The organism is Agrobacterium sp. GW821-FHT02D03 (assembly GCF_059421725.1).
On sequence record NZ_JBWKVN010000001.1, the window covers coordinates 197501 to 312843 of the forward strand.

Annotated in this window: 97 protein-coding genes and 1 riboswitch (2 of these 98 running past the window's edge); of the genes, 60 read left to right on the forward strand and 37 right to left on the reverse strand. The window is 59.1% G+C overall.

The window, feature by feature from the left end:
* The 3 genes from hrpB to AC07U5_RS00970 all read left to right on the forward strand — a co-directional run.
* Positions 1-1928: the 3' portion of an ATP-dependent helicase HrpB gene (gene hrpB / locus AC07U5_RS00960; RefSeq protein WP_494722056.1), read on the forward strand. Its footprint begins 559 nt before the window's first position; 1928 of the gene's 2487 nt are visible here — the last part of the coding sequence; its start codon lies off the left edge, out of view; it ends in the stop codon at positions 1926-1928.
* Between the two features lie 18 nt (positions 1929-1946).
* Positions 1947-3254: an ActS/PrrB/RegB family redox-sensitive histidine kinase gene (locus AC07U5_RS00965; RefSeq protein ID WP_062597506.1), complete on the forward strand. Its 1308-nt coding sequence runs from the start codon at positions 1947-1949 to the stop codon at positions 3252-3254.
* A gap of 87 nt (positions 3255-3341) precedes the next feature.
* Positions 3342-3926 carry an ActR/PrrA/RegA family redox response regulator transcription factor gene (locus tag AC07U5_RS00970; RefSeq protein ID WP_062597505.1) on the forward strand — a complete coding sequence of 195 codons (585 nt, stop codon included), beginning with the start codon at positions 3342-3344 and terminating at the stop codon, positions 3924-3926.
* A gap of 15 nt (positions 3927-3941) precedes the next feature.
* On the opposite strand, the gene AC07U5_RS00975 is transcribed toward AC07U5_RS00970, so the two are convergent.
* Entirely contained in the window at positions 3942-4427 is a 486-nt protein-coding gene (locus AC07U5_RS00975) for an MmcB family DNA repair protein (RefSeq protein ID WP_113326815.1), read from the reverse strand.
* A 182-nt stretch (positions 4428-4609) separates the two neighbouring features.
* Here AC07U5_RS00975 and AC07U5_RS00980 point away from each other — a divergent pair, with 182 nt between their 5' ends.
* Positions 4610-5296 (forward strand): L,D-transpeptidase, encoded by a 687-nt coding sequence (locus AC07U5_RS00980; RefSeq protein ID WP_062424793.1) that lies wholly within the window; start codon positions 4610-4612, stop codon positions 5294-5296.
* Positions 5297-5407: 111 nt separating this feature from the next.
* Here AC07U5_RS00980 and AC07U5_RS00985 read toward each other — a convergent pair whose 3' ends face one another.
* From AC07U5_RS00985 to hslV, 4 genes are all read right to left on the reverse strand, one after another.
* Entirely contained in the window at positions 5408-7576 is a 2169-nt protein-coding gene (locus AC07U5_RS00985) for a malate synthase G (protein ID WP_494722057.1), read from the reverse strand.
* A 118-nt stretch (positions 7577-7694) separates the two neighbouring features.
* Positions 7695-8648 carry a DUF1402 family protein gene (locus tag AC07U5_RS00990; RefSeq protein WP_333630468.1) on the reverse strand — a complete coding sequence of 318 codons (954 nt, stop codon included), beginning with the start codon at positions 8646-8648 and terminating at the stop codon, positions 7695-7697.
* Positions 8649-8821: 173 nt separating this feature from the next.
* The gene (gene hslU, locus AC07U5_RS00995; RefSeq protein WP_062444636.1) at positions 8822-10129 is read right to left on the reverse strand and encodes an ATP-dependent protease ATPase subunit HslU; all 1308 of its coding nucleotides are present in this window, start codon (positions 10127-10129) and stop codon (positions 8822-8824) included.
* Positions 10130-10207: 78 nt separating this feature from the next.
* Positions 10208-10732 (reverse strand): ATP-dependent protease subunit HslV, encoded by a 525-nt coding sequence (gene hslV, locus AC07U5_RS01000; protein WP_062444634.1) that lies wholly within the window; start codon positions 10730-10732, stop codon positions 10208-10210.
* Positions 10733-10945: 213 nt separating this feature from the next.
* On the opposite strand from hslV, the gene hisB reads away from it, so the two are divergent.
* The 7 genes from hisB to coaA all read left to right on the forward strand — a co-directional run bounded on the left by hisB (position 10946) and on the right by coaA (position 15595).
* Positions 10946-11542 (forward strand): imidazoleglycerol-phosphate dehydratase HisB, encoded by a 597-nt coding sequence (gene hisB / locus AC07U5_RS01005; RefSeq protein WP_062424656.1) that lies wholly within the window; start codon positions 10946-10948, stop codon positions 11540-11542.
* Between the two features lie 61 nt (positions 11543-11603).
* Positions 11604-12092 carry a DUF2628 domain-containing protein gene (locus tag AC07U5_RS01010; RefSeq protein WP_494722058.1) on the forward strand — a complete coding sequence of 163 codons (489 nt, stop codon included), beginning with the start codon at positions 11604-11606 and terminating at the stop codon, positions 12090-12092.
* Position 12093: 1 nt separating this feature from the next.
* Positions 12094-12744 carry an imidazole glycerol phosphate synthase subunit HisH gene (gene hisH, locus AC07U5_RS01015; RefSeq protein WP_153312638.1) on the forward strand — a complete coding sequence of 217 codons (651 nt, stop codon included), beginning with the start codon at positions 12094-12096 and terminating at the stop codon, positions 12742-12744.
* 1 nt (position 12745) lies between these two features.
* Positions 12746-13480 carry a 1-(5-phosphoribosyl)-5-[(5-phosphoribosylamino)methylideneamino]imidazole-4-carboxamide isomerase gene (hisA, locus tag AC07U5_RS01020; protein WP_112954379.1) on the forward strand — a complete coding sequence of 245 codons (735 nt, stop codon included), beginning with the start codon at positions 12746-12748 and terminating at the stop codon, positions 13478-13480.
* A complete protein-coding gene (gene hisF, locus AC07U5_RS01025; protein ID WP_494722059.1) occupies positions 13477-14253 on the forward strand; it encodes an imidazole glycerol phosphate synthase subunit HisF in 777 nt (258 codons plus the stop codon). Before hisA ends, hisF begins: the two co-directional genes overlap by 4 nt.
* 20 nt (positions 14254-14273) lie before the next feature.
* Complete coding sequence (locus AC07U5_RS01030; RefSeq protein WP_062444624.1) at positions 14274-14597, forward strand: phosphoribosyl-ATP diphosphatase; 324 nt, start codon at positions 14274-14276, stop codon at positions 14595-14597.
* Positions 14598-14602: 5 nt separating this feature from the next.
* Positions 14603-15595, forward strand: coding sequence for a type I pantothenate kinase (gene coaA, locus AC07U5_RS01035; RefSeq protein WP_494723231.1), 993 nt, complete (start codon positions 14603-14605; stop codon positions 15593-15595).
* 40 nt (positions 15596-15635) lie between these two features.
* Here coaA and arfB read toward each other — a convergent pair whose 3' ends face one another.
* Positions 15636-16070 (reverse strand): alternative ribosome rescue aminoacyl-tRNA hydrolase ArfB, encoded by a 435-nt coding sequence (gene arfB, locus AC07U5_RS01040; RefSeq protein WP_062424662.1) that lies wholly within the window; start codon positions 16068-16070, stop codon positions 15636-15638.
* Between the two features lie 206 nt (positions 16071-16276).
* Positions 16277-17887: a phosphoenolpyruvate carboxykinase gene (locus AC07U5_RS01045; protein ID WP_494722060.1), complete on the reverse strand. Its 1611-nt coding sequence runs from the start codon at positions 17885-17887 to the stop codon at positions 16277-16279.
* 340 nt (positions 17888-18227) lie between these two features.
* Between AC07U5_RS01045 and chvI the strand changes: the two genes are divergently transcribed.
* The 12 genes from chvI to trxA all read left to right on the forward strand — a co-directional run bounded on the left by chvI (position 18228) and on the right by trxA (position 35908).
* Positions 18228-18953 carry a two-component system response regulator ChvI gene (chvI, locus tag AC07U5_RS01050; protein ID WP_494722061.1) on the forward strand — a complete coding sequence of 242 codons (726 nt, stop codon included), beginning with the start codon at positions 18228-18230 and terminating at the stop codon, positions 18951-18953.
* Positions 18954-18996: 43 nt separating this feature from the next.
* Entirely contained in the window at positions 18997-20787 is a 1791-nt protein-coding gene (locus tag AC07U5_RS01055) for a sensor histidine kinase (RefSeq protein ID WP_062444619.1), read from the forward strand.
* Complete coding sequence (locus AC07U5_RS01060) at positions 20777-21241, forward strand: HPr kinase/phosphorylase (RefSeq protein ID WP_494722062.1); 465 nt, start codon at positions 20777-20779, stop codon at positions 21239-21241. The genes AC07U5_RS01055 and AC07U5_RS01060 overlap by 11 nt, the downstream gene beginning before the upstream one ends.
* 146 nt (positions 21242-21387) lie before the next feature.
* The gene (locus tag AC07U5_RS01065) at positions 21388-21789 is read left to right on the forward strand and encodes a PTS sugar transporter subunit IIA (protein ID WP_062424667.1); all 402 of its coding nucleotides are present in this window, start codon (positions 21388-21390) and stop codon (positions 21787-21789) included.
* A 14-nt stretch (positions 21790-21803) separates the two neighbouring features.
* Positions 21804-22079, forward strand: a complete 276-nt coding sequence (locus AC07U5_RS01070) for an HPr family phosphocarrier protein (RefSeq protein ID WP_062424668.1) — start codon at positions 21804-21806, stop codon at positions 22077-22079.
* Between the two features lie 130 nt (positions 22080-22209).
* Positions 22210-23610, forward strand: coding sequence for an adenosylhomocysteinase (gene ahcY / locus AC07U5_RS01075; protein WP_062424669.1), 1401 nt, complete (start codon positions 22210-22212; stop codon positions 23608-23610).
* 309 nt (positions 23611-23919) lie between these two features.
* Complete coding sequence (locus AC07U5_RS01080) at positions 23920-26400, forward strand: sensor histidine kinase (protein ID WP_494723232.1); 2481 nt, start codon at positions 23920-23922, stop codon at positions 26398-26400.
* The gene (tsaE, locus tag AC07U5_RS01085) at positions 26397-27914 is read left to right on the forward strand and encodes a tRNA (adenosine(37)-N6)-threonylcarbamoyltransferase complex ATPase subunit type 1 TsaE (protein ID WP_494722063.1); all 1518 of its coding nucleotides are present in this window, start codon (positions 26397-26399) and stop codon (positions 27912-27914) included. The genes AC07U5_RS01080 and tsaE overlap by 4 nt, the downstream gene beginning before the upstream one ends.
* A gap of 10 nt (positions 27915-27924) precedes the next feature.
* Positions 27925-28644 (forward strand): nucleotidyltransferase family protein, encoded by a 720-nt coding sequence (locus tag AC07U5_RS01090; RefSeq protein WP_494722064.1) that lies wholly within the window; start codon positions 27925-27927, stop codon positions 28642-28644.
* Between the two features lie 123 nt (positions 28645-28767).
* Entirely contained in the window at positions 28768-31944 is a 3177-nt protein-coding gene (gene addB / locus AC07U5_RS01095; RefSeq protein WP_494722065.1) for a double-strand break repair protein AddB, read from the forward strand.
* On the forward strand, positions 31934-35512 hold the full coding sequence (addA, locus tag AC07U5_RS01100; protein ID WP_494722066.1) for a double-strand break repair helicase AddA: 3579 nt from the start codon (positions 31934-31936) through the stop codon (positions 35510-35512). The genes addB and addA overlap by 11 nt, the downstream gene beginning before the upstream one ends.
* A 75-nt stretch (positions 35513-35587) precedes the next feature.
* Positions 35588-35908, forward strand: coding sequence for a thioredoxin (gene trxA / locus AC07U5_RS01105; RefSeq protein ID WP_062424674.1), 321 nt, complete (start codon positions 35588-35590; stop codon positions 35906-35908).
* 80 nt (positions 35909-35988) lie between these two features.
* Here the strand turns inward: trxA and AC07U5_RS01110 are convergent, their stop codons facing one another.
* The 8 genes from AC07U5_RS01110 to AC07U5_RS01145 all read right to left on the reverse strand — a co-directional run bounded on the left by AC07U5_RS01110 (position 35989) and on the right by AC07U5_RS01145 (position 44307).
* A complete protein-coding gene (locus AC07U5_RS01110) occupies positions 35989-37332 on the reverse strand; it encodes a bifunctional folylpolyglutamate synthase/dihydrofolate synthase (RefSeq protein WP_494723233.1) in 1344 nt (447 codons plus the stop codon).
* A 37-nt stretch (positions 37333-37369) separates the two neighbouring features.
* Entirely contained in the window at positions 37370-38263 is an 894-nt protein-coding gene (gene accD / locus AC07U5_RS01115; protein ID WP_111848729.1) for an acetyl-CoA carboxylase, carboxyltransferase subunit beta, read from the reverse strand.
* A gap of 165 nt (positions 38264-38428) precedes the next feature.
* Complete coding sequence (gene trpA / locus AC07U5_RS01120) at positions 38429-39256, reverse strand: tryptophan synthase subunit alpha (RefSeq protein ID WP_062597490.1); 828 nt, start codon at positions 39254-39256, stop codon at positions 38429-38431.
* A gap of 1 nt (position 39257) precedes the next feature.
* Entirely contained in the window at positions 39258-40478 is a 1221-nt protein-coding gene (trpB, locus tag AC07U5_RS01125; protein WP_062444708.1) for a tryptophan synthase subunit beta, read from the reverse strand.
* Between the two features lie 11 nt (positions 40479-40489).
* On the reverse strand, positions 40490-41149 hold the full coding sequence (locus tag AC07U5_RS01130) for a phosphoribosylanthranilate isomerase (protein ID WP_130978437.1): 660 nt from the start codon (positions 41147-41149) through the stop codon (positions 40490-40492).
* Positions 41150-41251: 102 nt separating this feature from the next.
* Positions 41252-42019, reverse strand: a complete 768-nt coding sequence (locus tag AC07U5_RS01135; protein ID WP_494722067.1) for a M48 family metallopeptidase — start codon at positions 42017-42019, stop codon at positions 41252-41254.
* A 44-nt stretch (positions 42020-42063) separates the two neighbouring features.
* Positions 42064-43299 carry a polyhydroxyalkanoate depolymerase gene (locus AC07U5_RS01140; protein ID WP_494722068.1) on the reverse strand — a complete coding sequence of 412 codons (1236 nt, stop codon included), beginning with the start codon at positions 43297-43299 and terminating at the stop codon, positions 42064-42066.
* 165 nt (positions 43300-43464) lie between these two features.
* Positions 43465-44307 (reverse strand): fumarylacetoacetate hydrolase family protein, encoded by an 843-nt coding sequence (locus AC07U5_RS01145; protein ID WP_494722069.1) that lies wholly within the window; start codon positions 44305-44307, stop codon positions 43465-43467.
* Positions 44308-44439: 132 nt separating this feature from the next.
* On the opposite strand from AC07U5_RS01145, the gene AC07U5_RS01150 reads away from it, so the two are divergent.
* Positions 44440-45039, forward strand: a complete 600-nt coding sequence (locus AC07U5_RS01150; protein ID WP_440599349.1) for a nitroreductase family protein — start codon at positions 44440-44442, stop codon at positions 45037-45039.
* A 278-nt stretch (positions 45040-45317) separates the two neighbouring features.
* On the opposite strand, the gene gyrB is transcribed toward AC07U5_RS01150, so the two are convergent.
* The 5 genes from gyrB to AC07U5_RS01175 all read right to left on the reverse strand — a co-directional run bounded on the left by gyrB (position 45318) and on the right by AC07U5_RS01175 (position 50655).
* Positions 45318-47753: a DNA topoisomerase (ATP-hydrolyzing) subunit B gene (gene gyrB / locus AC07U5_RS01155; RefSeq protein ID WP_062597485.1), complete on the reverse strand. Its 2436-nt coding sequence runs from the start codon at positions 47751-47753 to the stop codon at positions 45318-45320.
* A 160-nt stretch (positions 47754-47913) separates the two neighbouring features.
* Positions 47914-48279, reverse strand: a complete 366-nt coding sequence (locus AC07U5_RS01160; protein WP_062424683.1) for a helix-turn-helix domain-containing protein — start codon at positions 48277-48279, stop codon at positions 47914-47916.
* Positions 48276-48851 carry a Smr/MutS family protein gene (locus AC07U5_RS01165; protein WP_494723234.1) on the reverse strand — a complete coding sequence of 192 codons (576 nt, stop codon included), beginning with the start codon at positions 48849-48851 and terminating at the stop codon, positions 48276-48278. The genes AC07U5_RS01160 and AC07U5_RS01165 overlap by 4 nt, the downstream gene beginning before the upstream one ends.
* Positions 48851-49966 carry a murein transglycosylase A gene (mltA, locus tag AC07U5_RS01170; protein ID WP_443277107.1) on the reverse strand — a complete coding sequence of 372 codons (1116 nt, stop codon included), beginning with the start codon at positions 49964-49966 and terminating at the stop codon, positions 48851-48853. Before mltA ends, AC07U5_RS01165 begins: the two co-directional genes overlap by 1 nt.
* On the reverse strand, positions 49963-50655 hold the full coding sequence (locus tag AC07U5_RS01175; RefSeq protein ID WP_494722070.1) for a Tim44/TimA family putative adaptor protein: 693 nt from the start codon (positions 50653-50655) through the stop codon (positions 49963-49965). Before AC07U5_RS01175 ends, mltA begins: the two co-directional genes overlap by 4 nt.
* Before the next feature lie 141 nt (positions 50656-50796).
* Between AC07U5_RS01175 and AC07U5_RS01180 the strand changes: the two genes are divergently transcribed.
* Both AC07U5_RS01180 and secB read left to right on the forward strand, forming a co-directional pair.
* Positions 50797-51306: an FxsA family protein gene (locus AC07U5_RS01180; protein WP_313057221.1), complete on the forward strand. Its 510-nt coding sequence runs from the start codon at positions 50797-50799 to the stop codon at positions 51304-51306.
* Between the two features lie 84 nt (positions 51307-51390).
* Positions 51391-51873 (forward strand): protein-export chaperone SecB, encoded by a 483-nt coding sequence (gene secB / locus AC07U5_RS01185; protein WP_062424798.1) that lies wholly within the window; start codon positions 51391-51393, stop codon positions 51871-51873.
* Between the two features lie 84 nt (positions 51874-51957).
* On the opposite strand, the gene dnaQ is transcribed toward secB, so the two are convergent.
* The 5 genes from dnaQ to AC07U5_RS01210 form a co-directional block, all read right to left on the reverse strand.
* Positions 51958-52662, reverse strand: coding sequence for a DNA polymerase III subunit epsilon (gene dnaQ, locus AC07U5_RS01190; protein WP_062597480.1), 705 nt, complete (start codon positions 52660-52662; stop codon positions 51958-51960).
* Positions 52663-52722: 60 nt separating this feature from the next.
* Positions 52723-53316, reverse strand: a complete 594-nt coding sequence (gene coaE / locus AC07U5_RS01195; RefSeq protein ID WP_494722071.1) for a dephospho-CoA kinase — start codon at positions 53314-53316, stop codon at positions 52723-52725.
* Positions 53313-54173 carry a shikimate dehydrogenase gene (locus AC07U5_RS01200; RefSeq protein WP_494722072.1) on the reverse strand — a complete coding sequence of 287 codons (861 nt, stop codon included), beginning with the start codon at positions 54171-54173 and terminating at the stop codon, positions 53313-53315. Before AC07U5_RS01200 ends, coaE begins: the two co-directional genes overlap by 4 nt.
* Positions 54166-54765 (reverse strand): Maf-like protein, encoded by a 600-nt coding sequence (locus AC07U5_RS01205; RefSeq protein ID WP_111848710.1) that lies wholly within the window; start codon positions 54763-54765, stop codon positions 54166-54168. The genes AC07U5_RS01200 and AC07U5_RS01205 overlap by 8 nt, the downstream gene beginning before the upstream one ends.
* 135 nt (positions 54766-54900) lie before the next feature.
* Positions 54901-55722 carry a pyruvate, water dikinase regulatory protein gene (locus AC07U5_RS01210; RefSeq protein ID WP_111848708.1) on the reverse strand — a complete coding sequence of 274 codons (822 nt, stop codon included), beginning with the start codon at positions 55720-55722 and terminating at the stop codon, positions 54901-54903.
* Positions 55723-56130: 408 nt separating this feature from the next.
* Here AC07U5_RS01210 and hemE point away from each other — a divergent pair, with 408 nt between their 5' ends.
* The 8 genes from hemE to AC07U5_RS01250 all read left to right on the forward strand — a co-directional run bounded on the left by hemE (position 56131) and on the right by AC07U5_RS01250 (position 65040).
* Complete coding sequence (gene hemE, locus AC07U5_RS01215) at positions 56131-57165, forward strand: uroporphyrinogen decarboxylase (protein WP_494722073.1); 1035 nt, start codon at positions 56131-56133, stop codon at positions 57163-57165.
* Positions 57162-57707 (forward strand): protoporphyrinogen oxidase HemJ, encoded by a 546-nt coding sequence (gene hemJ, locus AC07U5_RS01220; protein WP_113227054.1) that lies wholly within the window; start codon positions 57162-57164, stop codon positions 57705-57707. Before hemE ends, hemJ begins: the two co-directional genes overlap by 4 nt.
* Before the next feature lie 184 nt (positions 57708-57891).
* The gene (rho, locus tag AC07U5_RS01225; RefSeq protein WP_111848702.1) at positions 57892-59157 is read left to right on the forward strand and encodes a transcription termination factor Rho; all 1266 of its coding nucleotides are present in this window, start codon (positions 57892-57894) and stop codon (positions 59155-59157) included.
* Positions 59158-59422: 265 nt separating this feature from the next.
* Complete coding sequence (gene mnmE / locus AC07U5_RS01230; RefSeq protein WP_494723235.1) at positions 59423-60748, forward strand: tRNA uridine-5-carboxymethylaminomethyl(34) synthesis GTPase MnmE; 1326 nt, start codon at positions 59423-59425, stop codon at positions 60746-60748.
* Positions 60749-60798: 50 nt separating this feature from the next.
* The gene (gene mnmG / locus AC07U5_RS01235; protein WP_494722074.1) at positions 60799-62676 is read left to right on the forward strand and encodes a tRNA uridine-5-carboxymethylaminomethyl(34) synthesis enzyme MnmG; all 1878 of its coding nucleotides are present in this window, start codon (positions 60799-60801) and stop codon (positions 62674-62676) included.
* Between the two features lie 11 nt (positions 62677-62687).
* Positions 62688-63305: a 16S rRNA (guanine(527)-N(7))-methyltransferase RsmG gene (rsmG, locus tag AC07U5_RS01240; RefSeq protein ID WP_494722075.1), complete on the forward strand. Its 618-nt coding sequence runs from the start codon at positions 62688-62690 to the stop codon at positions 63303-63305.
* Positions 63306-63329: 24 nt separating this feature from the next.
* Positions 63330-64121 (forward strand): ParA family protein, encoded by a 792-nt coding sequence (locus tag AC07U5_RS01245; RefSeq protein WP_062424699.1) that lies wholly within the window; start codon positions 63330-63332, stop codon positions 64119-64121.
* A 37-nt stretch (positions 64122-64158) separates the two neighbouring features.
* A complete protein-coding gene (locus AC07U5_RS01250; RefSeq protein ID WP_494722076.1) occupies positions 64159-65040 on the forward strand; it encodes a ParB/RepB/Spo0J family partition protein in 882 nt (293 codons plus the stop codon).
* 406 nt (positions 65041-65446) lie between these two features.
* On the opposite strand, the gene AC07U5_RS01255 is transcribed toward AC07U5_RS01250, so the two are convergent.
* Entirely contained in the window at positions 65447-65647 is a 201-nt protein-coding gene (locus AC07U5_RS01255) for a DUF1674 domain-containing protein (protein ID WP_494722077.1), read from the reverse strand.
* A gap of 117 nt (positions 65648-65764) precedes the next feature.
* On the opposite strand from AC07U5_RS01255, the gene htpX reads away from it, so the two are divergent.
* The 4 genes from htpX (at position 65765) to purH (ending at position 71782) form a co-directional block, all read left to right on the forward strand.
* Complete coding sequence (htpX, locus tag AC07U5_RS01260; protein WP_494722078.1) at positions 65765-66724, forward strand: zinc metalloprotease HtpX; 960 nt, start codon at positions 65765-65767, stop codon at positions 66722-66724.
* On the forward strand, positions 66721-68106 hold the full coding sequence (locus AC07U5_RS01265; protein ID WP_494722079.1) for an RsmB/NOP family class I SAM-dependent RNA methyltransferase: 1386 nt from the start codon (positions 66721-66723) through the stop codon (positions 68104-68106). The genes htpX and AC07U5_RS01265 overlap by 4 nt, the downstream gene beginning before the upstream one ends.
* 245 nt (positions 68107-68351) lie before the next feature.
* Positions 68352-70031, forward strand: a complete 1680-nt coding sequence (locus AC07U5_RS01270) for a heparinase II/III family protein (protein ID WP_494722080.1) — start codon at positions 68352-68354, stop codon at positions 70029-70031.
* Between the two features lie 134 nt (positions 70032-70165).
* The gene (purH, locus tag AC07U5_RS01275) at positions 70166-71782 is read left to right on the forward strand and encodes a bifunctional phosphoribosylaminoimidazolecarboxamide formyltransferase/IMP cyclohydrolase (RefSeq protein ID WP_494722081.1); all 1617 of its coding nucleotides are present in this window, start codon (positions 70166-70168) and stop codon (positions 71780-71782) included.
* Between the two features lie 79 nt (positions 71783-71861).
* On the opposite strand, the gene AC07U5_RS01280 is transcribed toward purH, so the two are convergent.
* The gene (locus AC07U5_RS01280) at positions 71862-73394 is read right to left on the reverse strand and encodes a UxaA family hydrolase (protein ID WP_494722082.1); all 1533 of its coding nucleotides are present in this window, start codon (positions 73392-73394) and stop codon (positions 71862-71864) included.
* A gap of 45 nt (positions 73395-73439) precedes the next feature.
* Entirely contained in the window at positions 73440-74132 is a 693-nt protein-coding gene (locus tag AC07U5_RS01285; protein WP_062597465.1) for a FadR/GntR family transcriptional regulator, read from the reverse strand.
* A 258-nt stretch (positions 74133-74390) separates the two neighbouring features.
* Between AC07U5_RS01285 and AC07U5_RS01290 the strand changes: the two genes are divergently transcribed.
* The 7 genes from AC07U5_RS01290 to AC07U5_RS01320 all read left to right on the forward strand — a co-directional run bounded on the left by AC07U5_RS01290 (position 74391) and on the right by AC07U5_RS01320 (position 82337).
* The gene (locus AC07U5_RS01290) at positions 74391-75956 is read left to right on the forward strand and encodes a sugar ABC transporter ATP-binding protein (RefSeq protein WP_312930989.1); all 1566 of its coding nucleotides are present in this window, start codon (positions 74391-74393) and stop codon (positions 75954-75956) included.
* A gap of 8 nt (positions 75957-75964) precedes the next feature.
* Positions 75965-76987: an ABC transporter permease gene (locus AC07U5_RS01295; RefSeq protein WP_062424708.1), complete on the forward strand. Its 1023-nt coding sequence runs from the start codon at positions 75965-75967 to the stop codon at positions 76985-76987.
* 99 nt (positions 76988-77086) lie between these two features.
* Entirely contained in the window at positions 77087-78028 is a 942-nt protein-coding gene (locus AC07U5_RS01300; RefSeq protein WP_062424800.1) for an ABC transporter substrate-binding protein, read from the forward strand.
* A 125-nt stretch (positions 78029-78153) separates the two neighbouring features.
* On the forward strand, positions 78154-79167 hold the full coding sequence (locus AC07U5_RS01305) for an aldo/keto reductase (protein WP_494722083.1): 1014 nt from the start codon (positions 78154-78156) through the stop codon (positions 79165-79167).
* A gap of 4 nt (positions 79168-79171) precedes the next feature.
* Positions 79172-79993 (forward strand): amidohydrolase family protein, encoded by an 822-nt coding sequence (locus AC07U5_RS01310; RefSeq protein ID WP_494722084.1) that lies wholly within the window; start codon positions 79172-79174, stop codon positions 79991-79993.
* Positions 79994-79996: 3 nt separating this feature from the next.
* Positions 79997-81007 (forward strand): zinc-binding alcohol dehydrogenase family protein, encoded by a 1011-nt coding sequence (locus tag AC07U5_RS01315; protein WP_113273154.1) that lies wholly within the window; start codon positions 79997-79999, stop codon positions 81005-81007.
* A gap of 52 nt (positions 81008-81059) precedes the next feature.
* Positions 81060-82337, forward strand: a complete 1278-nt coding sequence (locus AC07U5_RS01320; protein WP_494722085.1) for an L-fuconate dehydratase — start codon at positions 81060-81062, stop codon at positions 82335-82337.
* 79 nt (positions 82338-82416) lie between these two features.
* Here the strand turns inward: AC07U5_RS01320 and cobD are convergent, their stop codons facing one another.
* The gene (cobD, locus tag AC07U5_RS01325) at positions 82417-83445 is read right to left on the reverse strand and encodes a threonine-phosphate decarboxylase CobD (protein ID WP_494722086.1); all 1029 of its coding nucleotides are present in this window, start codon (positions 83443-83445) and stop codon (positions 82417-82419) included.
* Between cobD and cbiB the strand changes: the two genes are divergently transcribed.
* The gene (cbiB, locus tag AC07U5_RS01330) at positions 83444-84409 is read left to right on the forward strand and encodes an adenosylcobinamide-phosphate synthase CbiB (protein WP_494722087.1); all 966 of its coding nucleotides are present in this window, start codon (positions 83444-83446) and stop codon (positions 84407-84409) included. The two genes, cobD and cbiB, sit on opposite strands and share 2 nt — an antisense overlap.
* Here cbiB and AC07U5_RS01335 read toward each other — a convergent pair.
* Positions 84396-85853 carry a cobyric acid synthase gene (locus AC07U5_RS01335; protein WP_494722088.1) on the reverse strand — a complete coding sequence of 486 codons (1458 nt, stop codon included), beginning with the start codon at positions 85851-85853 and terminating at the stop codon, positions 84396-84398. The two genes, cbiB and AC07U5_RS01335, sit on opposite strands and share 14 nt — an antisense overlap.
* A 3-nt stretch (positions 85854-85856) precedes the next feature.
* Entirely contained in the window at positions 85857-86474 is a 618-nt protein-coding gene (gene cobO / locus AC07U5_RS01340; protein WP_494722089.1) for a cob(I)yrinic acid a,c-diamide adenosyltransferase, read from the reverse strand.
* 122 nt (positions 86475-86596) lie between these two features.
* Positions 86597-86809: riboswitch (cobalamin riboswitch) on the forward strand.
* Positions 86810-86926: 117 nt separating this feature from the next.
* Here cobO and AC07U5_RS01345 point away from each other — a divergent pair.
* From AC07U5_RS01345 to AC07U5_RS01375, 7 genes are read left to right on the forward strand one after another with little or no spacing between them, the layout of a single operon-like run.
* Positions 86927-87352 (forward strand): DUF1636 family protein, encoded by a 426-nt coding sequence (locus tag AC07U5_RS01345; protein ID WP_062444546.1) that lies wholly within the window; start codon positions 86927-86929, stop codon positions 87350-87352.
* Positions 87346-88383 carry a cobalamin biosynthesis protein CobW gene (gene cobW / locus AC07U5_RS01350; RefSeq protein WP_494723236.1) on the forward strand — a complete coding sequence of 346 codons (1038 nt, stop codon included), beginning with the start codon at positions 87346-87348 and terminating at the stop codon, positions 88381-88383. Before AC07U5_RS01345 ends, cobW begins: the two co-directional genes overlap by 7 nt.
* A gap of 6 nt (positions 88384-88389) precedes the next feature.
* A complete protein-coding gene (gene cobN, locus AC07U5_RS01355; protein WP_494722090.1) occupies positions 88390-91737 on the forward strand; it encodes a cobaltochelatase subunit CobN in 3348 nt (1115 codons plus the stop codon).
* Positions 91734-93107 (forward strand): precorrin-3B synthase, encoded by a 1374-nt coding sequence (gene cobG, locus AC07U5_RS01360; protein WP_494722091.1) that lies wholly within the window; start codon positions 91734-91736, stop codon positions 93105-93107. The genes cobN and cobG overlap by 4 nt, the downstream gene beginning before the upstream one ends.
* Positions 93104-93736 carry a precorrin-8X methylmutase gene (locus AC07U5_RS01365; protein WP_130978465.1) on the forward strand — a complete coding sequence of 211 codons (633 nt, stop codon included), beginning with the start codon at positions 93104-93106 and terminating at the stop codon, positions 93734-93736. Before cobG ends, AC07U5_RS01365 begins: the two co-directional genes overlap by 4 nt.
* Positions 93733-94512, forward strand: a complete 780-nt coding sequence (locus AC07U5_RS01370; protein ID WP_062444537.1) for a precorrin-2 C(20)-methyltransferase — start codon at positions 93733-93735, stop codon at positions 94510-94512. The genes AC07U5_RS01365 and AC07U5_RS01370 overlap by 4 nt, the downstream gene beginning before the upstream one ends.
* Positions 94509-95282 carry a precorrin-3B C(17)-methyltransferase gene (locus AC07U5_RS01375; protein ID WP_494722092.1) on the forward strand — a complete coding sequence of 258 codons (774 nt, stop codon included), beginning with the start codon at positions 94509-94511 and terminating at the stop codon, positions 95280-95282. Before AC07U5_RS01370 ends, AC07U5_RS01375 begins: the two co-directional genes overlap by 4 nt.
* Here AC07U5_RS01375 and AC07U5_RS01380 read toward each other — a convergent pair.
* Positions 95249-96028 (reverse strand): cobalt-precorrin-6A reductase, encoded by a 780-nt coding sequence (locus tag AC07U5_RS01380; RefSeq protein WP_494722093.1) that lies wholly within the window; start codon positions 96026-96028, stop codon positions 95249-95251. The two genes, AC07U5_RS01375 and AC07U5_RS01380, sit on opposite strands and share 34 nt — an antisense overlap.
* Here AC07U5_RS01380 and cbiE point away from each other — a divergent pair.
* The 3 genes from cbiE to cobM are packed head-to-tail and all read left to right on the forward strand — an operon-like array spanning position 96027 to position 98427.
* Positions 96027-97292, forward strand: coding sequence for a precorrin-6y C5,15-methyltransferase (decarboxylating) subunit CbiE (gene cbiE / locus AC07U5_RS01385; protein WP_494722094.1), 1266 nt, complete (start codon positions 96027-96029; stop codon positions 97290-97292). The two genes, AC07U5_RS01380 and cbiE, sit on opposite strands and share 2 nt — an antisense overlap.
* On the forward strand, positions 97289-97666 hold the full coding sequence (locus tag AC07U5_RS01390; RefSeq protein ID WP_494722095.1) for a cobalamin biosynthesis protein: 378 nt from the start codon (positions 97289-97291) through the stop codon (positions 97664-97666). Before cbiE ends, AC07U5_RS01390 begins: the two co-directional genes overlap by 4 nt.
* The gene (gene cobM / locus AC07U5_RS01395; RefSeq protein ID WP_494722096.1) at positions 97663-98427 is read left to right on the forward strand and encodes a precorrin-4 C(11)-methyltransferase; all 765 of its coding nucleotides are present in this window, start codon (positions 97663-97665) and stop codon (positions 98425-98427) included. The genes AC07U5_RS01390 and cobM overlap by 4 nt, the downstream gene beginning before the upstream one ends.
* A 2-nt stretch (positions 98428-98429) precedes the next feature.
* Here the strand turns inward: cobM and AC07U5_RS01400 are convergent, their stop codons facing one another.
* Positions 98430-99569: a M20 aminoacylase family protein gene (locus AC07U5_RS01400; protein WP_494723237.1), complete on the reverse strand. Its 1140-nt coding sequence runs from the start codon at positions 99567-99569 to the stop codon at positions 98430-98432.
* Between the two features lie 592 nt (positions 99570-100161).
* Here AC07U5_RS01400 and AC07U5_RS01405 point away from each other — a divergent pair.
* Complete coding sequence (locus tag AC07U5_RS01405) at positions 100162-108654, forward strand: GH36-type glycosyl hydrolase domain-containing protein (protein ID WP_494722097.1); 8493 nt, start codon at positions 100162-100164, stop codon at positions 108652-108654.
* A gap of 89 nt (positions 108655-108743) precedes the next feature.
* Here AC07U5_RS01405 and AC07U5_RS01410 read toward each other — a convergent pair whose 3' ends face one another.
* A complete protein-coding gene (locus AC07U5_RS01410) occupies positions 108744-109403 on the reverse strand; it encodes a YggS family pyridoxal phosphate-dependent enzyme (RefSeq protein ID WP_494722098.1) in 660 nt (219 codons plus the stop codon).
* A 300-nt stretch (positions 109404-109703) separates the two neighbouring features.
* On the opposite strand from AC07U5_RS01410, the gene leuS reads away from it, so the two are divergent.
* Genes leuS through holA form a run of 3 tightly spaced genes read left to right on the forward strand, consistent with a single transcriptional unit; the run spans position 109704 to position 113919 of the window.
* Positions 109704-112334 (forward strand): leucine--tRNA ligase, encoded by a 2631-nt coding sequence (gene leuS, locus AC07U5_RS01415; RefSeq protein WP_494722099.1) that lies wholly within the window; start codon positions 109704-109706, stop codon positions 112332-112334.
* Entirely contained in the window at positions 112327-112872 is a 546-nt protein-coding gene (locus AC07U5_RS01420; protein ID WP_062424730.1) for an LPS assembly lipoprotein LptE, read from the forward strand. The genes leuS and AC07U5_RS01420 overlap by 8 nt, the downstream gene beginning before the upstream one ends.
* A gap of 9 nt (positions 112873-112881) precedes the next feature.
* On the forward strand, positions 112882-113919 hold the full coding sequence (gene holA / locus AC07U5_RS01425; protein ID WP_494722100.1) for a DNA polymerase III subunit delta: 1038 nt from the start codon (positions 112882-112884) through the stop codon (positions 113917-113919).
* 83 nt (positions 113920-114002) lie between these two features.
* Here the strand turns inward: holA and fdxA are convergent, their stop codons facing one another.
* The 3 genes from fdxA to AC07U5_RS01440 form a co-directional block, all read right to left on the reverse strand.
* Positions 114003-114341, reverse strand: a complete 339-nt coding sequence (gene fdxA, locus AC07U5_RS01430; RefSeq protein WP_062444698.1) for a ferredoxin FdxA — start codon at positions 114339-114341, stop codon at positions 114003-114005.
* Positions 114342-114498: 157 nt separating this feature from the next.
* Complete coding sequence (locus tag AC07U5_RS01435; protein ID WP_494722101.1) at positions 114499-114915, reverse strand: RNA-binding S4 domain-containing protein; 417 nt, start codon at positions 114913-114915, stop codon at positions 114499-114501.
* Between the two features lie 4 nt (positions 114916-114919).
* On the reverse strand, positions 114920-115343 hold the final stretch of the coding sequence (locus AC07U5_RS01440) for a helicase-related protein (protein ID WP_494723238.1). The gene runs 2654 nt beyond the window's last position; 424 of the gene's 3078 nt are visible here — the last part of the coding sequence; the start codon falls outside the window, past its right edge; it ends in the stop codon at positions 114920-114922.

The following is a 115343-nucleotide window of genomic DNA, read 5'->3' on the forward strand; positions in this document are numbered from 1 at the left end:
CCAGTCTCGGCCGCAGCTTTCCGGTCGATATACGCTACGAAGACAGGGCTGGACAGGAGCGGGTCGAAGACAAGGTGGCGCGGGCGATCATCGAGGCGCATGCCGCAGAGACCGGATCGATCCTCGCCTTTCTTCCCGGGCAAGCGGAGATCAAGCGGACCGCTGAGAGATTGGAGGGCCGATTCGACCCGGATACGCAGGTGATCCCGCTCTATGGAAACCTCTCGCAGAAAGAACAGGACGCAGCGATCAAGCCAGCGGAAAGCGGTCGGCGCAAGATCGTGCTGGCAACCTCGATTGCCGAGACCTCGATCACCATCGACGGTGTGCGGATTGTCATCGATAGCGGGCTGCAACGCCTGCCCGTCTTTGAGCCCTCCACCGGCATCAGCCGACTTGAGACAGTAAAGGTCTCTCGCGCGTCTGCTGACCAGCGTGCTGGCCGCGCGGGGCGAACGGAGCCGGGTATTGCCATCCGTCTGTGGCACGCGGGACAGACAGCGGCGCTGCCAGCGTTTACGCCGCCACAGATTCTCGCCAGCGACCTTTCCGGTTTCGCGCTCGATCTTGCCCATTGGGGTGTCAGCGATCCGGCGTCCCTCAAATTTCTCGATCAGCCGCCAGCGTCTACGTTGAAAGAGGCGAATGCGCTGCTGCAAGGGCTTGGCGCTCTCGACCGGTCTGGCGCGATGACCGCACGCGGCAAGCTGATGCGCGAGATGGCCCTGCCGCCGCGCCTCGCAGCCATGGTTCTCGCGGCAGAAGAGCTTGGATGTGGTCATGAGGCTTCGCTGCTTGCCGTGCTTCTGACAGAACAGGGGCTTGGCGGTAACGATATCGATCTTGAAGAGCGGCTTCGCCGGTTCAAGGGCGAGAAGACGGAGCGCGCAGCCGCTGCCAAGGGACTGGCAAAACGGCTCCTTTCCTCCCTTCCAGGCAAAAGGGACGGATCGGAAGCAGCTCTGACGGCCGGGCAGCTTCTGTTGCATGCCTTTCCGGATCGCATCGCATTCCAGCGTGGTGGGCGCGGTCGATATGTGATGGCGAATGGACGTGGTGGAGAGGTGGAAGAGACGCAGCGACTGGCGGCCGAAAAGATGCTGGTGGTCGCCGACATCGTCGGCCGCGCCGCACGACCGAGGATTCTGGCGGCCGCTTCGATCGTCCTGCGGGATGTGGAAGCATTTCTGCCAGAGGCGGTCGTCAAGGAAGACCAGCTTTTCTTCGACAAGCAAAGCGGACAGGTCCGGGCAAGACGCGTCTCGCGTATCGGCGCCATTATTCTCGATGAAACGCCACTTGCGCGCCCGACCGGAGAGAAGGTAGCGCAAGCGCTTGCCAGCGGCATCCGCGAATATGGGCTCGGCATAGTGCCCTTTTCTAAAGAGGCGCAGCAGTTGCGCCACCGTCTCGGCTTCCTTCACCGCAGTGTCGGCGCGCCATGGCCGGATATGAGTGACGCGGCGCTGATTGACCGGCTGGACGAGTGGTTCGTGCCCTTTCAGCATGACGCCAAGACGATCCATGAGATCAATGGCGGCAATATCATCGAGGGGCTGCGCTCGCTGGTTCCGCATGAGGAGCTGCGCCAGCTTGGCAAATTGCTTCCTACCCATTTCGAAGCGCCGACCGGACAAAAGCACTCGATCCACTATGAGGGTGAGGAGCCGACGCTGACCATCCGCGTGCAGGAGCTCTTCGGCTTGAAGGATCACCCGAGTGTGGCAGGCGGCAAATTGCCACTGTTGCTGGAATTGACCTCGCCTGCCCACAGGCCGATACAGACCACGCGGGATTTGCCAGGGTTCTGGGCGGGCTCTTGGAAGGACGTGCGCGCGGATATGCGCGGGCGTTATCCGCGCCATCCCTGGCCGGAAGATCCGGCATCCGCGCAAGCCACACATCGCGCCAAGCCGCGCGGCACCTGAGATGATTAAGAGGCACCAATGGCAAAGCAGCCTGTAGAAACGACACGGTTTGGCCGCGCCAGCCGCCAGATCAGGCTGCAGACCATTGTCTGGCTGCGCTGGCTTGCCGTGGCCGGGCAGAGCGCCACGCTTCTTATCGTTGCGTTTGGTCTTGGCTTTCCCCTGCCACTGCTGACCTGCGCGCTTCTTATCGCGGCCCTTGCCACTGCCAACCTCTTTCTATCGGCTCGGTTTCCGGCGACCTATCGTCTGGAGCCGTGGGAGGCGACGCTGCTGCTTGCCTTCGACCTGCTGCAGTTGACGGCGCTGATCTATATTACCGGCGGCCTGTCCAACCCGTTCGCGCCACTGATCTGCGTCCAGGTCATCATTGCCTTTGCCTCGCAGCCGTTGAAACATTCTCTCGTTTTGCTGTTCTTCGCGCTGGCTTGCGCAACAGCGATTGCTTTTTCGCCGTTTCCTGTTCCCTGGTATCCAGGGGAAGAATTGCCGATCCAGCTCATCATTCATATCGGCATCTGGTGCTCGATCGTGGCGATGATGCTGTTTGCAGCCTTCTATGCCTACCGCGTCTCGCATGAGGCCAATCAGCTTGCCGATGCGCTTGCTGCGACCGAACTGGTGCTGGAGCGGGAAAAGCACCTGTCGCAACTGGATGGTCTCGCTGCAGCCGCAGCCCATGAATTGGGTACGCCGCTCGCAACCATCAGCGTGGTCGCCAAGGAGATGCAGCGCGAGCTTGGAAAGGACGAGCGCTTCAGCGAGGATGTCGCGCTTCTACGCAGCCAAAGCGAGCGATGCCGCGATATTCTGCGCCGGCTGACATCGCTTTCTGCCGAAGGCGAGGAACATATTCGCCGGCTTCCGCTCTCCTCTTTGATCGAGGAAGTGATGGCACCGCACAGGGAATTCGGCGTGAAACTCAAGCTGGTGGAAAAGTCCGGACGGGCAGACGAACCGGTCGGGGCGCGCAATGCCGGTATTCTCTACGGACTTGGGAATCTGCTGGAAAACGCTGTCGATTACGCCAAGGATATGGTGACCGTTACCGTGGCGCATGATCAGCAGCAGGTGATGGTGACGATCGAGGATGATGGCGACGGCTATTCGCCCGATATTCTCTCACGGATCGGTGATCCTTACGTGACCAAAAGGCACAATGATGCGACGGCTGGAGGGCTTGGACTTGGTCTCTTCATTGCCAAGACGTTGCTGGAACGATCCGGGGCTTCACTGACATTCGAAAATCGTGGACCAAATGCCGCAGGTGCGAGGGTTACCGTCGTCTGGCCGCGATCGGTCATGGAAGATAATAAGAGCCGGTGATCTTAAGTCTCTTAGGAAACCCTTACGCTCGTGGCGCATGAGGGATATGATCGCCGAAAGATAAGAGAATGACCGAAGGAAACGACCATGGCTGATGACGGACAGAAGCACGAAGAAGAGGCGATAACGGCTTCGGATGCGATCGGTCCGGATAAGTCGCTGCTGGTCGTCGATGACGACGGCCCCTTCCTGCGCCGTCTGGCGCGCGCCATGGAGGCGCGTGGCTTTGTGGTGGACACCGCCGAATCGGTGAGTGAAGGCATCGAAAAATCGAAGAGCGCGCCGCCAAAATATGCGGTGGTGGACCTGCGGCTCGGCGACGGCAATGGGTTGGAAGTGATCGAGGCCATTCGCCAGCATCGCGATGACACGCAAATCGTCGTGCTGACCGGCTACGGAAATATTGCGACCGCCGTCACTGCCGTGAAGCTTGGTGCGCTCGACTATCTGGCAAAACCAGCGGATGCCGATGATGTCTTCAACGCGCTGACACAGCGCGAAGGCGACCGGATGGAAGTGCCGGAAAACCCGATGTCTGCCGACCGGGTCCGATGGGAGCACATTCAGCGCGTCTATGAAATGTGCGAGCGCAACGTCTCGGAGACGGCGCGACGGCTGAACATGCACCGCCGCACGCTGCAGCGCATTCTGGCCAAGCGCGCGCCCAAATAAGCAACGGGATACGGATCAGTCCGAGTAGCTGGTGCCGGTGGACCATTCCGCCATCATCAGCCGGCGCGCGGCCGTCCTGGAGAAATCCAGCATCAGGGACTTGCGTGTGGCCGGCGCCAGCTTATGTTCCGGCGCCTCGCGCACCATATGGGCGCCATACCCATCCGAGAGAAAAAGGCCGCACTCTTCGGGAAAGATATCGAGCGGGACGCCAGCGTGTGTGGCGAAGAACAGCCGGTCGCAGTGCAGCCGATAATCCGGCCATTTGCGGTCCACCCTGAAATCCTCGATCGAGGATTTGATCTCGATGATCCAGATTTCCCCTTTGACCGACAGGCTGATGAGATCCGCACGCCGGCCGCTGGACAGCGCCAGCTCTGGCAGAACGGAGTGCCGCATCTCGTTCAGCAATACCTGCACGCCCCGGCGCACAAGCATGGCTTTCTCAGATTGGCGACCGTCGATTAACGGGTTGTTATTGGTAAAGGAAAGAATAGTCATGGACGGATTCTGGAAAAGGCCCCCGAAATTGTTGCAAAAAGACCATGAAGCAGCATATTCGCACAAGCGGTAATCTTGCTGCGGTGCGATGGCTTGCAAAGCATGGATTAATCGAAAATAACCCGATGATCCAATATCGCTTCATGCACCGCTTATATAAGCGAATTTTCCGCGAGAACACCATGCGCATTCGCACTTCATTGACTGCACTCGGCCTGTCGTCCATCCTTGCGCTGACCGGCTGCGCGTCCACAACGACTGAAACCTCTTCCGCCCGCCCGCTCGCTGCTCCGGTTGTCGTCGAGACCGCCCAGATCTTCGGCGATGAAGTTTACGGCGCGACAACGGACGCTGGTTACGCCCTGCCCGCCATTCCGATCAACCGCGTTGACAAGAAGTTTCATCGCCAGATCGTGAACTATGAAACCGCTGAAAAGCCGGGCACGGTGATCGTCAACACCCGCGAGCGCTTCCTTTATTACATCCTGCCCGGCGGCAAGGCCGTGCGTTACGGCATCGGCGTCGGCAAGCAGGGTTTTGCCTGGGCTGGTGAAGCCTATGTGGCCTGGAAGCAGGAATGGCCAACCTGGCATCCGCCGAAGGAAATGGCCGCCCGCAAGCCTGAAGTTGCCAGATATGTCGAAAACGGCATGGGTCCCGGCATCAGCAATCCGCTCGGTGCGCGCGCCATGTATCTCTTCAACGAACAGGGCCAGGACACGCTTTTCCGTATCCACGGTTCGCCTGAATGGGCCTCGATCGGCACCGCCGCCTCTTCCGGCTGCATTCGCATGATCAACCAGGACGTGATCGATCTCTACAGCCGCATTCGTCCAGGCCGCAGCTCCAAGGTTATCGTGATCCAGTAATTTCCGGATCCAAAGTATTCAAAAAGCCGCCGTGGATTCCCGGCGGCTTTTTTTGTTTCCGGTCTGAGATGCTTGCCGATCAGCGCGCATCCCAGACGGTGGAGGATGCTCTCAGGCGCGTTGTTTCGCCTTCAGCTCAAGGCGGCGACGGTGAAGGACTGGCTCGGTATAGCCGTTCGGCTGCGCCCTGCCCTTCAACACCAGTTCCACCGCAGCCTGGAACGCAACCGAATCCTCGAAGTTGCCGGCCATGGGCGTATAGGCCGCATCGCCTACATTCTGCTGATCGACCACGGCTGCCATGCGCTTCATGGTGTCAACGATCTGCTCCTGCGAGACCACGCCATGGCGCAGCCAGTTTGCCATGTGCTGGGCGGAGATGCGCAGCGTCGCACGGTCTTCCATCAGGCCGATATTGTTGATGTCCGGCACCTTGGAGCAACCGACACCCTGATCGACCCAGCGAACGACATAGCCCAGAATACCCTGGGCGTTGTTATCCAGTTCGCGCTGGATTTCCTCAGGCGTCCAGTTGGGGCGAACCGCGACGGGGACAGAGAGAATATCGGCGAGCTTGGCACGACCGCGGCTTTTCAACCCTTCCTGCACCTGGGCCACATCGACCTTATGATAATGCGTCGCATGCAGCGTTGCGGCCGTTGGCGAAGGCACCCAGGCCGTGTTGGCACCCGCCTTGGGGTGGGCGATCTTCTGCTCCAGCATGGCGGCCATCAGGTCGGGCATGGCCCACATGCCCTTGCCGATCTGCGCATGACCGGACAGGCCGCATTCAAGACCGATATCGACATTCCAGTTTTCATACGCTGCGATCCAGGCGGCCTGCTTCATGTCTCCCTTGCGGATCATCGGGCCCGCTTCGATCGAGGTATGGATTTCGTCGCCGGTGCGATCGAGGAAGCCGGTATTGATGAAGACGACGCGGTCCTTCGCAGCGCGAATGCACTCCTTGAGGTTGACGGTCGTGCGGCGCTCCTCATCCATGATGCCCATTTTCATGGTGTTGGGCCGCATGCCGACAAGCTGTTCGACGCGGGTGAAGATCTCAGCTGCGAAGGCGACTTCTTCCGGGCCGTGCATCTTGGGCTTCACGACATACATCGATCCGGCACGCGAGTTCTGGTGGCGACCGATCGGGCCGACATCGTAAAGCGCAATCAGACCGGTGATGACCGCATCCATGATGCCTTCCGGAATCTCCCGGCCATCACGGTCGAGGATAGCGGGGTTCGTCATCAGGTGGCCGACATTGCGCACCAGCATCAGCGAGCGGCCGGGAAGCGTCAGAGCCGTTCCGTTGCGCGCGGTATAATTGCGGTCGGGGTTCAAACGACGGGTAAAGGTTTCCCCGCCCTTGGAGACCTCCTCGGTCAAATCACCGCGCATCAGGCCGAGCCAGTTGCGATAGACAACCAGCTTGTCCTCTGCATCCACGGCAGCGACGGAATCCTCGCAGTCCATGATGGTGGTCAGCGCCGATTCGAGGATGACGTCGGAGATGCCGGCGCGATCAGCCTTGCCGATGGCAGTGGTGGGATCGAGTACGATTTCGATATGGATGCCGTTGGTTTTCAGCAAAATAGCGGATGGCTTCGACGCATCGCCATCGAAGCCGGCAAAATGCGCCTGATCGGCAGGGGTTGTCGAACTGCCGTCCAGGTCGATGACCAAGACACCGTCAACCACGCGCAAGCCGCTGACATCCGCCCATCTGCCGTTCGCAAGCGGTACGGAGTCGTCGAGGAATGATCTGGCCCAGGCGATGACCTTTTCGCCCCGACGGGGATTGTAGCCCCGGCCCTTTTCGGCGCCGTCGTCTTCGGCAATCGCATCCGTGCCGTAAAGCGCATCGTAAAGCGAACCCCAGCGAGCATTGGCGGCGTTCAGCGCGTAGCGCGCATTCATCACCGGTACGACGAGCTGCGGCCCGGCAAGTTCGGCGATTTCCGGATCAACGTTCTGGGTGTTGACCTTGAAGGCCGCGCCTTCCGGAACGATGTAGCCGATCTCGCGAAGATAAGCCTCGTAGGCTGCGAGGTCGGATGGCGCACCGTTCTGGCGATACCAATCATCGAGCTTTTCCTGGAAGGCGTCGCGCTTGGCGAGGAGCTCTTTGTTCTTCGGCGCAAGATCGTGAACAATCGCAGAGAAACCGTTGAAGAAGGTGTCGGCGTTCAGCCCCGTCTCGGGCAGAACCTCATACTTCAAAAACTGGTAGAGCGTCTCGTCGAATGACAGTCCATTATGCTCGATGCGGCTCACAACATATCTCCCTATGATCATTGTCCATAGAGTGAAGGCTGTACCCAGCCTCCGTCAACCGTCGCAACGCATCAAAGATTTTTTCCGTTCAGGAAATAATCTGAAAAACCTGTTCCAATTAGAGAAGCTTCTGCAATTCTGGCAGCTTCTCATTGATCAGCCAGCCATAATAATTCTCTTCCGGCCAGACCGTACCGCCACTTTGGCGGTTCTTCTGCGCCAGTGCAGCAGCGCGCTGCTGTGAGCCGCCGAGATTGTAGAGCGTCGATGTCAGGCCAGGATTTTTGGAAATATCCATGTCGGCGATCGACTTGTAGTCATCGATGGATTTGCGGATCGCAGCGGCCATATAGGCAAGCGAATGATCGGGATCCATGATGGCCGTATAGACGGCAGAGGCATCGTTCTCGTCCAGCTTCTCATAGCCAGAGGTGCGCGCCACCGTATCCGACAGCATGAGCGCTGTCAGCGGATTGATCTGTCCCAGCCCGAATGTCTGGCCGGCATAGAAAGGCTGAAAGAAAACGGCACTGAAGCGGTTATCGGGATAGCTGACGCCATCGACCGTCTTGCCGCGGAAGCTCGCTTCCCAGACATCTTCGCGACAATTCCACAGGCTGTAGGAATCGCTTTTCGACTGGCATTTGGCAAATTGCGAATGCGTCAGAAACTGCGCAATCGTCTCATCCTTATAGCCGAAGCGGAAGCTGTTCCCCGCGTAGGATGCCGCCTTCACATAATAGGACTGGAGGCGATCATAGGCATCGACATTGTAGGTGTGTTCGCCAACGATCGCGCCGATCATGTGGATCGGATCGATGCCATAGCGGCTTGCCGTCGATTTGATCTTGGAGATCAGCTGCTTGTCGCTGGACAGAAGCTCGTAGACTTTCTGGTATTTCCGCTCGTAGGTGGAGTTCGAACCCTTGGTACGGCGTGCCGAGGCGCCCGGCACATTCGGCTGTTCCGCGTTGCGGTTACCAGGCGGCACAAGCGTCGCGGCCTCAGCATAGGACGGGAGAACAGTGCCAATGGCCAGAAGCGTGGCCAATGCCAGGAGAGTTTTGCGCACGAGCGGATGCCTTTTCTCTTGCCGGCTCTCTTGCCGGAGTAATCCAGAGGATCGACTTTCGACATTCATTAACGAAAAGCGATGCCACATGTCGAGAGAAGGCCGGTAAAATAAGAGTGCGGCAAGATTTGCCGCACTCCCTCTGATTTTTGAAACTTCTTCTCGCGTCTGCCTTAAAGAATGTAGCGCGATAGATCCGTGTCGGCGGCGATATCGCCCACATGTTCCTTGACATAGGCGTCATCGATCTTGACCGACGAGCCACCGCGATCGGGCGCGTTGAAGGAGATTTCATCCAGAACACGCTCCATGACCGTTTGCAGACGGCGTGCACCAATGTTTTCGACCGATGAATTGAGATGGACCGCCACGTCGGCCAATGCATCGATGGCGTCGTCGGTGAAATCCAGATCGAGTTCTTCGGTTGCCATCAACGCCTTGTACTGGCGGATCAGGCTCGCTTCGGTCTCGGTCAGAATGCGGCGGAAATCCTCCTTCGTCAGCGGCTTCAGCTCCACGCGGATAGGCAGGCGGCCCTGAAGTTCAGGCAGAAGATCGGAGGGCTTTGCCACATGGAAGGCACCGGACGCGATGAAGAGGATGTGATCCGTCTTTACCGGTCCATACTTCGTCGAGACTGTGGTGCCTTCGACCAGCGGCAGGAGATCGCGCTGCACGCCTTCGCGAGAGACGCCGGCACCCATGCCACCATCGCGGGCGGCGATCTTGTCGATTTCGTCGAGGAAGACGATGCCATCATTTTCGACCGATTTGACCGCTTCGCGTTGGATCTGCTCATTGTCCAGAAGCTTGTCGGACTCGTCGCGGATCAATTCGGCATAGGATTTCTCCACCGAGGTGCGGACCTTCTTGGTGCGCCCGCCCATGGCCTTGCCGAACATTTCAGACAGGTTGAGCACGCCGATATTGGCGCCCGGCATGCCGGGGATCTCGAAGCCGGGCATGCCCGAACCGGTATCGGCAACCTCGATATCGATTTCCTTCTTGTCGAGTTCGCCGTCGCGCAGCTTCTTGCGGAAGCTGTCACGGGTGGCGGGCGACGCGGTCTGCCCGACGAGTGCGTCAAGAACGCGCTCCTCGGCGCTGGCATGGGCCTTGGCCTGGACTTCGGCGCGCATCTTTTCGCGCACAAGGCCGATACCGATCTCGACCAGATCGCGGATGATCTGTTCGACATCCCGGCCGACATAGCCGACTTCGGTAAATTTCGTCGCTTCCACTTTGATGAAGGGCGCACCGGCGAGCTTTGCCAGGCGTCTTGAGATTTCGGTCTTGCCGACACCCGTCGGTCCGATCATCAGAATGTTCTTCGGCATCACTTCGTCGCGCAGGCTCTCATCGAGCTGCTGGCGGCGCCAGCGGTTACGAAGCGCAATGGCGACCGCACGCTTGGCATCATGCTGACCGATAATGTAGCGGTCCAGTTCCGAGACGATCTCCCGGGGAGAAAAAGTGGTCATTTCGATCCTTTCGGCTTCCTGTTGCGGCCAGCCATGACGGCCCGGCCCGCAGGAACCATGGGTTGTTGATCCGTGCGCTTATTCAGCGTCCAACGTTTCAATGACGAGATTGTGGTTGGTGTAGACGCAGATGTCGGCGGCGATATCGAGCGCCTGACGGGCAACCTCTTCGGCGGACTTATCCGAATCCATCAAGGCACGTGCCGCGGCAAAGGCGTAGTTGCCGCCGGAGCCAATAGCGATTGCGCCATGTTCGGGTTCCAGAACATCGCCATTGCCGGTGATGGCAAGGGTGATCGACTTGTCGGCGACGAGCATCATGGCTTCGAGGTTGCGCAGATATTTATCCGTGCGCCAATCCTTGGCGAGTTCGACCGCGGCGCGCATCAACTGGCCTTGATATTGCTCCAGCTTCTTTTCCAGCCGGTCTAGAAGGGTGAAGGCGTCTGCCGTGGCACCGGCAAAACCGGCGATCACTTCGCCCTTGCCGATGCGACGCACCTTGCGGGCGTTGCCCTTCATCACGGTCTGGCCAAGGCTGACCTGTCCGTCGCCGGCCATGACGACCTTGCCGCCCTTTCTCACTGTAATGATTGTTGTCATAAAGCACCTGTCTGCCCATCCGGGCCTTGCATCTAAAGCTATCGAACCGCTGATCGGCTGCGGTCCTTTTCGCAAATTATGTAAGTCCCGTTTTGCCGATTGCAATCTTGCTTAACCGTAGCACCCAGGCGGCACTGACAAGACGATGGAATGACTGGATATTTGAGGTGCAGGCTGGTAAGGAACGGCCAGATTGTCCAAGGAGCAGCCGCAATGGCAGAGCGCACAGCCGAGATTTCCCGCAAGACCAATGAGACCTCCGTCTCGGTCCGCGTGAATATCGATGGAACGGGTACGGCGAAAATTTCGACAGGCGTCGGCTTTTTCGATCATATGCTGGACCAGCTGAGCCGCCATTCGCTGATCGACATGGAGATCGACGTGAAGGGCGACCTTCATATCGACGATCACCACACGGTCGAAGACACCGGTATTGCCATCGGCCAGGCGATTGCCAAAGCCTTGGGCGACCGCAAGGGCATCACGCGTTATGCCTCGCTCGACCTTGCCATGGACGAGACGATGACGAAGGCTGCCGTCGATATTTCCGGCAGGCCCTTCCTGGTCTGGAACGTGCAATTTTCCGCACCGAAGATCGGTACATTCGATACGGAACTGGTGCGCGAATTCTTCCAGGCGCTGGCGCAGAATGCCGGGATCACGCTGCATATTCTCAACCATTACGGCGCCAACAACCATCATATCGCCGAGACGTGCTTCAAGGCGGTTGCGCGCGTATTGCGCAGCGCCACCGAAATCGATCCCAGGCAGGCAGGTCGCATTCCTTCAACGAAGGGCATGCTGGCCTGATCCGGTGAAACATGAAGAGCAACCGAGACCGGTGCTGCTCTGAACGTCGTCAGGAACGCCAATGACATCTTATCTTGTTCTGGAAGCACCGGGCGGACCCGACAGGGATCACCGCACCACTCGCTTCATCGCGGACAGATTTTCGTGGCTTGCTTTGCTGTTTCCGTGGCTCTGGTTTGCCATCCATCGCATGTGGTGGATTGCCGTCTCCGTCGTCATTCTGCAGGTCGCCGCCGGTCAGGTGTCGAGGCTCGATGGCCTCGGCATAGTGGGCCTCCTATTCACCATCACGGCAGGGTTGATAGCCGGATTCGAAGGTCGCAACCTGCTTCAGCGTCATTTGATTGCCAAGGGCTGGACGCTGAAGGACGTGATCGTGGCACTTGATCTTTCGACGGCGGAAGAGATGTATTTTTCGAACCTGCCCGAACAGGACGATGCGCATATGACGTTGTCGCAGCCTGAGTGGAAGACCCGTGATCGGGTGGGCGGCTTCATGACGAACGATCCCGCGGGCTCGTTTCAATTCGATTTGAATGGAAGGCGCTGATATGCGTGTGGCAATTATCGATTATGGCTCCGGCAACCTTCGATCTGCGACGAAGGCGTTCGAGCGCGCGGCGCGGGAAGCCGGCATCGACGCGACAATCGACCTGACCGACAAGCCTGAAAGCGTGGCGTCTGCAGACCGTATCGTGCTGCCAGGTGTCGGCGCCTATGCCGATTGCCGCGCCGGATTGGGTGCGGTGACGGGCATGCATGAAGCGCTGATCGACGTGGTGGAGAAGAAGGGTCATCCCTTCCTCGGCGTCTGCGTCGGCATGCAGCTCATGTCCTCTCGCGGCCTTGAGAAGACAGTGACCGAGGGGCTTGGCTGGATCGAAGGCGATGTGGTGGAGATGACGCCATCTGACCCGGCTCTCAAAATTCCGCAGATCGGCTGGAATACGCTGGAGCTGCACCGCCCTCACCCGCTCTTCGATGGCATCAAGACCGGCCCCGACGGCTTGCACGCCTATTTCGTCCATTCCTACCATCTGGCAGCGAAGCACCGGAATGACGTGATCGCCACCACCAATTACGGTGGCGCGATGACCGCCTTCGTTGGGCACGACAACATGGCTGGTGCCCAATTCCATCCGGAAAAGAGCCAGAGCCTTGGCCTTGCCCTTATTTCGAATTTCCTCCGCTGGAAGCCCTGACATGATCCTTTTTCCCGCAATCGACCTCAAGGACGGCCAGTGCGTTCGCCTGAAACTCGGCGATATGGAGCAGGCCACCGTCTACAACACCGATCCCGGCGCGCAGGCCAAGGCCTTCGAGGATCAGGGCTTCGAGTGGCTGCATGTCGTGGATTTGAACGGCGCCTTTGCCGGCCAGACCGTCAATGGCGAGGCGGTCGACGCCATTTTGAAATCCACCAAGAACCCGGTGCAACTGGGTGGCGGTATTCGCACCCTGGAGCATATCGAAGCGTGGCTGAGCCGCGGTCTCGCGCGCGTCATCCTCGGCACCGTTGCGGTGCGCGATCCGGTTCTGGTTCTGGAAGCCTGCAAGCGCTTCCCCGGCCAGGTTGCCGTGGGAATCGATGCCAAGGGCGGCAAGGTTGCGGTGGAAGGTTGGGCGGAGGCCTCTGAACTTGGCGTGATCGAGCTTGCCAAGCGCTTCGAAGGGGCAGGCGTTGCCGCGATCATCTACACCGATATCGACCGTGACGGCATTCTGGCCGGGATCAACTGGGCCTCGACACTCGAGCTTGCCAATGCGGTTTCCATTCCGGTGATCGCATCCGGCGGGCTTGCCTCCATCGACGATATCAAGCGCATGCTGGAGCCGGATGCGGCAAAGCTGGAAGGCGCCATTTCCGGGCGCGCGCTCTATGACGGACGTATCGATCCGGCAGAGGCACTGGCGCTGATCAAGGAGGCACGGGCATGACACTGAAAGCACGCATTATCCCCTGCCTTGACGTCAAAGACGGTCGCGTCGTCAAGGGCGTGAACTTCGTCGATCTGATCGATGCCGGCGATCCGGTCGAGGCGGCGAAAGCCTATGATGCGGCCGGTGCCGATGAGCTTTGCTTTCTCGACATCACCGCCTCTTCCGACAATCGCGAAACGATTTTCGATGTGGTGTCACGCACCGCCGATCACTGCTTCATGCCGGTGACGGTGGGGGGCGGCGTTCGTGCCGTGTCGGATATTCGCAAGCTTCTGCTCTGCGGTGCCGACAAAGTGTCGATCAATTCGGCAGCGGTCAAAGACCCGGATTTCGTCGCCCAGGCGGCGGATAAGTTCGGTAATCAGTGCATCGTTGTCTCCATCGACGCCAAGAAGGTGTCGGCCAGCGACGAAGCCGATCGCTGGGAAATCTTTACCCATGGCGGACGCCAGCCGACGGGCATCGATGCGGTAGAATTTGCCGTCAAGATGGTCGAGCGGGGTGCCGGCGAATTGCTCATCACCTCCATGGATCGCGACGGCACGAAGAGTGGCTATGACATCGCGCTGACACGCACCATTGCCGATCAGGTGCGCGTTCCGGTGATCGCTTCCGGCGGTGTCGGAAATCTCGATGATCTGGTGGCGGGCGTGAAGGAAGGCCATGCGACAGCGGTTCTGGCGGCGTCGATCTTCCACTTCGGCACCTATACGATCGGGCAAGCCAAGTCCTATATGGCCGATCATGGCATTGCCATGCGTCTCGACTGATCTTTGAAAGGACAAGCAGCATGAGCGGGTTTTCCCTTTCCGATCTCGAGCGCATCGTTGCCGAACGCGCCAGCGCATCGCCTGATCAATCCTGGACGGCCAAGCTGTTTGCCGCCGGGCAAGCCAAGGCGGCCAAGAAGCTCGGCGAAGAGGCGGTCGAAACGGTGATCGCGGCGATCTCGCAGGATCGCAAGAACCTGACGGACGAGGCAGCCGATCTGCTTTATCATCTTCTCGTGGTCCTCAAGATCGCCGATATCCCTCTCTCCGATGTCTTCGCGGAATTGGAGAGACGGACGGGTCAGTCCGGATTGCAGGAAAAGGCATCAAGGCCTCAATCATGACGACGATGGCACGCAGGGGGGAGCAAGGCATGCCAACGACGCTCGATCATTTCAGGCCGGATGAATACTCGCCCTATCACTTCTTCAGTTCGGAAGAGTGGTCGAAGTTTCGCGCCGATACGCCCTTGACGCTGTCCGCCGACGAGGTGAAACGCCTCCGATCGCTCGATGACCCGATCGATCTCGACGAGGTTCGGCGGATCTACCTGTCGCTCTCGCGACTGCTCTCATCCCATGTGGAAGCGTCGCAGCTGCTGTTCGAGCAGCGCAACCGCTTCATCAACATGGAGCACGTCAACAAGACGCCCTTCGTCATCGGCATTGCGGGCTCTGTTGCGGTCGGGAAATCCACCACGGCGCGTATTCTAAAAGAGCTTCTGGCGCGCTGGCCTTCCAGCCCAAAGGTCGATCTGATCACCACGGACGGGTTTCTCTACCCGAACGAGGTTTTGCGGCGTGAGAACCTTATGGAGCGCAAGGGATTTCCGGAAAGCTACGACATCGGCGCGCTTCTACGCTTCCTTTCCGCCATCAAGGCGGGCCAGCCGAACGTCCAGGCGCCCCGCTACTCGCACTTGGTCTACGATGTCCTGCCCAGCGAATTCACCAATGTCGACCGGCCCGACATCCTGATTTTCGAGGGCATCAACGTGCTGCAGGCGCGCAACCTGCCGGCCGGCGGGCGCATCGTGCCGATGGTGTCCGACTTCTTCGATTTTTCGATCTATATCGATGCGGACGAGACGATCATCCATAATTGGTACGTCAACCGTTTCATGAACCTGCGCAAGACGGCGTTCCGCGACCCGACATCCTACTTCAATCGGTATGCGTCGATTTCGGAAACTGCGGCGCTCGCGATCGCAGAAGGGCTTTGGGAGAATATCAACCTCAAAAACCTGCGCGAGAACATCGTACCGACGAGACCACGTGCCGACCTCATCCTGAGAAAAGGCCAGAACCATCTGATCGACATGGTGGCGCTGAGAAAGCTCTAAGTCTGAAGACGGCACCGAGAGCGTTTCTCGGCCAAAGCTGTTAATCCTGTCCCGGCTTGCCACGCATCTTCTTGATATCCGAACGGCCTGATTTTGCTTTCAGTCGCCGCTCGACAGAGCCTTTTGTCGGCTTGGTGGCCTTGCGCGGCGGCGGCGGCGGCTCGGCTGCCTTGAGAATCAGTTCTTTCAGACGCTCCCGCGCATCTTCCCGGTTCCGCTCCTGGGTGCGAAACTGACTTGCCTCGATCATCAGCACGCCTTCTTTCGAGACGCGCCTCCCACCAAGCTTGACAAGATTGGTCTTGATGCGATCCGAGAGCGCCGGAGAAGCCGTGATATTGAAGAACAGTTGAACCGCGGTGGAGACCTTGTTGACATTCTGTCCGCCCGGCCCGCCAGCCAGCACGAATTGCTCCGTCAGTTCCCATCCGGCAATCGTTATTCTGCTGCTGATGTAAAGGGGCGCGCTTGCCATGTCATTCTCCGGCAGGCGTGATGCCACAGATGCGATGGAATGAAAACAGTTGAGAAGGCTTCAAGCGCCGGAATGAACTGATAGAGCGCCGTACGTCTTTCTAGATGCACAAAGGACGCTCTATCTTTTTTAAATCCAGGATCGTGCTTTTTCTAACGAAAAACCCGGCGCGAGGCCGGGTTTTGTATTGTGAAGAGATCGACCGCTTATTCGGCGGCAGCCAGGAGGCCAGGAGCAGCGTCGCGGACGGTGCTGTCAACATGGTCTTCGAACTTGGTGAAGTTCGTGACGAACATGTTGACCAGCTTCTTGGCTTGCGCGTCGTAGGCAGCGCCATCGGCCCAGGTCGAGCGTGGGTCGAGGATGCTCTTGTCGATGCCTTCGAGCGAAGTCGGTACGGCAAAGCCGAAATTGGCGTCGGTGCGGAACTGGGCGTTCTTCAGCTCGCCGGTCAGTGCAGCGGTCAGAAGCGCGCGGGTAGCCTTGATCGGCATGCGCTTGCCAATGCCATAGGCACCACCGGTCCAGCCGGTGTTGACCAGCCAGCAATCCACACCATGCTGTGCAATCAGATCACGCAGCAGGTTGCCGTATTCCGTCGGATGACGCGGCATGAAGGGAGCGCCGAAGCAGGTCGAGAAGGTGGCTTCCGGCTCTGTTACGCCCTTTTCCGTGCCGGCGACCTTGGCGGTGTAGCCGGAGAGGAAGTGGTACATGGCCTGTTCCGGCGTCAGACGCGCGATCGGCGGCAGCACGCCGAAGGCATCGGCGGTCAGCATGATGATCGTCTTCGGATGACCGGCAAGGCCGGTCTTCGAGGCGTTGGGAATGAAGTGCAGCGGGTAAGCGCTACGAGTATTTTCCGTCAGCGAATTGTCGTTGAAATCCGGAACGCGGTTTTCGTCGAGAACGACGTTTTCCAGAACCGTGCCAAAGCGACGGGTTGCCGCGTAGATTTCAGGCTCAGCTTCCGCCGACAACTTGATCGCCTTGGCGTAGCAGCCGCCTTCGAAATTGAAGATGCCGTCTTCGCCCCAGCCATGCTCATCGTCGCCGATCAGCGTACGGGCGGGATCGGCAGACAGCGTGGTCTTGCCGGTGCCGGACAGGCCGAAGAAGACCGCCGCGTCACCATCCGGGCCGACATTGGCCGAGCAGTGCATCGGCATAACGCCCTTGGCAGGCAGCAAGTAGTTGAGAACGGTGAAGACCGACTTCTTGTTCTCGCCGGCATAGGATGTGCCGCCGATGAGGACGATACCCTTGGTCAGGTCGCAGGCGATGACCGTTTCGGTGCGCACGCCGTGACGGGCAGGATCAGCCTTGAAGCTTGGCAGGTTGATGATGGTGAGCTTCTGCTTGAACGAAGCAAGCTTCTCGCGCGCCGGGCGGATCAGCAGGTTACGGATGAAGAGGCCGTGCCAGGCAAGCTCGGTAACGACGCGGGTTGGCAGCGCATTCTCTTCATCGGCACCGCCGACGAGATCCTGAACGTAGAGTGTCTTGCCTGCGGCATGCGCGAGCATATCCTTGTGCAGAATTTCGAAATGCTCAGGCGACAGCGGCTTGTTGTTGTCCCACCAGATCGCATTTTCCGTGTGGGCATCGCGCACCACGAATTTGTCCTTCGGAGAACGGCCGGTGTGCTGACCGGTCACGGCGCGCAGAGCGCCATCAACGGTAATGTCCGCCTCGCCGTTGCGGATCGATTCTTCGTACAACTCACTCTCGATGAGGTTGTAATGTACGACAGCGGCTCCGCCCAGACCGAGTGCAGCCACTCCGTTTTCTGGATTGTGTACTCCGAGTTCTTTCATGGCGCGTTCCCTTTTTCTGAATGCGAGCCGTTCAAATTTTCAGTGAAGCTAACGGCAACAAACAGGATTGGCAAGATGCCGCATCAAAAATATTCAACAATTTCAATATATTAATCGATTTAAAAGATTTTATTCCTTTTTAAATCGGTTTAGCCACGCTGCAAATCCGGACTCTTAGTCTCTGCTGGAATATCCTGCTTCAAAGCTCTCCAATCGTGGGGCTTGGTCTTTGCCACAATTTGTTCCACCTTTATACTCATGAGACGTGTTCGCGGCGCACAACCTAGGCTGGGGTGAATGTCGGGAGCATAGATTGCAAATGACGATGGAGACCAATTTAATGCAGACGATTGCGCTTGTAGACGACGACCGTAATATCCTGACATCGGTGTCGATCGCGCTCGAAGCGGAAGGCTATAAGGTCGAAACGTATACCGACGGCGCCTCCGCCCTTGACGGGCTGATTGCACGCCCGCCGCAGCTGGCGATCTTCGATATCAAGATGCCGCGCATGGACGGCATGGAACTGTTGCGTCGTCTTCGGCAGAAGTCGGACCTTCCCGTCATCTTCCTCACGTCCAAGGATGAGGAAATCGACGAGCTGTTCGGCCTGAAGATGGGCGCCGACGATTTCATCACCAAGCCCTTTTCGCAGCGCCTTCTGGTGGAGCGCGTCAAGGCGATCCTGCGCCGCGCCAGCAGCCGTGAAGCAGCGGCGACCGGCGCAAGCCCCATGAAGATCGCGGCCGATCAGGCCGCCAGAACGCTGGAACGCGGACAGCTTGCCATGGACCAGGAGCGCCACACCTGCACCTGGAAGGGCGAGCCGGTGACACTGACCGTCACTGAATTCCTGATCCTCCACTCGCTGGCACAGCGCCCAGGCGTCGTCAAAAGCCGCGATGCGCTGATGGACGCCGCCTATGACGAGCAGGTCTATGTCGACGACCGCACCATCGACAGCCACATCAAGCGCCTGCGCAAAAAGTTCAAGCTGGTCGACAACGACTTCGACATGATTGAAACGCTTTACGGTGTGGGTTATCGCTTCCGCGAAGCGCCGTAAGGCCGGGTAATGACGCCGCGCAAGCGGGGGCTGAGGAACGCACGTGCTGAACAAAACGCAGGATAGCGCATCGGACACATCCGATGCCGACGATCGTGAGAGCGGTCGGCGGCACCGGATTCATCCGCTGACGATCGTCCGGCGTATTTTCGGCAATGCCGTCTTTTCCAGCCTGACGCGCCGCATTCTCTTCTTCAACGTCGCTGCGACGGTGGTTCTGGTCGGTGGTATTCTCTACCTCAACCAGTTTCGCGAAGGGCTGATCGATGCGCGCGTCGAAAGCCTGCTGACGCAGGGCGAAATCATCGCCGGTGCGATCTCCGCCTCGGCTTCGGTCGATACCAATTCGATCACCATCAACCCGGAAAAGCTGCTGGAGTTGCAGGCGGGTCAGAGCATCACGCCGGTACCGAATGATGAGGACCTGAGCTTCCCGATCAATCCGGAGCGTGTCGCCCCGGTCCTTCGCCGCCTGATTTCCCCGACCCGCACCCGAGCCCGTCTCTTCGATGCGGATGCGAACCTGCTTCTCGATTCCCGGCATTTGTATTCACGCGGGCAAGTTTTACGCTACGACCTGCCGCCGGTAACGCCTGAAACCCAGACCTGGGGCGAATGGTTTGCCAGCCTGTTCAACCGCATGCTGCAGCCAAGCAGCCTGCCGCTTTACAAGGAAACACCCGGCGGCGACGGATCGATCTATCCAGAAGTGATGAATGCGCTGACGGGTGTTCGCGGCGCTGTCGTGCGCGTCACGGAAAAGGGTGAGCTGATCGTTTCGGTGGCCGTTCCAGTGCAACGCTTCCGCGCGGTGCTTGGGGTTCTGCTGCTATCGACACAGGCCGGCGATATCGACAAGATCGTCCATGCGGAACGTCTGGCGATCATGCGCGTCTTCGGCATTGCGACGCTGGTCAATATCGTTCTGTCGCTGCTTCTTTCTTCCACTATCGCGACGCCGCTTCGGCGTCTTTCGGCCGCCGCGATCCGCGTGCGCCGTGGCGCCAAGGCGCGTGAGGAAATTCCGGACTTCTCGGCGCGTCAGGACGAGATCGGCAACCTCTCGATTGCACTTCGCGAAATGACCAACGCCCTTTACGACCGGATCGACGCAATCGAGAGTTTTGCGGCGGATGTCAGCCACGAGTTGAAGAACCCGTTGACCTCGCTGCGCAGCGCGGTGGAAACGCTGCCGCGTGCCAAGACGGAAGAATCCAAGCAGCGCCTTACCGAAATCATCTTCCACGATGTTCGCCGTCTCGACCGCCTGATCAGCGACATTTCCGATGCGTCGCGTCTCGACGCGGAACTGGCGCGTGCCGATTCCTCGCCCGTCGATCTTGAGGTCTTGCTGAATGGTCTTGTCGAAATCTCGCGACAGATTTCCAGCAAGAAGAAAACGGTCACGATCGATTATGTGGCCGACCACAAGCCGGGCGTGAAGACCAGCTATGTGGTCAACGGCCACGATCTCCGCCTTGGCCAGATCGTCACCAACCTGATCGAAAACGCCCGCTCCTTCGTTTCGCAGGATGGCGGGCGCATCTTCGTGCACCTGCTGCGGCACAAGGATCGCTGCCTAGTCCGCGTCGAGGACAATGGTCCCGGTATCCAGGCTGAAGATATCGACCGTATTTTTGAGCGCTTCTACACTGATCGCCCGGCGAGCGAAGGTTTCGGCCAGAATTCCGGTCTTGGCCTCTCGATCAGCCGCCAGATTGCCGAGGCGCATGGCGGTACGCTGAAGGCGGAAAACATCATCGACAAATATGGTGTGATCTCCGGCGCCCGCTTCACCCTGTCGCTTCCTGCCGCCCCGACGCATGAGCGCTGACCGCATCAACTACCATGCAACTGCGATCGTCATTGACGAAACGGGCATGCTGTTCGTCGGCCCCTCCGGCAGCGGCAAGAGCGAGCTTGCCTTCAGCTTTCTGACAGAGGCACAGCGTTACGGCTTGCCGGCGGCGCTCGTAGCAGACGATCAGGTTCTTATGTCGTCTCAAGATGGACGCGTTCTCGTCGAACGGCCGGAGAGCATTGCCGGGCTCCTAGAACTGCGCGGCAGCGGCATCGTCGAACTTGAGAGCATCAAATCGGCGACGATAGACTATGCGATAACGCCTGTTGCACACCCGCAGTCCCCTCGCCTCCCGCCGAAGAATGAATGGCTGGATTTACCGACCGGCAACAGGCTACCGCTCATCCGGATTCCGCTTTCCAGCATCACGCCCTATGGAAAATTTGCTGCACTTGCTCAAAATCTGTTCAAAGCCAAGGGAAAGTGAACAAAAATCCCCTGTTTGGGGGCTTGCGCTTCCCATTTTCCTCATCAAGATGTCGTCCCACCGATGGACAGGTTTGCGGCATTGCGATAGGGCGGCACACCAGACGCAAGTCCAGGTGGCAAAGTGCGTGTGTAAGGGAGCATTTCATGATCGGACTAGTGCTTGTCACTCATGGCAAGCTGGCTGAGGAATTTCGTCACGCGGTAGAGCATGTGGTCGGTCCTCAGAAGTTGATCGAGACCGTATCGATTGGTCCCGAGGACGACATGGATCAGCGTCGGCAGGATATCATCGATGCCGTCACACGCGCCAATGACGGCAATGGCGTCATCATCCTCACAGACATGTTTGGCGGAACGCCGTCCAACCTCGCCATCTCGGTGATGAGCAGCGGCACCGTTGAAGTGATTGCCGGCGTCAATCTTCCCATGTTGATCAAGCTTGCCGGTATTCGCAGCGAGGACAACATGGACAAGGCTCTGCAGGAGTCTTCCGATGCCGGTCGCAAATATATCAACGTCGCCAGCCGCGTTCTCAGCGGCAAATAAGAAGAACACGCTTCATGTCCTCACTGTCGAAGGAACTGCTGATCGTCAACAAGCGCGGCCTGCACGCGCGCGCCTCTGCAAAATTCGTGCAGATGGTGGAGAAGTTCGACGCAGCCATCAGCGTTTCGAAGGACGGTATGACGGTCGGCGGCACTTCGATCATGGGTCTGATGATGCTTGCGGCAAGCCCCGGATGCACGGTTTTTGTCGAAGCAAGCGGCAATCAGGCGGAAGAAGCGCTTGCAGCACTCGAGGCGCTGGTTGCGGATCGGTTCGGCGAAGAACTTTGATAACCATCATATAAAGACATAAAGACTTCTTTATATGATTATTGCCAGATCGGCGATTGCCTGTTAGAACCGCAGCCTGAATTGCAAGGCAGCGGCACGGGTCCCTGCCATTTTTGAGCAGGAGATCTTTATGAGCGCTGACAAAGACTACATCGTCGCGGATATCAACCTTGCCGATTACGGCCGCAAGGAACTGGACATTGCCGAAACTGAAATGCCGGGCCTGATGTCCTGCCGCAGCGAATTCGGTCAAAGCAAGCCGCTGAAGGGCGCACGCATTTCCGGCTCGCTGCACATGACGATCCAGACGGCCGTTCTGATCGAAACCCTGAAGGAACTCGGCGCCGACATCCGTTGGGCGTCTTGCAACATCTTCTCGACGCAGGATCACGCTGCTGCAGCCATCGCGGCCGCCGGCATTCCGGTCTTCGCCGTCAAGGGTGAGAGCCTGACCGAATATTGGGAATACACCGACAAGATCTTTCAGTGGACCGATGGTGGTCTCTCCAACATGATCCTGGATGACGGTGGCGACGCCACCATGTACATCCTGCTCGGTGCACGCGCCGAAGCTGGCGAAGACGTTCTGTCGAACCCAGGCTCGGAAGAAGAAGAAATTCTTGTCGCACAGATCAAGAAGCGCCTTCAGGCTTCGCCAGGCTGGTTCACCAAGCAGCGCGACGCGATCAAGGGCGTGACCGAAGAAACCACGACAGGTGTTCATCGTCTCTATGACCTCAGCAAGAAGGGTCTTCTCCCCTTCCCGGCAATCAACGTCAATGACAGCGTCACCAAGTCGAAGTTCGACAACAAGTACGGCTGCAAGGAATCGCTGGTTGACGGTATCCGTCGCGCCACAGACGTGATGATGGCCGGCAAGGTTGCCGTCGTTTGCGGTTACGGCGATGTCGGCAAGGGTTCTGCTGCTTCGCTTCAGGGCGCTGGCGCCCGCGTCAAGGTCACCGAAATCGACCCGATCTGCGCGCTTCAGGCCGCCATGGACGGTTTCGAAGTCGTTCGCCTCGAAGACGTCGTGTCTTCGGCAGACATCTTCATCACCACCACCGGCAACAAGGACGTCATCCGCATCGAGCATATGCGCGAGATGAAGGACATGGCGATCGTCGGCAATATCGGTCACTTCGACAACGAAATTCAGGTCGCTTCGCTGAAGAACCTGAAGTGGACCAACATCAAGCCGCAGGTCGACATGATCGAGTTCGCCAAGGGCAACCGCATGATCCTTCTGTCGGAAGGCCGCCTACTGAACCTCGGCAATGCGACCGGTCACCCTTCCTTCGTTATGTCGGCCTCGTTCACCAACCAGGTGCTCGGCCAGATTGAGCTCTTCACCAAGCAGGGCGAGTACAAGAACGACGTTTACGTGCTGCCGAAACACCTCGATGAAAAGGTCGCGCGCCTTCACCTTGAGAAGCTCGGCGTGAAGCTGACCGAACTTTCCGACACGCAGGCAGATTATATCGGCGTCTCGAAGACGGGTCCGTTCAAGGCAGAACACTACAGATATTGATTTCATAGTTAATATCCACATCAAATACACCACATCTAGGCATCGCGGGCTTGACAAAGTCCGCGATTTCTTTTTGGGCGCCGCCCTTCCCGGAAATTTGCTGAGACGGTATTGTCTGAAGACTTGATTCGTGTGGGCGGATGCTCGTGCGAAAATGGGATGTCTTGTCGAAGATGCGGCACATAGGACGGAGACAGACCGGGGATGTCGGTAAAAAAAGCGAACTCGCGCCAGCGGGCGAAAAGGAACGTGGAGACGGGCAGCGACGAGGCGCCCGTTCTTGAACGATTGCGCGGCTCTCTGACCACCATGGCAGGCGCCCTGCGCCGAAAGATTTGCGCGGTACCCGCGTTGATGGCTGGAACGGCGCTCAGCGGCTTTGCCACCGTTGCCGAGGCTCAGGATGGCGCGCTCCTCCAAAGAAGTGCACGCCTGTTCTCGTCCAGCGAGACCATCGCCTATTCGATCTTCATCGGCGTCGTCTCCGCGACGCTGTTTTCCATCGTCTGGCTGGTGCGCCAGCGCGGGAACATCGAAGCCGAGGTCAACGAATACCGCACGGCGCTGTCCGAAGCGCAGAACAAGATTTCCAAATATGAGGCGCTGATTTCCGACAAGTCGCGCCGGATCGTCATCTGGGAAGATACCGGCGAACGTCCTGAATTCGTCGGCCAGTTGCCGCCAGAAACCGGCGTGCCGTCTGCTGATTCCGACTTTCTCGCCTTTGGCCGCTGGCTGCGCCCCACGTCGGCAGCACCGCTGGAAAAGGCAATCGAGCTGCTGCGCAGCCAGGCACAGAGTTTCGATCTGACGATCGAGACGCAGCGCGGAGAAGTCATCGAGGTTCAGGGACGCGTGTCCGGCGGCAAGGCCTTTGCCCGTTTCATCGCGCTGAACAATATGCGCGCCGAACTGGCGGAGTTGAGAGTGGAGCGCGAGCGCCTGCTTTCCTCCATGTCCACCTTCCAGGAGCTCCTCGATTCCATCGAGCAGCCTGCCTGGCGCCGAAACAATGAGGGCGCGCTCATCTGGGTGAATCATGCCTATGCGATTGCCGTCGATGCGACGACGCCGCAGCAGGCCGTCAACGAACAGCGCGAATTGCTGAACACGGTGACACGACAGAAGATCCGCGCCACGGCCACGCCGGAATCGCCCTATCATGACCGGATCTCCACAGTGGTTTCCGGCAACCGCACCTTCTTCGATGTGGTCGATATCAAGACGCCAAGCGGCTCTGCCGGTATCGCGATCGACGCGTCCGATGCTGAAACCATCCGCGAAGAGTTGAAACGCACGCTGAAAAGCCACGCCGAAACGCTAGATCATCTGGGAACGCCCGTCGCCATCTTCGACGGCGAGCAGCGCCTGCAGTTCTACAATCAGGCTTTCGCCCGCCTATGGGGCCTCGATCTGGTATTCCTGGAATCGAAGCCCGGCAATTCCGAGCTTCTCGATCGTTTGCGCAGTGCCGGAAAGCTGCCGGAGCAACTCAGCTGGAAGAGCTGGAAAGAGACCGCTCTTTCCGTTTATCGCGCGCTCGATACCAAGACAGATCTCTGGCACCTGCCTAACGGGCAGACGCTGCGTGTGATTGCCACCGCGCATCCGCAAGGCGGCGCAACCTGGGTGTTCGAGAACCTGACCGAACAGGTCGATCTCCAGATGCGCTACAACACGCTGGTCAAGGTTCAGGGCGAGACCATCGATCACTTGGCAGAAGGCGTTGCGGTGTTCGGTGCCGACGGGCGTATTCGCCTGTCGAACCCGGCGTTCCGCGCGCTCTGGGCGATCACAGCGGAAGAGGCCGAAGCCGGTAAGCACATTCGCTCCATTGAAGCGGTCTGCGCGCAATCCTACGAGAAGCCGGATGGCTGGCGCGCCTTTGCGCAATTCATCACCAGCTTTGACGACGAGCGTCCTTCGAAGCAGGGAACGCTGGAACTTCTTTCCGGCCTCGTGCTCGATTATGCCGTCATCCCGCTGCCCGACGCGCAGACCATGCTGACCTTCGTCAACATGACGGACAGTGTGCGCGCCGAGCGGGCCTTGAAGGAAAAGAACGAGGCGTTGCGCAAGGCAGACGAGCTGAAGAACGACTTCGTCCAGCACGTGTCTTACGAACTGCGTTCGCCGCTCACCAATATCATCGGCTTTACCGATCTTCTGAAGACACCCGGCATGGGCGAACTGAACGATCGCCAGGCCGAGTATCTCGACCATATTTCGACCTCGTCGTCGGTGCTGCTGACGATAGTCAACGACATTCTCGATCTGGCAACCGTCGATGCCGGCATCATGCACCTGAACTATGCCGAGAACGATCTGAACGAGCTTCTCGACGATGTAGCGGTACAGATCACCGATCGTCTGCAGGAAAGCGGCGTTTCGCTCGAGATCGTCGCGCCAGCGCATCTCGGTTCCATCGTTGCCGATCACCAGCGGCTGAAGCAGATATTGCTGAAGCTTCTGACCAATGCGGTCAACTTCTCGCCCGAAGGGTCGGCGATCCGGCTGACCTGCCAGAGAAGCGAAGGCGATTTCGTCTTTTCGGTTGCAGATCAAGGGCCGGGCATTCCCGAAGACATGCTGAAGACGGTCTTCGATCGCTTCTCGACACGTGGCCAAGGCGGCCGACGCACAGGCGCTGGCCTCGGTCTCTCGATCGTCGAGAGCTTCGTCAGCCTGCATCAGGGCACGGTCACACTCGACAGCCGCCCCGGTGAAGGCACGGTCGTGACCTGCCGCATTCCTTCGCACGACCAGCCGCAGTCCATTGCTGCCGAATGAGTGACGAGACGCTTTCCCTCTCGCTTTTCCTTGCAAATGAGGCCGAGACGATCCGGCTTGGCGAGGAGCTGGCGCTTGCCGTCAAGCCGGGCGATGCCGTTGCGCTGGTGGGCGATCTTGGGGCTGGAAAATCGACCCTGGCGCGGGCTTTGATCCGGGCAATCGCCGACGATGCGGAACTCGAAGTACCGAGCCCGACATTTACCATCGTCCAATCCTACGCGCTTCGCTTTCCCGTCGCGCATCTCGATCTCTATCGCCTCTCCGACGTGTCGGAGCTGGATGAACTCGGCGTCGACGAGATGCTGTCGGACGGCGTGTGCCTGATCGAGTGGCCGGAGATGGCAAGCGATGTGCTGCCGAAGGCATCGACCATCCTGCTGCGCCTGACACATGAGGGAGACGGTCGGCGTGCTGTGATCGAAGCATCCCGGCGTCATATCGAGCGTCTTGAACGGGTCTTCGCCATTCGCCGCTTTCTGGAGCGGAACGGCAACGCGAACGCCACGCGGCGCTATTTCAGTGGTGACGCCGCCTATCGCACCTATGAACTGGTGCGCGATGACGACAGCCAATATCTGTTGATGGACTGGCAGCCCCAGCCGCCCGGCCCCGCTCTTCACAACGGCAAATCCTATTCGGAGATCGTGCATCTTGCCCGCACTGTCGAGCCCTTCGTTGCTCTTGATCTCCATCTCCGAAGCGAAGGCTTCGCGCTGCCGGAAATCCTGGCGCGCGACTTGGATGAGGGCATCCTGCTTTTGAGCGATATGGGACGCGCAGGCGTTCTGGATGCCAATGGTGCTCCGATCGAGGAGCGCTATATCGAGAGTGCTGCCTGTCTGGCGGCGCTGCATGAAAAGCCGATGCCTGCAACGATCGACCTGCCGGATGGTGGGCGCTATGAAATTCCGCGCTTCGATGCCGATGCTATGAAGATCGAGACCTCGTTGCTGCTGGACTGGTATCTGCCGCACATGCATGACGGCAAGCCGACCGACGACGCCAAGCGGCAGGATTTTTTCGCCGTTTGGGATCAGTTGATCGCCAAGCTTGCCGATGTGGAAACCGGGCTCGTCTTGCGCGACTTCCACTCGCCGAACATCATCTGGCAGCAAGACAAACCAGCGCCGCAGCAAGTGGGCATCATCGACTTTCAGGATGCGATGATAGGCCCGACGGCCTATGATCTGGCGTCTCTGGTGCAGGATGCGCGGGTAACCATCCCGCCTAAACTGCAGGCGCGAATGATGGAGCGGTATTTCGATATCCGCCGAAAGAACCCTGCCTTCGATGAAGAGGTATTTCTCAAAGCCTTCGCCATCATGGCGGCGCAACGCAATTGCAAGCTGGTCGGCGCCTGGGTTCGGCTTTTGAAGCGCGATGGCAAGCCGGGCTATATGAAGCATATGCCGCGCACCTTCACCTATATGCGCGCCGCGCTGGAACATCCCGACCTTGCGCCGCTGCGAGACTGGTTCGCGCGTGCGGGCATAGACCTCAACTCTCAGTAAAGCGTTTCCCATGACGATCAAACAAGCGATGGTTCTGGCAGCAGGTCTCGGCACGAGAATGCGCCCGATCACCGACACGATCCCCAAGCCGCTGGTCAAAATCGCGGGCAAGCCGATGATCGATTATGTGCTCGATCTTCTGGTGGCGGCGGGAGTCGAGACCGTATCCATCAACGTCCATCACCATGCCGAGCAGATGACCACGCATCTTGAAGGCCGCAAGGATCTTAAGGTCCTGATTTCTGATGAGCGGGCCGAGCTCTTGAATTCCGGCGGTGGTCTCGCGAAGGGTTTGAAGCTGCTGGCGCCAGGGCCTGTTCTGGTGATGAATGCCGATCTGTTCTGGGTCGGGGAAACATCCGGCCGTCCCACCAATCTGCAGAAACTCGCGGAGGGTTTCGATCCTGCGCGCATGGATATGGCGATGCTTTGCGTCGATATGGACCGCACTACCGGACATAACGGCAAAAAGGATTTCAATTTTGCAGAGGACGGCCGCCTCACCCGTTATCAGGACGGTGAACCAAGCCCGGTCGTCTATGCCGGTGCGATCGCCATGGATTCGCGCCTGCTTGACGATGCACCGGCTGATGCCTTCAATCTCAACATCTATTTCGACCGCGCCATTGCGAAAAACCGGCTTTATGGCGTGATGCTTGACGGTCAATGGATTACCGTCGGCACACCGGATGCTATAGAGGATGCGGAGCGAACCATCGCTTCGGTTTAGAGCGCTGTGCGTCACTTGGAACGCACAGAGGACGCTCTAACGCTTTGAATCGACGCATCGTGCTTTCCGACAAACGATTCCGGTTTTCGGGCGGATGATGTCATCCTTGAGAAGGTCGAACCATTGGCGCATGCCAAACGCATCCTGACCATTGCGCCAGGAACACCCTTTCTAAAGACACTGGCGCAGAGCCTCTGTGCCGGGACGCTCGCGAGCGGCTTCTCGTATGACCCTGCTGATCCGCTGTCGCTTGCTCGCGTGACGATCTATGTGCCGACGCGCCGTTCGGCTCGCGTGCTACGCTCTGAATTTGTTGACCTTCTGGGAGGGCGTTCTGCCATTCTCCCGATTATCCGCCCGCTTGGCGAAACGGATGACGATAGCGGCTATTTCGATATCGAGACGCCGGCCACCATCGATCTTGCTCCACCGATTTCCAGCACCGCCCGACTGGTGGAACTCGCGCGGCTGATCCTTGCCTGGCGAAACAGCTTGCCGGACGCAATCCGCGCCATCCATTCCGATTCACCGCTCGTGGCACCTGCCAGCCCGGCGGATGCGATCTGGCTTGCGCGTGCCCTCTCCGAAGTCATCGATGCGATGGATACGGAAGACAAGGATTGGGAGGCGCTCTCCGAACTGGATACAGCCGATCATGCGCAATGGTGGCAACTGACCGCGAAGTTTCTGGAGATCGCCAGTATTTATTGGCCGGCCCGCCTTGCCGAACTGAACCGGTCTTCCGCCGGGCGCCACCGCAACGCCATCCTTCGCGCAGAGGCCGACCGGCTGACGAAGATCGCGAGCACGGATCCGATCATCGTTGCAGGCTCCACCGGCTCCATTCCGGCTGCCGCCGATCTGATTGCTGCCGTGGCATCTCTGCCGCACGGCACCGTCGTGCTTCCCGGTCTCGACCTCGACATGCCCGAAGATCAGTGGCAGGCGATCAATGAGGCACCGGATGACGCGGCAAGCCGCACCCATTCGCAATACGGGCTGTTCACCCTGTTGCAGAAGCTCGGCGTCTTGCGTCGCGATGTAGAGCGGATCGGTGACCTTGATCGCGATCTGCAGGACCGGGCCGCGGTTTTTTCCACGGCACTTGCGCCTGTTCGGGCGACCGCGGAATGGAATGAATGGCGCTCGGACAAGTCCCCGGCCTTCTTCGAAAGCGCCTTTTCCGCCGCCTCGATGATAGAGGCGGCCAATGAGCGCGAGGAGGCAACCGCAATTGCCATCGCGCTCAGGCTGGCGCTTGAAAAGCCCGGTCAGAATGGCCCATCGCAGGCAGCCCTCATCACGCCGGATCGCGGACTTGGCCGAAGGGTGGCAACCGAGCTTGCCCGCTTCGGCATCGAGGCGGACGATTCCGCAGGTACGCCGCTGTCTGCGACGCCGCAGGCAGGTCTTTTGCAGCTGGCGCTGGAAGCGATCCTGCGCCCAGGTGATCCGGTCGCGGTCATTTCGCTGTTGAAGCATCCTCTTTGCCGCTTTGGCCTGAGCGAGTTGCAGATGAGTAAGGCTGTCGCAGCGCTGGAGCTTCTGGCGTTGCGCGGCGGGCGCGAGGAAACGACACTTGGCAACCTCGATGCGCTTCTGGCACATCAGATGACACTTCACGCAGGCGACCGCCATCCGCCACATTGGCGCACGGCGCTTTCCGATGATGCCCCGCTCGCTGCCGAAGATCTGGCGAGACGGATCAAAGCGGCGATCGAACCGCTGGAGCAGGCCTTCGTCCACCGCGATCCACTCCGCGGTCGCCTCACCTCCCGCCTGACGCTGGCGGAATGGGCGGAGCGTTCCGGCCGCGTCATCGAAGCGATGTGCCTGGATGATGCGGGCGATCTCGCAAGCCTCTGGTCCGGCGAGGCAGGAGAAAAGCTATCCAGTCTTTTTGCCGAACTGATGGAATGCGGCAATGCGCTGGAGGCGGATGGTCCGCAGTGGATCGATATCGTCGCGGCCTTTATCGCAGGCGAATCGATCAAGCCTCGGGCCATGCGCAACCCACGCGTCTTCATTTTTGGCGCTTTGGAAGCGCGCTTGCAGAGCGTCGATACCGTCATTATCGGTGGATTGAACGAAGGGGTGTGGCCGGGGCAAACGGCCAACAATCCCTTCCTGTCACGCAGCATGAAGACATCGATCGGGCTTGAGCCGCCGGAACGCCGCATCGGGCAGTTGGCGCATGATTTCGAGATGGCGAACGGCACGCGTCACATCATCTACAGCCGCGCCCTGCGCCAGGGTTCGACGCCTGCCGTGGCTTCGCGCTGGCTGCAAAGACTGCTGGCGCTGGGCGGGGAAGATTTTGCAGAGGCGCTGAAGCGACGTGGCGAATCCTATCGCCATTGGGCAATGATGCTGGATGACAGCGAGACGCAGGATCCAGCGCGACGCCCTGCCCCGACCCCGCCTGCCGATCTACAGCCGAAGAGCTATTCCTTCAGCGAAGTCGGACGGCTGCGCCGTGACCCCTATGCCATCTATGCGCGACGCATTCTGAAGCTCGATCCGCTGGACGAGTTCAACCGCGATCCAGGCGCTGCCGACCGAGGGACGCTCTATCACCGCATCATCGAACTCTACTCCCGTGAGGAGCACGTTCCCGGCACGCCGGCGTCCGAAGACGCGATGATGCGTGTATTGAACGCATGTTTTGACGAAGAAAATCTGCCAGCACATATCGATATCGTCTGGCGACCGCGCTTCGTTGCGGTGGCGCGCGAGTTTCTCGCCTGGGAGAAAGATCGCCGTCCCATGGTGCGCCGCTCCTATGTGGAGGCCCGCGCCGGACAGGACATTCCAGAGGCCGGTATCCGGCTGACGGGCGTGGCCGACAGGATCGACATCAAGACCAATGGCAAGGCGGATATCGTCGATTACAAGACGGGGCTCTCCCCGACTGTGAAACAGGCCCGCTCCCTGCTCGATCCGCAACTGGCGCTAGAAGCGGCGGCCCTGATGCGCGGCGCTTTCCGCGATGCTGGCACGCCGACACCGGAGGATCTGATCTATGTGCGCCTGCGGCCGGGAGAACGTTTCGGCACCGATGTTGTGAACAACGAAAATGCCAAGGCCACCGCCAAAACCGTGCCCAAGAGTGCGGCAGAACTGGCGACGGACTCGATCGACCAGCTGACCAAGTTCATCAAGGCACTGCGCGAGGGCAAGAACGGCTTCGTGTCGCGGCTGATCCCGGAAGAACAGCAATCTTATGGCGGCGAGTACGACCATCTGGCGCGCGTCTCCGAGTGGTCCACTGCAGAACCGGGAGATGGCGATGGCGAATGATCTTTTCGAATACGCAGCCGAGCAGGCTCAAGATCACGGCCCGGCACGCGACGAGCCAGGCGCCTGGATCGACTGGACGACACGCCAGCAGACCCGCGCCTCCGATCCCACTAGCTCGGCATGGGTGTCGGCCAATGCGGGTTCGGGCAAGACGCATGTGTTGACCCAGCGGGTGATCCGTCTGCTGCTGGCCGGTTGCCGTCCCTCTGCCATTCTGTGTCTGACCTATACAAAGGCCGCTGCCTCGGAAATGTCGAGCCGCGTCTTCGATCGCCTCGCGGATTGGGCCACGCTCTCCGACGCCGCCTTGAAAGACCGTATCGCGACAATCGAAGGGCGTATCCCGGACGCCATCAAGCTGAAGGAGGCACGCCGTCTGTTCGCCAAGGCGCTGGAAACGCCGGGCGGGTTGAAAATCCAGACGATCCACGCCTTCTGCGAAGCGCTGCTGCACCAGTTTCCGCTGGAAGCGAACGTCGCTGGCCACTTCTCGGTTCTCGATGATCGTGCCGCCAGCAGTCTCCTGGCAGAAGCACGCCGCAGCCTGCTGACCGCCGTTTCGCTCGAGCAGGACACGCCGCTGGCTCAGGCACTCGCCTATGTGCTCGATCTCGCCGACGAGACCGGGCTGGAAGCGCTGCTGAGCGCCATCGTTGCCAACCGCAATGCTCTGCGCGGCTTTCTCGAAGACGCCTCCCGTAACGGTGGAATCGACGCGGCGCTTCGACGCCATGCTCGCATCAGCGCCAGTGAAACACTTGAGACGGCAGCGACGGCCTATTGGCCACTCCCGGGTCTCTCCGGCCTGTCACTCGACACCTATCTGACGCTGTCCGATGAGGTGGGCGGGGCGCGGACGCACGAAGTGTCCTACGCGTTGCGGGAAGCGATAAGAGAAAGCGATCCGTTCAAGCGCATCGCTTTCCTCGAAAGCGCGCTGCTGACGCAGAAGGGTGAGCCGAAGTCCGATGCCTACGTCATCAACAAGGCGATGCAGACGGCAGCACCCAATCTCCTGGATGATCTGACGCTGGCGCGCGCCCATGTGGTGGCCTGCCGCGACCAGTACCGGACGCTGCGCATGCTGGAGGCCACCAGACATGCCTTGACGCTGGCAGACCGGCTGATCGGCGACTTCGAGGATTTGAAGAAGCAGCGTAGCCAGCTCGATTTCGAGGACCTGATCGAGCGCGCGGCCACGCTTCTCAACCGCGATACGGCGGGCGCCTGGGTGCATTACAAGCTGGACCAGGGTATCGACCACATTCTCGTCGATGAGGCGCAGGATACCAGCCCGGTGCAGTGGTCGATCATCCAGTCGCTGGCAGCAGATTTCTTCCATGGCGAGACCGCGCGCGCTGGTCAACGCACGCTGTTTGCCGTGGGTGACGAGAAGCAGTCGATCTATTCCTTTCAAGGAGCAAGGCCGGAGCGGTTTTCGCAGGAGCGTGAGGAAACGGCGCGGCGGGTGACCGCCGTCCAGCAGGTCTTCCATCCCGTTCGTCTGCCGCTTTCCTTCCGTTCCACGGCGGATGTGCTGGCTGCGGTGGATCAGGTCTTCTCTTTGCCAGAGAATGCCGCAGGCCTGAGCGCCGACAACGAACCCGTCGAGCATCGCTCCAACCGCCTTAGTCAAGCCGGGACGGTGGAGGTGTGGGACATGATCGCCGCTGAGCCGGTCGAAGACGAAGAAGACTGGACGGCACCTTTCGATGCGTTGCGCGAAAGCGCCCCGCCCGCCATCGTCGCACGACGGATCGCGGCGCGCATCGCAGCGATGATCGGCACGGAAACGGTGATTGAGAAAGGCGTCGAACGTTTTATCGAGGCGGGCGACATTCTGGTATTGGTGCGCAAGCGCCACGCCTTCGTCAACGCGTTGACGCGCGAGTTGAAGCAGCGAAAAAACATTCCCGTTGCCGGTGCCGACCGCTTGCGGCTGACCGACCACATCGCCATTCAGGATTTGCTGGCACTTGGCCGCTTCGTGCTTTTGCCGCAGGACGATCTGTCGCTCTCTGCATTGCTCAAAAGCCCGCTCTTCAATCATGATGAAGACGATATTTTTGACCTGGCGGCCAAGCGTCCGGAGAAGACGAGCGTCTGGGACTACCTCCAGCAGCGCGCTGGAGAGGATGACAGCCGCTTCGCCGAGACGCTTAAAACCCTCTCGGCCTTGATTGCGCTCTCCCGTAGCGCGACGATTCACGATTTCTACGCGGCGGTGATGACCATCTACCAAGGTCGCAAGCGGTTTCTTGCGCGCCTTGGCAACGAGGCGAGCGACGTTCTGGATGAGTTTTTGTCCTTTGCGCTCGATCACGAAAAGACTGGCCTTCCCGGCCTGCAATCCTTCATCTCCGTGCTCGAGACAGATGCGCCGGAGATCAAGCGCGAGCAGGACAAGGAGCGCGGCGAAGTCCGCATCATGACGGTTCACGCCTCCAAGGGTCTTGAGGCACCCGTGGTGTTTCTCGTCGATGGCGGCTCGAAGGCCTTCATTGCAAGCCATGTGCCGCGGTTGCGCTTTGTCGAAACCAAGGATGCCGCATTCCCCGTGTGGCTGCCGGGAAAGAACTTCGATAACGCATTGATCGACCAGGACGATGGCCGCTTGAAGGACGCCGCGGAGCAGGAATATCGCCGCCTTCTCTATGTGGCCATGACGCGGGCTGCCGACCATCTGATTGTCTGCGGCTATCGTGGGCCGAAGGAAAATCCGGATTGCTGGCACCAGATGATCAAGCGGGCGCTTGTCGCGGATGAAGCGCGAGGCATTTCTCATCAGTTCCAGGCAGGCGGCGAAGCCTGGGACGGTCTTTTGTGGCGGATGAATGCCCATGAGCCAAAAGCGAGACCCCAAAGCGAGACCCCGTCGAGTGCTGCGCCAGAAGCATTTCCCGCCTCGCTGATGCAACCACTGCCACCGGCACCTGCCCTTCCCCGGCCGCTCAGCCCGTCCGGCGCGGGAACGATCATCGATGACGGCGCCGATGACCTTGTCGTGTCCTCCCCGCTCTTTACCAAACCGGAGATAGCTTCCGGCCTTGCACTGCAACGTGGGCGCCTTGTGCACCGGATGCTGCAGACGCTGCCGGACTATCCCGAGGATAAGCGGGAAGATGCCGCCCGTCGCTATGTGGAGCGTGCCGCGCGCTACTGGCCGGAATTGGAATGCGAGAGATTGATCCACACCACGCTCGCGGTTCTTTCCGAACCAGCCATCCAGCCCGCTTTCTCCGCCAATAGCCGAGCGGAGGTTTCGATCATGGGAACGTTGCGCCTGGGCAGGCAGGATTTTGCCGTTTCCGGCCGGATCGACCGCTTGGCGGTGGACGGCAAGCGCGTTATTCTGGTGGACTACAAGACCAACCGGATACCGCCGGCCAACGAGAACACCATTCCCTTCGCCCATATCGCACAGCTTGCGATCTACCGTGAGATTCTGAAGCCGCTCTACCCGGACAAGGCTTTCACCTGCGCGCTCGTCTATACGGAGAACGCGTCCTTCGTGACGCTCACGGACGAAGCGCTGTCACAAGCCCTTGCCGCAATCTCGACAAAGTGAGATACCGGACATTGAAAATGCCCATCCCCCGCATCACATGAATGCCGAACAGATTCACTGAAAGGAGAGCCAATTATGGCTACCGTGAAAGTCGATACCTCCAACTTCCAGTCTGAAGTTCTCGAATCCGCTGAGCCAGTCGTCGTAGACTTCTGGGCCGAGTGGTGCGGCCCGTGCAAGATGATTGCCCCGAGCCTCGAAGAGATCGCTACGGAACTTTCTGGCAAGGTGAAGGTCGCAAAGCTGAACATCGACGAAAACCCTGAGCTTGCTGCTCAGTTCGGCGTTCGCTCCATCCCGACGCTCGCCATGTTCAAGGGCGGCGAAGTGGCCGATATCAAGGTCGGTGCTGCTCCCAAGACCGCACTCTCCGCCTGGATTTCCAGCGCCGCTTGATCGTTTGCGAATGCAAGATTAAAAAGAAAGCCCGGTTCTGCCGGGCTTTTTTGGTCGTCGGTTGCGTGATGCCTTCAAGTTTATTGCGGTGGTGTGCCATTCAGCGCCAGCGCATTCCCGGCGAGATAGAGCGATCCGCCGATCAGGATGCGTGGTGCGGGCTTCGCCGGGTCGAGGCGCTTTGCCAATTCTTCTAGAGCCTCTTCGATCGAGGCTGTCGGCGCTGCCGTCAGGCCAGCGTCGAAGACAGCATGGGCCAGAACAACAGGGTCGATCGCTGCATCCGACCCGTGGATCGGTACGGTGAAGACATATTCGGCGATACCGGCGAAGGCCTTGAAGTAGCCGACCTGATCCTTGGTGTTGATCATGCCCGCAATCAGCACCAGCGGCCGGGAGCTCTTCTCCTCGAAGCCGGCCATGGCTTCGGCAATAACCTCGCCAGCACCTGGATTATGACCACCATCGATCCAGATTTCGCTGCCCTTCGGCGCGAGATCGAAGATGCGACCGCGGGTGACGCGTTGGAGGCGGCCCGGCCACTCGACCGATGTCATGGCCTTTTCGATCATGCGATCGGTGACGCTGAAACCGGCAGCCTTGACGGCGCGAATGGCAGCCGCGGCATTGCCCAGCTGATGGCGGCCAGGAAGGCGCGGCAGCGGCGCATCGACCAGGCTGAACTCGTCCTGATAGACCATGCGGCCATGCTCTTCATGCGCAGAGAAATCCTGACCATAGATGGCTGTCGGGGATTTCAGACGCTCAGCGGTGGCGATCAGCACATCGAGTGCTGCGTCGTATTCCTGGTAGCCGATCACGACCGGCGAGCCGGTCTTCATGATGCCTGCCTTTTCCGCCGCGATCAGTTCGACGCGATCGCCGAGATAAGCCTGATGGTCGAGCGAGATCGGCATGATGACCGAGACGGCCGGATTGGAAATGACATTGGTCGCATCGAAACGACCTCCAAGACCCACTTCCAGAACGACCACATCGGCAGGCTGTTCGGCAAAGAGCACGAAGGTGACGGCGGTCAGGATTTCGAAAACGGTGATATACTGGCCGTCATTGGCGGCTTCCACTCGGGCCAAGGCATCGGCAAGCATAGCATCGTCCACCAGTCGACCGGGAGCTCCAGCGACGCCGATACGGTAGCGCTCATTCCAGTTTACCAGATGGGGCGAGGTGTGGACGTGAACGGCCAGGCCCGCGGCTTCCAGAAGCGCACGGCTAAAGGCCGTGACCGAGCCTTTGCCATTGGTGCCCGCCACATGGATGACGGGCGGCAGGCGCTTATGCGGATTGCCAAGCTTTTCGAGGAGGCGGGTAATCCTGTCCAGCGACAGATCGAAGCCCTTGGGATGAAGCTGCATCAATCTTTCGATGATGCGTTCCGCCTCGCTCATGTCAGGCTTTGTCATATCCGTCATCCACCCCTCCGGAGCGTGTTTGAATGCGTCAGGCCGTGGCAGCGATAGGCAGAATATCCTTGGAGGTGCTGGCCGGTGCCTTCGTCATGATCTTCAGGAGGTTGGCAAGCGTATCCGGGATAGCGTGGCGATCGATAACCATGTCCACCATGCCGTGATCCAGGAGATATTCCGACGTCTGGAAGCCCTCGGGAAGCTTTTCGCGGATCGTCTGTTCGATGACGCGCTTGCCGGCAAAGCAGATTTCAGCGCCGGGTTCGGCAATATGGACATCGCCCAACATGGCGTAAGACGCCGTGACACCGCCCGTGGTCGGGTTGGTGAGAACCACGATATAGGGCATGCCTGCTTCTTTCAGCATGTTGACGGCAACCGTGGTACGCGGAAGCTGCATCAGCGACAGGATACCTTCCTGCATGCGCGCGCCGCCAGAGGCCGGGAACATGACGAGCGGGCAGCGCTCGGAGATGGCGCGCTCGAAAGCCTTGACGATCGCCTCGCCTGCGGCAATGCCAAGCGAGCCGCCCATGAACTGGAACTCATGCACGACGGCGACGATCTTCAGGCCCTGAAGCTTGCCGACGCCCGCCAGGATCGTGTCTTCCTGCTCGGTCTTGGTGCGGCTGTCGCGCAGACGATCGGAGTACTTTTTGGAATCGCGAAACTTCAGCGGATCCTGCGCCACTTTCGGCTGCGGCAATGCCTCATAGGCGCCGTCGTCGAACAGGTCGGCAAGGCGTGCCTTTGCGGGCATCTTCATATGGAAGCCGGACGCGGGAATGACCCACTTGTTTTCTTCCAGATCCTTGTGGAAGACCATTTCGCCGGTTTCCGGGCACTTGATCCAGAGATTTTCCGGGGTATCCCGGCGGCCCAGCATGGAATTGATCCGCGGGCGTACGTAATTGGTAATCCAGTTCACGTTCTTTACTCCTAACTGTCCGCGCTGAACCGATGATCCTTCGGCAGCAGTTGAGCGGAATGGCGACGCATCGCTGCGGTTTCAACCAAATTCCGCTCGTCTTCCTCTACATTCAAAATCAGCATGGCGATTTCAAGTCGGTCACGATCTGAGATCGCCTCGATGTCATGCGCGCGACGCGCGCACGCCTGTCGAGAGGCCCTTTACCAGCGTTGTTACCGCCGGCACAGTGTCATTCGTCGCCTTGCCATCCTTGGTAAGACTGAGCGCGATCTGGTTGACGATGGCCGAACCGACCACGACACCATCGGCAACCGCACCGATTGCCTTTGCGTGATCCGCCGTCTTGACGCCGAAGCCGACGCAGACGGGCAGATCGGTATGCGCCTTGATCCGCTCGACAGCACCGGAAATCGTCGACGGATCGGGCAAGGCCGAACCGGTGATCCCGTTCATCGAGACGTAATAGACGAAGCCCGACGTGTTTCGCAGAACGGTCGGGAGGCGCTTTTCATCGGTTGTCGGCGTTGCCAGACGGATGAAGTTGACGTCCTTCTGAACAGCCGGGATGCACAATTCGTCATCCATTTCCGGCGGCAGATCGACCACGATCAGTCCGTCGATGCCGGCTGAGAGCGCGTCGTCCAGAAACTTGTCGACGCCGTAGATGTAGATCGGATTGTAGTAACCCATCAGCACGATCGGCGTTTCATCATCCTGCTTGCGGAATTCGCGCGCGAGATCGAGCGTGGTTGCCAGCGTCTGACCACCTTTCAGCGCCCGCTGTCCTGCCATCTGGATTGCCGGGCCGTCGGCCATCGGATCGGAGAACGGCATGCCAAGCTCGATGACATCGGCACCGGCGTCCGGCAGCGCCTTCATGATGCCGAGCGAGGTTTCGAAATCAGGATCGCCGCCCATGAAATAGGTAACGAGGGCCGGACGATTTTGCGCACGCAGATCGGCAAAGCGCTTGTCCATACGTGCAGTCATATCAGAGTCCCATTCCCAGAATTTTACCGACCGTGAAAATATCCTTGTCGCCGCGACCGCAGAGATTCATCAGGATGATCTCGTCCTTGCCCATCTTCGGCGCGCGCTTGATGACTTCGGCCAGCGCATGGCTCGGCTCAAGCGCTGGAATGATGCCTTCGGTGCGCGTCAGCATCTGGAAGGCGTCGAGCGCTTCATTGTCCATGATCGGCACATATTCGACGCGACCGGCATCCTTCAGCCAGGAATGCTCAGGGCCGATGCCCGGATAATCGAGACCGGCGGAGATGGAATGACCTTCCTTTATCTGACCGTCACTATCTTGAAGCAGGTAGGTGCGGTTGCCGTGCAGGACGCCCGGCGAACCGGCTGTCAGCGAGGCGCAATGCTCTTCGCCATCCAGGCCCTTGCCGCCCGCTTCGACGCCGACGATCTTCACACTCGCATCATCCAGGAACGGATGGAACAGGCCGATGGCGTTGGAGCCACCACCCACGGCTGCGACCAGCATATCCGGCAAACGGCCTTCGAGAGCCAGCAGCTGCTCGCGCGCTTCCTTGCCGATAACCGACTGGAACTCGCGCACCATTTCCGGATAGGGGTGTGGGCCGGCCGCCGTGCCGATCATGTAATAGGTGTCGTCGACATTGGTGACCCAGTCACGCAGCGCCTCGTTCATGGCGTCCTTCAGCGTGCCGTGGCCTGCCGTCACCGGCTTTACTTCGGCACCAAGGAGCTTCATGCGGAACACGTTGGGCGCCTGGCGCTCCACATCGGTCGCGCCCATGTAAACCACACAAGGAATGCCAAAGCGTGCGGCAACCGTTGCAGATGCGACGCCATGCTGACCGGCACCGGTTTCGGCAATGATGCGGGTCTTGCCCATGCGCTTGGCGAGAAGGATCTGGCCAAGGCAGTTGTTGATCTTGTGCGAACCGGTGTGGTTCAACTCGTCACGCTTGAAATAGATCTTTGCGCCGCCGAGTTCAGCCGTCAGGCGCTCGGCGAAATAGATCGGGCTTGGACGGCCGGTATAGTGGGTATTGAGATGTTCGAGCTCCGCCTTGAACTCCGGATCGTCCTTGGCCTTTTCCCACTCGGCCTGCAGGTCGAGGATCAAAGGCATCAGCGTCTCGGCAACGAAGCGGCCTCCGTAGATACCGAAGCGTCCGTCCTCATCGGGACCGGCGCGAAACGAGTTGGGTTTCAGCGTTTCGTTCACTTTCAAACTCCCTATAGCCTTGCCGACCGAACCGCATCGAAGAATGCGTCGATCCTGGCCAAATCCTTTACACCCGGCGCGCTTTCCACACCCGAGGATACATCCAGTCCACCTGCGCCGGTTTTTGCCAGAGCCTCAGCGACGTTATCAGCGTTCAGCCCCCCGGAAAGCATGTAATTTACGCCTTCGTCAAGAGAATGCAGAACGCTCCAGTCAAAGGAAACGCCATTGCCTCCCGGCAGTTCAGATCCCGCCGGTGCCTTGGCATCGAAAAGAAAACTGTCCGCAATCCCGATATAGGGATCGATCTTGGCGAGATCATCAGCGTCACGAATAGAAAAAGCCTTCATCACCGGCAGGCCGTAGAGTGCCTTGACGCTCAGCACGCGCTCCGGGCTCTCGCTGCCATGGAGCTGGAGGATATCGGGTTTCAGCAGATCGATGATCTCATCCAACTCGTCATTATCGGCATTGACGGTGACGGCAACGATCTTGACGCTTCCGCGAACCGCGTCTGCCAGCTTGCCGGCAATATCCGGCTCGATGTTGCGCGGGCTCTTCTCGAAGAAGATAAAACCGATATGCGTTGCCCCGCGCCGAACCGCGCGTTCGACGGCTTCCGGCGTTTTCAGCCCGCAAATCTTGATGTCCGGAGTCCTGTCGCTTTTCATGACTGGGACGTGACATGAAATGGCGTGTGAGTCGAGCCAAAATGCGGGCGAAGAGGGTTGGCTGAAAAATGTTTCACGTGAATCCAAACCTGTAATCGTGGCTTATTCGAAGTCGATGGCATGCAGTTGAGAGCCATTCTGCTTCAGCCAAGCCTTGGCCTTGTCCATCTCCGGGCAGAGCTTCTTGCAGAGCGCCCAGAATTTCGGCCCGTGGTTCATTTCTTTCAGATGCGCCACTTCGTGCGCGGCAAGATAATCGATGACGCTCTCCGGCGCCATAACGATCCGCCAGGAGAAACTCAAGTTGCCCTCATGTGAACAGGATCCCCAGCGGCTGCGCGTATCCTTCATCGAGATCGAGCGCACCGGCCTTCCGACTGTCTTGGCGTGGATTGCCACCAGTCGCTCTAGATCGGCGCGGGCTTCCTTTTTGAGAAAGGTCGCGACGCGGCGGCCCGTATGTTCAGGTAACCCGCTGACCTTCAGCACAGGCTGACCGTCCTCGTCCCGGGCGATCTGGGTTACGCCGCGCATCGAGCCTGTGTGCCGGATCGTATGGAGGGTGCCACGGATGGAAATGGACGCGCCCTCGCTCATTCCCGTCAGCGCAGAAAACTTGGCAAACTTGGTTTCAAGCCATCCCTGATGACGATCGAGAAACATATCGACCTGCGCATGGTGGAGGCCATAAGGGATCGTCAGCTTCAACGCCTTGCCACCCGGTTCGATGCGCAGCGTAATGCGTGTCGCCCGCTGGTTCTCCTTGATGGTGATCGGCACATACCGACCGCCGACCTCTACCGTGCGCTGGGTGAGCGCCGGTTTGCGGGACGAGGTCGATTTCAGGGACTTTCGAAGCAGCGAAAACATGACGCCGTCATAGCGCCTTCCACCTTCAAAAGCCATCCGCTCCTTTATTGCTGGCGTTGATGCTCCTGGAAGAACGCCACCATTTGCGGAACGATCTCGTTGCGGAAGCGTGAGCCGTTGAAGACGCCATAGTGACCGACATCCGGCTGCATGTAATGGCGCCGTTTTTCCTGTGGCAGGTTCAGGCAAAGGTCATGCGCCGCCTTGGTTTGGCCGATACCGGAAATGTCGTCGTTCTCCCCTTCCACGGTGAAGAGCGCGACATTGCGGATGGCAGCTGGATCGACCGCCCTGCCCCTGTGCATCATCGTGCCCTTCGGAAGAGCATGCTCGATGAAGACGGTCTCGACCGTCTGGAGATAGAATTCGGCGGTCAGGTCCATGACGGCGAGATATTCGTCGTAGAACTCCCGATGCTTTTCAGCCGAATCGCCGTCGTTCTTCACAAGGTTGAGATAGAAATCCTTATGCGCAGTCATGTGCCGGTCGAGGTTCATGGACATGAAGCCAGAGAGTTGGAGGAAGCCCGGATAGACGGAACGCCCGAAGCCGGGCTGCGGCCACGGAACCGGCATGACGACACTGTCGCGGAACCAGTCGATCGGCTTGGCTTTTGCCAACTCGTTGACGCCCGTTGGGTTGATCCGCGTATCAATCGGTCCACCCATCAGCGTCATGGAAGCAGGCGCGAAGCGGTCTTGATCCGCCTCCATCAACGCCACGGCCGCCAGAACCGGAACCGATGGCTGGCAGACGGCGACCACATGGGTGCCCTCTCCCAGATGATGCAGCATCTCGATGACGTAGGAGATGTAGTCATCCAGATCGAAGCGGCCTTCCGTCAGCGGAACGGTGCGGGCATCGATCCAGTCGGTGATGTAGATATCCGCGTGAGGCAGAAGCGCGCCCACCGTACCGCGCAGAAGCGTGGCATAATGACCGGACATGGGTGCCACCAGCACGATCTTCGGATCGGCTGGTCGTTCTTCCGGAAGCGATCGGTTGAAGTGGATCAGGCGGCAGAACGGTTTCGTCCAGACAACCTCTTCCACGACATCGACAGCCTTGCCATCGATGTCTGTGCTTGAGATGCCAAACTCAGGCTTGCCGTAGCGACGCGTCAAACGCTCGAAGACCTCGAAACCTGCATCGAGGCTGCGGCCGAATGCCGTGTTGGACAAGGGATTGAGAGGATTGTTGCACGCCTGGCGCATCAGGTCGGCACCGGCCCGCAGGGGTGCCATGGCCGCATGGTTCATTTCGTAAAGATGGTAGAACACGAATAAACGCCTCCCGTCGTCATCGTCGTCTTTTGTGACAGTCTAGCATCTTTTCGCAGTTGCACAAAATAACGTGCGGATAGCGATCGTGGCCGAGGTTTGTGGCTCAGCTTTGGGGTTTATCCCTGCCCTCACCCATGAGGACAGGGATAAACGTATTCGGATTTAAATGTCAGCGACGAAGGTCTGCTTCTGAGAGCCCAGACCTTCAATGCCAAGCTCGACCACATCGCCGGCTTTCAGGAAGCGCTGTGGCTTCATGCCGAGACCGACACCCGGAGGCGTGCCGGTGGAGATGACATCGCCTGGATGCAGAGACATAAACTGACTGAGATAGGACACGACATTGGCAACACCATAGACCATGGTCTTGCTGGAGCCGTTCTGCATGGTCTCACCATTGACCTTCAGCCACATGCCGAGGTTCTGCGGATCGGCAATCTCATCCTTCGTGACGAGCCATGGGCCGATCGGACCGAAGGTGTCGCAGGATTTGCCCTTGGTCCATTGGCCCTGGCGCTCCGTCTGGAAGGCACGCTCGGACACGTCATGCGAGACGCAGTAGCCCGCGACATAGTCCAGCGCGTCGGCTTCCGAAACATATTTTGCCGTCTTGCCGATAACGACGCCGAGTTCAACTTCCCAGTCGGTCTTTTCAGAGCCTCGTGGAATAACGACATTGTCGTTCGGTCCGACGATGGCTGACGTTGCCTTCATGAAGATGACAGGCTCGGACGGTACGGCTGCGCCCGTCTCTGCGGCATGGTCCGAGAAGTTCAGGCCGATGCAGATGAACTTGCCGGTTCCGGCAACGCAAGCGCCAATACGGTCTTCGGTCAGAACCGGAAGCGTGGAAAGATCCAGCGCCGCCATCTTCTTCAGGCCTTCCGGCGAAATCGCGTCGCCGCCAATGTCCTTCACATGTGCAGAGAGATCGCGGATTTTACCTTCCGCGTCGAGAATGGCGGGCTTTTCGTGGCCGGGTTGACCGACGCGCATCAGTTTCATGGATCTCTCCCAGTTGTCAGACAAGATGATGCATATATGAACGAACTATTTATCCTTGTCACCCCTTGACCATGAAGAGGCCTAAAAAATACGATCATGTCAGCCTTTCTCCTCTGTTGATAAGGACAGATCATGACGACCAGCAATTCTCGTGACACAGATCATCCCGTCGATCCTCTTTTCCTGGATCGCTGGTCGCCCAGAGCCTATGACGGAAACCCAATGCCGAAGGGTGACGTGCTGACGATCCTGGATGCCGCGCGTTGGGCACCATCGGCTTCCAACCAGCAGCCCTGGCGCTTCGTCTATGGGCTGAATGGAACTCAAGAGTGGGACGGATTTATCGGCCTGCTGATGGAGGGAAATCAGCGCTGGGCCAAGAATGCGTCTGCCCTGATCGTCATCCTGTCGCGCACCTACAATCTCCGCGACGGTGAAAAGAAGCCAGCGACGACGCACTCTTTCGACGCAGGCGCCGCGTGGTTTGCTCTCGCCATGCAGGCACATAAACTCGGCTACCATGCCCATGGTATGGCCGGCATCTTCAAGGACAAGATCGTCGAGCAACTGGATGTCCCGGAAGGCTATGTGGTGGAAGCCGTGGTCGCGATCGGCAAGATCGCCCATAAGAGCACGCTTCCCGATGACCTCGCAGAACGCGAAGTCCCGAGCAAGAGGCTCCCGCTGTCGGAGATCGCGTTCGAAGGCAAGTTTACGGGCAAGGCGGACTGACGCCTTGTCAACACATGTGCGGGGTTAGCCGGATTCTCCCGTGCTCCCCTGCGCCATTCTCAAACCTGAAGCGCCGCGCTTCCGATGGGACGCATGACGCTTCACACTTTTGAATCGACGCATCTTGCTTTCCGAAAATCCATACCGATTTTCCGGGCCGATGCTTTAGCGAGGGCGGTCAATCAGCTTCCCATTGCAACAAAAAACCCGGCATCAAAGCCGGGTTTCTTAACAAACTGTTTCACGTGAATCGTGCGGCAACACGATCCACAGCAAAATCAGATATCGAGGTTCGCGACGCTCAGCGCGTTTTCCTGAATGAAATCGCGTCGTGGCTCCACTTCGTCGCCCATCAATCGGGAGAACAGTCCGTCTGCATCGGTCGCATCAGGGACCTTGACCTGCAGCAACGAGCGGACATTGGCGTCCAGCGTCGTCTCCCACAACTGCTCGGCGTTCATTTCACCCAGACCCTTGTAGCGCTGCATGGACAGGCCCTTGCGTCCTGCGGCAAAGATAGCCTCAAGGAGCGCGCGCGGGCCGGAGATTTGCAGACTTCCTTCCTTGCGTTGCAGAACGGGGACGGTCGCATAGACGTCGCGGCTGCGGGCCGCCAACTGATCGATATGGCGGGCATCTGCAGAACCGAGAAGGCCCATGTCGATTGTGGAGAGTTCCTTGACGCCTCGGACCATGCGCTGGAAACGCAGGCCGCCGTCGGCCAGGACCTCGCCGGACCAACCACGCTCGGTTTCTTCTGCAATCATGTCCAGACGGCGGGAGACTTCTGCGACCGTGGCTTCGGCCTGGCTCGCGTCTGCTGACAATTCCGGATTGAGCGCACCCGCAATCGCCGCCTGTTCCACGACCGAACGATTGTAACGGGAGTGAAGGCCGTCGATCAGCGAGCGCATGCGAACGGCGTCTGCAATGACTTCCCGCAAATCTTCGCCGACGCGCACTTCGCCGGAGCCGAGGGTCAGCGACGCTTCCTCGATACCCATGGAAATGAGGTAATCTTCCAGCGCCTTTTCGTCCTTCAGATACTGGACCGACTTGCCACGCGTCACCTTATAGAGCGGCGGCTGAGCGATATAGAGATGACCGCGTTCGATCAGTTCCGGCATCTGGCGGAAGAAGAAGGTCAGAAGCAGGGTGCGAATATGGGCGCCGTCCACGTCAGCATCGGTCATGATGATGATCTTGTGGTAGCGCAGCTTGTCCGCGTTGAATTCGTCCTTGCCGATCGAGGTGCCCAGCGCTGTGATCAGCGTGCCTATTTCCTGGCTGGAGAGCATCTTGTCGAAGCGGGCACGTTCCACGTTGAGGATCTTGCCACGCAGGGGCAGGATGGCCTGCGTTTCACGCGAGCGTCCCTGTTTGGCAGAACCACCAGCGGAGTCACCCTCGACGAGGAAAAGCTCGGATTTGGCCGGATCGCGTTCGGAGCAATCCGCAAGCTTGCCCGGCAGCGAGGCGATATCCAGTGCACCCTTGCGGCGCGTCAGTTCACGTGCCTTACGAGCGGCTTCACGGGCAACGGCGGCTTCCACCACCTTGCCGACAAGAATCTTCGCTTCCGTCGGATGCTCTTCGAACCAGGTGCTGAGCGCTTCATTGACGAGGTTTTCGACGACCGGGCGGACTTCGGACGAAACAAGCTTGTCCTTGGTCTGGGAGGAGAACTTCGGGTCCGGCACCTTGACCGACAGAACGGCGGTCAGTCCTTCGCGGCAGTCTTCGCCCTGCAGCGAGACCTTTTCCCTTTTGGTGATGCCGGAGCTGTCGGCATAGGAAGTGACCTGACGCGTCAGCGCGCCACGGAAGCCCGCCATATGCGTGCCGCCATCGCGCTGCGGAATGTTGTTGGTAAAGCAGAGCACGTTTTCGTGGTAGCTGTCGTTCCACCACATGGCGACCTCCACCGTGATGCCATCCTTTTCGCCACGAATGGCGACAGGCTTATCCACCAGCGGCTTCTTGGCACGGTCGAGATAGCGCACGAAGGCCTCGAGACCGCCATCATAGACCATCTCTTCCTGCTTGATGTCGGAGTGGCGCTTGTCGGTCAGCAGAATGCGCACGCCGGAATTGAGGAAGGCGAGTTCGCGCAGGCGATGTTCGAGCGTGGCGTAGTTATATTCGGTCATGGTGAAGGTGTCGGTGCTCGCCAGGAAGGTGACTTCCGTGCCGGAGCGACCCTCATACTCCCCGATCACTTCCAGCGGCTTATCCGCAACGCCATGGGTGAACGTGATTTCATGCACCCTTCCGTTGCGGCGGATGCGAAGCTTCAGCCAGACGGACAGAGCGTTGACGACCGAAACGCCCACACCATGCAGACCGCCGGACACCTTATAGGAATTCTGGTCGAACTTGCCGCCGGCATGGAGCTGCGTCATGATCACTTCGGCAGCGGAGACGCCCTCGCCGGTATGAATGTCGGTCGGGATGCCGCGGCCATTATCCGTGACAGTGACGGAGCCATCGGCGTTCAACGTGACGGTGACGAGATCGGCATGACCCGCCAACGCTTCGTCGATGGCGTTGTCGACCACTTCGTAGACCATGTGGTGAAGGCCAGATCCGTCGTCAGTATCCCCGATATACATGCCGGGGCGTTTGCGCACAGCATCAAGGCCCTTGAGAACCTTGATCGAATCGGCTCCATATTCCGTATTCACGCTGGTTTCGCTCGACGGTGTTTCAGTCATAAGCATTCTTTCCAATGGGCGCTGCCAAAGCGTACCTCTTTTCGGGCGCGCAATCGCAGCGAATCACTTTCAATCCGGTTGACCGACTATAGGAATTCCGCCCCGATATCCAAAGTCTGCGCCCCTCAAACCCTCGATAAAGCAGGGGATAGCGCGACTTTCAGTCACAAGAACGGCCTTTTTGCAGCACGGCTGACAATTCGTCTATCACAGTCGGAGCCAGCTTGCGAATATCGCGCGCAAGAGTGTTGGCAAAAGCCGTATATTCCGGGGGAAGACCAACAGTATCGATGATGACGCGCGGTGCGGACGTACCGGCCAGGCGGAACAATTCATCGGCATCGTCCCAGATGATATTGAAGTAGCCGGAAATCCGCTGCAACAGATCGAAGCTGGGCGTTCCCCTCTTCCCGTGTTCCAGGGCAGAGAGATAGGCAGGCGAAACGCCGATTGCGCGCGCCATCTCTTTCTGGGTCACACCCTTCTGCTCTCGCAGCCGCCGGACCGCCTCGGCAAAAGGTGTCACGTCTTGTCTCCGCGTCTGCGCGACAGTCGCACATAGAGCGCGCCGTCCCCGCCATGGTTCATGGACGCATCCTCATAGGAGGAGATGAGGTGGCGGTATTCAGGCTTCGAGAACCACATTGGCACCGCACGCTTCAGTGCACCATCACTTCCCATCGACCGACCCTTGCCGGTGATCACCAGAACATGGCGCAGGCCCCGCTCATGGGCCCGAACGAGAAAGTCCAGCAAGACGGCATGCGCTTCGCTCTGGAACATGCCGTGAAGATCGATCCGTGCCTCCAGGGCCAGGCGACCGCGGGTCAACTTGCGCTTGACCGGTTTTTCCAACGGATGATGAACCCTGTCCTTCTTCACTCCGGGCGCGGAAAGATCGGGCACCGGCTCGACGATCATTTGCGGAAATGGCGGAATGGCCTTGGCGGCGGGAACGGGAGGCAGCGCAACCGGCTCCCCTTCGACATCCTCGAAGGTCAGCAATTCTTCCATACGGCCGGAAATGGGTCGCGCCGTCCGGGCGACCTTTCCCCAGAGAACACGCTCCTCCTTGCCGAGTTTGCGCCCGCCCTTCATCACGAATACCTTTCCGCAGCCTCTTTCGGAATGAGTATAGTGAAATCCGCCGGGTTGCGCACGGTGCCTGCAAGTTCGCCTGCCTCGTCGCCGGAGCCGGTGAAGATGTCGCCGCGCGCCGGCCCGACAATGGCAGAGCCCGTATCCAGCGCCAACATCAAGCGTGCAAAGGGTTTTCCGTCATCGAGATGGGTGAGGCTCTGAGACTGAATGAAAAAGGGAAAGCCGAAGGTATGGATCAGCCGATCGACGGCCAGAGATCGTCCTGCCACCAATGGCACCTTGGCCGCGGCGATCGGGCCAAGATCCAGCCCCTCCACCGCTGCCTCGCGGAAGAAAATGTAGGAGCGGTTGTGCCAGAGCACCTCGTCCACCTGGTCGGGATGATCCTGAAGCCATTGGCGAATGGTCTGCATCGAGATGGTAGCCGGATCGAGCTCCCCGCGATCCAGCAACAGGCGTCCAATCGGGGAGAAGCGATGTCCCGCCTTGGCGGAATAGGTGATGCGCTTTAACGACCCATCGGTAAAGCGCAGCCTTGCGGCACCTTGGACATGAACAAAGAACAGATCGACCTTGGATTTTGCGTAAGCAATTTCGAGACCTCGTCCCTCGAGATAGCCCTGATCGATAGCGCGGCGATCCGGATATTCGGAGATCTGGCCGTCCTTTTCCAACGCAAACGCGTAGTAAGGATCGATGTGTGATGGGCGATTGTCGTCGTCGAGATCGATCAGGTCGTCCGGCCGATTGTAGATCGGGTATTTCCAGACGTCATCGCGAGTAGCGGAGACCTCAAGTTCAGGCTCATAAAAAGCCGTGACAAAGCCGCGCTTGTCATCCGGCAACGTAATTCTGAAGGGGACGCAATTTTTCTCGAAAAAGCGCCTCGCTTGCTCCGGCTCGCTGACCGTTACGCCTTTCGCCTTTTCCAGCAGCGCTGCCAGATCCTCCGCGGTGAGGCCGAGGCTTGCGGTGCGATAGGGCTTGCCCTTGTTGAGATGGGCCGCAATATCGCCCATTGCTGCAAAAAGGGCTGAAGGGTCATCCTGCCCCCAGCCCTCCAGTTCATTATACGACACCTGTTTCAGGTGGAAATCAGCGCCCGTGGTCATGCTTCGGATTCGGTTGCGATCAGCTTCCAGTTCGGATCGCGCGAGCGGATATCGCGGGAGAAGGTCCAGATGTCATCGACCTCCGAGACGTTTTCGGCGTCGCCATCCACCAGTTTGCCATCCTTGTCATAGGTCGCGGAAATCAACTGGCTGATGATGCGAAGCGTGATCTGCTCTTCCGAGTCACGCACCGCCGCTTGGGTCATCTCGATTCTCTCGATGCCGACAAAGGTAGATTTCACCACTTCGCCGCGCTTTTCACGCTCGGTAATCGCAGCATCGAAACCGTCATAAACGTCCTTGGAGAGAAGGTTCTTCAAGGTATCTCGGTCGCCATCGGCAAACGCCATAACGATCATCTCGTAAGCCATCCGGGCGCCGTTGAGGAATTCCTTCAACTGGAAGGATGGGTCGGTTTCGACAAGCTGGCGCAGCGAGTCATTGAGCGCCGTGCCCGGTGCTGCAACCGCGTCCACCGCAGCGAAGCGTTTTTCTTCCGTCTCGCCGCGCTTCGGCAAGGTAACGACCTTGTTATCGTCAATGGGCGCTTTTGCGGCCTCACGGGCGCTGAACGGATCGAAAGGTGGCTTTTCGTTGCCGGTACGGCGGCCGAGGACACTGCGCAGTTGGAGAAAGATCAGCACCGCTGCCACAAGGAAAAACAATGTTATGAAGTCACTTGAGCCCATCTTTTACCGAAACCACCATTTAAATCCAATGTTAAACCATCATATAGTCTGCATCCGATCAATCTTCAAATAAGCAGATTCAATCGGCGGTTCCCTAAGATTGGTTTTTTGCCAACGATATAACACGCAAGGCTTGATAAAATGCGTTTCTCACTGCTGCCGGTCATCGTCCTTCTGATGCCGATTCTGGAAATTGCTGGCTTCATCGTGGTCGGAAAGGCAATCGGCCTGTGGCCAACCCTTGCGCTGATCATCCTGACCTCGATGCTGGGCCTGATCATTCTGCGCAATGGCGGTCTTGGCATGGTGCGCAATTTGCAAAATGCTGGCCGCACGGGTGAGCAGCCAGCCGAGGCCCTTGTCAATGGCGGCATGCGCGTCATTGCCGGCATCCTGCTTTTCGTTCCAGGCTTCATCACCGATATCATCGGGCTCCTTCTGCTCGTGCCGGCGGTGCGCAGTTTCTTCTGGAAAGTCTTCAGACCGAACATCATCGTTGCGGATTTTGCCAGCACCGGCTTTCGCAGCAATCCGCGGGGTCCGGCGTCATCCAAGGTCGTCGATCTCGACGAAGAGGATTTTCACCGCGACGGGCCAAACAACTCCCCCTGGTCGCCGGATCGCAACGACCGCGATCTACCGAGACCTTAAGCCGGCAAGCCGGGTGCTGAGGGTTGTAAGCCTCCGGCCCAGATGATAGACGGCTTCCACGGCATTCACTTTGCGAGGCATATCATGACCACTGAAAATGGTGCACAGAACGGCGCAGCGCCGTCTCTCAATATTCTGACCCAGTACACAAAGGATCTTTCATTCGAAAATCCGGGTGCACCGCGTTCGCTTCAGGCTCGTGATGGCGCGCCTGCTATCAACATCAACGTCAACGTCAATGCGAACCCGATTTCCGGTTCCGATTTCGACGTGGTGCTGACGCTGAATGCAGAAGCCAAGGACGGCGATAAGGTTCTTTTCGTTGCCGAACTGACCTATGGCGGCGTTTTCCGTATCACCGGCTTCCCGCAGGAACACATGCTGCCGGTTCTCTTCATCGAGTGCCCACGCCTTCTCTTCCCCTTCGCGCGCCAGATCATTGCGGACGTAACACGCAATGGCGGCTTCCCTCCGCTGATGATCGACCCGATCGATTTTGCGCAGATGTTCACGCAGCGCGTTGCCGAAGAACAGGCTCGCTCTCAGGTTCAAGCCGTTCCGAACTGATCGGATCGTAGCCAGCCAATAAAAAAAACCCGGGTTCAGCAGACCCGGGTTTTTTATTGTCTCGAGAAACGGCAAGCGGTGCTGTCACTGCGACTGCCGATATTTGTTCCAGATGGCCTTGTCGCCCATCGACTGGACAAGCTTTTCATGCGCGGCCAAGGCCTGGACATCAAGCCGTGGCGGTAGGGATCGCTCGCGCTGCATCGGCGCCATAGGCTGATCCTCCATCTGCGTCGAGGCCTGCGTCTTCGAGGCGGAGCCGAAACCGAGCGCCGTCTGACGGCCGCCGATCATTTCGATATAGACTTCCGCCAGAAGTTCGGAGTCGAGGAGCGCGCCGTGCTTATCACGACGGGAATTGTCGACACCGTAGCGGCGGCAAAGCGCGTCGAGAGAATTGGGGCCCATCGGATGCTTCCGTCGCGCTAGCGCCAGCGTATCCGTCACCCATTCCGGCGATACAGACTCGATCCCGAGGCGCGCAAATTCCGCATTGATGAAGCCCATGTCGAAGGTCGCGTTGTGCGCCACCCAGCGGGCGCCTTCGAAGAATGCGCGGATTTCGTCGACCACCTCTGCAAATTTCGGCTTATCCTGAAGAAACTCATCGGTGATGCCATGCACCGCAAGCGCGTCCGGATGCACCTTGCGATCTTCCGGATTGATGTAGATGTGAATGCTTCTCCCGGTCGGGAAATGATTCATCAGTTCGATGCCGCCAATTTCGATGATGCGGTCGAACTTGGATTCCAGACCTGTGGTTTCCGTATCGAAAATGATTTCGCGCATCGAAATGCTGCCCTTCTGATCTGAATGTGAAAGTGTCCGAACACTGCGATGTCTTCGGCTTTATGAGCTTTTTCGTTTTTGCAACGCGTCAAGCACAGCTCGAACCTGGGCCCGTGCGTATTCGATACCACGTCCGGTATCGATGAGGAAATCGGCTTTCTTGCGCTTCTCCCCATCCGGCATCTGCCGTGCAAGGATCATCTGGAATTTCTCTTCCGTCATACCCGGGCGAGATAAAACCCGTTGCCGCTGGATCTCTGCCGCGCAACTGACGACCACGACGGCATCGACGCGGGCCTCAGCCTTCGTCTCGAAAAGCAGAGGAATATCGAGGAGCGCAAATCTCTCGCCGTTCCCCCTTTGCGCATCAACAAACGCGTCTTGCTTTGCGCGGACCATCGGATGGACAATGTTCTCCAACACAGGAAACTGAGCCGGATTCTCGCGCAGGATCGTACTGAGGCGATCGCGGTCAACAGCGCCGTCCTTGACCGCGTCCGGAAAAATATTTGCGATCGGACCGACCGCTTCGTTTTGATAAAGGTCGTGCACCACCGCGTCGGAATCACAGACCGGCACGCCCTCCTCCGCAAAGAGTTTTGCAGTGGTGGTCTTTCCCATCCCGATAGATCCGGTGAGACCAATGACGATCATGCGTGGCGTTCCATATCGGCAACAATCAAGGAGCGGAGTTCTTCGGTCACGCCTGGCTTTCTACCAAACCACTTTTCAAACCCCGGACGTGCCTGGTGAAGCAACATGCCCAGACCATCCACCGTCGCAAAACCCTGCTGTTCTGCCATCTCCAGGATGGGTGTCTTGAGTGGCACATAGACAATGTCCGTGACAACGGCGTTGGCGTCGAGAGGTGAAAAGTCAATGAAGGGTGCCTCTGTGCCATCCATGCCAAGCGACGTGGTGTTGACGAAAAGTCCGCAGCCATTCGAGACTTCGATAAGCGCGTCCATGGCGTGCGCATGGACAGTTTGGCCAAATCGGTCGGCAAGCTCTTGCGCTCGTTCAACAGTGCGATTGACGACATGGATTTCGGCGATGCCTCGATTGCGAAGGGCCTGGATTACGGCGCGGCTCGCGCCGCCTGCCCCGAGAACCACAGCCTTGTTCGTGTTGTCCCAGCCCCTATGCCGATCGTCAAGGTTGGACACAAAACCAAAGCCATCGGTGTTGGTCGCATGGATCAGTCCATCCTCCACCCAAATCGTGTTGGCAGCGCCTAACTCTTCTGCCAGCTCATCCGGCCTGTCGGCCAGTCGGTAGGCGGATTCCTTGTGAGGGATGGTGACGTTGCCCCCCACATAGGTCCTGTCCGCCAGCCTCAACGATTCCAGAAAAGACGGAAAATTCTGCGGCGATTGCTCTACTGCCTCATAGAGCCCATCGATCTGAAATTGCTTGATCCAGAAACTATGGATCAGGGGTGAGCGCGAGTGCTTGACCGGGAAACCCGTCACAAACGCTTTTTTGGTTAATGTTTCACGTGAATCAGCCATCGATCAGTTTCAGCTCCCTCAATTGCGCCAGCAGCGGAAGAAGCGGCAGTCCCAACACCGTGAAGTAGTCGCCTTCTATGGAATTAAATAGCTGGATTCCCTCACCCTCCAGCTGGTAGGCGCCGACGCTGGAAAGCACTTTTGAGCCGGCCATTTCTAGATAGCGTGACACATAATCGGGGGAGAGATCTCGCACCGTCATCGCTGCAAAGCTGACAGTTTCCCACAGAACGACCCCGTTTTTAGCAATCGCTAGTCCCGAATTCAAATAATGAGTTTTTCCAGAGAGCGAAAGAATATTGGCGTGTGCCTCTGCCATATCCTTTGCCTTATGATAGACGCGGCTCCCCAAAGACATCGTCTGATCAGAGCCGATCACGAAAGCGTCCCGGTGTAAGCGGCTCACGGCGATCGCTTTGGCTTTTGCCAGTTCCAGCGCGATTGTCTCAGGCGTCGCACCTTCCGCTTCCAGTCTGGCATCGATGGCGCGCTCATCAATCTCCGCAGGAATGCTCGAAAATATAAGACCGGCATTGCGCATCAGCATCTGGCGCGAGGCGCTGGCGGAGGCAAGGATCAGTTCGGACGTCATGGCTGTCTCCGATGAATAGCAAAAATCGGATTACAGCATCGGGCGGGAAATCGGAATCGATTTTCGGAAAAGCACGATGCGTGAATTCAAAATGTGAGACGCGTTCTTATAGCGCGCAAATCGGCGCTCAGCGCCCTATCGTGCCTTTTGGCGCAGAGCAAGGATCGCTGCCGCCGTCTCTTCGATCGAGCGCCGCGTCACGTCGATGAGGGGCCAGTTGTTGCGGGCACACAGCGCGCGCGCATATTTCAGCTCCTCCATGATCGTCGCCCGGTCGATATATTGTCCCCTGTCGAAACCACCGGTCGCACCAAGCTCTCGGTTTTCACGGATCTGCGATATCCGATCGGACGTCGCCACCAGCCCGACGATCAAAGGCTTCGTGGCCTTATAGATGCTATCGGGCAAAGGCACGTTCGGAACGACAGGAATATTGGCGGTCTTGATGCCGCGGTTCGCCAGATAGATGCTCGTCGGTGTCTTGGACGTTCGGCTGATGCCGATAATGACGATATCCGCTTCGTCATAATGTTCCGGCATCTGACCATCATCATGGTCCATGGCGAAGTTCAGTGCTTCAATGCGCGCAAAATAATCGGCATTCAAGGCATGCTGCGCCCCGACCCTCCGCCGCGAGGTGGCGCCGAGATAGGTCTGAAAGATGCCGATGATCGGCTCGAGCACGTTGACGCACGGGACACCAAGCGCGTGGCACTGGATTTCGAGAAACGAGGAAAGCTGCTGATCGACGATGGTGTAGAGTACGATGCCCGGCTGGCGATCGATCTCCTCGACGACGGCCTGCAACTGCTTTTGATTGCGGATCATTGGATAAACATGCTCAATCGGCATGGAGGCATGAAACTGTGCCGAGACAGCCCGACCGGCCGACATGAGAGTCTCTCCGGTTGAGTCCGATATCAGGTGCAGATGGAAGAAGTTTTTTTTATTCTCCACGCTGTTTTCTTCTCCCTGTTGATAAAGCTGGACAGATCCGGGACAGCGTTGGCGGCGAGCCCGGCCTGGCGGAAAACTGCCGACTTATCCACACTTGCCGGTTTTGTGTAGCAAGCTGAAGGGCCTCTGTGAATTGCTGGGAGAAGGGAAAATTGCTCTTCCGTCATTCCTGCCTTATCCACAGGATCGACAATCCGATGGTGACATTCAAGCCATTGAAACTATTCCGATAAATCAACTTTTCCAGAATTAGCGCGAAAAAGCGTTCTGTTTGATCCACATCGGATAGGGTGATGGGCAAGCTGCGGCATATCAGCTTAAGAGTTTTTAATCCTTGCTACTCACCGACTCTAAGAAATAGAAAATCTTTTAAATCTCTTTGTTTTTATTTTTAGAAAGTTGGGCGAGATGATCGACCGCAGTGTCATGAGGGTTTTGAACGGCGAGACGTTGAACCCTCCTCCGATTTGGCTTATGAGACAGGCTGGTCGATACCTCCCGGAGTACAGAGAAACGCGCAAGGTCGCAGGAAGTTTCTTGGATCTCTGTTACAATCCGGATCTTGCAACCGAAGTCACACTTCAGCCAATCCGTCGTTTTGGTCTGGATGCCGCGATCCTCTTTTCCGATATCCTGGTGATCCCGGATGCTTTGAAACGGAATGTCTTCTTCTCCGAAGGCAAGGGACCGCAGATGGACCCGATCAATGCTTCCGAGATTGACGCACTTGATCCGTCGAATGTCATCGCTCATCTCGAGCCTGTGTTCCAAACCGTCAGGAAGCTTCGCGCCGAATTGCCGCAACAGACGACGCTTCTCGGTTTCTGTGGTGCGCCGTGGACGGTTGCAACCTACATGATTGCCGGCCACGGCACCCCGGACCAGGCCCCTGCGCGCCTCTTCGGTTACCAACATCCGCAGGCGATGGAAAAGCTCCTATCCTTCCTGGCGGAGGTCTCTGCGGATTATCTCGTTGCGCAGCTGAATGCCGGCGCGAACGCCGTGCAGATTTTCGATTCCTGGGCTGGGGTTCTAGGCGAGAAAGAGTTCGAAGAATACGCGGTGAAGCCCGTGGCTCGGATCATCCAGTCCGTGCGTGCGCGCCGTCCCGATGCCCGCATCATCGCGTTTGCCAAGGGCGCCGGCATCTTGCTGAAGGATTACCGCCAGAAGACCGGCGCCGATGCGATCGGTCTCGACTGGAGCGTGCCGCTCTCCTTCGCCAGCGATTTGCAGAAGGAAGGCCCGGTCCAGGGCAATCTCGACCCGATGCTGATGATTGCTGGCGGCAGACCCCTGGAAGACGGCATCGATGCGATCCTGCAGGCTCTCGGGAACGGCCCGTTAATTTTCAATCTCGGCCACGGCATCACGCCACAGGCCGATCCTGAGAATGTCAGGCGGCTGGTGGCACATGTGCGCTCCCATGGAGCTGCAAGATGAGCGAAGAGAGGCAGACGTCAACCACAGCCGGCCGCAAGACCTATCTTCGCGCAGGCGTGGCGCTCGCCGTCTTCGTCGGCTTCATCGCGCTGGTCCTGCATGTCGATCCTGCCGATGCCTATCTCTGGATCAAGGCGCTGCACATCATCGCGGTCATTTCCTGGATGGCGGGTCTGCTCTATCTGCCACGGCTGTTCATCTACCACACGGATGCGCCCGTCGGCTCCGTACAGTCGGAAACCTTCAAGGTCATGGAGCAGCGGCTCATACGCTTGATTATGAACCCGGCAATGATGATCACCTGGGTATTGGGGCTTTACCTTGCCTGGTCCGTTTACGGTTTCAGCGGCGGCTGGCTGCATGCCAAAATCGCGCTGGTTATTGCGCTGACTGTGACCCATGTCTATTTCAGCCGTAGCGCAAAAGCCTTCGGTCGCGACGAGAACAGGCGCCCTGCCCGTCACTGGCGGTTGATGAACGAGGTGCCCACGGTGTTGATGATCGTAATAGTCATACTTGTGGTTGTAAAACCGTTCGGATAACTTATGATCACGATAAATTTCCCGGAATTGGTGCTTTGCTCTTGCGGCGGCAGGCATGAAACGCTATTTTCAGCCCACTCATCTCTCGGCATGTGAATTATTCAGATGGCTGCGGTTGCACCTCAGAAGCTGATTCGCGAACACGCCACTCCCCCACATATTTTTAAAGACGGTCTTTCTCTTCATGGCTGAAATGAAGCTACAGGAACTCAAAAGCAAATCTCCGACCGATTTGCTGACGTTTGCCGAATCCCTGGAAGTTGAAAATGCGAGCACCATGCGTAAGCAGGAGCTCATGTTCGCTATTCTCAAGATGCTGGCAAGCCAGGATGTCGAGATCATCGGGGAAGGCGTTGTCGAAGTTCTTCAGGATGGCTTCGGTTTCCTGCGCTCTGCAAACGCAAACTACCTGCCGGGCCCGGATGATATCTACATCTCACCCTCCCAGATCCGCCGTTTCTCGCTGAAGACTGGCGACACGGTCGAGGGGCCCATTCGTGGACCGAAGGAAGGCGAGCGCTACTTTGCTCTGCTGAAGGTCAACACGATCAATTTCGACGATCCGGAAAAGATCCGCCACAAGGTTCACTTCGATAACCTGACGCCGCTTTATCCGAATGAGCGCTTCAAGATGGAACTCGATGTTCCGACATCGAAGGATCTCTCCGCGCGCGTCATTGATCTCGTCGCTCCGCTCGGCAAGGGCCAGCGCGGATTGATCGTTGCGCCGCCGAGAACCGGTAAGACGGTTCTTTTGCAGAACATTGCTCATTCGATCACGGCGAACCATCCGGAATGCTACCTCATCGTTCTTCTGATCGATGAGCGCCCGGAGGAAGTGACCGACATGCAGCGCTCGGTAAAGGGCGAAGTCGTGTCCTCAACCTTCGACGAGCCGGCAGTTCGCCACGTTCAGGTGGCCGAAATGGTCATCGAAAAGGCCAAGCGCCTTGTCGAGCATGGTCGTGACGTCGTCATTCTGCTCGACTCGATTACGCGCCTCGGCCGCGCGTACAACACGGTCGTCCCCTCCTCCGGTAAGGTTTTGACCGGTGGTGTCGACGCCAACGCTCTGCAGCGCCCCAAGCGCTTCTTCGGTGCCGCCCGTAACATCGAAGAAGGTGGTTCGCTGACGATCATCGCAACGGCTCTGATCGATACCGGCAGCCGCATGGATGAAGTCATCTTCGAAGAGTTCAAGGGCACCGGTAACTCGGAAATTGTGCTTGACCGCAAGGTTGCCGATAAGCGCATCTTCCCTGCCATGGATATCCTCAAGTCTGGTACGCGTAAGGAAGACTTGCTGGTTCCGCGTCAGGATCTCCAGAAGATTTTCGTACTGCGACGCATCCTGGCACCGATGGGAACCACCGATGCCATCGAGTTCCTCATCGACAAGCTCAAGCAGACGAAGACCAATGGCGACTTCTTCGAGTCGATGAATACATAATCCGTTTAGCCGGATTCCGACTTGAAGCGTTTGCAAGGTTTCCAATCCGCTCATACGCTTCAGGTTCTTGCGTTATCGGAAAACCGCTGCACACATTTGTGCGGACCATGCTTTCGACCTTCGGCTGCGCTCCTTAAACAGAGCGCGGCCATTTTCATTAGAGCGGGTTCGATCACCTCGATTGCCGCCTCGCTTCAGCCCTTCGTTTGTAGCGTGCGTCCTTAAACCGCTAAACAGGTCGCATGACGAGCTTTGGAAGAGTTTCATGCCGCAGTCCAGCGATACGATCTATGCCCTATCCAGTGGCTCTCTACCGGCTGGCGTCGCCGTCATCCGGATCAGCGGACCCACTGCCATTGAGGCGCTGCGAAGTCTCATAGGCGATCACGCTCCAGCACCCCGTCACGCAGCCCTCAAAACGATTCGTGACCGAAACAGCGGCATTATTGATCAAGCGCTCGTGCTTCAGTTTCCAGCGCCGAACTCGTTTACGGGTGAAGATTGCGTCGAGCTCCAGGTCCATGGAAGTCGAGCGGTGGTGTCGGCGATCTTCAATCTCCTTGACCAACTGCAGGGTGTGCGTCCGGCAGAAGCAGGAGAGTTCTCCCGCCGGGCATTCGACAATGGCAAGATGGATCTCGTGGAAGTCGAAGGCCTTGCGGACCTCTTGCAGGCTGAAACAGAAATGCAGCGGCGCTTGGCCGTGGAGCAGAGCAGCGGTCATCTTTCCGGCCTCTATGACGGCTGGGCCTCGCAGCTGACCCGCTGCCGGGCATTGATCGAAGCGGAACTGGACTTCGCCGATGAGGACGATGTGCCGGATTCCGTGGCAGCCCAGGTGTGGGCGAAGGTTGGCGAACTCGAGAAAGACCTCTCAAGCCACTTGGCACATGGATCAGGCTCTGAAATCATCCGCGATGGTTTTAAAGTTGCCTTGGTGGGTGCGCCGAATGTTGGCAAATCCAGTCTGATGAATGCGCTGAGCGGGCGTGATGTGGCGATTGTCACCGATGTCGCAGGTACCACGCGAGATGTTCTCAGCGTCGATCTCGATCTCAATGGGTATCTTGTGACGCTATTTGACACGGCGGGACTGCGTGATGCGACGGATGTGGTCGAAAGGGAAGGTATTCGACGAGCACAGATGACGGCACAGTCGGCTGATTTGGTTCTTCACCTGCGCGATATCGATTCGCCCCCGCAACAATCGGATATTCAGAATAATTTCGAGGCGATTTCGCTTATCACCAAGGCCGACCTTCTTCCGCAATCGGCCACCATAGAAGACGGTATTCTCATCTCAGCAAAGACGGGCTACGGGCTAGACTTGTTAAAGTCCGCCATCAGCGACCGGATCAAGCAGCGAGTTGGAGCCGCTACCACTCTCATGCCCGCACGCTCGCGACACAAAAAACGACTTGAAGAGACGCTGGAGTATGTTAGGGAAGCGCTGAAATCAGAGGGTATGGAATTGGCGATCCGTTCCGAATATCTTCGTCTTGCCGCTACGTCGCTAGGACGGATCACCGGTAGGGTTGACGTCGAAGATTTGCTCGGCGTCATATTTTCCGAATTTTGCATCGGTAAATGATTCACGTGAAACAATGGGTGTGACACACCCGGTTCAAGGCTGGAAGTTCGATGGTTTATGATGTCGTCGTCATCGGTGGTGGCCATGCAGGCAGCGAGGCAGCTGCATCAGCTGCGCGTTACGGCGCACGCACTGCGCTCCTTACTCATAAGCGTGAGACGATCGGCGTTATGTCCTGTAATCCTGCAATCGGCGGATTGGGCAAAGGCCATCTTGTCCGAGAGATCGACGCACTTGATGGTTTGATGGGCCGCGTGGCCGACGCTGGCGGCATCCAGTTCCGCATGCTGAACCGCAAGAAAGGGCCTGCTGTCCGCGGGCCAAGAACGCAAGCCGATCGCCGTCTCTACCGCGAGGCGATGCAGAGAGAAATTTCCAGCATCGTAAACCTCGACATTATCGAGGGAGACGCTTTCGATATCGATATCACAAATGGTGAGATCACAGCAGTTGTCCTGGCGGACAGTCGTCGTGTCGCTTGCCGTGCCGTCGTCCTCACCACCGGGACATTCCTCCGCGGTCTTATTCATATCGGTTCCGAAAAGATTCCAGCAGGTCGTGTTGGTGAAGAACCCTCGATGGGACTTTCCGGGACCCTCTTACGCGCGGGTCTTACGCTCGGACGGCTGAAGACGGGCACCCCTGCCCGGCTCGACGGTCGAACGATTGATTGGGCTGGTTTGGACAAGCAAGGACCGGACGAAGACCCCGTCCCCTTCTCCTTCATGACGGATCGCATCACCAATCCTCAGATCGATTGTGGCGTAACGCGCACAACGCCTGAGAGCCATAAGATCATTCAGGATAATATTCACCTCTCAGCCATGTATTCCGGTCAGATCGAGGGCGTGGGTCCGCGCTATTGTCCGTCTATTGAGGATAAGATCGTTCGCTTCGGAGAGCGCGACGGACATCAAATCTTCTTGGAGCCGGAAGGTCTTGACGATCACACCGTCTATCCGAATGGAATATCCACGTCGCTGCCGGCACGTGTGCAGGAGGCCTTTATCCATTCCATTCCGGGGCTTGAAACCGTAAATATTCTCCAGCCTGGCTACGCGATAGAATATGATTATGTCGACCCAAGAGAACTCAAGCCCTCTCTCGAGTGTCGGAAGATCCCTGGCCTCTTTCTAGCCGGTCAGATCAATGGAACGACAGGCTATGAGGAAGCTGGCGCTCAGGGGCTCGTCGCCGGCCTCAACGCGGCGCGGCTTGCTGGTGGCGTCGATGCGCATATTTTCAGTCGGACAGAATCATATATCGGGGTTATGATCGATGACCTGACGTCCAAGGGTGTGACCGAGCCTTATCGCATGTTTACCTCGCGCGCTGAGTATCGACTCTCGCTGCGTGTTGATAATGCCGATCTCAGATTGACCCCTCTTGGGCTGAGAACGGGGATCGTCGGATCGGAGCGCGGGAGGAAGTTCTCTGAGTATCTCGACGCCCTGGACGAGGGCAGGTCGTTACTCAGGGACTTGGCGATCACCCCAACTCAAGCAGCAAAGCAGGGGCTCAAGCTCAATCAGGATGGCCAGCGCCGCAGTGCTTACGAGTTGCTTGCCTATCCCGACATGTCGCTTGAGGCGTTGAAACCAATCTGGCCAGTTCTGGGAGAACTTGCTCCGCGCGTTGCCGAAGTTCTGGAAATTGAGGCAAGTTACGCAGTTTATATGCAGCGCCAAAGCGCCGATATTATCGACATCAAGCGTGACGAAGGCCGAAAAATACCAGAAGATTTCGATTTCGGTAGCTTGTCCGGCCTTTCCAACGAACTGAAGCAGAAGCTGCTTGCAACGAAGCCAATCAACATCGCCCAGGCCGGGCGAGTTGATGGAATGACGCCTGCGGCGATCTCGCTGATCCTTGCTTTGGTTAAGAAAGGGACTTATACGCGAACAGAGAAAACCCGCATACATCCCTGACGAGTCCCATTATGACGTTAAACGGCCAAAGTGTTTCACGTGAAACACAGGAGCGGCTCGAACATTTCGTTGAGCTTTTCAAAAAATGGAACGCAACGACGAATCTCGTTGCTCCTTCAACGTTGAAAGACCTTTGGTCTCGGCACGTCGCTGACAGTGCCCAGATCTTCCAACTGGCACCCAGGTCTCAAACCTGGGTCGATCTTGGCAGCGGCGGTGGATTTCCAGGTGTGATAACCGCTATTTTCCTTGCGGAGCACCAGGATGGCTGGGTCCATCTCGTTGAAAGCAATCACAAGAAGGCTGCCTTCCTGCGTGTGGCTTTGTCGGAAACCGGGGCGCGCGGGACAGTTCACCCCCTTCGGATTGAATCAGCACCGGACGCGATTGGTTCATGTGATGCGGTGTCGGCACGCGCTCTCGCAGACTTGGACCTTCTCTTATCCTATATTTATCCGTGGGCTCAGAAAAATGATCTTCTAAAAGCATATCTCAATAAAGGCCGGGATTATGAGGCGGAGGTGACGAAAGCCCGTGGTCGATGGTCGTTTGATCTGCTAAAACATCGCAGTGCAGTCGATGAAGACTCGGTCGTTCTCGAGATTCACAACTTGTCGACAAAGCGCTGATTTTTGAAAGCCAGGTGCTTCACCATGTCTGATAAGAACCGGATCATTACGATAGCAAACCAGAAAGGTGGTGTGGGTAAGACCACGACCGCAATCAATCTGGCAACCGCACTGGCCGCTATTGGCGAGCGTGTTCTGGTGGTGGATCTCGATCCGCAGGGCAATGCCAGCACCGGTCTTGGCATTGACCGCAGAGAGAGAAAGCTATCGTCCTACGACTTGTTGGTCGGCGCAAACAGCGTCGCTGAAGTGGCGGTGCCGACAGCCGTTCCAAACCTCGATATCATTCCTTCGACAATGGATCTTCTTGGCTTCGAAATGGAAGTCGCGAATGCGGCTAACCGTGTTTTCTTGCTTCGTAATGCGTTGCGTAGCCCGGAAGCGATGGCCTATTCCTACATTTTGCTGGACTGCCCACCCTCTTTCAATCTGCTGACCATGAACGCCATGGCGACAGCCCATTCGGTGCTCGTGCCGCTGCAATGCGAGTTTTTTGCACTCGAAGGCCTTAGCCAGCTGCTCGATACGGTCAACCAGATTCGCGGTACCGTGAATCCTGGTCTCGATATCCAAGGTATCGTGCTAACGATGTTCGATGCGCGCAACAATCTTGCGCAGCAGGTCGTCAACGATGTTCGCACCCATCTCGGTGACAAGGTTTACCATACGCTCATTCCGCGAAATGTGCGTGTGTCTGAAGCGCCATCCTATGGTAAGCCCGCCATCCTGTATGATTTGAAGTGCGCCGGCAGCCAGGCCTATCTGCAGCTCGCCTCAGAGGTTATTCAGAGAGAACGGCTGCGCAGGGCTGCCTGAGGCGCTGCTGAACTGCAAGATTGATATGGAGTATAGTATGAGTGATGATCTCTCCAAGCGCCGCCTTGGTCGCGGTCTTGCAGCCTTGATCGGCGAGATGGATCAGCCCTTGCCAGTAGGCGAGCCTCAGCGGGCAATCAATGCCGACCGAACGGTGCCGATCGAGTTTATTGCCCGCAGTCCACGCAACCCGCGTCGTCATTTTGACGAAAGCGAACTCCAGGATCTCGCAGCCTCCATTCGGCAGCACGGGATCGTGCAGCCTGTCGTGGTGCGCACGGTCGAGCAGAACCGTTTTGAAATCATTGCCGGCGAACGTCGCTGGCGCGCAGCGCAGCTCGCCGGCTTTACCGAAGTTCCGGTTATCGTCCGCGATGTCGATGATCGTACGGCGCTTGAACTCGCGATTGTCGAGAACGTTCAGCGGTCTGATCTTAATCCACTCGAAGAAGCGCTGGGCTACGAGCAGCTGATTGCCGAGCATGGCTATACGCAAAACGATCTTGGCGAGATCATCGGTAAAAGCCGCAGCCATGTGGCCAACAGCCTGCGCCTGTTGAAGCTGCCTGATCCTGTCCGCGACATGCTGTCGGAAGGCTCTCTTTCGGCGGGCCACGCAAGGGCACTCGTCTCCACGTCTGATCCGACCACGCTGGCAAAGACGATCGTGTCAAAAGGCCTTTCGGTGCGCGATGCCGAGCGCATTGCGCAGAATGATATTCGATCCCAGCTCGATCCTGTACATGCGCGCAAGCCGGAGAAAGATTCTGACACGGTCGCGCTGGAGCGGACGCTGTCGGACGCCCTCGGCCTTGACGTAGCGATCAGCCACAAGGGCAATGGTGGACAGGTGCGGATCAACTACAAGACGCTTGAGCAGCTCGAAGCCGTTTGCCGTCTTCTGGAGCAGCGCGGTTAACGACACCGCGCGACTCACTAAGCTATTGATTTTTATTGTTTTTACATAGGTCGCCCTTATTGGGGCGACTTACTTAGGCTGAGTGTATCAGCACGTTAGATCCTACCTCAAGGCGAGCGATCAGGGTAAATGCCCATCCTCCTTGGGTCCCATTGAGCCGTTACGAGCTTAAAAGCCCTGGCCCAAGACACGGCCTCCCAAGCGATATGCGTCGGACTTCTTTCGCATTTTAAAAAAGGGAATCCAGTGAGCCAGATGCTTCTGAGGAGGAGTGACGCTTCAGTCTGAAATAGGCCGCTCAGAGCTACATATTGAGATTGCACAGTCGCATCAATCAACGATTGCTAAGCCGTGTCTGCTGTTACGGCGGTATCTGATGAGAGGCGGCTCTCTCGAAAACAACGTCTCAGAAATCGATCGCGCGTCCGTTGATCTCGTAATCGCCAAATCGGACCGGTTCGGCGCCGCCGCGGCCACCGGTCTCAGGTGGAAGCTTTAGCTGCTCTGCGTTGCGGCGCCGTTCTTCCGCTTCCTTCAATGCGCGTTGGGCTACAGGCGAGAGGACTTTGGTGTCCGCGTTCGCATTATCGTTATCGGCGTTCTGCATGGGCTTTACCCTCGTCACGGCATATTGAAAAGCAATTCCTCATAACCAGATTATAGAAAACTGTCCGCTTTGATAAGTCTTTGCGGGTCTTTTCATCGCTTTTGACGGAGATGCTGGATGAATCTGATGCGTACGGCCATGCTTTTGGCCTTCATGACGGCCCTGTTCATGGGTGTCGGATTTTTGATCGGCGGCAAGGGCGGCATGATGATCGCCCTGGTGATTGCTGCCGGTATGAACCTGTTCTCCTATTGGAACTCCGACAAGATGGTGCTCTCCGCCTATCGCGCCCAGGAAGTGGATGAGCGCAACGCGCCGGAGCTCTTTCACATGATCCGGGATTTGTCCCAGAATGCCGGACTGCCAATGCCGAGGGTCTATGTCTATGACAACCCCCAGCCGAATGCATTTGCGACGGGTCGCAATCCGGAGAATGCAGCGGTGGCAGCGTCCACCGGACTTATGGAAATGCTGACGCCGCAGGAAGTCGCAGGCGTCATGGCGCATGAGCTGGCGCATATCCAGAACCGCGACACGTTGACGATGACGATCACCGCAACGCTTGCCGGTGCCATCTCCATGCTGGGCAACTTTGCCTTCTTCTTCGGCGGCAATCGGGAGAACAATCATCCTCTCGGCTTCATCGGCGTTCTGCTTGCGATGATCGTTGCGCCTCTTGCGGCCATGCTGGTGCAAATGGCCATCAGCCGCACACGAGAATACTCGGCCGACCGTCGTGGCGCGGAGATTTGCGGCAATCCGCTGTGGCTTGCCTCCGCCTTGCAGAAGATTGCCGGTGCTGCTCAGCACATCCATAATAATGATGCGGAGCGCAATCCGGCGACGGCGCACATGTTCATCATCAACCCCTTGTCTGGGGAGCGGATGGACAACCTGTTCTCCACGCACCCCAATACGGAAAACCGCATCGCGGCGCTCCATGAGATGTCGCAAGGCTTCGGCCAACCATCGACGTATCAGCCAACAAGTGCTAAGGCCGTGCGCAAATCACGCTCTGTCCCGACGACTAGTCCGGGGCGTGGCACTGACACGTCTCACAAAGGTCCCTGGTCTTGACATCACCCAACGCCCCTGCCCGGCCAAAATTCAAAAAGACAAAGCCAGCGTCTTCGGATGCTGGCGGGCCAGATGGGGAGTGGAAACCGGGCCTTTCCGCCCGCATGGCTGCGGCCAAGATCATCTCCGCCGTTATCGACAAGAAGACGTCACTCGATGGAATGATGGATGCCGAGCACGGAAACCCGGCCTATCGTTCTCTCAATCTCGCCGATCGGGCACTGGTGCGGGCCATCGTCAACAGTGCGCTCCGCCACCTGCCAAGGATTGAAACCGCCATCTCGATGATGTTAGATGGACCGCTGCCACAAGGCGCGCGATCCCTTCATCATGTTCTGGTCGTTGCGGTCGCGCAGATGCTCTATCTTGACGTCCCTGATCACTCCGCTGTCGATCTGGCCGTGGAACAGGCGCACCGCGATCCGCGCAACAAGCGCTTCGTAAAGCTGGTGAATGCCGTCTTGCGCCGGCTCGGCCGCGAGAAGGATGCGGTTATTGCGGCCATCGATGCCGTACCGGTTCTTCCGGACTGGTTCTACAACAGGCTGGTGAAATCCTATGGTGAGGAGGCAGCGTCACGCATTGCCGCCTCGCAGCTTCTTCCCTCTTCGATCGACGTGACGGTGAAGTCTGATCCGGACCATTGGGCCAAGGAACTGAATGGAACCGTACTGCCCAATGGCAGTGTGCGTCTGGGTTCTTTCGAGGGACAGGTTTCAGCGCTTCCCGGTTTCGCCGAAGGAGAATGGTGGGTGCAGGACTTTTCGGCCAGCATGCCAGTGCGCCTTATGGGAGACTTGAAGGGCAAGCGCGTTGCCGATCTCTGCGCGGCACCCGGCGGCAAGACCGCCCAGCTTGTCTTGGCTGGCGCAAAGGTGACGGCACTCGATCAGTCCGGCAACCGCCTGAAGCGGCTGCGCTCAAATCTCGAGCGCCTTGGATTCGAAGCCGAAACGATCGAAGCCAACATGCTCAAGTATCAGCCTGAAGAGCTGTTTGATACTGTCCTTCTCGATGCGCCCTGTTCCTCCACCGGCACAATGCGCAAGCATCCCGATGTCAGCTGGACGAAGGACGAGAAGGACATCGCCAAACTGGCCACTCTCCAGGAGCAGATGCTGCGTCAGGCGCTGACCCTCGTCAAAGATGGCGGGATGATCGTCTTCTCCAATTGCTCCCTCGACCCTTCAGAGGGCGAGGACATGGTGGCGCGTGTCCTGGCATCCGACAGCAACCTCGAACGTGTTCCCGTCGACGCGAAAGATTTGCCGGGTATGGAGATTGCCATCAACGCCAACGGCGATCTGCGCACGACTCCTGACATGTTCGGCGGTGTCGATGGCTTCTACGCGACGGTTCTGCGTAAAGGTTCGCCCGCCTGAGGCATCAACGCATGTCGCGCAAAGTGCGCTGCGGGAAAGATCGCGACAGGCTTTCGAAGCGTCTCATCAGCCCCCTCTGATGTTTTTTCAGCCTCCTGATGAAGGATTGGGCGTGCGATCTGCGCTTCGGGCTCCATTCATTTACAAAATATGAAGTTTTTTGTGAAATTTTATCGCTCTTCTTCAATAACGCTTTATATGCGTCGTCCCTAAAGCTAACTCCCGCGAGGCAGGATTACAGACGTTTGGCGAGCTCCCTGAACAATCGTGTCAGCCTTGCGGGTTACTTCCTCCGCACGGTCAAGCGCCACGTCATGATTGCGGTGGCACCCTTGCGACTGCAATTGTGGCGGCTCTCCAGTAGAGCTCCAAGCGCGCTTGTGGCAGCGCCAACGGATCTGCGCGCGGTCGATCCTTATGTCGCGCAGGAGCTTGTGCAGGGGCGGCTGTTCCTGGCGGGGAAGATTTTGGAAACCGGGGGCGTTTCCCCCTTTCTGCTGGATCCGCCCTCTTCTGCATTTGAAGAGCGGCTGCATGCTTTCGGCTGGCTGCGCCATGTCCGCGCCAGCAGATCGGAAGAGGCTGGAAACCGCGCCCGCCTGCATGTTGCCGAATGGATGAGCCTGCATGGGCGAACGATCGGTGGCACAGCATGGTCGCCTGAACTTTCAGCACAGAGACTGACCTCCTGGCTGTCCCACTCGCCGGTCATCCTGCAGAAGGCGGATGCCAATTTCTACCGGCGTTTTTTAAGATGTATCGGCCTGCATGTCGGCTATCTGGGTCTCATTGCCAAATATGTGCCGGATGGTGAAGTTCGTCTGAAAGTCCGCATCGCGCTTGCCATGGCGTCCATCTCCATGCCGAACAGCGCGTCAAAAATCGCCCGGCAAGGCAGAAAGCTCGACCAGGAGATGGAGCGGCAAATCCTGCCCGATGGTGGGCATGTCTCGCGCAATCCGCGCGTCATGCTGGAGCTGTTGCTGGATCTCCTGCCGCTTCGCCAAAGCTACATCAATCTCGGTCATGACGTGCCGGCGGGGCTTGTGCCTGCCATCGACCGCATGTTCCCTGCGATCCGCTTCTTCCGTCATCAGGATGGCGATCTGGCCTTGTTCAACGGCACCACGGCAACGCTTGCCAACGAGCTTGCATCCGTTCTGCGCTATGATGAGACTTCGGGACGTCCGTCACGCTCGCTCCCGGATATTTCCTATCATCGGCTCGCCGTCGGCGATACGATCGTCATCGTCGATACGGGCAAGCCTGCCTCCATCGAATTGTCGCGCAACGCCCATTGTGGCTGCTTGTCCTTTGAGCTCTCTTCGGGCCGTTACCGCTTCATCGTTAATTCCGGCTTCCCGCAATATGCATCAGCCGCCTTCAAGCGGGTGAGCCGCACTACTGCCGCCCATTCCACGGTCACCATTGCCGATCGCTCATCGGCCCGGATTTCGCACTCCCGTTTCCTCGGCCCCGTCATCGTCTCTGGCATCAGCGAGACGGAGGTGGACCGCCGGATTGATGAGAAGCGCGCGGATATCCTGACCGCGTCTCATGATGGTTATGGAAGCCTCGGTTACGTGCACCAGCGCGAGTTGGAGTTGAACGAAGCGGGAACCAAGATCAGGGGACGAGACTGGATCAGGATAGATGAGAAGCGTCAACCGGAGCCAGCCGAGGCCGTTTGCCGTTTTCATGTTCATCCCTTGATCGAGCTGTCGCAGGAAGATGAGGAAACGGTGATAATGCAGGCACCGGATGGCACTGCCTGGGCCTTTTCAGCGCCCGCACGCCAGGTCACGATTGCCGAAGACGTGTTCATGGCAGATGTGTCCGGCATCCGGCCGTCGTTGCAGATCGAAGTCGCGTTTGAGCTTCCGGCAACCACGGAAATCCGCTGGCTTCTCGAACAGAGAAGCTGATCGCTCTTTGAAGGTTGTGCTGCCGATAAAGCGGCACGCTCTGTTTATTAATCTGCCAAGCTGTGCTAACGCGGCGACAACCGCCGGGGTGCGCTTTCTCCGGCTCATCCTCCACCGTTTACGGAGTTGCCACGATGGCCGTCGTTTCCAAGAAAATCCCCGCACCCGACAAAGTTCGTATCCGCACCGCGCTTCTGTCTGTCTCCGACAAGACCGACATTATCGAGCTTGCGGGCGCGCTGGTGAAGCTCGGCGTGAAACTTCTGTCGACCGGCGGCACATCGAAGGCGATTGCCGACGCCGGACTTCCGGTGACAGACGTCTCCGACATCACCAAGTTTCCGGAGATCATGGATGGCCGGGTAAAAACCCTGCACCCCAATGTTCACGGTGGGCTTCTTGCCATTCGTGACGATGCCGAACACCAAGAGGCGATGCGCGCTCACGGCATCGAAGCCATCGATCTTTCGGTCATCAATCTTTACCCGTTCGAAGAGGTTCGCGCCAAGGGCGGTGACTATCCGACGACGGTTGAGAACATCGATATTGGCGGTCCGGCGATGATCCGCGCTTCGGCCAAGAACCATGCCTATGTCACCGTAGTCACCGATCCGACCGACTATCCGGAACTGCTGGAAGCCTTGCAGGCCGATGACGGACAGACATCCTACGCTCTGCGCCAGCGCTTTGCCGCGAAGGCCTATGCACGTACCGCCGCTTACGATGCCGTCATTTCCAACTGGTTTGCAGAAGCTCTCGCAATAGAGACGCCGCATTACCGCGCCATCGGCGGCACGCTGAAGGAAAAGATGCGCTATGGCGAAAACCCGCACCAGAGCGCTGGCTTCTATCTGACAGGCGAGAAGCGCCCGGGCGTTGCGACAGCCACGCTGCTGCAGGGCAAGCAGCTTTCCTATAACAACATCAACGACACGGATGCGGCCTATGAACTGGTCGCCGAGTTCCTGCCTGAGAATGCGCCGGCCGTTGCCATCATCAAGCATGCCAACCCGTGCGGTGTAGCAACGGGTGCCACATTGCTGGAGGCTTACAAGCGCGCCCTTGCCTGCGATCCCGTCTCTGCCTTTGGCGGTGTCATCGCCCTGAACCAGACGCTGGACGCGGAAACGGCAGAAGAGATCATCCAGCTTTTCACCGAAGTCATCATCGCGCCGGACGTAACGGAAGAGGCAAAGGCGATCGTTGCGCGCAAGCCCAACCTCCGTCTTCTCTCCGCCGGTGGTCTGCCTGACCCACGCGCGGCTGGCATCACTGCCAAGACGGTGTCGGGTGGCCTACTGGTCCAGAGCCGTGACAATGGCATGGTGGAAGACCTCGATCTGAAGGTCGTCACCAAGCGTGCACCGACGGCGCAGGAACTCGAAGACATGAAATTTGCCTTCAAGATTGCCAAGCACGTGAAGTCGAATGCCGTGATCTACGCCAAGGACGGACAGACGGCCGGTATCGGCGCTGGTCAGATGAGCCGTGTGGACTCGGCCCGCATCGCTGCGCAGAAGGCGGAAGATGCTGCCAAGGCCATGGGCCTTGTCGAGCCACTGACGAAGGGTTCGGCGGTTGCGTCGGAAGCCTTCTATCCCTTCGCGGACGGCCTTCTGGCCGCGATTGCTGCTGGCGCAACGGCTGTCATCCAGCCGGGTGGCTCGATGCGCGACCAGGAGGTGATCGACGCAGCCGATGCCCATAATGTGACGATGGTCTTCACCGGTATGCGCCACTTCCGCCACTGATATCCAAGTCCTAGAAAGGCAGAAGGCCCGGAGAGCGATCCCTGGGCCTAATTTTATGTCCGATGTTTCATGTGAAACGTCAGGTCACCGCACCGACCTGCCATGGCACGAATTCGTTGTCGCCGTAGTCGTAGATTTCACTGACGGTCTGCTCGCCGGAGGCGACGGCAAGGATGTGGTCGAAGATGCGCTGTCCCGCCTCCTCGATGGTCTCTTTGCCGGTGACGATGTCGCCACAGTTGATATCCATGTCCTCCTTCATGTGTTCGTACATTTCGGAGTTGGTGGCGATCTTGATGCAGGGTGATGGTTTGAAGCCGGACACCGAGCCGCGTCCGGTGGTAAAACAGATGACGTTGCAGCCGCCTGCCACCTGGCCCGTGACCGCAACGGGGTCATAGCCGGGTGTGTCCATGAAGACGAAGCCGGGCTCTGTTACGGTCTCGGCAAACTCGTAGACAGCTTTCAGCGGCATGGATCCGCCCTTGGCAACGGCGCCCAGCGACTTTTCAAGAATGGTGGTCAGGCCACCCAGCTTGTTGCCGTGGGACGGGTTGTTGTTCAGCTCGTCGCCATTGCGGGCGGTGTAATCCCGCCACCAGTCGATGCGCTGCAGCAGCTTCTCGGCCACGGCCGGCGTGACGGCACGGCGGGTCAGGAGGTGTTCTGCACCGTAGATTTCCGGTGTTTCAGCCAGAACCGTGGTGCCGCCGTTGCGAACGATGAGGTCCGAAGCGTAGCCGAGAGCCGGATTCGCCGAAATCCCCGAATAGCCATCCGAACCACCGCATTCGAGCGCCAGCTTCAGTTTCGAAAGCGGCTGTTCGGTGCGCTTTGCCGCGTTGACGATAGGCAGCATCTCCTTGATGTTGGCGATGGCCGCTTCGATCGTCTTGCGCGTGCCGCCATGCTGCTGGATCGTCATGGTCCGCAGCCGGTCGCCCTCTTCCATCTTGTAGTGTTCGAGGATCGGCGCGATCTGGTTCGTTTCACAGCCAAGGCCGATCAGCAGGATGCCACCAAAATTTGGATGTCGGGCATAGCCCTGGATCGTACGGATCAGCAGGCGGTAGCCTTCGGACTTGGTGTTGAGCGCGCAGCCCGTTCCATGGGTCAGCGCCACAACGCCATCGACATTGTCGAAACCGGCAAGGCCGCCTTCCTTATTGAAGTAGTCGGCTATGTAACGCGACACGGTCGCGGAACAGTTCACCGAGGCAATGACGCCGATATAGTTGCGCGTGCCAGCACCGCCCGTGCCACGATCGTACCCCATGAAGGTCCGACGTTCGGCTTCCGGCAGCATGCCCTTTTCTTCGATGTCGACGCTGAACTGGTGTGCGTGCTCGGATGGTACCATGGCAAGGTTGTGCAGGTGGACGTGGCGCCCTGCCTCGATGTCCTGCGTGGCAACGCCAATCACCTGACCATATTTGATCACTTCTTCCCCGGACCTGATCGGCTTCAGGGCCACCTTGTGCCCGCGCCCGATCAGATCGAGCGCCTTCAGGTCTCCGCGCCCGATATCGGTGTCTTTGGGAATTGGCCGGCGGGCAACTGCAACATTGTCCTTTGTGTTCAGCAGAATGGTAGCTTCGGTGTTCTCAGTCACTCTTTTCCTCCTCCCGACAGATTGTCTGCCGAGGCATGTCTTGAATTACGTATCGATCCAGCGCCGTCTTGAGCTTTCCAGGTGAATGCGCATGGCAGCCTGTGCCAGCAGTGGATCGCGGCTTTCCAGTGCAGCCAGAATGGCCTCGTGTTCCTGCAGCGCATAGGTCCACGTGCCGCGGTCCTCGAACCTCACCCGCAACTGGGTCGAGATCGGGCTGTGCCTGTCATCGAAGAGATCTCCGACCAAGCGCGCGAGGACCGTGTTTCCTGATTGTTCGGCGATGGTCGCGTGAAACTTTCTGTCCTGATCGAGAGGTTTGCGACCGGCTTCGATCTCCTTCCTCATTTCATCGAGCGTTCCTCGCAGCGTCACGAGGGCAGCCTCATCAATTCGGCTCGCCGCCAGAACGATGGTCGCACCTTCCAGTGTCGAGCGCGCCTGCATGAGTTCCGAAGGGCTATCGCCAAGAGACCGAGTGCTTGCCTGTCGGGCCGCTGTCTCAGTAGACACATAAACGCCGGAGCCCATGCGGATTTCGACGCTTCCGTCGATTTCGAGCGCAATCAGAGCTTCACGCAGAGACGGGCGGGAGACACCGAGCTTCTGGGCCAGATCCCGCTCGGAAGGCAGTCGTGTTCCAGGCTGAAACTCTCCACCGTCGATCAGGTCGCGGATCTGATCGGCAACCTGCTGGTAAAGTCGTCTCGGCTCCAGGATTTTGGCCTGACCATTCATCTGCGGTCCACGGGTGTTCTAAGAAAGGTTGAGATTTGGCCTTACCGTATCCCTTACGAGAGGTATTAGCAAAGATATATTTTATCTCTTTGAAAATATTGAATATTATTGGAATTCGTGAGTTTCCGTTTCTCCGACATTGCTATACCTGCGAACAAAAAATCACAAATTGGCTTGACCACCAAAAAAATGCGGCCTAACCATTGCCGCCATTGAAGCGCTCTGCGGGAGAACGGAGCGGCTATTGGGAGGTAGCGGATGTCGCAAGGCGCATCGTCCATTTCGAGCCATGATGACACACGGCATGACGCACTTCAGGCGTCCGGTGCGCTTTTGCGCCTCGAGGACATCTGTAAGGAGTTCCCCGGCGTCAAGGCTCTGAGCGATGTGCGTTTCGACCTGCGCTCCGGCGAAGTTCACGCCGTCTGCGGCGAAAACGGTGCCGGTAAGTCCACGCTGATGAAGATCATCAGCGGTGTCTATCAGCCGACCAGCGGCACGATCCTGCATAAGGGTCAGAAGGTCCAGTACGCCTCTCCGCTCGAATCGGAAGCCGCCGGCATCGCCATCATTCACCAGGAACTCAATCTCGTTCCGCATTTGAGCGTTGCCGAAAACATCTATCTTGCGCGCGAACCGAGAAAAGGTTTCCTGGTCGATCGCAAGAAACTGCGTGCCGATGCCAAACGCTGTCTCGATCGCCTCGGCGTCGATATTCATCCGGATACGCTGGTGCGCGGCCTTTCCGTGGCGCAGTGCCAGATGGTGGAAATCGCCAAGGCGCTTTCGCTCGATGCCGAAGTACTGATCATGGATGAGCCGACGTCGTCGCTGACCGAGCAGGAAACGCGCCTGCTGTTCAAGGTCATCCGCGACCTGAAGGCATCCGGTGTCGGTATCGTTTACATTTCCCACCGTCTGGACGAGATGGCCGAGATCGTCGACCGCGTCACCGTGCTTCGCGATGGGCGCTATATCTCGACAGACGATTTCAAGTCGATCACGGTCGATGACATCGTTACCCGCATGGTGGGCCGCTCGCTGGAGGAAAAGTTCCCCGAGCGCACGTCGAAGCCTACGGATGAGGTCATCTTCTCCGTCAAGGGCCTGACGCGGACCGGCGTCTTCCACGACGTCAATTTCGAATTACGGCGTGGCGAAATCCTCGGATTTGCCGGCCTGATGGGTGCCGGTCGTACCGAAGTGGCCCGCGCGATTTTCGGCGCGGATGCTTTCGATGCGGGTACCATCACCTTTGAAGGCCGCGAGCTGACGATCAAGTCGCCGCAGGACGCCATCGAACAGGGGCTTGCCTACCTCTCCGAAGACCGCAAGAGCGACGGCCTGGCGATCAAGATGTCGGTTGCTGCCAACACCTCGCTTGCCAATATGGACGAGGTCTCCAACCGCTTCGGTCTGATCGACTTCAAGAAGCACGACGAGGTCGCAAAGCATTATGTCGATCTCTTGAATGTTCGCACGCCTTCGATCAAGCAGACGGTTCGCCTTCTGTCCGGCGGCAACCAGCAGAAGATCATCATCGGCAAGTGGCTGTTCCGCCAGTCGCGCATCCTGTTCTTCGATGAGCCCACCCGCGGCATCGATGTCGGGGCGAAGTTCGCCATCTACAAGATCATGGATGAACTTGCCGCGCGCGGCATTGGCGTCATCCTCATCAGCTCGGAACTGCCCGAAGTGTTGGGGCTGACCGATCGTATCGCGGTGTTCCACGAGGGAACCATCACCGGCGTGCTGGAAACGGCCAAGACCAATCAAGAAGAAATCATGCGCTATGCCTCCGGCTATAGCCGCAAGGCGCAATGAGGTAAGACATGTCGAAATCACCAGAACCCGTTAAGACCCCCTCGCTCAGCGACAGACAGAAGGACATCATTCAGAAGTTTGCCGCACTCGGCAGCCTCGTGGTGCTGGCTATTGTGTTTTCGGCCACCAGCAGCGCCTTCTTTAGCGTTAACAACGCCATGACGATCGCTCTGCAGGTCACGTCGATCGCGCTTTTGGGTATTGGTGCAACCTGCGTCATCATCACCGGCGGCATCGACTTGTCCGTTGGTTCGGTTCTGGCACTGGCCGGCGTGGTCGCAGCACTGGCGGTCAAGGAACTCGGCATGCCGGTTCCGGTCGGCATGTTCCTCGGCATTTTGACGGGTTCGCTTTGCGGTCTGATCAACGGCTTCCTCGTCACGCGCTTCAAGCTGCCGCCTTTCATCGCAACGCTTGGCATGATGTTGATTGCCCGTGGCGTGGCGCTGCAGATCACCGGTGCTCGTGCCGTCTCGGGTCTCGGCGAATCCTTCGGCGAACTTGGCAACGGTGCCCTTTTCCGCATCGTCAATATCGGTGACGATGGGTTCCCGAATGTGGTCTTCCCGGGCATTCCCTACCCCGTCATCCTGATGGTCGTCATTGCTCTTGCCGTGGCCTTCATGCTGAACCGCTCGGTTCTCGGACGCCACATCTATGCGGTCGGCTCCAATGCCGAAGCGGCTCGCCTCTCCGGCGTCAATGTCGCCCGCGTCACCAATTTCACCTACGTTCTTTCCGGCACGCTTGCTGGTCTGACGGGCTGCGTATTGATGTCGCGCCTCGTCACCGCACAGCCGAACGAAGGTGTCATGTACGAGCTTGATGCCATCGCCAGCGCCGTCATCGGCGGTACCTCGCTGATCGGCGGCGTCGGAACGATTTCAGGGACAGCAATCGGTGCGTTCGTCATCGGTATCCTGCGCAACGGTCTCAACATGAACGGGGTCTCTGCCTTTACACAGCAGATCATCATCGGCCTCGTCATCTTGATGACAGTCTGGATCGACCAGTTGCGCAATCGCCGCTGATTGCACTGCTAAGCGTCTGAAAAGGGTGCGGACCCTATCCGCGGGACAGCCGGTGTCGAGAAGAGGAGCTCTCCCTTCGCCGGTACAATGGAGGAAGACATGAAGAAACTGACCACTGTTCTTTTGACATCCGTGATCGCGCTTTGGAGCGTTTCCGCGGTTCAGGCCGGCGAAATCGCCGTCATCGTCAAGACCGTCAACTCGACATTCTGGCAGAACGTCCAGAAGGGCGCTGACGCTGCGATGAAGAACGCCAAGGGCGAAACGATGACCTTCCAGGGTCCGGCATCCGAATCCGCCATTGCCGACCAAGTGAACATGGTGGAAAACGCCGTCAACCGTAAGGTGGACGGCATCGTGCTTGCACCGTCCGATCCGGACGCTCTTCTGCCAGCCGTCAAGAAGGCATGGGAAGCGCGCATTCCTGTCGTTCTGATCGACTCACAGCTGGCCAAGGGTGGCGAGCAGTATTACCAGTCGTTCCTGGCGACCGACAACAAGAAGGCAGGTGAGCTTGCCGCCGAAGAAATGATCAAGAAGGTCGGCAAGGAAGGCAAGATTGCCGTCATGTCGTACGTTGCCGGTGCCGGTTCTGAAATCGGTCGCGTCGGTGGCTTCGTCGACTACATCAAGGCCAATTCCAAGCTCCAGATCGTTGGCCCTTACTACTCTCAGTCCCAGATGGCGACCGCTCTGAACCAGACCACCGACGTTCTGGCCGCCAACCCTGATCTGAAGGGCATCTTTGGCGCCAACGAGCCGACCGCAATCGGTGTTGGCCGCGCGCTTGCGCAGTCCGGCAAGGCTGGCAAGGTCGTTGCCATCGGCTTCGACGGTAACGAAGATCTGCAGAACTTCGTCAAGGACGGCACGCTGTCTGCGATCGTCGTACAGGGGTCCTACCAGATGGGCGAAAAGGGCGTTGAAACCGTCGAAAAGCTTATCAAGAAGGAAAAGGTCGAGAAGTTCGTCGATACCGGTGTCGTCGTCGTCACCAAGGAAAACATCGACAAGCCGGAAGCCAAGAACGTTCTGTACTAACAACGTCTTTTGCCACGCCTGAGCTGGTCTTGGGCGTGACAGGAACTCTTTTTGAGAAGACCAAAGCGGATGGTCGCATCGTGTGCGGCCATCTCCACCAAACGACAAATGTGAAAGTGCCCGCCATGAAGGTCTCCGATAAACGCAAACTGCCCCATAGAGATGTCGAAGTGACCATCATGGGTCTCGGCTGCGCGCAGATGGGCAACCTCTATCGCCTCACGCCTTATGAGGAATCCAAGGGCGCTTTCGACAAGGCCTGGGACAGCGGCATGCGTTATTTCGATACCGCGCCCTTCTATGGCTATACCCGCTCCGAGCGCCGTCTCGGCACCATGGTAACCGAGCATGACCGTAGCGAATATACGCTCAGCACCAAGGTCGGCCGTGTCATGGTGCCGGATGAAACCGTCGGACCGGAAGAAGATACCTATGTCGCACCGCTCCCCTTCCGGCCGCTCTACGACTATTCCTACGACGCTATCATGCGCTCCTTCGAGGCAAGCCAGCAGCGTCTCGGCGTTCTCAAGCCCGACATTCTCTATATCCACGACATTGGCCCTTACACCCACGGCGACAAGCACCAGCACTATTGGGATCAGCTGACGACGGGCGGTGGCTTCAAGGCGCTCGGAAAGCTGCGCGACGAAGGCTCGACGAAAGCCGTCGGTCTCGGCGTCAACGAGTGGGAAGTGGTTCGCGATGCCATGGAGGTGTTCGACATCGACGCAGCCATGCTCGCCGGTCGTTACACGCTGCTCGAGCAGCAGAGCCTGGGCTTCATGAATGCCTGCGCCGAAAAGGGTGTCGGTATCGTGGTTGCCGGTGCCTTCAACTCCGGCATTCTGGCCGGTAATCGCAAGTTCAATTACAAGGACGCACCGCCCGAGCTTCTGGCACGTGTGGATGCACTGCATGATGTCTGCGAGGAAATGGGTGTCTCGCTTCAGGCGGCCGCACTGCAGTTCCCTCTTGCCCATCCCGCCTCGGTGACCGTCGTCTCCGGCGCGCGCAATGCAGAGCAGCTGACCTCCAACACCGCCTGGTTCGAGCAGGACATTCCGGACGCGTTCTGGGCCGAGTTGCACCGCCGCGGTCTGATCGCCGAAGGTTCACCCGTTCCAGGGGCAAAGGGCTGACGCCATGCTCATCGATGCCCATCAGCATTTCTGGCTGCTGAAAGACCGGCAGGGCCAGTGGCCGCCAGCGTCGCTTGAGGCGATCTACCGGGACTTCCTGCCCTTAGATCTCCAGCCCTTGCTGGAGAAGGCAGGTGTGTCCGGCACAGTGCTGGTGCAGACGATGGAAAGCGCTGCCGACACGGATTTCATGCTGGCGCTTGCTGATGACAACAGCTTCATCAAGGGTGTCGTCGGTTGGGTGGATATGAAGGCGGCGGATGCGCCGCAGCAAATCGCCCGACTTGCCTCCCATTCTGCGCTGAAAGGCGTGCGTCCGATGTTGCAGGATATTGCCGACGTTCAGTGGATCGACGATGCGGCACTTGACCCTGCTGTCGAAGCGCTGATCGAGAATGGCCTCGTTTTCGATGCTCTGGTCCTGCCGCCGCATCTGCCCTGTCTGTTGCGTTTTGCCAGCCGTCACCCGGCATTGAAAATCGTCATCGATCACGGCGCGAAGCCCAAGATCGCGACAGGTCATTATGTGGATTGGCGGAGAGACATGGCCGCTCTTGCCGCGCTGCCCAACGTTCACTGCAAGCTTTCCGGTCTTCTGGTGGAGCGCGGGGATCAGAAGGCGCAAGCGGTTCGGCCCTATGCTGAAACGATCCTGGAACTGTTCGGTCCGGAGCGGGTGATTTTCGGCAGTGACTGGCCGGTGATCCGGCTGGCTGGCGATTATCAGGGATGGCTGGATTTTTGCCGGGATGTGGTTCCCCAAGAGCACCACGCCAAGGTTTTCGGCGGAAACGCCATCGATTTTTATTCTCTTTCGGACAGGTGATTCATGCTGGCGATCTTTTGCGACAAACCCGGTCTCCTCGTTTCCAAGGAACTGCCGAAGCCACCACGCGCGGAGAATGAAGTTCTTGTCCGCATTCGCCGTATCGGTGTGTGCGGCACGGATCTGCACATCTTCACCGGCAACCAGCCCTACCTCTCCTATCCGCGTATCATGGGCCATGAACTCTCCGGTACGGTCGAGGAAGCGCCGCAGGGTAGCAGCCTTTCGAACGGCGATATCGTCACCATCATTCCCTACATGTCCTGCGGCCATTGCAGTGCCTGCCTGAAGGGCAAAAGCAATTGCTGCCGTAACATCGGCGTGCTCGGCGTGCATCGCGATGGCGGCATGGTGGAGTATCTGAGCGTGCCGCAGCAATTCGTGCTGAAGGCGGAAGGTCTCTCCCTCGATCAGGCCGCCATGACGGAGTTCCTGGCAATCGGCGCGCATGCGGTCCGTCGCGGCGCGGTCGAAAAGGACCAGCATGTGCTGATCGTCGGTGCCGGTCCGATCGGCATGGCCGTTGCGGTCTTTGCCGTGATGAATGGCGCGACGGTAACGATGATCGACAGCCGCGAAGACCGGCTATCCTTCTGCCGTGATCATCTCGGCGTCGCCAATATCGTCCAGCTTGGCGAAGGCGACAAGGATCGTCTGAGCGAGATTACCGAAGGCAACTTCTTCGATGTCGTCTTCGACGCTACGGGCAATCCGAAGGCCATGGAGCGCGGCTTCTCCTTCGTAGGCCATGGCGGGGCCTATGTTCTCGTCTCCATCGTTGCCAGCGATATCAGCTTCAATGACCCGGAATTCCACAAGCGCGAGACCACCTTGCTTGGCAGCCGTAACGCCACGCCGGAAGATTTCGAGCGGGTGCTGCAAGCCCTGCGTGACGGTCGCGTGCCGGACGCTCTCATTACCCACCGCATGACGCTCGCCGAAGTGCCAGCCAACTTCGCCGGCTTGACCGACCCGCGCGCCGGCGTCATCAAAGGCATGGTGGAAGTGGCCTGAACGACCGACGAGCCTCTCATATTCAATGACCCCTGACCGCGAGTAAACGGCCATGACCAAGATTACCGACCTGCGCGTTTTCGATCTGCGCTTCCCCACCTCACAGAGCCTTGACGGCTCGGATGCGATGAATCCAGATCCGGATTACTCCGCGGCCTACGTCATTCTCGATACGGATGAGCCTTCACTGAAGGGGCACGGACTGACCTTCACCATTGGTCGCGGTAACGACATCTGCTGCATGGCGATCAAGGCGATGCGTCATCTGGTTGTTGGAACCGATCTCGCCACCGTCATCGAGAACCCAGGCAAATATTGGCGCCACCTGACGAGCGACAGCCAGCTGCGCTGGATCGGTCCGGATAAGGGCGCCATGCACCTTGCCACCGGTGCCGTCGTCAACGCCGTCTGGGATCTGCTCGCCAAGCAGGCTGGCAAGCCTGTCTGGCAGTTCGTTGCCGATATGAGCGCCGAAGAGATCGCCGACATCGTCGACTATCGCTACCTGACCGACGTTCTGACGCGCGAGGATGCGCTCGCCATCCTCAAGAAGGCGGAAGCGGGCAAGAAGAAGCGCGTCGATATCCTGAAAGCCGAGGGTTACGCCTGCTACACCACTTCCGCCGGTTGGCTCGGTTACAGCGACGAGAAGCTTCGCCGCCTCTGCCATGAGGCGATCGATGCGGGCTTCAACCACGTGAAGATGAAGGTCGGCCGTGATCTGGAGGACGATGTTCGTCGCCTCACCATCGCCCGTGAGGTCATCGGTCCCGATCGTTATCTGATGATCGATGCCAACCAGGTCTGGGAGGTCGATCAGGCCATCGAGTGGGTCAATAAGCTTGCCTTCTGCAGGCCCTTCTTCATCGAAGAGCCGACGAGCCCGGACGATGTTGCCGGTCACCGCAAGATCCGCCAGGCCATTGGCTCGGTGAAGGTCGCGACTGGCGAAATGTGCCAGAACCGCATCATGTTCAAGCAGTTCATCGCCGAAGGTGCGATCGACGTCGTGCAGATCGACAGCTGCCGTATGGGCGGTCTGAACGAAGTTCTGGCCGTTCTGCTGATCGCCGCGAAATACAATCTGCCCGTCTGGCCGCATGCCGGTGGCGTGGGTCTGTGCGAATATGTGCAGCACCTGTCGATGATCGACTATCTGATCGTCTCCGGTACCAAGGAAGGCCGCGTGATCGAGTATGTCGACCATCTGCACGAGCACTTCTTCGAGCCATGCGATATCCAGAACGCCGCTTACATGCCGCCAAAGATGGCGGGCTTCTCCATCGAAATGAAGCCGGAGTCGATCGAGGCTTACACCTTCAAAGGCTGAGGTCCCGATTTCTCCTCCCGGACCCTATTATGCTCGGGCTTGTCCCGAGCATTTTTTTGTCAGCGGAGATAGGAGCGATCTAAAGCTCTGAAAGAGCAGCTTGGAGCCTGATCCATTCTGCTTCTGTGCCGGGAAGACCGAAGCGCATATCGTTCGGACGCTCATCGAAGATGCGGACGAGAATGCCGCGATTCGCAAGCTGGGCGAATAGTGCGGCTGCCCGTGCATCACGCACGAGACGAAAAAGACTGGTGCCGCCCACAACGGTGAGACCTGCGCTCGTCAAAATTGCGTCGAGACGCGCAGCGTCTGTCCTTAGCCGGAGTCGCATGACATCACGCCAGCCATTGTCCGCTAGCGATTCAGTTGCCACATGCAGCGCCGGGCCTGAGACGGCCCACGGTCCCAGGCGCTGCTCCAGCCTTGTGGCAATCTCCGGATCCGCAACGGCAAAGCCGAGACGGAGCCCCGCCATTCCGTAGAATTTTCCAAAGGATCGCAGGACGATCAGCCCATCGATCTCAGTGGCGTCTGCCAGGCTCTCACCATAGCCGGTTTCGATAAAGGCCTCGTCAATCACCAGCAGGCCGCCTTTGCGGCTCATCTCGGCGGCAAGAGCTACAAGGTCGCCCCGCCCGATGACCCGGCCATCCGGGTTGTTTGGATTGATGACGACGGCGTAGTCGAAGTCGGATAGGTCCGAGAACGTCGACACCTCCGCAACGTCGAGGCCTGCCATTCGGGCCGTTCTGGCATGTTCTGCGTAAGCGGGTGTGAGAACCGCGGCTCGTTTTGCAACTCGTTGCAGGGCGAGTTCTGCCAGCAACGGCATCAACATCTGCGTTCCGGGTGCAGCGACAATGTGCGCCGCAGAGGGCGCGCCGAAGGTTGCGGCGGCGACTTCCTTCAAGTGGTTCAAGGCAGAAGGTTCGGGCAGGCGGGCAAAGGCGCTGGCAGGAACGGGAGAATGCGGATAGGAATGCGGATTGATCCCTGTGGAAAGGTCGATCCAGGGTTCCGGTGCCAGCGGAAAAGACGCCCGCGCCTGCCCCAGATCGCCACCATGACGGATCGCAGCCTGCATAGTCACCGGTCCCGTATCGCCCATGTTCTTTGCTCTCGCTTTCCTGTCGCTTCTGATCGAACGCCTTGTCGGCTATCCCGACTGGCTGTTTCGCCGCATCGGCCACCCGGTCACATGGATTGGTTCGCTTATCGCGCTGCTCGACAGAAAATGGAACCGGGAACAGGGATCATTTTCCAATCGTGAAGCCAAAGGCGTGCTGGCGCTTGTAGTGTTTCTCGGCGTCACCGTCTCCATCGCGCTCGCTTTGCAGAATGTCCTTCTGGTTCTTCCGCTGGGCTTGTTGCTGGTCGCCATCGTCGGTGCTTCGCTTCCAGCACAAAAAAGCCTGGAGCAACATGTCGAGGCGGTGGCCACCTCGCTGGAAAGCGAAGGCCTCGAAGGCGGCAGAAGAGCCGTGTCGATGATCGTTGGCCGCGATCCTGATCAATTGGATGAGGCGGCGGTGTGCCGGGCGGCTATCGAAAGCCTGGCGGAGAATTTTTCCGATGGCATTGTGGCACCATCCTTCTGGCTCGGTCTGCTCGGGCTACCAGGCGGTGCTGGCTACAAGGCCATCAATACGGCTGACAGCATGATCGGTCACCGCACGCCGCGCCACGAGGCTTTTGGTTGGGCATCGGCTCGAGTAGACGATCTGGTAAATCTCCCTGCCTCGCGCCTGACGGCTTGTTTGTTCATCGTCGCTGCCGTCTTCGTCAAGGGGGCTTCGCCGCAAGGTGCCCTGCGTGCAGTCGCGCGCGATGCGAAGCACCATCGTTCGCCCAATGCCGGCTGGCCAGAATCGGCGCTGGCGGGTGCGCTTGGTTTTGCGCTTGCCGGGCCGCGTTCCTATGGCGGACAGATGATCCAGGCGTGCTTCATGGGCGAGGGCGGACGCCGGAATTTGACCGCTGCCGATATTCGCCAGGCGCTGAAACTTGCGCGGGTCGCCGATGCGCTGTTGATCGGGCTCTTCGGCTTTTTGGCCTTGGTTACCGTGCTATAGACAGCAGCGCGTCGAGATCGAGGTGGCGCTCCATATGGTACGCCAACCGATCCAGAACGGCATCCACCTGCGCTTCGTAATTCAGGGCAGACGATTGCCCGCCAAGCCTTTGCAGCCAGGCGCTGCGCTGTCCGTCATCAGCAAACAACCCATGGACATAGGTGCCGAAGATGCGACCATCCGCTGAGATTGCACCATCGACGTGATTGCCGATCGTGGCGAAGGGACGATTGCAGTCATCGCCCTTTGTCACGCCCACATGCATCTCGTAGCCGGAAAACGCCTGACCATCGAAGCTCCGCCCTTCGACCGACACCAGCCTCTTGTCTCCCGTCAGCACCGTTTCGACACTGAGCAACCCAATGCCTTCAACGGTGGAAGGCGGCCCTTCCATGCCGTCCGGGTCCGATAAGACACGTCCAAGCATCTGATAGCCGCCGCAGAGGCCAAGCACGAAGCCACCGCGGCGAAGATGCGCCTTGATGTCGATATCGAAACCGGCCTGTTTCAAGACGTCCAGATCGGCAATCGTGGATTTCGATCCGCACAGCAGGATGAGAGCGCAATCGCCGGGAATAGCTGTCCCAGGACGCACGCGCACCAGTTCGACATCCGGCTCCATATCGAGCGGATCGAGGTCGTCGAAGTTGGAGATATGTGGGAGGATCGGTACGGCGATGCGGATTTTCGCGCCGGGCTTCGATTGGCCGGTGCCGATTAAACCCAGCGCATCTTCGGCAGGCAGACGGGCCGCCTCGGCAAAATGCGGCAGGAGGCCGATGGAGCTCCAGCCAGTATGCTCGGCAATCATGCGCATGCCTTCGTCGAACAGCGAAGGATCGCCGCGAAAACGGTTGACGATGAAGCCTTCGATCATCGAGGCGTCGTCCGCATCCACCACCGTCTTCGTGCCGACGAGGCTGGCAATAACCCCTCCCCGGTCGATATCGCCGATCAGGATCACGGGAACATCGGCTGCCCGGGCAAAGCCCATATTGGCAATGTCGTTGGCGCGCAGATTGACTTCCGATGCGCTGCCGGCGCCTTCAACCAGCACCAGATCAGCGCGGGTCTTCAGATGCTCGAAGCTCTCCAGCACCCGGGGCATCAGCCCGGCCTTCATCTGTTGATAGTCGGCTGCTTTCGCATTGCCGAGAATTTTTCCCTGAACCACGAGCTGCGCACCCGTTTCGCTCTGAGGCTTCAACAGGACCGGGTTCATATGTACCGACAGCGGCACGCCGGCCGCGCGCGCTTGTAGAGCTTGCGCCCTGCCGATCTCGCCGCCATCGGCTGTGACCGCCGCGTTGTTGGACATGTTCTGCGGCTTGAAGGGCAACACGGAAAGTCCGCGCCGGGTAAAGGCGCGCGCCAGACCGGCCACCATCAGCGACTTGCCGACATCCGAGCCGGTTCCCTGAAACATGATGGATCTGGCGGCCATGGATCAGTACTCGATGCCGGATTGGGCTTTGACGCCCGCCTTGAAGTGATGCTTCACGAGCGTCATCTCCGTCACCATGTCGGCCGCTTCGATCATGAGAGGCTTGGCATTGCGGCCGGTGACGATGATGTGGAGATCGGGGCGGCGGCTCTGCAAGGTGGTGACGACCTCCGTCAGATCGAGATAGTCATAGCGCAGCGCAATGTTCAGCTCGTCCAGCACCATAAGACCGATCGTTTCGTCGGCCATCAGGAGTTTGGCTTCATCCCAGGCTTTCGTGGCTGCGGCGACGTCGCGCTTCAGATCCTGAGTGTCCCACGTGAAACCTTCGCCCATGGTGCGCCATTCCACCCGGTCGCCGAAAATCGTCAGCGCCTGCTGCTCGCCGGTCGACCACGCACCCTTGATGAACTGAACGATGCCGACCCGTCTGCCCGTGCCGAGCATCCGAAGCGCAAGGCCGAAAGCGGCCGTCGACTTGCCCTTGCCGGGACCGGTATTGACCATCAGCAGACCCTTCTCGATGGTCTTTTCGGCCACTTCCGCATCCTGCACGCTCTTGCGGTTCACCATCTTTTCGCGGTGGCGGGCGGCCTCGCTGTCGCTGATCTCGCGTGTCATGATGTCCCACGTCCTTCCGAGCCGTTTTTAGAAGCGGCGACTATAGTCAAAACGCCCTCCTCCGCAATGGAGCCTATGAGAGGCGTAACGATGCCTGCATTGACCAAGGCGCGGCTTGCCCGTAAAGGTAAGGCACTGACGGTCTTTTTCCGGCAACGGGAAAAGCTAAGAGGGAACACGGTTCCGCCCGCTCTTCGGGTCAATCCGTGGCTGCCCCCGCAACTGTAAGCGGCGAGCCCACACCGTAAAGCCACTGGATTTCGATCCGGGAAGGCGGTGCAAGGGCGCTCATTCAAGCCGCAAGCCAGGAGACCTGCCGTTTCAGAACAAAACGTCTGCCGGGCGGGGTGCTCCGGTCAGTCGGTCTCGCCGAGTTTCGGTTTGCGCTGTCTCGCATTCCGTCTTCGGCATCCGCACCCCTTGCATGTTTGAATGGCGGAAGCGGATACGGTTTGGATATTACCTCAACATCGTCACGGACTGAAGGATCAACCGACACGCGAGAAGCGTCCGGCCTGGTCGTTTATGTCTGTCGCAGCTGCCGCGACGAGGCGGAGCCGAATGCGGAACCGCGTCCCGGTGCGCTTCTCGCGCAAGCGACGATCGCACTTGGCACTGATGCAAATGTCGAGGTGCGCAGCGTCAATTGCCTTGCCAATTGCAAGCGCGGTGCCAGCGCCGCAATGCGCACAGCCGACGGCTGGTCCTATGTGTTTGGCGGTCTGACGCCTGAAAACGCCGAGGATCTGATCACTGGTGCGCGCCTGCTTTCCACGTCCACCGATGGACTGATGCCCTGGCGCGGCCGTCCCGATAGTTTGAAGCGCGGCATGGTCGCGCGCATCCCACCTTTGAATTTCGTCGAGGAGACATCATGACCACGCTAGAGCGCGTTCCCTGCACCATCGTCACCGGCTTTCTGGGCGCCGGCAAAACCACGCTGCTGCGCGGCCTTCTTGAAAAGATCGATGGCAAGCGACTGGCGATCATCGTCAACGAGTTCGGCGATGTCGGCATCGATGGCGAAATCCTCAAAGGCTGCGGCATCGAAAGCTGCCCGGAAGAAAATATCGTCGAGCTCGCCAATGGGTGCATCTGCTGCACGGTCGCCGATGATTTTCAGCCGGCCATCGAACAGATCCTCAGCCGCCAGCCCAGGGTCGAACATATCCTGATCGAAACCTCCGGCCTCGCACTGCCGAAACCCCTCGTCCAGGCCTTCCAATGGCCGGCGATCAAGAGCCGCGTCACCGTCGATGCCGTCATTGCGGTGGCCGATGGCGCAGCGCTCGCAGAAGGCATGGTGTCGCATGACATGGATGCGCTGGCCGCCCAGCGTGCGAATGACGAAGCGCTCGATCATGACGATCCTGTCGAGGAAGTCTTCGAAGACCAGATCGCCTGCGCCGACCTGATCGTGCTGACCAAGGGTGATCTTCTCGATGCGGATGGTCTGGAGCGCGCCAAGGCACACATCACGGAGCATCTGCCAAAGGCTGCGAAAATCGTTGTCGCATCGCATGGCCAGATCGATCCTGCGGTTCTGATCGGTCTTGGGCTTGCGGTCGAGAACGATATCGAAAACCGCCATACCCACCATGACGACGAAGAAGACCACGATCACGACGAGTTCGACAGCTTCGTCGTCGAGCTTGGCGCGGTGTCCGATCCTGAGGCGCTGGCTCAGCGTATCGCCCAGACGGCGGCCTCCGAGAATGTCCTGCGCATCAAAGGCTTCGTAGAGGTCGCCTCCAAGCCCATGCGCTTGCAGGTTCAGGCCGTCGGCTCGCGCGTCAACCACTATTTCGATCGCCCCTGGGCTGCGGGCGAAGTGCGCCGTTCGGCGCTTGTGGTGATTGGCGAAAAAGGCCTCAACCGCGAGAAAATCGAACAGATGCTGGCTGCCTGACGCATCATGCATATACTCGCCACCACATCTTCGTCGCTGGACGACCTGATCGAGCCGGTTGATCTCAACCAGCCCCAGGCGGATGTGGTGGTGCTGTCTTTCTCGTCCAGCGACCTTGCAGGTCTGCAGCGCGCCTGGCCCGACGACTCAGGCGTTTCGCTCAGCGTCGCCAATCTTTCCGACCTTCGACATCCCATGTCCGTCGACCTTTGGATCGAAAAGACGGCGGAACATGCCAAACTTATCCTTATCCGGATTCTGGGTGGGGCGGACCGCTGGCGCTACGGCGTCGATCAGTTGGCGATGATGGCACGCAGGCGCGGCATCAAGCTCCTGCTTCTGCCCGGTGAGTGCAGCGAGCGCGACGAAAAGCTCGAGGCGCAATCCACAATCGACCAGACGTGGCTCGCCTCGATCCTCTCTTTCTTTCGCGAAGGCGGCCCGCAGAACATGCGTCGCCTTTCAGAAGGCCTTGCCGCCTTTGCTAAAACCAATGTCTGGCCTGGCTTCACGCCGGAACCGCTGCCGAAATCCGGCTTCTATCTCCCGGGTCTTGGCGCCGTCCATGTGGATGACGCCCTCGCGGCTTTTGTCCCCGAAGCTCCAAGACTTCCCATTCTTTTCTACCGTTCCATGCTTCTGGCTGCCGATGTTGCGCCGATTGATGCGCTCTTCGAGGCGCTGAAATCCCGCGGTTTCGCGCCTCTGCCGATCTTTGTCAGCGGCCTGAAGGATGGCGGCGCGATCCGATTTCTCGAGGACGCACTGGTACCGCTGAAACCCGCAGCCATCGTCGCAGCCACTGCCTTTGCCAGCCAGACGGATCAGGACGGCAAGAGCCTGTTCGACCGGCTGGGCGTGCCGGTGTTTCAGGTGATCATGGCCACGACACGGCGTGATGGCTGGACAGAAAACATGCAGGGCCTCAATCCATCCGACCTCGCCATGCATGTGGTCTTGCCGGAACTCGATGGACGTATTCTCGCGGGTGCGATCTCCTTCAAACAGGCCGATCCTGCCGGGCGCCAGGCGCTGATCAATGCTCCCGAGCCGGACCGGGTCGAGCAGGTCGCTCGTCGTATAGCCGCCTTCCTTCGGTTGACGCAGGCTATGACCGAGGAAAGACGTCTTGTCGTCCTGATGCCGGATTATCCCGGTGCCGCACCCGGTCGCACGGGCTATGCCGTGGGTCTCGACGTACCGCAAAGCGTGCTGGAGATGCTGCGCGATCTGCAGGGTTCGGGTTATGCGGTCGGCGATATTCCGGCCACCCCTCGGGAGCTTCTGGATCGGATCGAGACGGAGACGGCCGCTCTTCCTCTCATCCGATACCGAACCTATTTCGACGCGCTTCCAGAACAGGCGCGCGCTGGAATGGCTTCGGCCTGGGGCGATGCCGCTGACGATGAAGCTATCGTTGATCAGGCCTTTCGCTTCCGCGCCGCCCGCTTCGGTTCCGTCGTCGTCGCGCTTGCGCCAGACCGCGGGCGCCAAGCCGACAGGCGGGTGGATTATCACGATCCGGCCTTGCCGCCGCGCCACGCGCTTGCGGCTTTCGGTGCGTGGATGCAGCAGGATTTCGATGCGCATGCGATCATCCATGTCGGCGCTCACGGCACGCTGGAATGGCTTCCGGGCAAGACGGTCGCTCTGTCACAGACCTGTTTTCCCGAAATCGTGACCGGATCCCTGCCGGTCATCTACCCCTTCATCGTGTCCAATCCGGGTGAGGCTGCCGTCGCCAAGCGACGGATCGCTGCGGTGACGATCGGGCACATTCCCCCCGTACTTGTTTCCGCCGGTCTTTCGCCGGAGCAGGCAGCGCTTGAACAACTGGTCGACGAATATGCCCAGGCCGATGGGCTTGATCGCCGTCGCCGCGACCGTCTGGCAAAGCTGATTGTCGAGAAGGCTTTCGAGACGGGACTTGCTGCCGACGCCGGTATCGGCGTGGAAGAGGATGCGGATTCAGCACTCACCCGAATCGATGCCTTTCTGTGCGACCTGAAGGATTTTGCCATCAAGGACGGCCAGCACGTCTTCGGGCGCTGCGCGAGTGATGAGCCGGATTCCTTGAGGCGTGAAAGTGCTGCTCAAGAAAAGGCAGCACTACTGGCGGCGCTGGATGGTCATCATATCGTGCCGGGCCCCTCGGGTGCACCCGCACGCGGACGACTGGATGTGCTGCCGACCGGGCGCAATCTCTATGCCGCCGATCCACGCACCATGCCAACGCCGACGGCCTTCGAGCTTGGGAAGGCAGCGGGCGAAGAGGTGCTCCGTCATCACCTGCAAAGCCATGGCGACTGGCCGCGGCATCTGGTTTTCGATCTCTGGGGTTCCGCGTCGTTGCGCAATGGCGGCGAAGATGTCGGTCAGGCACTGCATCTGATGGGTGCGCGTCCGATCTACGATCAGGCGACCGGCAGGGTGAACGGCATCGAAGTTTTGCCGCCGGCCAAGCTCGGACGCCCGCGGGTGGACGTGACCTTCCGCATTTCGGGGCTGTTCCGCGATATGTTCCCGCCTTTGATTGCCCTTCTCGATGCGGCGGCAAGGACGATTGCTTCACGCGAAGAGTCTCCAGGCGACAATCCCTTGGCGGAGGAAACGGCCTCTCTCGGTCATGTTCCGGCACGCATTTTTGGCTCGGCTCCTGGCACCTATGGCGCCGGCATCGAAGAGGCCTTGGCAAGCGGCGATTGGGATGAACGGGAGGAGCTTGGCCAAGCCTATCTGGACGCGGCCAGCCACGCCTTTGGCGGGGCAGATGGCCTGTCGATCCTTTCCGATTCAGGCTTTGCTGCCCAAGTCGAACGCGCCGAACTTCTGGTTCATACCGGCGACGATCCGGGCCGTGATCTTCTGGACGGTTCGTCCGACGTCGCCTTCATTGGCGGCTTTGCCGCCGCCAAGGCAAAGCTCGGACAGGCGGCTGACGTGGTGGCGCTGGATACGACCGATCCTGCCCGGCCGCGTGCGCGCTCCATCGCCCAGGCAATCACCCGCGTGGTGCGAGCCCGTGCCGTCAATCCGCGCTTCATCGCCGGACAGATGCGCCACGGTCCACGCGGCGCGGCTGAATTTGCAGAAACCGTCGATCGGCTGATCGGCTTTGCCGAAACCACACAAGCTGTTTCCTCGTCGCTGATCGAAGCGCTCTACGATGCCTATTTCGGCAATGAAGAGGTGCGCGATTTCATTTTGCGGGAAAACCCCAAGGCTGCGGAATTGATGGCGGAACGCTTCCTGTCTGCACGCCACCGCAACCTTTGGCACAGCCGTCGCAACGCCGTGGATGCTGAACTGGAAATGCTGATCGCTCCGCGCTCGTCCGAGAGGGTCTCTGCATGAACCCGCTCGCCCCGGTCCAGCCCTTTTCTCGCAGAGGCGTCTGCCCTGCTCTCTCCGCCCCCATGCAGACGGGCGATGGACTGTTGTCGCGCGTGGCCTTTACCGCTCCGCTGTCGTCAAGCGATCTCGACCGTCTCGGCGATCTCGCCCGCCGCCACGGCAATGGGCTTCTGGATGTGACCGCTCGCGGCAGCCTTCAATTTCGCGGATTGACAGCCGAAAGCGCTGTTGAACTGGAGCATGATGTGCTGGCGCTCCAGCTGCCACTGCGGCAGGGGCTTGCTGTGGAAGCCTCACCGATTGCCGGGATGGACGACAGCGAAGTCGCCAATCCTGCACCGATCCTTGAACTCATCAGCCAAAAGGCCAGGGTGCTTGATCTCGATACGAAGCTGGCCGCGAAGATGTCGGTCATCGTCGATGGCGGTGGTGTGGCTCCGATGGGTGGGCTGCTCGCCGATATCAGGCTCAAAGCGGTCCAGCGGGACGGCGCCATACTCTGGCTGTTGATGCTGGGCGGTACGGAAGAGAAGGCGCTGCTCGCAGGCGCCGTGCGAACGGAAGATGCCGCGGATTGCGTGATCGACCTCCTCAGTCATCTGGCGGAGCAAGGCCCGGATGCGCGCGGGCGCGATCTGGATATCGCGATTGCGCGAGATGTCTGCGGAGATCGTCTCATGCCGATCGCATCAGACGTCCGCGTCCCAACGCATGACGTCGGGATACCGAAGCAAACCGACGAGCGCAGACTGTGGACCCTCAGCGATCGTCTCTGCGTCGCCGTTATCGCCCCGGCTTTCGGGCAGATCACATCGGAAGCGCTGTCTGTGCTGTGCAAGATTGCGGTCGATCTCGGCGTTCAGTCCATCCGGCCTGGTCCGTCGCACGGGCTCTATGCGCTTGGGCGTCACCACGCATGCGCGGCGCTTATGGATTACGCCGAGACGGCGGGTCTCATCGTCAGCGACAATGACCCTCGGACCGCAATAGCAGTTTGCGCGGGTGCGCCATCCTGCGCATCGGCTTATGCTCCGGTTCGAGCGCTCGCCGAGTTCGCAGCCAAAGAGTGCGGCACGATGCTCGACGGCTCCTTCACCTTACATCTTTCCGGTTGCGGCAAAGGCTGCGCCCATCCCGCGCCTGCGCTCCTTGCCTTTTCCGGCACGTCGGAAGGTTTTTCCTTCGGCTATCAGGCCAAGGCTTCAGCCCTTCCCGATGCGCAGCTGACCATCGATCAGCAAAAGTCCAGCCTTTCCAGGCTTGCCCGCCTTTATGAAAAAGAACATAAGCCCGGAGAAAATGCCCGCAGCTTGCTTGTCCGATTGGGCAAGGACAGGATTGTCGCGGCGCTCCGACAGGACGAGACATGACGACTTACGACTATATCCGCAGTGGCGATGCGATCTATGAGCGCTCCTTTGCGATCATCCGTGAGGAAGCGGATCTTACCGCCTTCACGCCCGAACAGGCGGATATTGCCATTCGCATGATCCATGCCTGCGGCCAGGTGGAGGCAGCGCGGCACTTTCGCTTTTCCGACGATTTCGTTTCCGCTGCGCGTGGCGCGCTCGCAGCGGGAAAGCCGATTTTGTGTGATGCGGAAATGGTGGCGCATGGCGTCACACGGGCGCGTCTGGCGTCTGGCAATGCCGTTATCTGCACGCTGCGCGATCCGCGTACGCCGGAGCTGGCGAAATCCATCGGCAACACCCGGTCCGCGGCGGCCCTCGATCTCTGGGCCGATCACCTTGACGGCGCTCTGGTTGCCATCGGCAATGCGCCGACAGCGCTGTTCTATCTCTTGGAAATGCTGGAAAGAGGCGCCCCTCGTCCGGCAGCCATCATCGGCATGCCGGTCGGTTTCGTCGGAGCGATGGAATCCAAGGATGCGCTGGAAGAAAGCACGCTCGGCATTCCCTATGCCATCGTCAAAGGCCGGATGGGCGGCTCTGCGATGACGGCGGCTGCCGTCAACGCCGTTGCGAGGGCGGGCCTATGAGCGCTGCCCTTTACGATCCGGCACCTGAAAAGGCATTGAAGGGCAAGGTCATCGGTGTCGGCACCGGCCCCGGCGATCCCGATCTTCTGACGCTAAAGGCCGTGCGCGCCATCGAAACGGCAGACGTGCTTGCCTTTTTCTGCAAGCGCGGCAGCAAGGGCAATGGCCGCGGCATCGTCGAAAGCTTCATCCGGCCCGGCACGCTGGAAATGCCGCTCGTCTATCCGGTCACGGTGGAAAGCGACAAGAACGGCGATGACTATCGCGGCGCAATTGCCGCCTTCTTCGATCAATCGGCACGCGACATCGCCGTCCATCTGGATGCGGGTCGCACCGTTGCGGTTCTGTCGGAAGGCGATCCGCTCTTTTACGGTTCCTACATGCATCTGCATTTGCGGCTTGCGCCCAACTATCCGGCGGAAGTCGTTGCGGGCATTACCGCCATGTCCGGCTGCTGGTCGATGACAGGACTGCCGCTCGTGCAGGGTGACGACATCTTGAGCGTCCTTCCGGGCACACTTGGCGAGGATGCGCTTTTCGAGCGGCTCTCCGGCACGGATGGTGCTGTCATCATGAAGGTCGGTCGCAATCTGCCGAAGATTCGCCGTGCGTTGGAGAAAGCGGGCAAGCTGGAAGGCGCGCTCTATGTCGAGCGCGGCACCATGGCGAATGGCCACGCCATTCGATTGATCGAGCGCGATGAATCGCCTGCCCCTTATTTCTCTCTGGTTCTGGTGCCTGGCTGGAAGGATCGTCCAGCGGGAGAGATTGCGTGAGCCCGTCCTCCACCGGACGGCTGACGGTCGTCGGCCTCGGGCCCGGGAATCTGTCACAGATCACGCCGGAGGCACTGGCAGCGGTAGACGCGGCAGAGGATTTCTTCGGCTATATTCCCTATCTCGACAGACTGTCGCTGCGCCCAGACCAACGGCGTCACGCGTCGGATAATCGCGAGGAAATTTCACGCGCGGAGGCAGCGCTGACATTGGCCGCTTCTGGCGGAAAGGTCTGCGTCGTCTCAGGCGGCGATCCGGGCGTCTTCGCCATGGCGGCTGCGGTCTGCGAGGCGATTGAGAACGGCCCTGCCGAATGGCGCGACATCGACTTTTCGGTTGTGCCCGGCGTCACCGCCATGCTGGCTGTCGCGGCAAGGGCAGGCGCGCCCCTCGGTCATGATTTTTGCGCCATTTCGCTCTCCGACAATCTCAAACCATGGTCGCTGATCGAAAAGCGGCTGGTGGCCGCGGCTGAAGCCGGTTTCGTCATGGCCTTCTACAATCCTGTCAGCAAGGCAAGACCGCATCAACTGGCGACGGCATTCGATGTGCTGCGGGCGAATCTGCCGGGCTCCGTGCCCGTCATCTTCGGGCGCGCGGCCGGTCGTGCGGATGAGCACATGCGGGTCGTGCCTTTGGCCGAAGCGCAGAGCGATATGGCCGATATGTCGACCTGTATCATCGTTGGATCGGTCGAAACGCGGATCATCGAGCGCGAAGGCCAGCCGTCGCTGGTCTATTCGCCGCGCTTTTCCAGAAGGGAAAGCTGATGGCGGATTGCGGACAGCGCAGTCTCGATATCCGGCACCACAACGCTCGCCGCATCGGCCTGTGGTTGAGCGGGACGGTCGATCATGATCACAGGAATGCCAAGCGCGCGGGCCGCTTCAATCTTCGCATAGGCGGCCGTACCGCCGGAGTTTTTCGAGACGATCACCTCGATGCCGTTGCCCTTCAACATGTCGATCTCATCGGCAAGCGCAAAGGGTCCACGCGCCGTGATGTACCGCGCATTCGGAACTTCAAGCGGCGGTTCTACCGGATCGACGCTGCGGATCAGATAGCGGTGCTGAGGCGCGGTTTCAAAGGGCAGGAGCTCCTGTCGGCCAAGCGCCAGAAAAGCGTTTGTGCTGATGGGACCAAGTGCGGTGACCGCTTCCTCGACGCTTCCAACGTTCAGCCAATGGTCGCCCTCCCGGGCAACCCAAGCCGGGCGCGACAGTCTGACCATGGGCATGCCTGCTATATCAGCAGCCCTTACGGCATTGGCGGAAATGCGCGCCGCATACGGGTGCGTCGCATCGACCAGCAGATCGAACCCTTCCTCGGCAATATAGCACGCAAGGCCCTCTGCGCCGCCAAAGCCGCCGACGCGCATCGGGACGGGCTGCTTGACCGGGTCCTTCGTGCGGCCCGCCATGGACAGCAAAATTCGGTAGCCGGATTCATCGGCAAGCTTTCCAGCCAGAATGCGGGCATCCGCCGTGCCGCCGAGAATGAGGATGGAGCGTGTCATGGTTCGTGAATATGCCGGAACATCTGCCACTGCTAGCAAAAAACCTGCGCCATGGCTCTCCATCGTTGGTATCGGGGAGGATGGTCTTGCCGGGCTGGCTGAGAACGCTCGTCGCGCGATCGAGGCGGCCGAGGTCGTCTTCGGCGGCAAACGCCATCTTGAGCTTGCCTCCGATGCGATCACGGGCGAAGCGCGACCCTGGCCCGTGCCCTTCGACGTTGGCATGGCCGAGGTCGTCGCCCTCTCTGGCCGCAACGTCTGCGTCCTCGCGTCCGGTGATCCTTTCTTCCACGGTGTCGGTGTCACCCTGTTGCGGCTGGTCGATCCGATAGAGGTGATCACCTACCCTGCTCCCTCCTCCATCTCGCTTGCCGCATCGCGTCTGGGCTGGGCCTTGCAGGATACCGCCTGCATTTCCCTGCATGGACGTTCCATTGACCTCATCCGGCCGCATCTTCATGCTGGCGCGAAGATCATCGCGCTGACATCCGATGCCAGCGGCCCGGCGCTGATTGCCAGCCTTCTCAAGGAGGCGGGTTTTGGCAGGTCGATCTTCCATCTGCTCGAAGCACTTGGCGGCACGCGCGAAAACGCCCGCACGACGACGGCACGGGACTTTGCCTTCGCGGATGTCGATCCGCTCAATGTGGTCGCAATCGAAGTCGTTGCGGATGAAGCGGCACGAATCCTTACCTTCGCCAGCGGGCTGGACGACGCGCTGTTCGAACATGATGGGCAAATGACGAAGCGCGAGATCCGCGCTGTGACGCTGTCTTCGCTTGCGCCTCGCCATGGTGAGCTGCTGTGGGACATCGGTGCTGGATCGGGCTCGATCGGCATCGAATGGATGCTCTCGCACCCGTCGCTGCGGGCCATCGGCATCGAGCAGAATATAGAGCGGGCAGAGCGCGCCATGCGCAATGCTGAAGCCTTTGGCGTGCCTGGTCTTGATGTGGTGATTGGCACGGCACCTGACGCTTTCGAAGGCCTGCCAACCCCCGACGCCATCTTCATCGGCGGCGGCGGCAGCGAGGCCGGGGTTTTAGAGGGCGCAATCAACGCCTTGAAGCCGGGCGGGCGGCTGGTTGCCAATGCCGTGACGCTGGAAATGGAGGCTATGCTGCTTTCCGCTCAATCACGACTCGGCGGCTCTCTGATCCGGCTTGAGGTGGCGCGTGCATCGCCTGTCGGGCAGATGCAGGGCTGGCGTGCGGCGATGCCCGTCACGCAGTGGGCCTGGTTCAAACCGAAGGATGTGCCGTGATCGTCGCTGGCGTCGGGTGCCGCAAGGGTGTGAGCCCGGAGGCGGTGATGGCTGCGCTTGAGCGGGCATCTGCCGACCACAAGGTTTCATTTGCCTTCGTGGCAACCGCACCCATCAAGGCCGATGAACCAGCCCTGCTGGAGGCGGCGACCCGGCTGGGTATGGCTTTTGTCGTGGTGGCGCAGGCCGATTTCGACGCTGCCGCCGCTCGGACGCTGACCCGATCCGCATTGAGTTCAAAACATGCTGGCTCACCCAGCGTCAGCGAGGCATCGGCGCTGGCCGCGCTTGGTGAAGCGTCGAGACTGATCGCGCCGCGCATGGTGGTCGGCGATATTACCGTGGCCTTCGCCACCTCTGGAGACAAGATATGACGGTTCACTTCATTGGCGCTGGCCCCGGTGCCGCAGATCTCATCACGCTGCGCGGACGCGATCTGATCGCTGCTTCGCCCGTCTGCCTCTATGCCGGTTCGCTGGTGCCAAAAGCGCTGCTCGACTACTGCCCGGACGGTGCGCGCATCGTCGATACGGCGGCCTTGTCTTTGGATGAAATCGAGGCGGAGTTCGTTGCTGCTGCCCAAGAAGGCAAGGACGTGGCGCGGTTGCATTCCGGCGATCTTTCCGTCTGGAGCGCGATGGGCGAACAGATCCGCCGTCTTGAGCGGCTGGGGCTCGACTACACCGTCACCCCGGGCGTGCCATCCTTTGCCGCCGCGGCCGCCACGTTGAAGAAAGAGCTCACTGTGCCGGAGGTGGCACAGAGCCTGGTGCTCACACGCATTTCCGGTCGGGCGTCGAAAATGCCGGAGAGCGAAAACCTCAAGGCTTTCGGCGCGACGGGTGCGACGCTTGCCATTCATCTTGCGATCCACGCCATCGGTCAGGTGGTCGAGGAATTGACGCCGCTCTACGGTGCCGATTGCCCGGTCGCCATCGTCGTGCGCGCCTCCTGGCCGGAAGAGCGCGTCATCTCCGGCACGCTGTCCGACATCGTCTCCCGCCTCGCGGAAGAGCCGGTCGAGCGCACTGCGATGATCTTTGTCGGCAAGGGTCTTGCCTCGTCCGATTTTCGCGAAAGCGCGCTCTACAGCACCGACTATGTTCGGCGGTTCAGAACACCATCTGCCGACTAGTCTCAACTCGCCTTCAGGAAATCTTCTGCAAGCTCGACCCAGAAGGCGGTGCCGATCGGGATGATGTCGTCGTTGAAGTCGAATTTCGGGTGGTGCAGCGGCGGATCGTTGTCGGTGCGCTTCGTGCCAAGGAAGAAATAAGAGCCGGGGCGCTTTTCCAGCATATAGGCGAAGTCTTCTGCCCCCATGGTCGGGCGTTCCATTTCCAGAACCTTGTCGGCACCGGCAAAGCGCGTTGCAAGCGCTCTAACGTAATCGGTTTCCGCCTTGTGGTTGACTGTCGGGCTGTAGCCGCGCTCATACTCCAGTGTCACGCTCATGCCATAGCTGGCCGCCTGACCTTCGGCGATCATACGAATGCGCTTTTCCAATTCGTCGCGGGCTTCCGGATCGAAGGAACGGATGGTGAGCAGCATTTCCGCCGTCTCGGGAATGACATTGCTGGCCTTGCCGCCGTGAAAGGCACCGACAGTGACCACCGCCGGCATCAGCGGATGCACGTTGCGCGACACCACCGTTTGCAACGCCATGATAATGCTGGCGCCGGCAACGATCGGGTCCGAGGCGCTTTGCGGCTCCGCCCCATGGCCGCCATAACCGTTGACTGTGATCTTACACTCATCCACTGCCGCCATGACCGGGCCGTCGCGCAGGACGAAATGGCCGAAGGGCTGGCTCGGATCGTTGTGCAGGGCAAAGACCGCATCACAGGGGAAGCGGTCGAAGAGGCCATCCTCGATCATGATGCGCGCCCCACCGAAATTCTCTTCCGCCGGCTGGAAGATCAGATGGATCGTGCCGTCGAAGTTGCGGCGCTCGGCGATGATCTTTGCGGCACCCAGCAGCATCGCCGTGTGGCCGTCATGGCCGCAGGCATGCATCATGCCGGGGGTTTCGCTTGCATAGTGCGCGCCGGTTTCCTCGTCGATCGGCAGGGCATCGATGTCGGCGCGGATGCCGACGCTGCGGTTGCTCGTGCCGTTGCGCAAGGTCGCGACGACGCCAGTGCCGGCCAAGCCCCGTGTTACCTCATAACCCATCTCCGCCAGGCGTCCTGCAACGAAGTCGGAGGTCTTGAATTCGGACAGGCCGATCTCCGGATTGCGATGCAGATAGCGGCGGATTTCAACCACCTCTTCCATGACGTTCGACGATGAGGACAAGGTGACGGGGTGTAGGGTCATGCTGTGCTGTTCCGTAGCTTTGTCGCAGCAGACGAGCTGCCGGAGACGTTCTTCAAGCAGCATGGATAGCAATATCGCGCGCTCTTGATAAGGCCACGTCGTCGTCCGTCAGGATTTGTCGTCTTGCGCAGCGATGAAACAGATGGCATGGAACTGAAAATGCCTTGAAACATTCAAAACCTTCTGGTCACATCAGTTCAGGAAGACGAATGCCAAGCAGGTATGGGGAGATTTCAGGGAAGGCAGGGACAATTTCGCGCGGAGGAGTTTGCGAAATGTCCGGCACCGGCGTGAGACACTCTCGCGTGACGATCCATTCTCGAGAAACTATTGATATTATATACTGAAATACGCACGCCCCGATTTCACCATGTCGGGCGGTAAGATTGTGCCTCGCTACCGTGTGCTGGTTCGCGGTGGTTCAGCAAAGGTTCAGGATCAGCGCGAAATAAAGCTTGCCACATTGTTTCACTCTCGATGAGAACTCTGAAACAGTTAAGGGTTAAAGACTAGCCTAAAGCACTTCACTCAGGGTCCAGAATACGAGCCGATGTCATTTCATATAACGCCGCCCGCCGCCGCCCGTGATTCCGAAACCAAGCAGATCGATCACAACGACTCGATCCGGTCCGTCTATTTCAATATAGACGAGCTAAAAGCTTGCGGATCGGACCTGTCTCAATCCGGCTCCCCTGCCCTCCCAGGCTTTATGGAATTCGACTTCTTCGCGCGCCACCGCGAAAACGAGAAGGAGATTCTGCGCGTCTATCGCACCACAGCGGTGGATTCGGAAAATGGCCTGACGATTACGCCGGCTGCGGAATGGCTGCTCGACAACCACTATGTGATTGAAGAGGCGATCCAGGAAGTCCGCCGCGACTTTCCGAAGAAATTCTATCGCCAGCTGCCGACGATGCGGGTCGGCAATGCCGAGGCCCCGCGTGCGCTGGCGCTGGCCTGGCTCTACGTCGCCCATACGCACAGCACGGTGTCGCGCGAAAGCCTGACTGCGCTTGTCGAAGGTTTCCAGACCCACAAGACATTGCAGATCGGTGAAATCTGGGCGCTGCCGTCCTTCCTGCGCTTTGTGCTGATCGAGAACCTGCGCCGCATCTCCATTCGTGTGGAGCGCTCGCGTCGTATGCGTCACAAGGCCAATGAGGTAGTGGACGAGATCATCCGCCTCAACGATGCCGAGCCATCGGCGGAATTTCTCAAGCAGATCGACCCTTTGGTGGACGATCCGACATTCGCGACCCAGTTCCTCTATCGCCTGAAGAACGGTTCGCAGACCTCGAACTTCGCTCTGAACTGGCTTGAAGAACGCCTCCACAGCGTCGGCACCGACGCCGAAAACGTGATGATGGCGGAGCATAATCGCCTGGCATCCGGCAATGTGACGATGGGCAACATCGTCAGGAGCCTGCGCGAGATCGACGATACCGAATGGTCCGTCTGGTTTGAAGATGTCAGCCATATCGACAAGGTTCTGCGTGAGCAGACCGATTACGAAACGCTCGATTTTGGCTCGCGCAACACCTACCGCAACAATGTCGAACTCCTGGCGCGCCGCTCTCCCAAAACCGAAGTCGAAGTGGCCCAGCTTGCCGTCGACATGGTGGCGGAAGCTGCCAATTCCAAGGATGCCTATCCGCATCAGCCGAATGTCGGCGCGTTCCTCGTCGGTCAGCGCCGCAAGGAGCTGGAGCAGCGCATCGGCTATAACCCGTTGTTTGCGCAGCGTGTGGTGCGCACCATGCGCCGGTTCAACTGGCTTGCCGTGGCCGTCCCGGTTCTGGTCCTGACGGCGATTGCCATGCTGGCGGTCGGCTGGTTCCTGGCTGAAGCCGGCATGCCCTGGTATGTGGTCAGCGCATTCCTGCTGATGTTCGCGCTTCCGGCGTCCGAAGGTGCCACGGGCCTCTTCAACACGCTTGTGACCTTCTTCGTCAAACCGTTCCGCCTTGTCGGTTACGAATTCAAGAACGGAATTCCCGAAGATGCGCGCACGCTGGTTGCCGTGCCCTGCATGATCACCAGCCGCGATGCGGTTGATGAAATGATCCGCAATCTCGAAGTCCACTATCTCGCCAACCCGCATGGCGAGATTTACTTCTCGCTGATCAGCGACTGGCGTGACGCGCAGCAGGAGCAAACCACCGAGGATGTCGAGCTTCTGGAATATGCCAAGCGCGAAGTGGCGACGCTGTCTGCGCGCTACGCCTTCGACGGCAAGACCCGCTTCTTCCTGCTTCACCGCCGCCGCATCTACAATCCGTCCGAAGGTTGCTGGATGGGCTGGGAGCGCAAGCGCGGCAAGCTGCATGAACTGAACCTGCTGCTTCGCGGCGACAAGGACACGACCTTCCTCAATGGTGCCAATACGGTGCCGAAGGACGTCAAATACGTCATGACGCTCGATGCCGATACGCGCCTGATGCGCGACGCGGTTACCAAGCTGGTCGGCAAGATGCACCACCCGATCAACCGCCCGGTCCACGAGCCGGAAACCGGCCGCGTGATCCATGGCTATGGTCTGTTGCAGCCGCGCGTAACCCCGTCGCTGACGACCGGCAAGGATGCGTCGGTGTTCCAGCGCGTCTTCTCGATCAGCCGTGGTATCGATCCTTATGTCTTCACCGTGTCGGATGTCTATCAGGACCTAACCGCAGAAGGTTCGTTCACCGGTAAGGGCCTTTACGACGTCGACGCTTTCGAAAAGGCTCTCAAGGGGCGGATCGATGAAAATGCCGTTCTGTCGCACGACCTTCTCGAAGGTTCGTTCGCGCGTTGCGCCCTGGTGACCGACGTTGAACTCGTCGAAGACTTCCCGACCCGCTACGAGGTCGAAGTCTCGCGTCAGCATCGCTGGGCGCGTGGCGACTGGCAGCTGCTTCCTTACATTCTCGATCCGGCACGCGGCGTGACCGCGCTTGGCCGCTGGAAGATGATCGACAACCTGCGTCGCTCGCTGACCCCGATTGCGTGGTTCGTCGCCTCGGTTCTCGGCTGGTACTTCATGGACCCGTTCGGCGCGTTGATCTGGCAGATCCTGCTGATCTTCTCGCTCTTCGTTGCGCCGACGATCTCGCTGCTCTCCGGCCTCGTTCCGCGTTCGACCGATATCGTGCCACAAGCGCATTTCCATACGATCTGGTCGGAAATCCGCGCCACCAATGCGCAGGTCGCGCTTCGCATCGTCTTCATTGCCGATGGCGCCTGCATGATGGCGGATGCCATCGCACGTTCGCTCTATCGCCTCTTCGTCAGCCGCAAGCTGATGTTGGAATGGCGCACGGCTGCCAGCATTCAGTCCAGCGCGCAGGGCAGCGTCTTCGATTATTACAAGCAGATGTGGCATGCTCCTGTCGTAGCCCTGCTTGGCCTGCTCTTTGCAGCGCTTCCCGGCGATAACGCCTTCCTCGTCGGCATTCCGTTTGCGCTTCTGTGGGTCTTCTCGCCTGTGGTTGCCTGGTATGTCAGCCAGTCGGCGGAAACCGAAGACCGGATGTTCGTCTCCGAACATGTGTCGAGCGAGTTCAGAAAGATCGCGCGGCGCACGTGGCGTTACTACGAGATGTTCGTCAACAAGGACGAAAACTATCTGCCACCGGACAATTTCCAGGAAACGCCGACGCCGGTCGTTGCCAGCCGTACATCGCCGACCAATATCGGTGTCTATCTGCTGTCGACGATTTCTGCCCGGCAGTTCGGCTGGATCAGCTTCTCCGACACGATCGAGCGTCTGGAAAAGACCATCGAGACGGTCGAGAAGATGGAGAAGTATCGCGGTCACCTTTACAACTGGTACCACACCGATACGCTTCAGACGCTTGGCCCCCGCTACGTCTCTGCGGTCGATAGCGGCAACCTTGCCGGACATCTGATCGCGATTTCGTCTGCCTGCCGCCAGTGGGCGGAGGCACCGTCTGCACATCTTCAGGGCAATCTCGATGGTATCGGCGATGTCGCCGGCATCGTCCGCGAAAGCCTGAAAGAACTGCCGGACGATCGCAAGAACCTGCGTCCGCTGCATCGTCGCTTGGAAGAGCGCATCATCGGCTTCTCCAACGCGCTCGCTTCCGTCAAGCGCGAGCATGAGTTTGCCTCCATCCGCGTCATCAACCTCGCTGTCCTGGCGCGCGATATCCAGAAGCTCGCCGCCAATCTCGATCTGGAAGTGAAGTCCGAGCAGAGCGCGGAAATGACGCGCTGGGCACAGATGCTGGTGGATTGCTGCGAGGCGCATATTTCCGATAGCGCCTTTGATCACTCGACCATCGATTCGCTTCGTGAACGGCTCGCCTCGCTTCGTGATCGCAGCCGCGATCTCGCCTTCTCCATGGATTTCGGCTTCCTCTATCGCAAGGATCGTCGCCTGCTTTCCATCGGTTACCGCGTGGAAAGCCAGGAGCTGGACGAAGCCTGCTACGACTTGCTTGCTTCCGAATGCCGTCTGACCTCGCTCTTTGCCATTGCCAAGGGCGATCTGCCGACGGAGCACTGGTATCGTCTCGGCCGTCAGGTCGTGCCGATCGGCGCCCAGGGTGCGCTGGTCTCTTGGTCGGGTTCGATGTTTGAGTATCTGATGCCGCCGCTCGTCATGCAGGAGCGTCAGGGCGGTATTCTCAACCAGACCAACAACCTGATCGTTCGCGAACAGATCAACCATGGTCGTCGCCTTGGCACACCGTGGGGTATCTCGGAAGCGGCCTTCAATGCCCGCGACCATAATATGAACTACCAGTACACCAACTTCGGTGTACCGACGCTCGGCCTCAAGCGTGGTCTTGGTCAGAACGCGGTCATTGCGCCTTACGCCTCGATCCTGGCGGCGCAGTACGACCCGGATGCAGCCCTCGAAAACCTCGAAAAGCTGCGCAAACTCGGCGCGCTTGGTCGCTACGGCTTCCATGATGCCGTCGACTTCACGCCGACCCGCGTGCCGGATGGCAAGGTCTGCGCTGTCGTCTATAACTACTATGCCCACCACCATGGCATGTCGATTGCGGCTGTCGCCAACGTCGCCTTCGACGGTTTCCTGCGTGAACTCTTCCACGCCGATCCGGTGATCGAAGCAGCCGAACTTTTGCTGCAGGAAAAGGCACCGCGCGAAGTGCCAGTGATGAGCGCCAAGTACGAACCGGAAACACCCGGCAAGGAACAGGCCGATCTGCTGCGGGCCGAAATCCGCACCGTCACCGATCCCGCCATCCGCGACCGCGACGTGGTGTTCCTGTCGAATGGGCACTACTCGACGATGCTGACGGCAACCGGTGCCGGTTATTCCAAGTGGAACGGCCAGGCGGTGTCCCGCTGGAAGGCCGATCCGACGGAAGACCGCTGGGGCACGTTCCTGTTCCTGCGCGATACCACGACCGGACAATGGTGGAGTGCGACAGCCGAACCCCGTGTCGCCGAAGGCGAGACGACCAAGACCGTCTTCATGGACGACCGCGCGGAATTCCACAAAACCGTGGGCGATCTGCAGAGCGTGGTGGAGTGCATCGTTGCCACCGAGCATGATGCCGAAGGCCGTCGCATCACGCTTCTGAACGTCGGTACCGAAGATCGCTTCATCGAAGTGACGTCCTACCTCGAGCCGGTCATCGGCAAGGAAGATGACGACAACGCTCATCCGCTCTTCTCACGCATGTTCGTGCAGACGGAGATCGGCAAGCGTGGGGACGTCATCCGCGCATGGCGCAACAAGCGCTCGCCAAGCGAACCCGGCACCATCATCGCCCATCTGGCGGCAGACAATGCCGGCTCGTCGCGTGCGACCGAGTACGAAACCGATCGTGCCAAGTTCATCGGTCGCGGCCGTACCCTTGCGGAAGCGGCAGCCTTCGATCAGGGTGCCTCGCTCTCCAATTCGGATGGCTTCACGCTTGATCCAATCCTGTCGCTGCGCCGCGTCGTTCGCGTGCCTGCGGGCAAGAAGGTCAGCGTGATCTTCTGGACGATCGCGGCCCCTGGCCGTGAGGATGTCGACAAGGCGATCGATCGTTACCGCCATCCGGATGCCTTTGCCCATGAACTCGTTCATGCGTGGACGCGCACCCAGGTGCAGATGCGCCATGTGGGCGTCACCTCGCAGCAGGCAGCAGCCTTCCAGCATCTCGGCCGTTATCTCGTCTATCCGGACATGCATCTGCGTGCCGATGCCGAGACGCTCAAGACCGGGCTTGCCTCGCAACGTTCGCTCTGGTCGCTCGCCATCTCCGGCGACTTCCCGATCTTTGCGCTGCGCATCAATGACGACATGGACATGGATATCGTCCGTGAGGCGTTGAGCGCGCATGAATATCTGCGCTCGCGTGGTGTGATCTTCGATCTCGTCATCGTCAATGAACGCGCAGCATCCTATGCACAGGACATGCAGCATGCGCTGGATCATATTTCCGAGGCGCAGCGCCGCATCAACCCGGCAGATGGCGGTCGCCCGCACGTCTTCTCGGTGCGCCGCGACCTGATGGATGAGGAAACCTGGGCAGCCCTTCTTGCCGCCTCGCGCGTCGTGCTTCACGTCCGCAACGGCAAGATCGTCGACCAGGTCAACCGCGCCGTGTCGCTGTTTGCCGCCAATCGTGGACCGGATAGCGCCAATACGGCTCTTGCCCGCGTGCCCGCGCCGGCCTATCCGGTTGCCGATCCAGTCGAGGACACCAACGATCTCGATTTCTGGAACGGCTTTGGTGGCTTTACCAAGGATGGCCGCGAATATGTCGTCCGGCTCAACCGTGGCCAGGCGACGCCGCATCCGTGGATCAACGTCATCTCCAACGAGAAATTTGGCTTCCATATCTCGGCAGAAGGCGCCGGCTTTACCTGGAGCCGCAATTCGCGCGACTACCAGTTGACGCCGTGGACGAATGACCCGGTCACCAACCGCCCAGGTGAGGCGATCTATGTCGCCGACGCCGAAAGCGGAAAGATCCACTCGCCATTCGCAGCCATCGGCCGTAATTCGGAAGCCGTCTTCGAAGCCCGTCACGGCCTCGGCTACTCCACTTTCCGCAGCGTGGATGACGGTCTCGATATCGAGGTGACGCAGACGGTGGACCGCGAGAAGCCGGTGAAGCTCTCGCGCCTGACGATCCGCAACGTCGGTACGCAAAACCGCCGCCTGAAGACCTATGGTTATGTCGAATGGGTGCTGGGCAATAATGCCCAGAAGTCTGCGCCGTTCATTCTCAGCAGTCTTGATGAGGACACCGGGGCGCTCTTTGCCTCTAACCCCTATAGCATCGACTATAATGAGAGAACGTCGTTCCTGTCGCTTGATGGGCCATCGACCAGCTTCACCACCAGCAAACGGGAATTCATCGGCCGCTTCGGCACGATCCATGCCCCGCAGGCGGTGGTCACGGGCGCTGCTCTTTCCGGCGGCACGGAGCTCGATGGCGCGCCCTGTGCGGCATTGATGCAGGAAGTTCATCTGAAGCCCGGTGAAGAACGCCATGTGCTCTTCTATCTCGGCGATGCCGATACGGTGGATGAAGCGCGCGCACTGGTGAAGGATATCCGCAGCGCGGATTTCGACACGGTGCTCCAGGCCAACAAGGATTTCTGGAAGGGCTTTACTGGCCAGTTGCAGGTCTCGACGCCGGATGCCGGCTTCAATCACCTGGTCAACACCTGGCTGCCTTACCAGGCCTTCTCGTGCCGCATCCTGGCACGTACGGCTTTCTACCAGTCAAGCGGTGCCTTCGGCTTCCGCGACCAGTTGCAGGATACGCTTGCCTTCCTGCTCTACCAGCCGGATCTTGCCCGAGCGCAGATCATCCGCGCTGCCGGTCGTCAGTTCGTCGAAGGTGACGTCCAGCATTGGTGGTTGCCGCTGACCGGTGCCGGTGTTCGCACCACGATCTCCGACGACGTGGTGTGGCTTGCCTATGCCACCTACCAGTACCTCGCCACCACCGGCGACAAGGCGATCCTCGAGGAGGATATTCCGTTCCTCAAGGGTGCGGCCCTGATGCCGGGCCAGCATGACGCCTTCTTCCAACCGGAAACGAGCGAGAAGACGGGAAGCCTCTACGAGCATGTGGCGCTGGCGCTTGATCTTGCCATCCATCGCACCGGCGAAAACGGTCTTCCGTTGATGCTCGGCGGTGACTGGAACGACGGCATGAACCTCGTTGGTATCGGTGGCAAGGGCACCAGCGTCTGGTTGGGCTGGTTCCTGGCCGGTACGCTGCGCGACTTCATTGCCATCGCCGAAGAACGCCGCGATCTCGACCGCGTCGAACGGTGGAAGACGCATCGCGACAAGCTGCGTGCGGCACTCGAAACAGCGGGCTGGGACGGCGACTATTACCGTCGTGGCTATTTCGACGACGACACGCCGCTCGGTTCTTCCTCCAGCGAGGAGTGCCAGATCGATTCGCTCGGCCAGAGCTGGAGCGTGCTTTCCGGCGAAGGCGAGGCCGATCGTTCGCAGCAGGCCATGAATGCGGTGATGAGCAAGCTGGTGGACGAGGATCTCGGCATCATCCGCCTCTTCACCCCGGCTTTCAGCCGCACGCCTCACAATCCCGGCTACATCAAGGGATATCCGCCGGGCGTTCGTGAAAATGGCGGTCAGTATACCCATGCCGCAACGTGGGTGGTGCTGGCGCTTGCCAAGCTCGGACGCAGCGAGGATGCATGGAAGTGCTTCTCGATGCTGAGCCCCGTCAACCATGCGCTCAATCGCGAGGCGTCCGAGACCTACCGTGTCGAGCCCTATGTAGTGACGGCGGATGTCTATGGCGAAAACGCCTATGCCGGTCGCGGCGGCTGGAGCTGGTACACGGGCTCTGCCGGCCTGCTCTACCGTGCGGCGGTCGAAGGCATCCTCGGCATCACCCGTCACGGCGGCAAGCTACACATCGCGCCGTCGCTGCCGGAAGCCTGGGATGGTTTCTCCGTCCAGGTGACGATCGACGGCACTGCCCGTGACGTCTCGGTCAAGCGCACCGCAGGCTCGTCGGATATCGCTGTCACGATCGACGGTAAACCGGTGAAAAGCACAGATCGCGCCATCCCGTTCGACTGAACGGGATAAGGCTCGAAGGGCTCTTCAAATAAAAAGCCACGGCGCTGCAAGCGCCGTGGCTTTCTCGTTCTTGGAGAGCGTTGTCGGTGTCAGCGTGCGCCAAACAGAGCCGAGCCGACGCGCACGCTGGTGGCACCGAATTCGATTGCCGTCTCGAAATCGCCGGACATGCCCATGGAGAGCTTTTCCACGCCGCATTCCGTGGCGAGCTTTGCCAGCAGCGCAAAATGTGGGCCCGGGTTCTCGTCGGCTGGCGGAATGCACATCAGGCCTTCAACGGTCAGCTTCAGCTCATCGCGGCAGAGCTTGACGAAAGCTGCGGTCTCACGCGGATCGAGCCCTGCCTTTTGCGGCTCCAGCCCGGTATTGACCTGCACGTAAAAGCGAAGCGCCTTGCCCTGCTTACTGCATTCGTCTGCAAGCACGCGGGCGATCTTCTCGCGATCGACGCTTTCGATCACGTCGAACATTGCCACGGCGTCTGCTGCCTTGTTGGATTGCAGCGGGCCGATCAGATGAAGCTCGATATCCGGGGTCTTCTCCTTCAGTGCCGGCCATTTGCCTTGCGCTTCCTGGACGCGGTTTTCGCCAAAAACGCGCTGGCCGCAATCGATGACCGGCTGAATGGCGTCACCATCGAAGGTTTTCGACACGGCAACCAGAGTGACATCGGCGGCCTTTCGGCCCGCCTTTTCGGCTGTGTTGGCAATCCGCTCCGTGATGTCGGCAAGACGGGCTTCGATATCCATGGGAGGCCTCTGTTCTATCTCAAACGATGATCTGCTCGTCCTACAGCATCGGCCCGAAAATCGAAATCGATTTTCGGAAAGCACGATGCGTCGATCAAAGAAGATAGAGCGTCCTTTGTGCGTCCAATAGGACGCACGGCGCTCTAAAGCGGGTGGCGCTTGATGCCAAGCATGATTGTCACCATTTAAGCGCTGTATTCCAAGTTTGCGCCCCCTAACGCCCTGCAAAACTTGACGCATCGGTCGTTTCATGGTGAAGGTCACCGCGCATTACCCCCTCGATACCCGGATTTCAGAAGTATGGCCATCGAACGTTATAATCCTCGCGACGCCGAGCCGCGCTGGCAGCAGCAATGGAACGAAGACAAGGTCTTCGTCACAGACAATAGCGACAGCCGCGAGAAATATTACGTCCTTGAGATGTTCCCGTACCCATCCGGTCGCATCCACATGGGCCATGTTCGCAACTATGCGATGGGCGATGTGGTTGCCCGCTACAAGCGTGCGCGCGGCTATAACGTGCTGCATCCCATGGGATGGGATGCCTTTGGCATGCCGGCGGAAAACGCTGCCATGCAGAACAAGGTTCACCCGAAGGACTGGACCTATCAGAACATTGCCACCATGCGTGGCCAGCTGAAGTCCATGGGACTGTCGCTGGACTGGAGCCGTGAATTTGCGACCTGTGACGTGGATTACTACCACCGCCAGCAGTCGCTGTTCATCGACTTCATGCAGAAGGGCCTGGTCTATCGCAAGCAGTCCAAGGTTAACTGGGACCCGGTCGACCACACGGTTCTGGCCAATGAGCAGGTGATCGACGGTCGCGGCTGGCGTTCCGGCGCGCTGGTCGAGCAGCGCGAACTGACGCAATGGTTCTTCCGCATCACCGATTTTAGCCAGGATCTGCTGGACTCGCTGGACGAGTTGGATCAGTGGCCGGAAAAGGTCCGGCTGATGCAGAAGAACTGGATCGGCAAGTCGGAAGGCCTGTCGCTGCGCTGGCAGACAGTGGCCGCAACGGCGCCTGAAGGTTTCGACGACATCACGGTTTACACGACGCGTCCGGACACGCTGTTTGGCGCTTCCTTCCTGGCCATTGCCGCCGATCATCCCTTGGCGAAAGCTTTGGCTGAAAAGAACGCCGAGATTGCCGAGTTCTGCGACGAATGCCGTCGTCAGGGCACGTCTCTGGCTGCGCTGGAAACCGCTGAGAAGCGCGGCATGGATACCGGCGTCAAGGTCGTCCACCCGCTGGATCCGTCCTGGGAACTGCCAGTTTACATCGCCAACTTCGTGCTGATGGATTACGGCACCGGCGCGATCTTCGGTTGCCCTTCGGGCGACCAGCGCGACTTGGACTTTGCCCGCAAATATGGCCTGCCGGTCGTTCCAGTCGTCATGCCGGAAGATGGCGATGCGGCAAGCTTCACGGTTGGCGATACGGCCTATGTCGACGACGGGGTGATGATCAATTCCCGCTTCCTCGATGGCATGAAGACCACGGACGCTTTCGAGGCCGTCGTAACGAAGCTGTCGCAGCAGGTTCTGGGCAATGCCCCGCAGGCCGAGCGCAAGGTTAATTTCCGCTTGCGTGACTGGGGCATTTCGAGACAGCGCTATTGGGGCTGCCCGATCCCGGTGATCCATTGTGAAGTCTGCGGCGTCGTTCCCGTTCCGAAGAAGGACCTGCCGGTCAAGCTGCCCGACGACGTCACTTTCGATGTGCCGGGCAACCCGCTCGATCGTCACCCGACCTGGCGTCATGTCGCCTGCCCGCAATGCGGCCACGATGCGCGGCGCGAAACCGACACGATGGATACCTTCGTCGATTCCAGCTGGTACTTCACCCGCTTCACCGCACCTTGGGAAGATCAGCCGACCGACCCGAAAGTCGCCAATCGCTGGCTGCCTGTCGATCAGTATATTGGCGGCATCGAGCACGCGATCCTGCATCTTCTCTATTCGCGCTTCTTCACCCGCGCGATGAAGGAAACCGGCCATGTGGACGTGAAGGAGCCCTTCAAGGGATTGTTTACCCAGGGCATGGTGGTGCATGAGACCTATCGCCTGGGCGAAGGTCAGAACGGCCAATGGATCGTGCCCTCCGACATCCGCATTGAGGAAGTGGACGGCAAGCGCCGTGCCTACATGCTGGAAAGCGGCGAAGAGGTTGCCATCGGCTCCATCGAGAAGATGTCGAAGTCGAAAAAGAACGTGGTCGATCCCGACGATATCATCGCCTCTTACGGCGCCGATACCGCGCGTTTCTTCGTGCTGTCCGATAGTCCACCGGACCGCGATGTGATCTGGTCGGAAGCCGGTGTCGAAGGCGCACATCGCTTCGTCCAGCGCGTCTGGCGCATCATCGGCGAAGCCGCCGACGAACTGAAGGCCGTCAATGCGGCACCGGCGACAGCAGGCGAGGGCCTGGCGATGTCCAAGGCTGCTCACAAGACACTGAAGGCTGTCCAGGACGATCTGGACAAGCTTGCCTTCAACAAGGCGATCGCCCGTATCTACGAACTGGTCAACGCGCTGGCCGGCCCGCTGTCTGAGGTTGCCAACGGCAACAAGGACAACGAGGTAAAGGCTGCGGCGCGCGATGCGGTGGAAATCCTCATCCGCATGATTGCGCCGATGACGCCGCATCTGGCGGAGGAATGCTGGAAGGTGCTTGGCAATTCCGGTCTGGTTGCGCAGGCGGCATGGCCGGTTTTTGTGCCTGCCCTCGTCGAAGAGAACGAAGTTGTTCTGCCGATTCAGATCAACGGCAAGAAGCGTGGCGAATTGACAATCGCCCGCGATGCGGATCAAGATACCGTCCGCGCCGCCGTGCTGGAACTGGATGCCGTCAAGGCGGCACTCGCCGGTTCAGAGCCGAAGAAGATCATCGTGGTTCCACAAAGGATCGTGAACATTGTTGTTTGATGCCTATTCCAGATGGGGCCGCATAGCAGCCGCAGTGTCTGTCGTCGTTTTGTCCGGTGCGCTCGCAGGCTGCCAGGTTCGCCCGCTCTACAGCGTGGAATCCGGGACGCGTGAGAAGCTCGCTTCCGTCAGCTTTTCGTCCGCCGGCGACCGTATCACGCAAGAGGTCCGCAACCACCTGATCTTCCTCGCCTATGGTGGCGAGGGTGCGCCTACCAAAACGGATTACCAGGTCAAGCTGGTGGTCACGTCCAGTGCAAGCTCCACCGAGGTGACGAACGATACGAGCCTGTCGGTCGGCAAAAGCAACTATGACGGTCCTTATCCGGGCCGCGTGACGATGACCGGCCAATATGTGCTGACGCGCATGTCCGATGGCCAAGTGTTGCGGTCGGCCAAGCGCACCGTCACCGCCATGCTCGACCTGCCGCAGCAGGAATTCGCCAAGATCCGTGCGGTCCGTGATGGTGAAAACCGCGCGGCGCGTGAGTTGGCAGAGATCATCCGCACGGACATCGCCGCCACGCTCAGCCGATAAGCTGCGATCATGACGGAAATCAAGTCCCATGAATTCGAGCACTTCGCCGACAATCCGGCGGAGCGCTTTCGCATTTTCGTTCTCTATGGACCGGATCGGGGACTGGTCTCGGAACGTGCATCGGTGATTGCTGCAAAGACGGGCATTGATCCCAATGATGCCTTCGCTTCGCTGAAACTTGCCGTTACCGACCTTCAGGGTGACCCTGGGCGGCTTCTGGACGAGGTGAATGCCATCGGCCTCTTCGGTGGCGAAAAGCTCGTCTGGGTCAAGGGTGCTGCCAATGAGAAGCCGCTGGTCGATGCGCTTCAGGTGCTGGCGGACAATCCGCCGGAAACCAGCTTTCTCATCATCGAGGCAGGGGATCTCAAAAAGGGCACAGGCCTGCGCAAGATCGCCGAGCCATCGCGCTCTATCGCCGCCATCCCTTGCTATGCGGATGATGCGAGATCGCTGAACACGCTGATCGACCATGAGCTTGCCGATGAAAACTTGAGAATCACGCCGGCGGCACGTCAGCGTCTGATCGAATCGCTCGGTGGCGATCGTATTGCCTCGCGCAATGAGGTGAAGAAGCTGGCACTCTACTGCCGTGGCCGAGATGTGATCGAGGAAGACGATGTCGCCGCGATTATCGGTGATGCCAGCGCCGTGTCTGCCGACGACGCCGTCGATGCGATCCTGAAGGGCGACCGCAATGGCTTCTTCCATGCCACACAGAAGATCATCTCGTCAAAGACGCCGATCTTCCTGGTGCTGCAAGGGTGCCTCCGCCAGTTCCAGATGCTCGACCAGATGCGGGCCGAGATGGATGAGAAGAAGCTGCAGGCCGGCCAGGTCATGCAGACGTTGGGCCGCGGCATCCATTTCCGTCGCAAGCCGGTGATTGAGCGCGCGCTGCGCACATGGCAGCCAGCGGCGATCGCCAGAGAGATGAACCGCTTGCAGTCTGCCATCCTGCAGAGCCGCCAGCGCCAAAGCCTGGAGGAAAGCGTGGCGCTTCTGACACTGCTTGCCACCACACTGCAGGCGGGCAGGGGCAGCTGAGTCATTCCATCGATCGATAGGCATGAAAAAGCCTCCGCGGCAGATGCCGGGAGGCTTTTTAAAATCCCGAAGCGGCGAACTGTTCAGTCGCCCTTGCCGGGTTCGGCGGAGAAATAGAGGTCGAGCTTGCCTTCGACGCCGTCCATCTCCTTGGCTTCCGGAAGCGGATCGCGCTTGACGGTAATATTCGGCCAGATGGCAGCGTATTCGGCATTGATTTTCAGCCACTTGTCGAGGCCCGGCTCGGTATCCGGCTTGATCGCCTCGGCGGGACATTCCGGCTCGCACACGCCGCAATCGATGCATTCGTCGGGATTGATGGCGAGGAAGTTTTCGCCTTCGTAGAAGCAATCCACGGGGCAGACTTCGACACAGTCGGTGTATTTGCAGCGAATGCAATTGTCGGTCACGACATACGTCATGAAGAACTCCAGAATATGCAGGCCGGGTTAGTGGCTTTCGAACACAAGCCTTCGCCCGGAATTCAGACAGGGCATTTTCGCAAGTGAGGTAATGCCTTTATGACAAGATGGCAAGGACAAAGGATGCTGAAAAAAGGCGACGACGTAGTCGTTTATTCTAATCCTCTGGGTTCTCGGCATCGGAGATGAACCTGTCCAGCGCCCGGCGTTCCTTCTTGGTCGGGCGGCCGCTGCCTGGCAGGCGCACCGCCTGCTCAAGCAAGGTCATGCGATCCGTGGGTTCGCGGGGCGGGGTCTGATCGTCATAGAGAAGTTTTGCCTCTTCGTAAGGCCCGCGGCGCTCGCCGGGTGCCTTGACGATGAGAATACGGTCCATTCGCTCGATTGCGATATCCAGCCTGTCACCGGTTTTCACCATGTGGCTGGATTGGCGCACGGGCGCGCCGTTGACCTTGATATTGCCCGACTGGATGTAGCTCTGGGCTATCGAGCGGGATTTTGCCATACGGGCGAAGAACAGCCACTTGTCGAGGCGCTGACGCCCGGCTTCCAGTGGCTGTTCCTTAGCACCCATAGGCTTACTTCTTCAGCTGCTCCTTGAGAGCAGCGAGCTTGGCGAAAGGCGAATCCGGATCCATCGGCTTTTCCTTGCGCGGTGGCTTGGCTTCGAACCGCTGCTGACCCTGCGGCTTGCCGCCGCGATCATTGCGCTCCGGACGGTCCTTGCGCTCGCCGCGATCGGGACGATCGCCACGGTTGTTGTTGCCGCGTGCCTTGTTATCAGGGCGTCCGCCTTCGCGCTTGCGATCACCCTCACGGTTGCCGTCGCGATTGGCGTTCTGGCGGTTGCCGGGACGACCTTCACCGCCTTCACGACGCTCGCCTTCACCACGGTTGCCGGCATTGCGATTGCCCGGACGGCGGTTGTCGCTGCGCTGGTTGTCGTTGCGGCCACCGGGGCACCACAAGAGAACCGGCTTCGGCTCGGCGTTTTCAGCCGCT

Coding starts and splice junctions, on each gene's coding strand:
- AC07U5_RS00965 (WP_062597506.1), top strand. CDS start 1,947: ATGGCAAAGCAGCCTGTAGAAACGACACGGTTTGGCCGCGCCAGCCGC.
- AC07U5_RS00970 (WP_062597505.1), top strand. CDS start 3,342: ATGGCTGATGACGGACAGAAGCACGAAGAAGAGGCGATAACGGCTTCG.
- AC07U5_RS00975 (WP_113326815.1), bottom strand. CDS start 4,427: ATGACTATTCTTTCCTTTACCAATAACAACCCGTTAATCGACGGTCGC.
- AC07U5_RS00980 (WP_062424793.1), top strand. CDS start 4,610: ATGCGCATTCGCACTTCATTGACTGCACTCGGCCTGTCGTCCATCCTT.
- hslU (WP_062444636.1), bottom strand. CDS start 10,129: ATGACCACTTTTTCTCCCCGGGAGATCGTCTCGGAACTGGACCGCTAC.
- hslV (WP_062444634.1), bottom strand. CDS start 10,732: ATGACAACAATCATTACAGTGAGAAAGGGCGGCAAGGTCGTCATGGCC.
- hisB (WP_062424656.1), top strand. CDS start 10,946: ATGGCAGAGCGCACAGCCGAGATTTCCCGCAAGACCAATGAGACCTCC.
- AC07U5_RS01010 (WP_494722058.1), top strand. CDS start 11,604: ATGACATCTTATCTTGTTCTGGAAGCACCGGGCGGACCCGACAGGGAT.
- hisH (WP_153312638.1), top strand. CDS start 12,094: ATGCGTGTGGCAATTATCGATTATGGCTCCGGCAACCTTCGATCTGCG.
- hisA (WP_112954379.1), top strand. CDS start 12,746: ATGATCCTTTTTCCCGCAATCGACCTCAAGGACGGCCAGTGCGTTCGC.
- hisF (WP_494722059.1), top strand. CDS start 13,477: ATGACACTGAAAGCACGCATTATCCCCTGCCTTGACGTCAAAGACGGT.
- AC07U5_RS01030 (WP_062444624.1), top strand. CDS start 14,274: ATGAGCGGGTTTTCCCTTTCCGATCTCGAGCGCATCGTTGCCGAACGC.
- coaA (WP_494723231.1), top strand. CDS start 14,603: ATGGCACGCAGGGGGGAGCAAGGCATGCCAACGACGCTCGATCATTTC.
- arfB (WP_062424662.1), bottom strand. CDS start 16,070: ATGGCAAGCGCGCCCCTTTACATCAGCAGCAGAATAACGATTGCCGGA.
- AC07U5_RS01045 (WP_494722060.1), bottom strand. CDS start 17,887: ATGAAAGAACTCGGAGTACACAATCCAGAAAACGGAGTGGCTGCACTC.
- chvI (WP_494722061.1), top strand. CDS start 18,228: ATGCAGACGATTGCGCTTGTAGACGACGACCGTAATATCCTGACATCG.
- AC07U5_RS01060 (WP_494722062.1), top strand. CDS start 20,777: ATGAGCGCTGACCGCATCAACTACCATGCAACTGCGATCGTCATTGAC.
- AC07U5_RS01065 (WP_062424667.1), top strand. CDS start 21,388: ATGATCGGACTAGTGCTTGTCACTCATGGCAAGCTGGCTGAGGAATTT.
- AC07U5_RS01070 (WP_062424668.1), top strand. CDS start 21,804: ATGTCCTCACTGTCGAAGGAACTGCTGATCGTCAACAAGCGCGGCCTG.
- ahcY (WP_062424669.1), top strand. CDS start 22,210: ATGAGCGCTGACAAAGACTACATCGTCGCGGATATCAACCTTGCCGAT.
- AC07U5_RS01080 (WP_494723232.1), top strand. CDS start 23,920: ATGGCAGGCGCCCTGCGCCGAAAGATTTGCGCGGTACCCGCGTTGATG.
- tsaE (WP_494722063.1), top strand. CDS start 26,397: ATGAGTGACGAGACGCTTTCCCTCTCGCTTTTCCTTGCAAATGAGGCC.
- AC07U5_RS01090 (WP_494722064.1), top strand. CDS start 27,925: ATGACGATCAAACAAGCGATGGTTCTGGCAGCAGGTCTCGGCACGAGA.
- addA (WP_494722066.1), top strand. CDS start 31,934: ATGGCGAATGATCTTTTCGAATACGCAGCCGAGCAGGCTCAAGATCAC.
- trxA (WP_062424674.1), top strand. CDS start 35,588: ATGGCTACCGTGAAAGTCGATACCTCCAACTTCCAGTCTGAAGTTCTC.
- AC07U5_RS01110 (WP_494723233.1), bottom strand. CDS start 37,332: ATGACAAAGCCTGACATGAGCGAGGCGGAACGCATCATCGAAAGATTG.
- trpA (WP_062597490.1), bottom strand. CDS start 39,256: ATGACTGCACGTATGGACAAGCGCTTTGCCGATCTGCGTGCGCAAAAT.
- AC07U5_RS01130 (WP_130978437.1), bottom strand. CDS start 41,149: ATGAAAAGCGACAGGACTCCGGACATCAAGATTTGCGGGCTGAAAACG.
- AC07U5_RS01135 (WP_494722067.1), bottom strand. CDS start 42,019: ATGTTTTCGCTGCTTCGAAAGTCCCTGAAATCGACCTCGTCCCGCAAA.
- AC07U5_RS01145 (WP_494722069.1), bottom strand. CDS start 44,307: ATGAAACTGATGCGCGTCGGTCAACCCGGCCACGAAAAGCCCGCCATT.
- AC07U5_RS01150 (WP_440599349.1), top strand. CDS start 44,440: ATGACGACCAGCAATTCTCGTGACACAGATCATCCCGTCGATCCTCTT.
- gyrB (WP_062597485.1), bottom strand. CDS start 47,753: ATGACTGAAACACCGTCGAGCGAAACCAGCGTGAATACGGAATATGGA.
- AC07U5_RS01165 (WP_494723234.1), bottom strand. CDS start 48,851: ATGAAGGGCGGGCGCAAACTCGGCAAGGAGGAGCGTGTTCTCTGGGGA.
- mltA (WP_443277107.1), bottom strand. CDS start 49,966: ATGACCACGGGCGCTGATTTCCACCTGAAACAGGTGTCGTATAATGAA.
- AC07U5_RS01175 (WP_494722070.1), bottom strand. CDS start 50,655: ATGGGCTCAAGTGACTTCATAACATTGTTTTTCCTTGTGGCAGCGGTG.
- AC07U5_RS01180 (WP_313057221.1), top strand. CDS start 50,797: ATGCGTTTCTCACTGCTGCCGGTCATCGTCCTTCTGATGCCGATTCTG.
- secB (WP_062424798.1), top strand. CDS start 51,391: ATGACCACTGAAAATGGTGCACAGAACGGCGCAGCGCCGTCTCTCAAT.
- dnaQ (WP_062597480.1), bottom strand. CDS start 52,662: ATGCGCGAAATCATTTTCGATACGGAAACCACAGGTCTGGAATCCAAG.
- coaE (WP_494722071.1), bottom strand. CDS start 53,316: ATGATCGTCATTGGTCTCACCGGATCTATCGGGATGGGAAAGACCACC.
- AC07U5_RS01200 (WP_494722072.1), bottom strand. CDS start 54,173: ATGGCTGATTCACGTGAAACATTAACCAAAAAAGCGTTTGTGACGGGT.
- AC07U5_RS01205 (WP_111848710.1), bottom strand. CDS start 54,765: ATGACGTCCGAACTGATCCTTGCCTCCGCCAGCGCCTCGCGCCAGATG.
- hemE (WP_494722073.1), top strand. CDS start 56,131: ATGATCGACCGCAGTGTCATGAGGGTTTTGAACGGCGAGACGTTGAAC.
- hemJ (WP_113227054.1), top strand. CDS start 57,162: ATGAGCGAAGAGAGGCAGACGTCAACCACAGCCGGCCGCAAGACCTAT.
- rho (WP_111848702.1), top strand. CDS start 57,892: ATGGCTGAAATGAAGCTACAGGAACTCAAAAGCAAATCTCCGACCGAT.
- mnmE (WP_494723235.1), top strand. CDS start 59,423: ATGCCGCAGTCCAGCGATACGATCTATGCCCTATCCAGTGGCTCTCTA.
- mnmG (WP_494722074.1), top strand. CDS start 60,799: ATGGTTTATGATGTCGTCGTCATCGGTGGTGGCCATGCAGGCAGCGAG.
- rsmG (WP_494722075.1), top strand. CDS start 62,688: ATGACGTTAAACGGCCAAAGTGTTTCACGTGAAACACAGGAGCGGCTC.
- AC07U5_RS01245 (WP_062424699.1), top strand. CDS start 63,330: ATGTCTGATAAGAACCGGATCATTACGATAGCAAACCAGAAAGGTGGT.
- AC07U5_RS01250 (WP_494722076.1), top strand. CDS start 64,159: ATGAGTGATGATCTCTCCAAGCGCCGCCTTGGTCGCGGTCTTGCAGCC.
- AC07U5_RS01255 (WP_494722077.1), bottom strand. CDS start 65,647: ATGCAGAACGCCGATAACGATAATGCGAACGCGGACACCAAAGTCCTC.
- htpX (WP_494722078.1), top strand. CDS start 65,765: ATGAATCTGATGCGTACGGCCATGCTTTTGGCCTTCATGACGGCCCTG.
- purH (WP_494722081.1), top strand. CDS start 70,166: ATGGCCGTCGTTTCCAAGAAAATCCCCGCACCCGACAAAGTTCGTATC.
- AC07U5_RS01285 (WP_062597465.1), bottom strand. CDS start 74,132: ATGAATGGTCAGGCCAAAATCCTGGAGCCGAGACGACTTTACCAGCAG.
- AC07U5_RS01290 (WP_312930989.1), top strand. CDS start 74,391: ATGTCGCAAGGCGCATCGTCCATTTCGAGCCATGATGACACACGGCAT.
- AC07U5_RS01295 (WP_062424708.1), top strand. CDS start 75,965: ATGTCGAAATCACCAGAACCCGTTAAGACCCCCTCGCTCAGCGACAGA.
- AC07U5_RS01300 (WP_062424800.1), top strand. CDS start 77,087: ATGAAGAAACTGACCACTGTTCTTTTGACATCCGTGATCGCGCTTTGG.
- AC07U5_RS01305 (WP_494722083.1), top strand. CDS start 78,154: ATGAAGGTCTCCGATAAACGCAAACTGCCCCATAGAGATGTCGAAGTG.
- AC07U5_RS01310 (WP_494722084.1), top strand. CDS start 79,172: ATGCTCATCGATGCCCATCAGCATTTCTGGCTGCTGAAAGACCGGCAG.
- AC07U5_RS01315 (WP_113273154.1), top strand. CDS start 79,997: ATGCTGGCGATCTTTTGCGACAAACCCGGTCTCCTCGTTTCCAAGGAA.
- AC07U5_RS01320 (WP_494722085.1), top strand. CDS start 81,060: ATGACCAAGATTACCGACCTGCGCGTTTTCGATCTGCGCTTCCCCACC.
- cbiB (WP_494722087.1), top strand. CDS start 83,444: ATGTTCTTTGCTCTCGCTTTCCTGTCGCTTCTGATCGAACGCCTTGTC.
- cobD (WP_494722086.1), bottom strand. CDS start 83,445: ATGGGCGATACGGGACCGGTGACTATGCAGGCTGCGATCCGTCATGGT.
- AC07U5_RS01335 (WP_494722088.1), bottom strand. CDS start 85,853: ATGGCCGCCAGATCCATCATGTTTCAGGGAACCGGCTCGGATGTCGGC.
- cobO (WP_494722089.1), bottom strand. CDS start 86,474: ATGACACGCGAGATCAGCGACAGCGAGGCCGCCCGCCACCGCGAAAAG.
- cobN (WP_494722090.1), top strand. CDS start 88,390: ATGCATATACTCGCCACCACATCTTCGTCGCTGGACGACCTGATCGAG.
- cobG (WP_494722091.1), top strand. CDS start 91,734: ATGAACCCGCTCGCCCCGGTCCAGCCCTTTTCTCGCAGAGGCGTCTGC.
- AC07U5_RS01365 (WP_130978465.1), top strand. CDS start 93,104: ATGACGACTTACGACTATATCCGCAGTGGCGATGCGATCTATGAGCGC.
- AC07U5_RS01370 (WP_062444537.1), top strand. CDS start 93,733: ATGAGCGCTGCCCTTTACGATCCGGCACCTGAAAAGGCATTGAAGGGC.
- cbiE (WP_494722094.1), top strand. CDS start 96,027: ATGGTTCGTGAATATGCCGGAACATCTGCCACTGCTAGCAAAAAACCT.
- AC07U5_RS01380 (WP_494722093.1), bottom strand. CDS start 96,028: ATGACACGCTCCATCCTCATTCTCGGCGGCACGGCGGATGCCCGCATT.
- cobM (WP_494722096.1), top strand. CDS start 97,663: ATGACGGTTCACTTCATTGGCGCTGGCCCCGGTGCCGCAGATCTCATC.
- AC07U5_RS01400 (WP_494723237.1), bottom strand. CDS start 99,569: ATGGAAGAGGTGGTTGAAATCCGCCGCTATCTGCATCGCAATCCGGAG.
- AC07U5_RS01405 (WP_494722097.1), top strand. CDS start 100,162: ATGTCATTTCATATAACGCCGCCCGCCGCCGCCCGTGATTCCGAAACC.
- AC07U5_RS01410 (WP_494722098.1), bottom strand. CDS start 109,403: ATGGATATCGAAGCCCGTCTTGCCGACATCACGGAGCGGATTGCCAAC.
- leuS (WP_494722099.1), top strand. CDS start 109,704: ATGGCCATCGAACGTTATAATCCTCGCGACGCCGAGCCGCGCTGGCAG.
- holA (WP_494722100.1), top strand. CDS start 112,882: ATGACGGAAATCAAGTCCCATGAATTCGAGCACTTCGCCGACAATCCG.
- fdxA (WP_062444698.1), bottom strand. CDS start 114,341: ATGACGTATGTCGTGACCGACAATTGCATTCGCTGCAAATACACCGAC.
- AC07U5_RS01435 (WP_494722101.1), bottom strand. CDS start 114,915: ATGGGTGCTAAGGAACAGCCACTGGAAGCCGGGCGTCAGCGCCTCGAC.